This is a genomic window from Bacillus sp. 1A, assembly GCF_052682215.1.
This window is the reverse complement of sequence record NZ_JBQYLZ010000001.1, coordinates 2,889,401-3,004,743: the sequence shown is the minus strand read 5'-3', so window position 1 is coordinate 3,004,743 and position 115,343 is coordinate 2,889,401. Positions and strand designations below refer to the sequence as shown.

Genomic DNA, 115,343 nt, shown 5'->3' with positions numbered 1-115,343 from the left:
TGATTACTCCATATATCAAACATGAAAAATGTTTTTCTAATTGCTGAGAAATCTCCTACTAAAATTTTGAATGCTTCCGCCACTTGATATGCTGCGACAACTTGAACAGTCGGGCTAATAATTCCAGCTGTATCACATGTCACACCTGTAACAGGAACGTTCTTCAGCACACAATGTAAACACGGTGTCTCTTGCGGAATAACCGTATAACTCATACCGTACGATCCAACGCAAGAACCATATACCCACGGGATATTATGTTTTTGTGATAAGTCATTTATTATAAATCGAATATCAAAATTATCTGTTGCATCAATTATTACATCTACATTTTTTAATAGGTCCTCCATATTTTCTGCAACTGCATCCATTACGAAAGCATGTATTTGTACTTCTGAATTAATTTGTTCTAGCCGATTTTTAGCAGCAATTGCTTTCGGTATTTTCTCTCTCGCATCTTGTTCAGAGTACAATTGTTGCCTTTGTAAATTACTCCATTCAACGTAGTCACGATCAATAATCGTCAACTTGCCAATCCCTGCACGTACGAAACTTTCGGCACTTGCACTTCCTAATGCGCCTACTCCTACAATTAACACATGTTTATTTCGAATTTTTTCTTGCCCTCTACTCCCAATCGGTTTGAACAACTGTTGTCGTGAATACCGCTCAGCCATTACATACCCTTCCTCTCAAGAACTCTATTTCATATTAGAATGTTGTTTTTGATAACAAGCAAAGTAAGCAAATCCAACAAATCCAGCTCCTCCAATTACATTTCCGATAAAGACAGGAACAAAATTTCTAGCAAGATCCATCCACGTCAGATGACCTGCAAAAATAACTGCCGAGATGACAAACATATTTGCTACCACTTGCTGAAATCCAATTACTACAAATGCCATAATCGGGATCCAAATTCCGATTATCTTTCCGACCAAATCACTCGTCCCATAAGCGAGCCAAAGCGCAAGACAAACGAGCCAATTACATCCAATCGCTAAAATTAAAGTTCTCCCAAATGATTCATGTAATTTCCCTTCCGCTATCGCTACCGTTTTATTTAAATAATCTCCCTCTGTTAATCCGCCAAGATGACCGAAACAATACGCAACAAAAATAGCTCCCACGAAATTCATGAAAGTAATCCAAACCCAATTATTTAGTACACTTACCAATGTAATTTTCTTTGCATATAGCGCCATAGAAAGTGACATCATATTTCCAGTAATTAATTCTCCTCCCGCTAATACGACGAGCATTAGTCCAACAGGAAAAACTGCTCCTCCTAATACATTGACTAAACTACCCCAACGCTCTGGTAAATTACCTAAAACGCGAATGTTAAGCAAAAAACCGAGCGAAATAAACGCTCCTCCTAAAAAACCGAGAATAAGCATTGCTGGCAACGTCTGACTTACTTTTTGAACACCGGCCTCAATTACGAGTTCAGCAATTTGTTCCGGTTTATGAAATGCCATTACTAATTCCTCCATTTTCTCCAAATAAAAAAGCAGCTTCAAAAAACCTCCTCAAAATAAAGGTTTTTGAATGCTGCTTAATATCTCTGCACATCTTTTACAAAGATATCAATCATCACTTTTACTATAAAATAGAAAATCTACAAACGTTGCATACTTTCCATTTTGTATATACTTCCTCATAGCGTCACTTTTATATATCAACCACCAATATGTGACATTTCAATTTTAGGTGTTCTTTTTTTACTTTTATTATTTAAGCGTTCATCTGAATAACGATCTTCTCGATTGTTCCATATATCGCGTACGATATATGTTATTTCCTCATCAGTGTATCCAGATCGAAGTAGTTCTCTCAAGTCATTTCCTTTAGAAGCGAACAAACAAGTATATAATTTTCCTTCTGCAGAAATACGTGCTCTCGTACATGATGAACAGAAGGAATCTGTTACTGATGAAATAATACCTATCTCTTCATCACTTCCAATATAACGATAGCGAGTCGCAACTTCACCTGCATAATTTGCTTCTATCCGTTCTAATGGCATAACTTGATGAATGGCATCTACTATCTCTTGTTTCGAGACGACCTCTTTTAATTCCCAACCATTATAATTCCCAACGTCCATATACTCAATAAAACGAAGAATATGTTTATTTTCCTTAAAGTATTGCGCCATCTGCAAAATATCTTGTTCATTTTTTCCTTTTTGAACGACCATGTTTATTTTAATTTTCATACCAACTTCAGCTGCAGCCTGTATTCCTTCCAGAACCCTTTGCACTTTGCTTCTATTACCATTCAAATAGAAAAATCGCTCTTCTTCTAAGGAATCTAAACTAACTGTCACACGTGATAAACCCGCCTTATATAAATCAGGAGCAAACTTTTTCAGTAGTGATCCATTGGTTGTTAAACCGATATCCTCCACACCATCTATTTTATTAAGGCGCTCAATAAGCTGCGGAAGACCTCTTCGAAGTAACGGTTCTCCGCCCGTAATTCGTAACTTTCTTACACCTAAAGAAACAAAAATACGTGTTATCCTTTCAATCTCATCAAAAGATAAAATTTTATCATTAGACAAAAACGAATAATCCGGACCAAATATTTCTTCTGGCATACAATAGCGACAGCGAAAATTACAGCGATCAGTAACAGAAATACGTAAATCCTTTAAAGGGCGTTGTAGTTTGTCTAATGTGACAGATTTCATATTTATTGCCTCGCTTTTACTTATTTTATATTTATAACACGCTCTGGATGCGTATATACATTTAAGGATTGATTCCGAATAAACCCTATCGTAGTAATACCTAATTCTTCTGCTAGCTGCAAAGCCAACTCGGTTGGAGCTGATTTTGACAATATAATTTCACAACCGATCTTTGCAACTTTCAATAATATTTCCGAAGAAATACGACCACTAAAAACAATAATTTTACCTTTTATAGAAATATTATTTTTTAAACAATAACCGTAAATTTTATCTAATGCATTATGCCTACCGATATCCATTCGGCTTAAAATAATGCCATTCACATCGCACAAAGATGCATTATGAACGCCGCCTGTATGTTGAAACGTCTCCGCAGATTGCTGCATTTCTTTCATTAATCGAAAGCAGTCTTCTGCAGCAACCTGTACATGGACACCATTCATTTTTTTAGCGCTTAGTGCATCATTTGCAAAAACAAACCCTTGTCTACTCATACCACAACAGGAAGTAATATATCGTTTATTTTGCATTTGTTCATAATACGGATTTACTTTTGTCGTTGTTACATGTACAAATCCTTCTTTTTCCTGTACCCATATGTCATCAATATCTTCATACTTCCGAATAATCCCTTCAGATGCCAAGAACCCGATTACCATGTCTTCTATATATTCTGGAGTACTAACCATTGTAACAAACTCCTGTCCGTTCATTTTGATCGTGACTGGAAACTCTGTTACAATGCTGTCCTCTATATGTTTAAACGCCCCTTGTTCATAACGGAAGATTTCTCTTTCTACCTGTATCGGTTTCACGATCAGTATCCTTCTCTCACGTTATATTTTTATCAAAAACAAATACCGAAACTGCAATATCCTCTTCTACTTTCATATCTGAAAATAAATTCACTAATTTCGCTCCAACAAGTTCCTCCAAGTGTTCACGGGAATTCGCAGCATACACTTCTTGAATCATTTTCGTTCTAGCCATATGAACCATTTCCGCACCGTCCATCGTACTTGAAATGAATTTTTCAGTAGGTGTTAAGTTTCCATAAAGGGTTGCAATCGCCATATTTTCAGCAAATACAGTATGAATTCTTTCTGGCCCTTTTCCGAAAAGTTCTTTTCGAAGTTTTCGTATCATATCATTAAATTCATGTACTTTTTTTGACATACAATTATACCTCCCAAAAGCCTCATTTTACTTTATTATATATTTTACCAAAATGATCCTTCCGCCCAAACTATTTCGTACAAACATTTGGGCGAAAAGGTTCACTTCATGAAGTTTATTCGTCTTTTAACCCTTTCCCCATACCTTTTAAGAAATGAAGTCCAAACCCGATAGCACGGTTAATGTCTGGGTCTTTCAATACTTTCATAAGATCGAATACCCCTACTTTTTTGTTACTCTCTAGATGTTCATTACCTTCTTCTAGTCCTACTAATAAGCTACCTATAAGCTTTTTCGTAAGCCCCGGATCAAGTTCTGTTAAAGCACCCGCAGCACCCATCATATTATTAATTAAATTCGTAACAGGCTCACGAGTCACTTGGCCAAGAACAATCTTTGCGATCGGTTCTTTCGCCTTTAGCATAGAATTTGCAGCTTCTAGCATTCCGATGTCATTTAATTCCCCAACAATATTAAACATTTGATTTAAAGCTTCTTCATTATTAGCTAGAAGCTCTTTTAAATCATCTAATTTTTGCTGTTTTATTTCTTCCTCCGTTAATTCTTGTTTTTGAATCACTTTTATAGGTGCAGCCATATTTTTCTCCTCCTACTTATCCGTTAAATGCACATACCCTGGACGTGCCCACTTACGATTTACCTCAATACCAGCTTGAGGATGACGTTTTTTGTTACGCGGGTTCGCTTTTGGCATCGGATTTGCGCCATCAACTTCTAGCACTTCCATACGCACTTTCGTCTGTTTATAAGCAGGTGTGTTCGTACGTACGTCCACAGCAGGACCTGTTAAGAAATTAATTGCTGTTTCATTATCTGTAGAGTTCATCGGTAAATATAACTCATTCGCTTTTACACGGTCTGTTACAAGTGCACGTAATTTTAATGCTCCAAAAGGAGAAACAAGACGAACTAATGAACCTGTTTTCACTCCACGTTCTTTTGCAAGTGCTGGAGAAACTTCTACAAACACACCAGGTACTTTCGTTTGAATACCTGTTGATTTATTTGTCATATTCCCTTCATGGAAATGCTCAAGCATACGACCGTTATTAATGTGAAGATCGAACTCCGCTGGGAATTCAGCTGGACGTACCCAGTCAGCAATCGCAAAACGAGCTCTTTTATCTGGGAAGTTAAATCCATCTTGGAACAGAAGTGGTGTATTCGTTCCATCAAAGCTTCCCCAATGGAAACTATTCCACCCTTCAAGTACTTCATAGTTTGCTTGTGAGAATAGTGGTGATAAACTTGCCATTTCAGCAAAAATTTCACTTGGATGGCTATAATTCCAGTTTGCACCTAATTTATTCGCAATCTCCTGCACAATCCACCAATCTGGCTTCGCATCTCCAAGCGTAGGAAGAACTTGATACAATCTTTGTACACGACGCTCTGTATTTGTGAAAGTACCTTCTTTCTCAAGAGACGGTGCTGCCGGTAATACAACATCTGCATATTGAGCAGTTTTAGATAAGAAAACGTCTTGTACAACGAAGAAATCAAGGCTTGATAACACTTCATGTACGTGGTTCGCATTAGAGTCTACAAGAGCCATATCCTCTCCGACAAGATACATGGCTTTCATTTTCCCTTCATCAATTGCGTGCAGCATTTCAATATTATTAAGACCTGGTTTACTATTAATTTTCACTCCGTAAGCCATTTCAAATTTCGCACGTTCCATATCGTTAGTAACGTGCTGATATCCAGGAAGCCATCCTGGTAATGTACCCATATCACAAGCACCTTGTACGTTATTATGACCTCGAAGTGGATATGCACCAGCACCTGGACGACGATAATTACCTGTTGCAAGCAGTAAGTTTGAAATCGCAGCGGAAGTATCCGATCCACCTGTATTTTGCGTTACTCCCATACCCCAAAGGATACATGTACCATCTGCATCACGAATCATTTCAGCCATTTGAATAAGTGTTTCTTTTGAAATACCAGTCATTTCTTCTGCATATTCAAGTGTATATTCTTTCAGACTCTCTTTGAAATCTTCAAAGAAGTTTACATTCTCATCAATAAATCGTTGATCGTGCCAGCCTTGGTCAATCATATATTTCGTAACAGCCATTAACCATACTTGATCTGTTCCTTGTTTTGGACTAATAAAGACGTCTGAACGCTCTGCCATTTCTGTTTTACGAAGATCAGCCACAATTAATTTTTGTCCGTGTAATTTATGCGCACGTTTAATACGTGTAGCTAAAACAGGATGACCTTCTGTCGGATTACAACCTACAATAATAACAAGACCGGATTTTGCGATATCTTTAATCGTTCCAGCATCTCCGCCCATACCAATTGTACGGAATAATCCGTCTGTCGCTGGCGATTGACAATAACGTGAGCAGTTATCAATATTATTCGTTTCAAATACTTGTCGAGCTAATTTCTGAATTACATAATTGTCTTCATTCGTAATTTTAGATGAAGAAATAAAGCCGACAGCATCTTTACCGTATTCTTCTTTAATAGATCCTAATTTACTTGCAACTACATTTAGTGCTTCTTCCCATGTAGATTCAACAAACGTTCCATTTTTACGAATTAAAGGTTTTGTAATTCTTTCTTTAGAATTTACGAAATCCCAACCGAATTTTCCTTTTACACAAGTAGAAATTGCGTTAACTGGCGCATTAGAAGAAGGTTGTACTTTAAGAATTTTACGCCCTTTCGTCCACACTTCAAATGAACAACCTACACCACAAAATGTACAAACTGTTTTCGTTTTCTTCGTACGAGTATCACGCATGGCCGCTTCCACTTCTGATACCGCAAAAATGCCGCTATATCCAGGCTCAACTTCTTTAATTAAATCTACCATCGGTTCAAGAATATCTGGTTTTAATCCCGTCATAAATCCAGCTTCACCGAGCATCGTTTTCTCCATTAAAGCATTACAAGGACAAATGGTTACACATTGACCACAGCTCACGCATGAAGAATCATTAATATTTACTCCTTCATCCCAAATAACTCGTGGACGTTCCGCTTCCCAGTCTATTGATAACGTTTCATTTACTTGTAAGTTTTGACACACCTCAACACATTGACCGCATGCAATACATTGATTAGGATCATAACGATAAAACGGATGCGTCATATCAACTTCACTTACATCTACTTTCGGTTCATAAGGATATTTTTGATGTTCAATCTCCATTAATTCTGCTGTATTATGCAGTTTACAGTTCCCATTGTTGTTGTCACATACTGTACAGTATAATAAATGATTTTCTAGTAACCGATCCATTGCCTCTGTTTGTGCTTCTTTGGCATGAGCAGAATTACGTTCAATGTTCATACCTTCTGTCACTACTGCCGAACAAGAGCGCACTAACTTTCCGTCAACCTCTACAATACAAGTGTCACATGTTTGAATAGGATCTACTTCTGGCACGTAACAAATTTGCGGATGTTCAATCCCGTTCTCATTAATAACACCCAATATCGTTGAACCAGGCTCCGCTGTATACTTTTTTCCGTCAATTGTAATATGAACCATGTTGTTATTCATGGTCTTTCCCCCTTTTTGAGAATAAAAAAACTCCACCACGAAAATATACGCACCACATTTCGGCACGTTATTATCATGGTGGAGTAGTTTATTAGCACATCTTGCTAAAATACCAATCCATTTATTCATAAATAAAACGATAGATTCATAACAGGTCATATCACGATTCCATCTTTAACACTATAATTATAGCGTTAAAGATGGAAATATACAATATAAAATTTAAACTACGCATATGTCAGCACGGAACTATCCATAATAACCCATATAAAACATAACAAGGAGTAAGCGAACAAATGGGGTCTTTTAATAAATGGATACGTGGTGAAAAATCTTTCTCTGCACAAGAACAAGCTGATCACCTTTTAAATAAATCTATCTCTTCCTCTCTTTCCCTTAATCTAAAGCACTTGTCCAAACTCTTTAGCGGTATTCCAGAATTAATTACACGTACTTTTCCGTTAAAAAACGGAAAAGAAGCTGCAATTATATATATGGAAGGACTTGTAGACAAAACTGTTATTAACATTGATATTCTTCGCCCTCTCCTATTTAAAGAGTGGAATGAAGTTGATTGCCCGAGTGCCTTTTCAAAAGCTAACATGAAAGTAGCACCTACTATTAAAATTTTAGAAAATGGGATTATTAAATAGCAAAAACACGCTACTTGCTCTTATACGTGTAAGGAGTAAGTAGCGTGTTATCATTTTTATTTTGAAGCTTCCTATACAGTTACGCTTCTGTTTCTGGTTCTTCGTTTTCCGCCTGTTCCAATCTTTGCTGCTCCGCAAGTTCGGCTGAAATCATTCCATAATAAATTTCTGGATACAATCCAAATATTTGATATACACTTCCTAAAAACGGCATCGGAATCCCTCTTTTCTAAAGTTGTATTGCCACTTTTAAGGATTCCCTTTTCATTCATTATACATTCGTTTTTGGCGTTTCTTCTTCATCATGAACGCTTAATAAATTTTGCCACTTTTTATAAGGAGCACTATTTGGATCAACATAACCTTTCGCGTACGAACGATCCCACAATTGTTTAATAAACATTTCTTTCTCTTTCTTTGCAACCATATCGGCACCTGTACCGTAATAGTTTTGGAAATATAACTCAATTTCATCAAGAAATAATCTTAATAATTCATCAGAAGTTTCTTCTAACGTTGGATCATATTTCGCTTCACGGTCATACATTAAAATCATATCTAAAATATTATGGACATGCTCTTTACGAAGCCATCTAATATCTTGAGCACCTAATACGAACGGATGTGTATATAAATGTCCGCCCTGTATCATAGCTTTTTCTTGTTCTTCTTCAAATCTGGACAAGATGTTTTCATAAATAAACGGATTATGAAGCAATGCTCTGTGTAATTTGTAACTTTCACTTGAAATATTTTTTCCCATCGACTGAATTAAGAAGCTACGTCCAACGCCATTATATTGATACACGAACTGACCATCAACAGCAACTAAACTAATCCAACGATACATATACGCGTATAGAAGAGCTCGATTACATTTATCGTAATCCAACTTCGTTTGCGTTGCATTTAAGTCTGGCATGAAAGCTGGCAAGTGCCAATATTTATCTAAATGCGGCGTTAAACTAGATTTTTTACTATTCAACTTATTCACACGGCGATAGTATGACTGAAAATAATCACCTTTATCATTCATAAATCCATTTGCAATATGCCCTGAGGAAAGCTTAGGAAAGTCTTGCAATGATAAACCATAATGCGCACGATAACAAATGACTTCAAATGGCGAAAAAGCTTCATGTACTGTATCTTTTTCTTTAAACATTTCTTGAATTAATTCCTCTTGCAATTCTTTCTTTAAAGATGGATGTATACCCCAATATTGTAATTCCCTATGGTGGGAAACTTTCGGAACGAATGGACTTGCTAAATGGAACAAGTCTTCAATTTTTTCACGGACGTATTCATCACGATCACGCTTCTTATAATCCGCCTCTTTTCGTAACGCCTCAACGATATTCAGCTCTAATTTATCACGATAGCGTATTTGTAATTCATCGTAGCAATAACTTAGTATGTGCTCACGATAAAAATCTTCTACTTTTTTCGATTGAATCTCTTCTGTTTTTGCATCCCGGCAATATTCCCCGTATAAACTCATATAAATTTCCGCACATATATCTTTCGGTAATACTCCCAAATTTAAATGTTGCTGCATATCTTGCCATATCTTTTCTTGCAACTTCTCTTCAGCTAATACGTATACATTCGTTGGGTTTGTTTTCCCTTCAAATTCCTTGCTTCGTTTTTGAATTTCAAACAATAAATTTTCACGCGTTTCGTATAAATTATCAAAAAACCTTTCCCAATATTGAATCATTTTATTAACTGCTTGATAAAGCGATTGATAAACGAGTTCTAATAACATTTCTTTGCGATACTCGTTTAATTTGTGTACATACTGCGTTACAATATCTTCAAATTCTTTTTTAAACAAACGCTGCTGATTATTAATCATTTTTCCAAACCAGCCTTGTTGCTGCGCGATTTCTACTCGGCGAACAGCTGTTACCGTTCCATCAATATTACTCACATTAAATTTCTTATCGTAGTTTTGAATTAAATTACGCTTTTGTTCATTATTTTCATGTAGTCGATTCATTTTCTCGACTAACTGCTTTCGAATTTCATACAACATAAATCGAGCTGATACTGGATGAACAGGATCCGTTTTCTTTAAAAACCATGTATTTAATTGATAGGACTGCCCTTCAGAACCACTTGGTGCAAAACGGTCTGATTCAATCATGTCATACAATAGTGTCGTTACATGCTCATGTACGCGGCTTGGAATCGCATACGCATATAAACGAACCGCATGATCCACCCTTGCTACTTCACCTTTCATTTGCTCCATCATTTTCAGTTTAGCAGCCGAAATTTTACACTCGTGCTGCAGTCGGTTTAATTCCTCATCTTTTTGCACCGTACGCTGTACATAACTTTCTACAGCCTCTAAAAACAGTTTAGATTTCGCAACACCGACCTTACCGCCTTCTGCTCCTTCACGCGTTTCATTGTACATTTGTCTATAAAAAACATGAGCCTGTTCTGGACGGGTAGCAAGATGTTCTAAGTCTTCTAAATAACTTTTCCCACGCTCTGGCTTTTCACGTTGCATCCCGCGTTTGACGTCTTGGTCATATCTTTGCTTCTTCTCTTGAAACAGTTGATCTAAATGCAGCCAAGACTCATCTAAACCTTGCACAGCCCATTTTAAAGCACAATATTTTAACACGTGCTCATACGGATAAATAATCTTTGCCGTTCCTGCCCCGCAATATCGTCCTTTCCCACTTGATTCTGCTAATTGCTGAATTTGATTATCTTCCTGTGCAAAATGATTTGCAGACATCGGACTAAATAACTGTAAATAAATCGTATTTGCCATTTGCTCCATATAATCTGATAAATTGTGCAGATGGTGTCCATGTAGATTTTCGTAATCGTATAGGAAACAATAATTGTATGGTAAATGATGTTGTTTAATCGTATGATTCGTTCTTCCGTCTTCATCTACTTGATCAGGTCGATATTCTAATTCAATCGTCACACCGCCACGTTTTGATAATTCTCCAGTGGAACCGAGTGTAATGGCATGTAATTCTTTTAACGAGGCATAGCCGTTTGCTTGCACCGTTTCAAACTCTTTCGCACTAACCGTTCTCGTCTTAACTAAAACATCCGGCATTAAAAACGCACCACGTATTAAAATGTTGTGATGCTGCAGTTTTTTCCGAAGCATTTCACGTAAATATAATGCAATTTGTAGAAACATCCCTGAACCTGTTCCGCCCGCTAGTGATGTTACGATAATGACACGCACTCCATATTCCGTTTGATCGCTTGTAACCGGAAAAATCTTCTCGATTTCTTGCCAAAAGGATGTCAATTTATCTTCTTTCATCGCAGCAAGTAACGCTAAACGGGAAATGACGCGTAACTGTCCTGCCCCTTCTGTCAGTGGTTTATCAAGTATAGTCGGGTCCATCGGAAACCACTCTGGAATCGTTGGATCTCCTGCAATATACTCTCTTGGCGTTTTACTAGAACTCGTTTGCGTCTTAAACTTTCGAATATGATCAAATTTACTCAATGTATTCACATCTGTATCAAATACGTGCATTGCTACCTTTTTTCGGCGCTCCTCAGGTAGCCTTTCATATATTTGATGTGTCACAGTACTACCGATTCCACCTAAACCAATTAATATCGTTGGAACTTGTAACGTCATGTGAACCACCTTCCTATTCTTGCTTGTTTGAAAAGAGGGGAGAAAGATAAGACTCCCTCCTTTTCCCTATCTACTATTCACACTCATATTTGTAAATTTCTTTACCATACCCTCTATCAATTACTAAAAGTTCATTTGGATATAACGTCTTATGTTCCATTCCAACCTCATCTTCTGTTATAAACATCCCATCAATAATCATTCCTACTACTTGTGACTCTTTCGCTACAAATATTGATTTCGATCCTTTCTTTGCTATAAACGTAACGGATTGCACAGTCTTTCTTTCTGCTCGGAATGGAATGCCAAAATAGTGTTTCCACCATTTATTTTTAAGTAATTCTGGCTCAGATTGATATAACCAATCTTTCGCTACCTCTTGATCCCATTCGTAATACAATAGTGCTTTTCGGTGAAATCTTGGACGAACAATCCATCCTAAAACAATTATTCCTACTACTAACAATAATAAAGTGATAGGAATAACAAACTTAAAAATAAGCGCATATTTTTCATAGAACGGTGCATTTTGAATATGAAGTGATATATTTTTCTTTACTTCTTGTAATTTTGAATCTTGCACTACGATGGTAGCTTCTACGGTGCCGGTATCTGTAAAATTGAATGTGTCGGAGTAATGAGGGCGAGGATAAATATAAATTTGATTATCCTGTTGTTTTATTTCATAGTTGATTGATTGTTTAGATGTGACACCAGTAGATTTTAATAGTTTCTTTACAGCTTCTTCTGTCATCGGCTTACCATCTAACTGTGGTTGTATAATAAACGGTTTACTATTCTCTAAATTCGTTACTTTTTCCTCATAATCTTTCGTAATAGTTTGCAATGATAATTTTGGGTTTTCAGTTACTTCAATTTTAAATTCCTTCGTCTGTCTGTAAAACCCCTTTATGTTCATATGAACTTTCCCGCGCACTAACCCTTTATCAATCTTCGTTTCGTAGTAAAATACATGTTTTTTATCGTCCCACTTCATCGGGTACTGTTTTCCGTCTATTTCTACTTCTGACTGAAAATATGAAGACTGAATTGGTAACTCCGTAGGCTTCGCTTCAATAACAGCAGTAACACCTTCGTACATTTTCTCCACATTTTTTTGACTACTATCGTCTTTGTCATAAGTAGAAACAGTATAGTTAAGCGCCGGTTCAACTAGTACTTGTAATCCTTCTTTCTCAATATCTCGATCCACTTCTATCGTATACGTTCCTGGTTTAATAACTTCGTGATTTTCCGTACTTATATGAACTATATTTCCGAATAATTTCGCTTCTCCTGGTGCATGTATGGAATAAGAAGATTGTAATTGTAATGGTTTAGAAATTTGTGTGACCTGATAATTAGACAAAGAAGGCGATTGCCGTACAAGCGTCATACGCTTTAACGGGAATGGTGTTGTAATCTCTACTTTCTTTCCTACTACTTTCGTTTTTACAATCGATTCAACCGAGGAGAACGGATCACGATTTGCAACTAATGCTGCCACTTGATTGACGCTTTTTACAATACCATCCTCTCCACTAGATGGCATCGTAACGCCATTTATCTCTTTCTTCCATATTTCTTTAAACGTATTTAGTTGTGCCTTTTCTTGCTGCCCTAAATCCTCTTCCATCGTAATTAAAATTGGATGTAACGATATCTTTTTTGCATCCATTTCTTTCTTAAACTGTGCTAGCTTCTGTGTAATTTGTTCTTTTCCGCCAACCTTATCTTTCTCTAAATCATTAAATGCCCCGTCAGTTAAGACAATAAGCCAAAATTCACGTTTTCCATCTATATCTGCTTCCTTTTTTATAGATTGCATCGCCGTCTCTACTGCACTAAACGGAGTATTTAAATACGTTTTCCATGCTCCAATTCCCTCAATTTCTGTTTGTCTCTTATCCTTCGTTAACGAAATGTTTAATGGATCATTCGGCTTGCTCATTGGAACATAAGAGAATTTATCTTTTTCATCTAATAGCGCAACTAAACTTTGCAAAGCATAATTGGCATATTTCCAGCGATCGTTATTTCTCATGCTGCCCGAATCATCATATACAAGTGAAACGACCCTTTCCTTTGCCTCCTCTCCTTTTGCAAAAGTCCAAAAAGGATGTAACCATATAAATAGAAACAACATGAATGTGGCACAAATTCGAATTTTCATGATGAGGCTTCGCCACCTTTGTAGACAAATTCCTATGTTTAAATTTATGAGAGGATACAAGATATATGACTTGTATTTTAGGACAACTAGCGCAGCATAACTTTATTATGTAAACAGATATATATACTGAATATGATTCCTTCTAGCGTTTTCTATCCGATACTATAAGTAAAAAAGCCTGTTTAAGCTCTAAACTTAAAACAGACTTTTCCTACTTTTTATATTGAAAACATATATCAAAAAGTTTGATTTATTGCTTTACATACACTTCAACAACCGGGTTATCTTTATGATCCGCATGTAAGCGTATATTCTCTTCACTTGTACTATAAATGTTAGCTAGTAACATAATCGTTAACACATTAGGAGTTTTTGCATCACTCCCATATTTCCTTTCCAGCGCTTCCTTATATTCAAAATCCAAATCCCCCTGCACATATGTATACACTTCAAAACCATCTTCTAAATTGCAAACTACTGTATCAATAATATCTGCCCCAACTTGCTTCTTCATTTCCTCTCGCAAAGCTTCAATAAACTCTTCCCACGGTACTTCGTATATCTGAAACTGATCTGTAGATTTCATTGCCTTTTCCTCCTTATATATCCTTCTCCTATATTTCCCCTTTCCTTTAACAATTATGATAGATAGGACATTCGTACAAGCCGCACTTGTCCCCATTACATATCGTATTACTGTAATGGAGAAGGAGGAAAGAACATGCATAGACAAAAATGTTACGATACGTGCCAACGTTATTTCGGTAAAGTCGTTCGAATTGAAGATCGTGATGGTCGTATTCATTTAGGCAAAATAATTGATGTGACAAACAGCTCTGTATGGATTGAACCAGTGCAACAGCGCTCATCTTTTGATACAGGATTTGGATACTATGACGCATATGCAAACGGTGGCTGTGACCTTTGTGGGGGCCTTAGCAGATGTGATAGTTGCGGATTTGGTTGTGGTGGTGGATTCAGCGGCTGTGGATGTGGCGGTCGTGGTTGCGGTAGTTGTGGTGGCTGGGGGGGCGGCGGCTGGGGCGTTGAACTCGGATTTGGTTTCATCTTCGGAATTACATTAGCTGCATTATTTTTCATTTAACATAGTAAAGAGTTGACTAGCTTTAGTCAACTCTCTTTCTTTATTTTTCACATATAAAAATACGATGTCCTAAAATATGTTGGTACATAAGTCGTACATTTTCATGCTGTACCCATGCCTCATATAATTCATTTGGAATATGCGAGGATACATTCCATTCTGGCTCTTCTATATAGCCCGAGATTGTTTCTGCAATTGTACCACCGCCAGCAATTGTAATTCTTTTAAAATTTGCTTTCTGAAATAATTGTACCCATTCACTCTCAGTTAATAGTTCTTTCATCCCGTATAGTCGGGCAATTTTTCCTTCCTCACTCTTCTCAATGTGCCTATCAATAATCATTTCAATGACAACAAGTTTACCGTCTTTCTGTAGTACACGATAGCACTCCGGGATAACCCTTTCTTTCTCTGTAAAAGCGAGTATCGATTCTCCGAGTACGAACTCAAATGAGTCATGCAAACAAGGTAATTGCTCTACATTTCCTTCAATTAATTGAATGTCTATTCCTTCAAACGACCATCTATCTTTCGCCTTTTGAATCATAATCTCATTCTTTTCAACCGCCGTTACTTTATAACCATATTCTTTTGTCATATATGCCGCTGTTTTCCCCGTACCGCAGCCTATCTCAAGGACATTTGCTCCATATCTAAAAGGCAATTGTGCTAACAATTGTTTCGTTAACGTAAAACCACCAGGATGAGCACTTCCTATTCCGTAATAAGCTAGGAAATCGATGTAAGTATTTCGTTTCATAGAATTCTCCTTTAAATTTTCTATAATACATATATTCACCTATCAATAAATCGTGCACATAAAAAAAGCATTTCCAAGTGCTATACCGCAACTTGAAAATGCTCTTCTCTTTTTTATTTCTCTTCTACATACGCCCATTTGAAACTATATTCCGGACTAATATTATGTTTCACAATTCCCTTTACATTCGGTTTCATAACATATGATTTAGCACTTTGATATAAAGGTACAAGTGCTACATCTTCCTCAAGTAACAATTTCTCTGCCTTCCCTAGCTCTGTCCAACGTTTTTTTGCATCAGCCATCCATTCTGTCTTACCTTTAGTAATAATATCATCATATTTTGAATTTGAGTAGCTCATCTGGTTTTGAGAATTTTTCGTTTCAAACATATCAAGGTACGTCATTGGATCCGCATAATCTGGATTCCAGCCACCATATGAAAAATCATAATCTTGGTCTGATTCTAATTTTAGTTTTTGCTTAAATGGTTGCAGTTTAATATTTACTGTCACGCCTTTTAAATTCTTTTCAACTTGATCTTTTACATACTCCCCAACTTTTTTTGCATTACCAGTATCATAATTTAACAATTCAATTGTTACTTGATCTTTTCCAAGCTCTTTTTTCGCTTCTTCCCAGGCTGCCGCTGCCTTTTTGGAGTCTTGTTTTAAACCATTCTTGAACGTTTCTGCGAAATCTTTACCGTCTGGTCCACTCGCTAAACCTTTTGGTACTAAGTAATCCACTGGTTTTGAACCATCATTTAAAATAACATTCGTTAAAGCTTTCTTATCAATGGATAATGCGATTGCTTCACGTAGCTTTTTGCTCTTTAACGGTGTATCTTGCCCACCACGCTTTTGATTTAGACGCAAGTAAAACGTACTTGTTTCTGAATATGCTCCAAACTCCTCTTTATTATTTCTATACTTATCAACAAATTCTCCTGATAAAATTGCGAAATCAATTGCACCTGTATCATATAAATTCACTCTAGTAGCTGGTTCTTTTACTACACTATAGTTAATTTCATCTAGTTTTACAGTCTTTTTATCCCAATACTGCTCATTCTTCTTCAATTTCCAACCTTGCTCATGCTTCCAATCAGTAAGAACAAAAGGTCCGTTATATACTGTTGTATCAGACTCTAAACCGAATTTATTTCCTTTTTCTTTTACGAATTTTTCATTTAATGGATAGTATGACGCAAATGCCATTAAATTCAAGAAATATGGTACTGGTCTTTCTAGTTCAACTTCAAGCGTATGATCATCTACCGCTTTTACACCTAATGTAGCTACTTCTGCTTTTCCTTGATTAATTGTTTCTGCATTTTTAATATAGTAAGCAATAAATGCATACTCAGCAGCTGTTTTTGGATCTACTAGACGTTGCCATGCAAATACGAAATCTTTCGCTGTTACAGGATCACCGTTCGACCATTTTGCATCTTTCCGTAATTTAAATGTATATTTTTTACCATCCTCGCTTTTTGTGCTAGATTCTGCCACAGCAGGGATTGGCTTATTATCTTTATCAAGGCGATATAAACCTTCCATTGTATTCCCTAAAATTTGTGCCCCAAGTGTATCCGTACTTTTTGAAGTGTCCATCGTAGGGATTTCATTCGTTTCTGTACGATTTAACACTTGCTTCGCCGCATATTTAATATCAGATTTCTTCTCTTCTCCACCATTATTAGATGTCGTTGTCGTTTTCTTCTCCCCACCAGAAGATCCAGAACACGCTGTTAACGCCATACTCATCGCTAAAACTGGCACTACAACCGCCGTAAACTTTTTCATCTTTTTCTTCATTCTTGTACCCTCCCCAATTTATATGTACGAAACTAACTTTGAGAGATTTCAAATTTAAATTATCAGAAAATTATTACTAATTATCATTCTACTAATTTTTCGCGATTTGTAAAGTATTTTTAAAGAACATTCATAATAATTAATTTATTTAAATCAATAACAATCTATTACTACTATACGAATTCTCCCCCATCTACTATATGTAAGTACCACTTTTCTTATTCTTCTCTATTTATTTAAATTTAATTGAATAGTAAAAGAGCGTTAAAAAAATAAATAATATATTTTTTTAACGCTCTTTTTTCCTATTTCCCTTCCGTTACATAAGCCCACTTAAAGCTATATTCTGGACTAATGTTATGTTTCACAATTCCTTTTACATTCGGTTTCATTACATACGCTCTTCCTGTTTGATATAAAGGAACTAACCCTGCATCTTCTTCAAGGAATAATTTTTCTGCTTTCCCTAACGTTTCCCAACGCTTCTTCGCATCACTCATTAATTCATTCCCTGATTTTTGTACCATTTCGTCGTATTTTGCATTTGAATAACTCATTTGGTTATATGGGCTCTTCGATTCAAACATATCAATAAATGTCATTGGATCCGCATAGTCTGGACTCCAACCTGCATAAGAAATTTCATAATCTTGTGCAGTCTCTAATTTTAGTTTTTGTTTGAACGGCTGAATTTTTGTATTAATCGTTACACCTTTTAAATTTTTCTCAATTTGATCTTTTACATAATCAGCAATCTTTTTCGCAGTTCCATCATCATAACTTAGTAATTCAATTGTAACTTGATCTTTTCCAAGTTCTTTTTTCGCTGCTTCCCATGCTGCTGCACCTTTTTTCGGATCATATTTCAGACCATTTTTAAATGTATCTTGGAAATCTTTACCGTCTGGTCCTGTCGCCAGCCCTTTTGGAACCAATTGATCCGTTGCTTTTGAACCATTATTTAAAATAACGTTTGCCAGCCCTTTTTTATCAACCGATAATGCGATTGCTTCACGAAGCTTTTTGCTCTTTAACGGTGTATCTTGTCCGTTACGCTTTTGATTTAAACGTAAGAAGAATGTACTTGCTTCTGAATACTCACCGTACTCATCTTTGTTCGATTTATATTTATCTACAAATTCTCCTGATAGTAATGTAAAATCAATTGATCCTGTATCATATAAGTTTACTTTCGTCGCAACTTCTTTTACTACACTATAGTTAATTTCTTCTAATTTCACAGTCTTCTTATCCCAATACTTATCATTTTTCTTTAGCTGCCATCCTTGTTCATGTTTCCATGAAGACATCACGAACGGCCCGTTATACACAGTTGTATCTGCTTCTAAACCGTACTTATCGCCTTTTTCTTTTACGAATTTTTCATTTAACGGATAGTATGACGGGAATGCTAGTAAATTCAAGAAATATGGTACTGGCTTTTCTAATTCTACTTCTAGTGTATAATCATCTACCGCTTTTGCTCCTAAATCTGTTAGCGGTTTTTCACCCTTATTAATTGCTTCTGCGTTTTTAATATAGTAAGCAATAAATGCGTATTCTGACGCTGTATTTTTATCGAGTAAGCGCTGCCATGCAAATACGAAATCTTTCGCTGTTACAGGATCACCATTCGACCATTTTGCATCTTTCCGTAATTTAAATGTATATTTTTTGCCATCCTCGCTTTTCGTACTAGATTCTGCAGCAGCTGGGATTGGCTTATTATCTTTATCAAGACGATATAATCCTTCCATCGTGTTCCCTAAAATTTGTGACCCTAACGTATCAGTAGATTTAGAAGTATCCATCGTCGGAATTTCTTGATTCTCTGTACGATTTAATACTTGTTTTGCTGCGTATTTAATTTCGGATTTGTTCTCTTCCCCACCACCATTAGACGTCGTAGTTGTTTTCTTCTCCCCACCTGATCCAGAACACGCTGTCAACGCCATACTCATCGCTAAAACTGGCGCTACAACCGCCGTGAACTTTTTCATCTTTTTCTTCATTTTTGTACCCTCCCCAATTATATGTACGAAACTAGATTTGAGTAATTTCCTAATAATTAGTTATCAGAAAATTCTTATTAATTAATATTCTACTATTTTTTCTGGTTTTGTAAAGTTATTTTTAAAATATTCTAAAAATTATTCCTTTCACAATAGAAACCTTATATCCATTATTTTTTACATTTAATCTCATAATAAAAAGCATTCCAAAAGTAAAGAATCTACCTTTGGAATGCTCTATCATTTTATCTTTCTATTGTGGACATTGAGATTCTCACTACAAAATAAGCTAAGAAACTTGTATACATCCACTTAAAGATAGTATTACTGTTTAAAATTATTTTCCATCCTTTTCAGTCATATATGCCCACTTGAAGCTATACTCTGGGCTAATGTTATGGTGAACAATACCTTTTGCATTTGGTTTTTGAACGTATGCATCACCACGTTGGTATAAAGGTACAATTGCTACATCTTTCTCAAGAAGCAATTTCTCAGCTTGTCCTAGCTCTTCCCAACGTTTCTTCGCATCGCCCATTAATTCTCCGCCAGCTTTTTTAATCATTTCATCATACTTCTGATCAGAGAAGCTCATTTGGTTATGAGAATGCTTAGACTCAAACATATCTAAGAATGTCATTGGATCCGCATAATCTGGATTCCAACCGCCATATGAAATATCATAATCTTGCTCTGTTTCTAATTTTAGTTTTTGCTTGAACGGCTGAAGTTTAATATTAACTGTTACACCTTTTAAATTCTTCTCGATTTGATCTTTAACATATTCTCCAACTTTTTTCGCATTACCAGTATCATAGTTTAATAGCTCAATTGTAACTTGATCTTTTCCAAGTTCTTTTTTCGCTGCTTCCCATGCAGCAGCTGCTTTTTTCGCATCTGGTTTAATACCGTTTTTAAATGTTTCTTGGAAATCTTTACCGTCTGGTCCAGTTGCTAATCCTTTCGGCACTAAGAAGTCCGCAGGTTTAGATCCATCATTTAAAATAACATTTGCTAAATTTTTCTTATCAATAGAGTAGGCAATTGCTTCACGTAATTTTTGACTCTTTAATGGTGTATCTTGTCCACCACGTTTTTGGTTCATACGAATAAAGTAAGTACTTACTTGTGAATAAGTCCCAAACTCTTCTTTATTGTTTCTATACTTATCAACGAATTCACCTGATAGAAGTGCAAAATCAATTGCATTTGTATCATATAAATTTACTTTTGTAGCTACTTCTTTTACTACACTATAGTTGATTTCATCTAGTTTTACAGTCTTTTTATCCCAATATTGATCATTTTTCTTTAGTTTCCATCCTTGCTCATGCTTCCAATCAGTAAGAACGAACGGTCCATTATAGACTGTTGTATCAGACTCTAAACCGTATTTATCTCCTTTTTCCTTCACGAACTTCTCATTTAATGGATAGTACGATGGAAATGCTACTAAGTTTAAGAAGTATGGTACTGCTTGTTCTAATTCAACTTCTAAAGTAAGGTCATCTACTGCTTTTACTCCTAGTTCCGTTACAGGTTTTTCACCTTTATTAACCGCTTCTGCATTTTTGACTGGGAATGCAATAAATGCATACTCAGCAGCTGTTTTTGGATCTAATAAACGTTGCCATGCAAATACGAAATCTTTTGCTGTTACTGGATCACCATTTGACCATTTTGCATCTTTACGTAATTTGAATGTATATTTTTTACCATCCTCACTCTTCGTGCTTGATTCTGCCGCAGCTGAGATTGGTTTGTTATCTTTATCTAAACGGTATAAACCTTCCATTGTGTTCCCTAAAATTTGAGAACCTAATGTATCTGTATTTTTAGAAGTATCCATCGTTGGAATTTCATTTGTTTCAGTACGATTTAATACTTGTTTCGCTGCTAATTTTTCTTCTGATTTGCTATCTCCGCCAGAGCTAGAATTTGTGCTTGTTTTCTTATCTCCGCCTGATGTAGAACATGCTGTTAATGCCATACTCATTGCTACAACTGGTGCTACAACTGCTGTTAGTTTTTTCATTTTTTTCTTTTTCACTTTCTGTACCCTCCCTAATTCTTAACGCGCTCATTTAAGAATTTTCCGATAATTCTGTTTTTCTTTATATATTTATCAGAAGATTCTTATTAACTATTATTCTACTAATTTTTTGAGTTTTGTAAAGTGTTATTATTGAAAATTTTTAAAAAATTATTTTTTTACAGTAATATTTATAAAAATTCCACAATCTTTCGAAACACTATACACCATTGAATTCTATGTATTGATTTGACAGTCTTTATATCCCTTCACTATAAAACACTTGTAAATTATTGTTAATAAATAATGTATATCCTAACAAACCTCTTTTCTACAAAAATAAAAAAGTCAGCTTTGCTGACTTTTTTATCCGGCCATTTTCTTTTTTTTCATTTCCTCTATTACTCTCGTATACTTCTCTTCATCAAATTCATTTTCACTTTTTGCAACAACTACAGTCGCAATACCGTTACCAATTAAATTGACGATAGCACGTGCCTCTGACATGAAACGATCTACACCAAGTAATAGTGCTAACCCTTCTAATGGAATAACATTCATTGCTGACAAAGTAGAGGCTAATACAATAAATCCCCCGCCTGTTACTGCCGCTGCTCCTTTAGATGTAACTAATAAAATAGCTATTATAGTTAATTGTTGACCTAGTGAAAGATCGACGTGAAAGACTTGAGCTAAAAATATAGTAGCCATAGATAAGTAAATTGTCGTTCCATCTAAATTAAAAGAGTACCCAGTCGGAATGACTAAACCTACTACCGGCTTCGAACATCCAAAGTCTTCCATCTTTGTCATCATTCGCGGCAATACTGATTCTGATGATGATGTCCCGAGAACAATGAGTAATTCTTCTTTAATGTGAGCTAAATATTTCCACAAACTAAATTTGTACAGTTTACAAATAAAATTTAAAACAATAAAAACAAATAATGCCATTGTTGCATATACACAAATCATTAATTTACCAAGTGGTATGAGCGTGCTTAAACCATATTTACCAATTGTAAACGCCATCCCGCCGAATGCTCCAACCGGCGCTAACTTCATAACAATAGATAAAATATTAAAAAATACTTTTGATAATCTTTCAAAAAAGTCAATAACCGGTTGTCCATTTTTCCCGAGCATTGTTAACCCTGCACCGAATAAAATGGAGAAAAACAGAACTTGTAAAATATCACCTTTTGCAAATGCTTCAAACATGTTAGACGGTACAATATGTAAAAAGAAATCCATCCACTTCATTTCTTGCCCGCTTTGTACATATTGTGAAACATCTCCGCCCTTTAGTTTCGAAGGATCTAATCCATCTCCGGGACGTACAACATTCGCTATGATGATACCAATAATTAAAGCCGCTGTTGTAACAATTTCAAAATATAATAGTGCCTTACCACCAACACGACCTACCTTTTTCATACTTCCCATACTTGCAATACCAAGCACAATCGTTAAAAAGATTATCGGTGCAATAACCATTTTAATCATATTGATGAATGTTTCACCAATTGGCTTCATCTCTTGTCCAACACTAGGCCAAATTGCCCCTACTGCAATACCACAAATAATTGCCACAATAACTTGGAATGTTAAATTCTTTACAATTCTCATTTTTAATACTCCCCTGTTTCGTTCATTTCTCCCATACGATTTCAATAATTGCTAATGATGTATTTTATGTAATAGCCCCCCTGCTATTTAACTTAAACCACATAATTATGTTACACTATTATCAATAATTTGAAAATAGTATATAATATTTGAATTTAAATGCCATACTATTAAACGTAATAAAAAAGCAGACATTATGCCTGCTTTAATTCTCCTCAATCTGCTTTTCACTTAATCCTAGATGTGTTCTAAGCGTATTACTCAAACTCTGTAGATCTTTTTTATTAGGGTTATAATAATATACACGTTGCCCATTTGGACCGTTAGGTAAATATAAATCATCTCCGCCTAATTGAATCTTTTCAACTGAACCATTTAAACCGTATTTATAAAAAGATAAAATATCATCCATTACTAAATTTGTTTTAAAATCGCCGTCAATCGCCTCAACTATTTTTTCTAGCTTCGTAATCGAGCCTACACTTTTTAATTTACTTAACATCGCTTCAATAACAAGTTGTTGGCGCTGACCTCTCATTGCATCACTATCAATATGACGCGTTCTTGCCAGTGCAAGTGCTTCTTCCCCTGTTAATTTTTGTAGTCCTTTTTTCAAATGGATTGCGTCAGGTTCATCTTTACTATTTTGCTCCGTAAATTCAACTGGGACATTTACTTCAATTCCATCTAATCCATCAACAATTTTAGTAAATGAATTAAAATTAAACTTCACAAAATAATCAACAGGCACTTGTAACAACTTTTCTACTGCTTCCACTGAAGCTTGCGGTCCTCCATCTTTACCATTTTTAACGAAACCACTTCCATACGCATGCGTTATTTTATCTTTTTTCTTTTCAACTGGAACATATGTATATGTATCACGTGGTATGCTCGTTAATTTCACTGTCTTATCATCTTTATTAAAAGTAGCTAACAGTAGTGCATCTGTATGAAAAGCACCATTATACTCCTTTTGTCGTTCTTGATTTTCATCAATTCCCATAATTAAAAGTGAAACATTATTTGCAATTGGTTTTACGGTGTTCTCACGTAAATGTGATTTTTCACCACGCGCTAAATTTAAACTAGACTTTTGTACGAGATTAGAAGTTTTCATATACACATAAGCACCGTATCCCACTCCGCCAAATAATAATACTACTAACAATACACTTATTATCATTGTCTTTTTATATTGTCTTTTATTTTTCTTTTCTCTTGAAGAAGAGGTATTCTCCATATCGTTCCCTCCGTTTTCTATTCATCTAATATATTTTTCAATTTTTCATAATTAGTACTATCCTTTTGAAATACATTCTCTTTCAACCCTTTGTTTATTTGTATCCATTCAGTTGTAATCGAATATTGAATCATACCTTCGTGGAAACTAAGGAACTTTAGCATAATCCCCGTATTTTTCTCTACAACCATTTCAAATTTCCCTCTTAAATCTTCAGATGTACTTACAGGCATTTCTATGTTTATTGTCCCTTCTATTTTGTAGCAATCAAGTCCAAGATACTTCGTTTCTTTATAATTCCAATCTTTATATCGGATTAATAGCTCAGCAAATTCTGATTGCATACTATACTTCGCAAATCCCACATATTCGTCATCATATCGTTTCTTTTCACCTGATTTTCTCAATAATCTTTCCGTAGGATTTAATTTTAATAGTTCATAGTTTCTTTCCTTCGGGCTCCATTTTGTCTCTCTATATGTATACTTCTCATCATCAAATTCTTTTTTCTTGCCCTCGTTATATATAATTGTTCGTTTTTTCGTTAGCTTATCTTCTTTCGAAGAGATACCTCTTTGTTGCTCCGTATCAATCGCATATTTGTATGTTGTAGCGATTCTTGACGAACTAGAATATTCCTCAAATTGTCCTGAAATATTTTTAAAATGATCAATGGAATCCAGCATCTTTTCATGAATCTTTTCTTTATCTGGATAGTTTACGTTCGATTTTATTTCTTCTTCATTTTCATAATCAGAAAACGCCTTTTTCTTTACATATTCAAATACCCCACCATTTTGAGCAAAAATTTGATCAGAAAACTCCGACATAGACACAATGGACAGTGTTAGAACCGCAGCACTTATAGCCATCATATAAACTCTGTAACCTTTCTTTTTTACCGGAAGATTATGTAGTGTACGATTAATCTTTTCATTTAACTCTGGTGGTACTATAACATTCTCTTCTTTTATTCTCTTTTTTATTTTCTCATCAAATAATTTTTCGTTATCCACCCTATACACCTCCTATTCCATCTTTAATCGCTTTTGCAATTGTTCCCTCGCGCGTGACAATCTCGATTTCACTGTTCCTTTTGGCACTTCTAAAAGCTTCGCTATACTTTCTTGATTCATATCTTCATAATAAAAAAGCACCGTAACCGCTCTTAACTCTTCATGTAATGATTGAATCGCATTACACAAATCTATATCTTCATACTGATCACAAGCACTCATATTGTAATCATTTTCTTCTATTACCATTATCTTTTTGTATGATCTAATAATGTTGTTACACTCATTTATCAAAATTCGAATTAACCAAGTTTGAAAAAACTCTTCTTTCTTTAATTTTTTTTATATTTTCATAGGCTTTTAAAATTGTTGCCTGTATCGCATCCTCTATATTTGTCTCATCACGTAACAGAGCCTTTGCAATACGATACATCTTCATTTTTTCTGTATGTATAAGCGCCATAAACGCTTCATGATCACCTTTTTTCGCTAAGGAAACATCGGTTTCTTCTTTTACAATCATTTTATATAAAGGGATTACTTTCACAATTGCTCCTCCTGTTTCATCCTCACTTCAAATTTAACTTTACATGTATTAGACGGATGAGCCTAGAAAAAGGTTCATTTTTTTGAATATTTCCATAAAAAAAGGTAAACATTCTTCATGTTTACCTTTTTTATACGTAACTCTGAGGACATATCCATTTGGATCGACAACTTTAAAACAATTATTTTCTCATAAAACAATAATGACTTTTCTACATCATATATATAGCTGCACCCCATTCGTTTCCTCCTCATCAAAAAAAGCCCACTCTATCCGTGGACTTTCTACTTTACAACGGTAAATCCCTCTTTCTAAACACTACAATTGCTACTATGAAAATACAAAGTGCTCCAGTAGTTAAACCTATACTCACTGGCCATATATTATATGTTCCCCCAGCAATTTCTTTCGGACGAAATAGCGTAAATAATGATATATTTCTCATCCACTCTAACTTATCGCTTAATTTACCTACCATGTCCGTTACGAAAAATAAAATTGTTAAACTTGCTGAGTAGCTAAGTGCCTTTCTTTCGTCATTACATATACAAGAAAAGAAAAATGAATACGCACTAACGACTAAAAATATTAGCCCTCCGACTACGTTTATCTTCAGGAATAATTCTTTATTTAAGTTATTATCTTCTAAAAACCATTCTGCACCTACTATACCCGCTACATACGTAACAGCTACAATGATCAGTAGTCCCAATATAAGAATAGCCGCTTGCGTGATTGCAATTTGCACTCTAGATACAGGTGTTGCTAGCAAGTATGCCATCGCTCCTTTATCGACATGACGAGCAATTAAATGCGTTGCAACTGTTACACAAAAAATTGTTAATATGATAATAAACAATAAACTATAATATTCGCCAGCTAAAAAATCCATTACGTTTTGAATCGGACTTTCCATGCCAACAATTTTTTTCACACTATCAGGCATAGCACCTATTAATTCATTTAACCCTTTCGCCGATACCATTGAAGGGAATATCCAAATTATCAACCATAAATATAAAGCTGCACCAGTTGCATAACTCAAAATACTTTTTTGTGTTTCTTTCAAACTAGCTAAAAACAATTGCTTATTCATGCTTTACCCCTTCTTTCTTATCGTAATAATGCATAAATAAATGTTCTAAATCCATTGCTCTCGTTTGAAGCGCCGTTACATTATAGTTTGAAAGTGTTTGTAAAACAGTTTGATAGTTTCCTTGCACAATAATCGATGCTTCTCTACCTTTCACCGCTTCAAATTGCAAATTACATTGTGTAAGAGATTCAATCTCTTCTTGCGATGATACGGTTACATCTATTACCTGTCGTCTCTTGCTTTGTAAATCATGAATATTTTCAACTGTTACAAGGCGACCATCTTTAATTATAGCCACTCTGTCGCAAGTTCTCTCAATCTCAGTAAAAATGTGCGATGACATAAGGATTGTTTTCCCTCTTTGCTTTTCCTCTACTATTAAATCTATAAATACTTGCTGCATAAGTGGATCAAGTCCTGATGTTGGTTCATCTAAAATTAACACTTCCGGATCATGCATAAAAGCAGCAACAATTCCTACTTTTTGCTTCATTCCTTTAGACATTTTTCGAATCGGTGTTTTCACATCAAATTGTAGACGTTCTATTAATTCATCTCGTCTTTTCGTATCCTTTAACCCACGCATTCCTTGCATTAACTTTAAAAAATCTAATCCGTTCATTCCTTCAATAAAAGAAATTTCTCCTGGTAAATAACCAACTTCTCTTTGAATTTTCGCTGCTTCATCCCAGCAATCTAATCCAAAAATTGTCGCTTTACCAGCTGTCGGTTTTATAAATCCCATTAAATTACGAATTGTTGTGGATTTCCCAGCACCATTTGGTCCTAAGTAACCGAATACTTCCCCTTCTTTTACATCAAATGTAATATGAAACAAACCTTTTCCATTTGAAAACTGTTTTGTGACATTTTGAACTGAAATCATAATTCCACCTCATTTTTTGAAATATTTAATATGTGATATTTCAAAATTATTGTACTCCTCATCTTTCATATTCGCAACAACTTTTTGAAATATTTATATGTCCATATTTCAAAAATATTGTTTTCCATTATTTTTTCTTGTATATTTTAATTGAGGTGATTGCATTGAACGGCTTTGAAAGAGTGAAAGAAAAGAAAAAACGCGCTATTAAAGAGGCGGCCTTCTTATTATTTTCAGAACGTGGATTTAATGAAGTGAAAATAGAACATATTGCAAAAGAAGCAAATGTTTCTCAAGTTACCATTTATAATCATTTCGGAAGTAAAGATGCGTTATTTAGAGAGCTTATACAAGACTTTATCATATCTGAATTTCAATATTATAAAGATCTTGCAGAGGAAAAATTACCTTTTCATGAAATGATGCAAAAAATGATTGTAAGAAAAATGAATACTGGTGGGTTATTTCAGCCGGATATGTTACTACAAATGATGCAAAGAGATGAAGAGCTCCGAAAGTTTATTTATAGTTATCAAAACGAAAAAATCCTGCCTTGGTATTTAGAAATACTAGAACAAGCACAGCAAAAAAATGAAATTAACCCTCACCTTACTAAAGAAATGATGTTACTATACATTCAAATGTTCACTAAACTAGGTGATGATTTCGGGGCACAGCTTCTTGAAGGAGATCGTGAAAAACATATACAAGATATCGTTACGATGTTCTTTTATGGACTCTCCGTCCCAGAAAAATAATTTTTTTCTAAAGAACAAATAAAATCACCAAAAGGCCCTTTGGATATTTAGATCTCAAGGGCTTTTTGGTGTTAAAAAAATTATTAATACTAACTTTATCTTAACGAAGTTAAATGCTGCTTTATAGATAATACCTTATTATAAATTAACTCTTTTAGCATAACAGGCTGAATTGAGATAATCGTTTCGCCGAAATTCAGAAAATAACTTGAAATAAAATCAAATTCTTTCTTGTTAAAATAGCCTGTTATAATGTAATTTTCATTTTCTTTTTGTATCCTCATGGAAGGATAATTCTCTTTATCAAAAATGTCTTTTCCTTTTTGATTAACAATGACACGAAAATCAATTGCATCCGGCTTTCTGTGAAAAGTAGTAAGATAGCTTAATAATTCTTCAAGATTTTTTGGATTCGTATTGCTTGTTTCCACAATAGAAAGAATTTTATCACATCTAATTATTTGAACATTATTTGTCTCAAAATTAAAGATTTTAGCATACCACTGGCCAAATTTAGATTCTATTCGAATAAATTGGGCGACCAATACTTTTTCCTCATCTTTTTTTAAATATGTTAAATGATAAACTCGCTCAGCAAAAATCCCCTGTAAAATTTCTTTTAAGAACGGACTAAAATTACTATGATTTGTTACTTCAAAAGAAAGCGTTCGTTCCATGATTGAAATATTTTTACTCACATTATCAGGTAATACATGTTTAAATTTATTTTCAAGCGCAATACTTTCTACATTAAATGGTTTTGTCTTGTATCCATTTAGTGTAAGAATCGAAAAGTATAACGCATACATTTCATCCACACTAAAATAAATTGGCGATAACACACTATTTTCTATAATTTTATAACTTCCATTTCTACCTAGTTCAGAATATATTGGTACACCTATTTCTTCCAATGATTGAATATCTCGCAACGCGGTACTTTTAGAAATATCATATCTAGCCATTAAATCTTTTAAATTAAAATATCTTTTATTATTTAAGAAAATAAGCATATCATTTATTCGTTCCGTTTTTTTCATATTTCCCTCCCAAAAGGTGTCATGTATTGAAACCTTTTTAGTCTATATTATAATTATTAACTAATAAAGGAGTTATATATTTATGACATTAGAAATAGCTATTTTTCTTTCAATGAATGGGCAAGCAAAGGAGGCAATTAATTTTTACACACGTAATTTAGAAGCCAAGAATTTAATGATTGTGACGTATGAAGAACTGGCCAAAAGAGATAGTTCTTTTAAAATTACAAGTGAAAATAAAGATCATATTGCTCACTCTGTTTTACAAATTGGGAATACAAAGCTAATGATAGCAGAAGATACAAGGAAGCCTAATGAGCGTTATAACGTTGGAAATAACATGTCACTTTGCATTCAAAGCGCTAATTTAGAAGAAATACAAAGGTTTTATAATAATTTAATTTCCGATAAGCATGTGAAGATAATCTCTCCGTTAGAAAAAAATATATTTAGTGAAGCATATGGTATTATTGAAGATCCTTACGGCATACAAATCCAGTTAATGTATGACAAACGATTAAACTAAATAATTATCCATATTCACATATTCCTAGTAAAAAAGACACGAAATTCGTGTCTTTTTTACTTTACAGTGATGACTCTACCGGTTTCACTACTTTCAATCGCTAATTGAATAAGTCGAATAACTTCTAAGCCTTCTTGTGCTGTTACAGGTGGTTTCTCACCATTTACAATACTGTCTCTTACACCTTTATAATACATGTCATAACAGCCAACTTCTGTTGGAATACGCTCTAGATTTTCTTCCGTATGTAAAGTAGCAAAATTCTCTTCAGCATCTACTCCATAACCGTTATCGCCTGGCTTCATTCCATTTTTTAATTGTTCTTCCTGTGAATCCATACCGTATTTCACGATAGAACCTTTATCTCCATGCAGTGTAAAGTGTGGACCTGCTTGCTTTACGTAACTGCTACTATGTAAAATGACACGCTTTACTCCATAATGAAGTATAACATGGAAGTAATCATCAATTTCTGCACCTGGTCTTTGTTTGATTACATCTGCACTTATCGCATCTGGTTTCCCAAATAATGATAATGCTTGGTCAATTACATGCGATCCTAAATCATATAGTATACCTGATCCTGGTAAATTCTTTTCTCTCCAGCGATCACGTACATTCGGGCGAAAACGATCGAAATGCGCTTCATATGCGTATAGATTCCCTATTCTGTTTTCTTCTAACAATTTCTTTATCGTTAAGAAATCATTATCAAAACGGCGATTATGATATACGCTTAACACCACATTATGCTGTTTTGCTAATGAAATTAGTTCTTCGCCTTCTTCAATTGAAACAACGAATGGCTTTTCCACAACTACATGCTTACCATGTAAAATCGCTTCTTTTACATATGGAAAATGAGTTGTATTCGGTGAAGTAATGACCACTAAGTCAATATCAGCACGATTTACTAATTCCTCAATTGTGCCAACAACTTCAGCATTTGGTAATGCTTGTTTCACGAGTTCTTCTTTTGATGATAAAATAGCACGAATATCATATTCTTCTATCGTTTGTAATAATGGAATGTGAAATGTTGTACTAGAAAATCCAAATCCTACAATCCCTACACCTATTTTTTTCATGTTGCCCCTCCATTTATCCCGCTTTAACGGACAGTAAGACCCCTACCTCAAAATTCAGCGAAAGTAAAGAAGTTAGTTGCGGAATCAACTGCTCGTAAAAGTCCGATTGATTAAAGTTTCACTTTATGAGAACGATTTCATTCAGTTATTATAACAAGATTATTATTATTTACATAATAATTTGCCTAGAAAAAAGCATCTTGCCATTATTCATAGCAAGATGCTTTTTTATTCCGGTCGTTTTTTTGTCCACGTTTCAATAACTTCACCTGTATCGTTAACATCTAGCACTAAACTACCGTTACTATACCGGTCTTTATTTCGATACGCTTTCGGATCAATTTCTTCTACAATGTGTTTCTCAGTCTTCATATATACTAGTTCATCATCTCGAACAATTTCAATACCGACAATACGGTATGGATTACGTTTTAACTCTTTAAAAATAACAAGGCCTCGCTTTGCTCTCGTTGATTTCTCAATTTCTGATGCTTTTAGACGTTTTACAGCACCTCGCTGCGTTACGAGAATAAGTTGATCTTTGTCACCATTTAACGGTTTACCAGAAGCGACATAATCATCTTCTTTTAAATTAATGGCTTTCACACCAGCGGCCCTTACACCAACTGGACTTACTTCATCTTCATGGAAAATAAGTGCATATGCACCATAGGTTGCAAGAACAATATCACTCGTTCCATCTGTTGCAAATATATCTACAACATAATCATCTTTTTTCAAATTCACAGCGACGAACGCTCTTGAATAACGCTGAACTTTATATTGGTTTAATTCTGTTTTCTTAATCATACCATTTCGTGTAACAAATACGATAAATCGTTTTTCTTCTTCAAAATTCGGTACGACGGTCGCCCAAATAATCATTTCATCCCGCTCGAGTGAAACGAGATTCGCAACGTGTTGACCTAAATCTTTCCAACGAATTTCTGGCATTTCATATACTGGCAGATATATATAGTTTCCTTTATTCGTAAATAAGAGGACTGTCTCTGTCGTATTCGTATCGAATCGCTCCAGTAAGATGTCACCCTCTTTCATACCGAAGTCTTTTCCGTTCGATGCATTATGCGAACGCCAACCTGTTCGTTTCACATATCCTTCTTTCGTTACAGTAACGATGACATCTTCCTGCGGAATCATAACTTCCACATCGATTTTAATTTCCTCAATTTGTTCTTCAATAATAGCACGGCGATCATCACTATATGTTTTCTTTACTCTCTTCAAATCTGTTTTAATAACTTGAAGAAGTCTTTTTTCACTTTGTAAAATTGACTGTAACTCTATAATCTTCTTATTAAGCTCGTCTGCTTCTTGTTCTAGCGCCGTAATATCTGTATTCGTTAAACGATATAGTTGCAGCGAAACAATTGCTTCTGATTGCGCTTCTGTAAATCCAAATTTCGTACTTAAATTATCTTTTGCATTACGTTTATCTTTAGAAGCACGGATTGTTTCAATCACTTCATCTAAAATCGATAATGCTTTCTTTAAACCTTCTACAATATGTTGACGGTTTTCTGCTTTTCTTAATTCATATTGTGAGCGTCTCGTAACAACTTCTTTTTGATGCCCAATATATGCATCCAAAATCTTAGGTAATGTCATAAGTGTCGGACGACGATTATTTATCGCTACCATATTAAAGTTATATGGAATTTGTAAATCTGTATTCTTATATAAATAATTTAAAATACCTTCAGCATTTACTTCTTTTTTTAACTCTACAACGATGCGAAGACCTGTACGATCTGTCTCATCACGTACTTCAGCAATTCCATCTAGTTTTTTATCTAGACGTAATTCATCCATTTTTTTAACAAGGTTCGCTTTATTTACTTCATACGGAATTTCTGTAATAACGATTTGTTGCTTCCCACCACGGATCGTTTCAACTTCAGCTTTTCCGCGAATAATAATTTTACCTTTTCCTGTTTCATACGCTTTTTTGATACCATCAATCCCTTGAATAATACCACCTGTCGGGAAATCTGGTCCTTTCATAACTGTTAATAAATCATCAACAGTACTATTTGGCTTATCAATACGCATCATCGTCGCATCAATTACTTCCCCAAGGTGATGCGGAGGAATTTCTGTTGCATAACCAGCTGAAATTCCTGTCGATCCGTTCACTAGTAAGTTCGGGAACATCGCTGGAAGTACAACAGGTTCTTCACTCGTATCATCGAAGTTTGACACGAATTCTACTGTTTCTTTATCAAGATCACGCAACAACTCAGATGCGATTGGTGATAATCGTGCTTCCGTATAACGCATTGCCGCTGCTGGATCGCCATCCACACTACCATTATTACCATGCATTTCAACTAAAACATTACGTACTTTCCAAGTTTGACTTAAACGTACCATCGCCTCATATACAGAGGAATCACCGTGTGGATGGTAGTTACCGATAACATTACCAACTGTTTTAGCTGATTTACGAAATGCTTTATCATGTACATTTCCTTCTACATACATAGAATATAAAATACGTCTTTGTACCGGTTTTAAACCGTCACGCGCATCTGGAAGCGCGCGATCTTGAATAATATATTTACTATAACGTGCAAAGCGGTCACCTAACACGTCTTCAAGCGGGAGGTCATGAAACTTCTCTGCCTGCATGTTATTCCACCTCCGTCTCCATAATCATTTCATTTTCTAAAATGTTTCCTTCTTCTTGCATACCGAATTGTACATTTCGTTCGATCCATTTACGGCGAGGTTCTACCTTATCACCCATCAATGTCGTAACTCGGCGCTCCGCTCTTGATGCATCGTCAATTTTTACACGAATCAACGTACGTGTTTCAGGATTCATCGTCGTTTCCCATAATTGATCGGCATTCATTTCGCCAAGTCCTTTATAGCGCTGTAGCATGTAGCCTTTACCGACTTTTTTTGTTACACCATCTAATTCTTCATCAGACCATGCATATTCAATCACTTCACTCTTACCTTTTCCTTTACTTACTTTGTATAAAGGAGGAAGTGCAATAAATACTTTGCCAGCTTCGATAAGTGGTTTCATATATCTGTAGAAGAACGTTAGTAACAATACTTGAATGTGCGCACCATCTGTATCAGCATCGGTCATAATTACAATTTTATCGTAGTTAATATCTTCAACAGCGAATTCATTCCCTACACCACCGCCAATAGCGTAAATGATTGTATTAATTTCTTCATTTTTAAAGATATCAGCAAGTTTTGCTTTTTCTGTATTGATTACTTTACCACGTAACGGTAATACCGCTTGGAAACGTCGGTCTCGACCTTGTTTCGCGGAACCACCCGCAGAGTCACCCTCTACTAGGTACAGTTCATTTTTTTGCGGGTTACGTGATTGTGCTGGTGTTAACTTACCACTTAATGTACCTTCTGATTTCTTTTTCTTTTTACCAGTACGCGCTTCTTCTCTCGCTTTACGAGCAGCCTCACGTGCCTGCGCTGCTTTAACTGCCTTTCTCACAAGAAGTGTAGCAACATCCGGGTTTTCTTCTAAAAAGTAAGCTAAATGCTCTGATACAATTGCATCAATTGAAGAACGAGCTTCACTTGTACCAAGTTTCCCTTTCGTTTGCCCTTCAAACTGAAGTACTTCTTCTGGTACACGTACAGACACGATAGCCGCTACACCTTCACGAATATCTGTACCTTCTAAGTTTTTATCTTTTTCTTTTAATAACGATACTTTACGAGCATACTCATTGAACACACGTGTCATTGCTGTCTTAAACCCAGCTTCGTGTGTTCCACCATCTTTTGTACGTACATTATTTACAAACGAAAGAATATTTTCTGAGTAGCCATCGTTAAATTGAAATGCTAGCTCTGCCTCAATTCCATTTTGTTCACCAGTAAAATATACAACCGGATGGATTGAATCTTTTTCTTCATTTAAGTATGAAACGAAAGCTTCGATTCCTGTTTCATAATGAAAGACATCCTCTAAATCATTACGTTCATCTTTTATCGAGATTTTCATTCCTTTTAATAAGAATGCCGATTCACGTAATCTCTCACATAATGTTTCATAATTGTAATTTGTTGTACTGAAAATCGTTGTATCTGGTTTAAAATGTATTGTCGTACCAGACTCTTTCGTCTTCCCGATTTTCTCCAGTGTCGTTGCAGGAATACCACCATTTTCAAAGCGTTGTTCATAAATATTTCCGTCACGTTTAATCGTTACTACTAACCATTCTGACAAGGCATTTACAACTGATGCCCCAACACCGTGTAAACCACCACTTGTTTTATAGCCACCTTGACCAAACTTACCACCGGCATGAAGTACAGTTAAAATCACTTCAGGTGTAGGTTTCCCAAGTTTATGCATTCCCGTAGGCATTCCTCGCCCTTTATCAATAACACTAATACTATTATCTTTATGTATTACGACAGAAATTTCGTCGCCAAATCCCGCTAACGCTTCATCAACGGAGTTATCTACTATTTCATATACTAAATGATGCAATCCACGGCTATCCGTACTCCCGATATACATACCCGGGCGTTTTCGAACGGCTTCAAGTCCTTCTAGCACTTGAATTGCATCTTCATTGTATTGGAACTGATGCTTCGCCAAACTCCTTGCCCCTTTCCTAATCAAATCAGAACATATGTTTCTATTATAGAATAACGCCTCGACTATAGTTTTGGCAAGTTATCTTATCTCTTTTATATACCATTTTCAATAGAAAAATCCTTGTTTTTTCACAAGGATTCCTCTAGGCTACTATTTCAGAAAAATAATCGTTTGTCAACGAGAAATGGATATGTATGCCAAGATTATACATTCCAAACCTTTATCATGATCCAAATGATCAATATCCAAAATGGGATAACGAGTAACAATCCCCAAAAACAGCCTTTAAAAAATCTCATGATGAACACCTCGTTCATCGGCCCTACTTATTTATAAAGAGGGCTGAATCAATCTTTCTCTCTTTAAAACCTATACTATTTTGTCATCGCATGTTCTACTTTAATGCAACGATCCATTATTACAGTATAGCCTTTTTCTTTTAACAGTTTATATGTATCTTCATCTTTTACTCCTAATTGTGCCCAAAAAACATCTGCATCAATCTCTACAAACTCTTTCGCAACATCCATTAAAAATTCTGAACGGCGGAATACATTTACAATGTCAACATGTTCCTTAATATCCTTTAGTGAAGCAACTGCTTTTTCTCCAAGCACCTCATCTACTGTTGGGTTCACTGGAATAATACGATACCCAGCATCTTGCATTGCTTTTGAAACCATATACGATGTACGTTCTGGCTTATCCGATAATCCAACAACTGCAATCGTTTTGCTTTTCTTTAATACTTCACCAATTTCCGTACGAGTTGGGTTTTCAATTGTCATAATCTATCCCTCCTATTCCTTTAGTATAGCCGATAAAGAAAGTCTCTTTCAATATGAAAGAGACTTTCTTTTATTTCAATTATTGATTCTTTGTAGCTGAATTATCTGCTAAAGTAGCTGTTTTCGTCATTTTTTGACCGTTACGGTAGAATGTAACTTCCACTTTCTCGCCTACTTTTTTCTTTTCATATAAATATTTACGGAATTGAAGTGAATTTTCTACTTTTTGATCATCTAATGATACTACAATATCATATTGCTCTAAACCAGCTTTTTCTGCAGGTGATATTGGATAAATTTTACCTAATACAACGCCGTTTGTTACTTCTTTCGGTACCTTCAATTGATTTACTGCATAAGCTTGCACATCTTCTAATGAAACGACACCTACTCCAAGAGCGGGACGTTTCACTACTCCGTCTTTTTCAAGTGATTCAATAACTGGCTTTGCAATATTAATTGGAATAGCAAATCCAATTCCTTCAACTTCTTGTTGTGCAATTTTACTTGAATTAATCCCAATTATTTCACCGTTTTGGTTAAATAACGCACCACCACTATTACCTGGGTTAATCGCTGCATCTGTTTGAATAACTTGAGCATTCCAATCTGCACGCTTATCGCCATCAATATCTACTGGAATTTCACGTTCTTTACTACTAATAATACCTTCTGTTACACTTCCATCAAACCCTAGTGGGTTACCGATTGCAATCGCTTTTTCACCCGCACGAAGTTTACTTGAATCACCTAAAGTGGCAATTTTATTTACATTAGATCCATCAATTTCTACAACCGCTAAATCTAACCAAGGGTCTTTCCCTACAAGCTTTGCATCTACCTTTTTACCATCACTTAGTTTTACAGCAAGTTTATTTGCTCCATCTACTACGTGATTATTTGTTACAATATATGCTTTATTTCCTGCTTTTTTATAAATAACACCTGATCCTGAACCAGCTTGTTGTTCTTGGCCTGTCGGTTGCATTGCAAATGGATCAATGCTTTGTTGCATATTAATCACACCTACAACAACATCTTTCGCGCCTTCAATCATACCAGGTAAATCAGTTTCATTTTTTGCTTTATTAACAACAGGAACTACAGTACCTTCAACTTTTGAATCCGAACTGAATGATGATACAGCCGCTCCATTATTTTGAGCCCATGGCATATATGGTGCCGCAAAACTAATTGAAACAGCTCCAACTACTGCTCCGACTAAACCTGTGAAAAAATAACCTTTTTTGCCGCCTGATTTTCTCACTTCTCTCGTTTCACTATGCTCTTCATTTAAATTCGGTCCGTCGTAATATCCCATGTTTTATTTCCCCTCTCTGGTGAATTCGTACTTTCAGTATAGTCACAGTTTGTGTCCTTCTTGTGAACTCATCGTGAAATCCAATTAAAAAAATACTCTTATCTATCATTGTAGACAAGAAAAGTATTTTTTGTACATTCCACCTACAAAAGAGAGTATAAATTTGCTATATCCCAAAGCCAAAGTGCATAATAAATTAAAGTTTATTCTTCAAATTTATAACCCACTCGAATAACAGTACCGATATGCTTCGCTTTATCTCCTAGCTTATTTCGTAGTTTTTTAATATGAGTATCAACCGTTCGGTCATCACCGTAGTAATCATATCCCCATAACTGATCTAATAAATGTTGACGTGACAACACAATTCCTTTGTTCTCCATTAAATAAACAAGAAGTTCAAATTCCTTATGTGTCAATATAATTTCTTCTCCATCTACTAAAACGGTTCTAGATAGACGATTCACTTCTATTCCAGCTAAAGACATAGCATTTTCTTCCGCTACTCCTACCACACCATCCGCACGTTTCAATAACGTCTTCGCACGAGCTACTAACACTTTCGGGCTGAAAGGTTTCGTTACATACTCATCTGCACCTAATTCGAACCCTAGTAATGTATCATCCTCATCCGAACGTGCTGTCAACATAATGATTGGTACTGCTGACTCTTTTCTAATTCGTCTACAAACAGACCATCCATCTATTTCTGGTAACATTATATCTAACATAATTAAATCAATTTCATGCTCTGCAAATAATTCTAACGCTATTTTTCCGTCTTCTGCTTCGATTACTTCAAAGCCTTCATTACGAAAATAATCACTAACAATTTCACGTAATCTTCTTTCATCTTCAACAAGTAATACTGTTTTATTCATATCATCTATCCCGCCTTTTTACTCTTTCAATCGAATAATACGTTGATTGGAGCTTCCGCGAAATGGAAGTGTTAAATCTTTTTTCTCGATTTCAAATCTTCCATCGACTAAAACATCCCCATAATGTAACAACTCTATCATATCATTATTTTGAGAACTCTGTATCTCTTCTAACGTATAACCTGTATACATCCAAAGATTTTTTTTCAAGCCTTTCACAGCTTTTGCTACTTTTTTCACTTCAGCAGCTTGAAAAAATGGATCTCCACCTGAAAATGTTACATCAGTTAATGTATTACTTGCAATCTCTTTCATAATTTCTTCTACTGTCATTTCAGTTCCATTACAAATATTCCACGATTTCGGATTATGGCAACCGAAACAACGATGCGGACAGCCCGCAAAAAACACGACTGTCCGCAATCCTTCCCCATCTACTACACTATCATGAATGATGTTCATCACTTTCATTTATGCTTCACCCGATCCATCTCTTCACTACGTTTCGCACTATTCCACTTCGACATATCTCCTACAAGATAACCTGTTATACGTCGAATTCTTTCTATATTGGCCTCATCTTCATTTCCGCAGCTTGGACATTCATTACCAATAACTCCGTGATAACTGCAGCACTTACAACGATCAACAGGATGATTAATTGAACCGTACCCAACGCCATGTTCTGCCATCGCTCGTACAATTTGTTTTAACGCCTGTTTGTTATGCATAGCTGCTCCGTCTAGTTCAATGTACGTAATATGTCCCCCGTTACATAGGGCATGGAAAGGTCCTTCTAAACGAATTTTATTTATCGCTTGAATGTTATAATAAACTGGAATATGGAATGAATTCGTATAATAATTATGGTTCGTTATACCGCTAATTACACCAAATTCTTCCCTATCTTTTTTCACAAACTTCCCTGATAACCCTTCTGCAGGAGTTGCAATTACTGAGAAATTCAGTTCATGTTCTTCCGTCGCTTTATCCATTTTATCTCTCATAAAGGAAATGATTTCATACCCGAGTTTCCATGATTCTTCATCTTCTCCATGATGCTTTCCTGTTAAAGCTACTAAGCACTCCGCAAGACCGATAAAACCAAGACTTAACGTCCCTTGCTTTAAAATGGATGCTACAGAATCTTCAGGCTGTAACTTTTCTCCACCGCGCCATACACCTTGTGAATATAAAAATCGAAAATCTCTTGCTCGCTTCGTACATTGATACTCAAATCGTTCTAATAATTGCTTAATTCCTAAATCTAAGTAATAGTTTAACGCTTCAAAAAACGCTTCTTTTGAACCACTAATTAACGCTAATTTCACTAAGTTAATAGACGTAAATGATAAATTCCCTCTTCCAATCGCCGTTTCTTCTCCATGTATGTTAGACATAACACGGGTACGACATCCCATGTAACATACTTCACTTTCCGGTCTTCCGTCATAATGCACTGCATTAAATGACGCATCTAAAAATGAAAAGTTAGGGAATAATCGTTCAGCCGTTGTCTCTAACGCTAATTCAAATAAATCATAGTTCGGATCACATTCTTCAAAGTTCACACCTTTTTTCATTTTAAAAATTTGAATCGGAAAAATTGGTGTTTCTCCTTTACCAAGACCAGCTTGTGTCGCTTTTAAAAGTTGTCTAACTAATAACCGTCCCTCTTTTGATGTGTCTGTTCCATAATTAATAGAAATAAACGGTACTTGTCCCCCGCCCCTACTGTGCATACTATTTGAATTATGAACGAAAGCTTCACACGCCTGATACGTATCATTTTCTGTTTCTTTCCATGCAAATTCTTCTATTTGTTCTTTCGTAAGCGGATATGACTCTAATCGTTTCTTATGTCTCGCTACTGTTTTTCTCACATATGGAGCTAAATCAATATCAAAGAGTGCAAATGATTGACCACCGTGCTGCATATTTTGATTCGCCTGAAAAATAATAGACGAAAGAGCCAATGCACTTTTAATGTCCTGCGGTTGTCTCATATGCCCATGCCCGGTATGAAAACCGTTCGCAAGCATTTGCGCTAACGGAATTTGCGAACAAGTCGTCGTTCCTGTCGCATAAAAATCTAAGTCATGTGGATATAATATATTTTGATTTATCGCTTTTTTCACTTGATCTGACAATAAATTTTCAACTGCATAATATTTCGCACTCTCTGATGCGAACGTTCCCATTACTCCCATCGGAGAGCGGCCATCTACATTTGCATTTTCTTGCATTAAATCTTGCTCACTACCGTGGACAATCGTCTCAAACACTCTCATTAATTCTTCTCCACGTACATTTCGTTGTAACATTTATAACCCTCCACCAATATGTTGTTGTCTTTTGATTAAAATGTTACTACATATAGTCTTGGTGTTTCTGTGAGAAATGTAACATTCCTGTGAAATTTTTTTCACGAAATAATGAATTTTTCATTTACAAAAAAGAAATGTGCTCTTTACAAATGTATGGTACAATATACGGGAAAAACTCTTTTTACCCTTTATCAACACATTTGAATAAAGGAGACTGAACTTATGGTTACTACATATCTTTTATTTATCGTTGCCTACTTACTTGGCTCGATTCCATTCGCACTAGTCGTTGGAAAAATCGGCTACGGAATCGATATTCGTGAGCACGGAAGCGGTAATCTAGGCGGAACAAATACATTCCGCACACTAGGGAAAAAAGCAGGTTTTATCGTTACAATTGCTGACATTTTAAAAGGTACATTAGCAACAAGTCTACCGATTATTTTCGGATTAGATGTTCACCCGCTCTGGTTCGGATTAGCAGCTGTTCTTGGACATGTGTATCCGATTTTCGCGAAATTCCGTGGTGGTAAAGCTGTTGCAACTTCTGCTGGCGTGCTATTATGCTACTCTCCAGTTGTTTTTGCAATATTAGCTGTTGTCTTTTTCAGCCTTTTATTTACAACAAGATACGTATCACTTTCTTCTATGGTAACAGCCGTCGTTGCTGTTATTGCATCCATTGTTAGCGGGGATAAAATCTTCATTATTGCGATGTGTTTATTAGCAGGTATGGTTATTTATAAACACCGTGCAAATATCGGACGAATTATAAATAAAACTGAACCGAAAGCAAACTTTTCAAAAAAGCAAAAATAAGATCGTAACCCACATAACGCAAAAAGAAAACGTGAAGCATATTAATAGCGTCTTTTTGCGTTATTTTTTATACTAAAGAAAAAGCAACATAATTTGGAGGAACTATACATGAATCTTTCCGTAACAAAAGAAGCAGCACAATGGTATAAAAACGAATTAAACTTACAATCGGGTGAAACACTACGCCTTTTCGTACAATACGGCGGGTGCAGTACTGTGCAAAAAGGACTTTCTTTAGGTATTCGTAAAGATGATCCTGCACATCCTGCTGTTCAAATTCAAGAAGAAGATATTAACTTCTTTATTGAAAGCGATGATGAGTGGTTCTTCGATGGACATAATTTAGTCGTTACATTTAACGATGGGGACGATTTCCCGCAATTTAATTATGAAAAATAAAAAAACGTGGCTTCCGCCACGCTTTTTTTATTTTTTCTTAATTTCCTCATATTTCGCATACCACTCAGGATAGAACTTTTTAAATGATACAGGGCGAAATCCTTCTTTTTTCGCACAAATATTCGTTGTACTTGCAGTAATACAAAGTTCACCTTCACCGTTATATATTTCATAACCATATACAACGCGAAGCGGACTCACAGTATCAATCCACGTTTTCACAATTGCTTTTTCTCCGTAACGCATCGCTTTACGATATGAAATTTGCAAATCTAACACAGGAGAAATAATTCCCTCTTTCTCCATTTCAACATATGAAAATCCTAAATCTTGTATAAGTTTCGTACGGCCTAGCTCAAGCCATACCAAATAGTTTGAATGGTAAACAACACCCATTTGATCTGTTTCCGCATAACGGATTTCAACTTCATGTTCTGCTACAAACATATGTATTCGCCGTTGCCATAAACTTATAAAAATCTATAAATTTTGTTTATTTCCCTGTTCTACGTGTCCGATTTCACAGAAGCTACTTTCGTTTGATGTAACACTCCGAGGGCGTAAATTCGGATACAACGAATCCTACATATTAGCCGTAACTTTTTTTAGATGTTAACTGGCTAATTCATACCGTGACAAATTGATAGCCGCATTTAAATCCCTATCCATTTCGTGACCACAAGTGCATTTGTATACACGGTCAGAAAGTTTTAGTTCTTTGTTGATGCTTCCACAACTGGAACACATTTTTGAAGAAGGATACCATGTATCAGCTTCTACAAATTCAATACCATATTTTTCACACTTGTATTGAATTTGTCTTTTGAACTCATATAAACACTGCTTCGCAATCGCTTTAGCTAGGTGTCTATTCTTCATCAGACCTTTCATATGCAACGTCTCCATCACAATGCGAAATGGCTTGGTTTTCACAATTTCGCTCGTGGATTGATGAAGATGATTCTTTCTGATATTTGATAACCTTCTATGTAGCTGTCGTATCTCTTTCTCGATTTTTATAATGTTGCTTGTTTTGACAAAACGGTTTCCCTCCTTATTCATTTCATATTTACGAGAAACTTGACGTTGCAACCTACGAAGGCGTTTCTCTGCCTGTCTTACCATTTTTGTTTTGTTGATATTGTTCTTCCTCTGCCCATCAGAACAATATGCTAATTCTTTGATTCCAATATCTATTCCTAACGAAACAGCCGTTAACTTCTCTTTTGTAAACTCCTGTTCAATACCGACAGACAAATACCAATACTTACCATCAAAGCTAACGCGTGGATTAGAGTACTTAACCCCTACCGGTAACTTTTCGGATGTTTTTACCCAACCAACTTTCTCAATCAAAACTTGTTTTTCTTTTACTTTTAACTTGACATTATCATTGTAAAAAGAGAGTTTTGCTTTCCTTCTGCTTTTGAATCGTGGTTTATCAGCCAGTCCCTTGAAAAATCGCTTATATGCTTCACAAGCATCTTTAATCGCTTGTTTGGCTATATTATTTGAAACATTGTACAACCAAGCATATTCTTCAGTCTGCTTTAATACAGTTAATTCTTTCCGTAAAAAAACGTCTGATATGAACTCTCCGCCATTCTTGTAATTCTCTTCTTGCTTCGCCAGTGTCCAATTATAAGCCCATCTTGCCGTACCAACAGATTTCCAAAGTTGCAATTCTTGTTCTTTATTCGGCTTGATTCTCACTTTCTTCGCAAGCATCATTTTCCAGCAACCCCTTAACCATCTTCTTAGCTTATTTTCGCTTGAAGATGGCAACTAGTTTGTTCTATCCTACCTGCCTTTTTGCAAAATCACCAATTGAATATACTTTCATATTTTTCATCCCATGAAACTACTTTACCCCGGCGACAATTTTTCATCTACAAATATTTTATCACTAATTATATATTTTTGTAGATATACACTAACTGTTTCTTCCCTTCTTTCACTTCTGCTACCTTGCATACATTTAATCATAATACAGTGACATCAAAAATAAAATAAAAACAGTGAATCTTTTACTGAAAGGAGCAAGCATATGATTCAAATTGTAACTGTTCGTAGCGGTGATAGCGTATATAGCTTGGCATCAAAGTACGGATCAACACCTGACGAAATAGTAAAGGACAATGGACTAAATCCAGCTGAAACACTCGTTGTAGGTCAGGCACTGATCGTTAATACGAAAGGGAATAATTATTATGTACAGCCTGGCGATAGCCTATATCGAATCTCTCAAACATATAACGTACCTCTCGCTAGTTTAGCTAAGGTTAATAACTTATCTTTAAAGTCCATTCTTCATGTTGGACAGCAATTATATATACCAAAAGGGACAAAACGCGCAGTAGAATCCATCGCTTATTTACAACCTTCAACAATACCAATAAAAGAAAGTTTGGTTAACGCTACGCGTGCCATTAATCCATTTTTAACATATTTGGCTTACTTCAGTTTCGAGGCAAAAAGAGATGGTACGTTAAAAGAACCAACTGAAACAGCTAAAATCGCTAATATTGCAACGCAAGGCAAAACCATCCCGATGCTCGTTATTGCAAATATTGAAAATGGAAATTTCAGTGCCGATCTGACATCGGTTATTTTACGCGATGCATCGATTCAAAACAAATTTATTACTAACATTTTACAAACAGCTGAGAAGTACGGTATGCGAGACATTCATTTTGATTTCGAGAGTGTAGCACCTGAAGATCGCGAAGCGTATAATCGTTTTTTACGAAATGTAAAAACACGCTTACCTAACGGATACACATTGAGTACAACGCTTGTACCGAAAACAAGTTCAAATCAAAAGGGAAAATTTTTCGAAGCTCACGATTATAAAGCACAAGGACAAATTGTTGATTTCGTCGTCATTATGACATATGACTGGGGTTGGCAAGGCGGGCCACCGATGGCTATTTCTCCTATCGGTCCTGTAAAAGAAGTACTTCAATACGCAAAATCTCAAATGCCTCCCCAAAAAATTATGATGGGGCAAAACTTATACGGATTCGATTGGAAACTTCCGTTCAAACAAGGCAATCCGCCTGCAAAAGCAATTAGCTCTGTCGCAGCTGTCGCACTAGCTCGTAAATACAATGTCCCCATCCGCTATGATTTCACAGCTCAAGCTCCTCATTTTAATTATTTTGATGAAAATGGTGTTCAACACGAAGTTTGGTTTGAAGATTCACGGTCTGTTCAAAGCAAATTCAATTTAATGAAAGAACAAGGTATAGGCGGTATTAGTTACTGGAAGATTGGCTTACCATTCCCGCAAAATTGGCGTTTACTCGTTGAAAATTTTACGATTACGAAAAAGGGCTGACATAAGTCAGCCCTTTTTGACTATTAAAAATCCGTCACAAAAAGAAGAATGACAACATTCTCCCTTTTTAACCGTTATCAACAATCGGTTGTTTGCCTGTTTGGTCTTGCATTTGCTTTCCTTTATTGCCACCAGCTTTTTTTGATTGTGTTCCAATATGATTCGGTGCAAAGTCTTTTGAATTCTTTTTCGGATTACCCATTACTATCGCCTCCTTAACACTAGTATCGTACTAGTGTTAAGAATTATTCAGCTTGCTTAAAAAGTTGCATTTCATAACGTTTTTCAATACGCTCTTCAATGCGATCGATTGCATCACGATCACTTAATAATTGTTGTTTATTTTCTTTCACAAGTTCGTCAAATGATTTACGGCGACTTCTTCTCATGCTGTTCACCCTCTCTCCTTCGCATTCTTACTATACATAGTATGAGCAAATGAAAAACTCTTTAATCAGATTTGCAAGAAAATTTTATGTTTTAGTACTCCTAAAAAAAACTCCGTGTACAACTTCTTGTACACGGAGTTTTTTATACCATTATATTTAAATATTCTTTTAGCTTTTCATCTGCATTCATTTCACTTTGTTTATACTCACTTAGCGCTTGCAGTACGAAATCATACTGTCCTAAAATATAACTTTCTAATTTCAGGACATCCTCTAAGCTATTAAGCATAATTCTCGTATTACCAACTTCACTTTTTAACGCGGGTTCACAATTTAAACTCGTACATATTCCTTTCACATCATCTTCTAATATCTCTGTTAATACGTATTTCTTTCGCCCTTTTACTTTTATTCTCATAACTGGATAAAAAGCTTTTATATCTAAATAACTTCCTACATTCATGCAACGAACCCATTCGATATCACGTTTATTGCGTACAAGTATCTTTTTTACCGCCTCATATACTGCTGTTTCATCAAGTACTTCCGTATTCGATTTTCTTTTTTCCCCTGCTTCAATAGATGCACATTTTTGATAAACAGCTGCACAAGTAATACAATCATCAAATGCATTATGAGAACTTAAACGAATTCCAAGCATTCGCTTTAACGTTTCAAGTTTATGATTAGGCGCGTGCTTCATATATTTCTTTGCTAAAAACACAGTATCAATTACTTTATTTTGAGGTTCCGGTAAACCAAGCATACTTACATTACTTTTCAAAAAACGCATATCAAAAGATGCATTATGAGCGACAATTACATTTGTATGTAAAAATGCTAAAAATAAAGGTAATACTTCTTCAATCGTCGGTGCATCTGAAACACGATAATTTGTAATACCTGTTAAACTCGTTATTCGGTCCGGAATTGAACGCTCTGGATTCACATAGGAAACAAATTGATCTACTAGTTCATGATTATGATATTTCACTGCTGCGACTTGAATAATTTTATCATTATAAGGGTTAAATCCTGTTGTTTCAAAATCAATTACAACATAATCTAACGGTAAGGATATATTCCCCACTCCAAACACTCCTTTACCTCTAAACGTTTATATTTCTTTTATCATAACATGCTGCTATCACTACGTGAAAAAGAAAAGGCAGAAATGGTAACTTTCCACCTCTACCTTTTCACCGTTATTTTAATTTAGCAATCCGTTTCTCCATCTCTTTTTGCGTCATCGGTCCAATAAACTTATCTTGAATGACACCTTTCGTATCTATAAAATACGAAGTTGGAATCGTAATTACTTTATACGCTGTTGTCACATCAATGTTCTTGTCCAATAAAATAGGAAAAGTAATTCCTTTTTCTTTCACAAAGTTGCTTACCTTTTCTACTCCCCCGCCCTTTTCTGAAGGCGTATAATTTATTGCTAAAATTTCTACGTTTTCTTTATGTTCTTTATAGAAAGCTTCCATATCAGGCATTTCTTGCTGGCAAGGTCCACACCACGTTGCCCAAAAGTTTAAAATTACTTTCTTTCCTTTTAAATCCGATAACTTTACATTCGTTCCATCTAACTTCGTTAATGCAAAGTCTGGTGCACTCTTCCCTATTTCAATACCATTACTTGCAATCATCTCTTTCATAGCAGCTTCACTTTTTTCTTGCTCCCCTTGTACCGCCTGATTGTTTTTACCAAACTGTTCATAAGCTGCATATCCCGCTAAACAAAGTAACACTCCAATAATCGTAAGCTTCCGCCACATTTTATATCACCCTAACGTGTTTATCTTGTTATAACTTAATCACCAAAATACTATATACCTTATTTTAGCTTATACGGACAAGCTTGGAAATATTCACAGTCGAAATAATTAGAATATTCTTATTTAAAGTGTAATTTTTTCCTTTTTATCATATAATTAGAAAAACAGATGACGTGTTGCTTATCTTCTTATGGACCCATTCACCTTTTTACTTTCTTATATAACCTTCAACAAAAGGGGGATTGTGTATGAATTCATTCGAAAAAACAACATTATATATTCTTAGTTTTCTTTTATACCCAGTCGGTATTATTACCTGGATCATTTCACTCTTTAGTAAAGATCTTGAAAAAAAGAAAATAGGGCGTATTTGTCTCTACGTCTCTCTAGTCTCATTCTTCCTTTTCTTAATTCTCGGAATTACAACTCTCCTTATGACTGCTACTTTTAACGTTGATCTGAATCACTCCGAATCTATCGAGTATCAAATAAATGATGCTGAATAAAGATAAGAGCAGTGCTCTTATCTTTATTCATATCTCTGTAAAAACGAATGACTATTTATTAATTTTTCAGGACTTCCACATGCAACAATACTTCCTTCTCTCATTATAACAACACGATCTGCTAGTATCGCTTTCTCTACATCATGTGTTGCCACAATTCTCGTGACCCCTCTTCCTAATCCTTCTATCATATTCCAAACAGTTTCTTGATTGCCCGGATCTAATCCCGCAGTCGGTTCATCTAAAATAATAAGATTCGGATTTGAACCAATAGCGCGTAATAATGCAAGACGTTTTCTTTCCCCTCCAGAAAACTCTTCCCCGCTTTTATGTAGTACAGTTTCAATCCCCCTAGGTAAATCACTAATAATCGGTTTCACATTTACAAGTTCCATATTTTTTTCTAACTGATTTTCTAGATACTTTCCCCCGAAATACATATTCTCTTTTACTGTCGTCCGAAAGAAACGAGGTTCTTGCCACACTGTCGTCATACGAGCCTCATTACCATAATAAACAATGTTACCGTTAGATGGTTTATACAACCCTATCATTAATTTTAAAAGTGTCGTCTTTCCTGCACCACTTTCTCCCACAATCATAACGAGTTCACCAGGATTAATTTGCAAATCAATGTTTTTTATCCTACATTTCTCTTCATCACTCTCCTGAAATGAAACATTTGTTACCGTCATCCCCATCGCCCTTTCTAGATTACTATCTGCTACTCGTTTATCTAAAAAGGAAAAAACTCTATTTGCCGAAGCGACTGCAACTTGTGTCATCATTAATAAATCACCCACATAGCGGACTGGAAAAAAGAGCATTTCAATTGTGGCTAACACTGCAACAATTGAACCGACTTCCATTTCCCCCCTCATTATTTTTTGCGTGCCTATAATGAGAACAACGATATATGCTCCTGTTTCAATCACTGTTCCAACTACTCCAATGCAGTGTTGCATCATCGTCTTCTTTACTTCTGTTTTATAAGATTGTGTCGTTACTTCTTTAAATAAATGAATGGCCCATTTTTCTTTTTGTAGACTTCGTAAATCTTGTGCTCCTTTTACAAACTGTGACACCATCTCTACAACACTTGATTGATTGTTTTGAGCAATGCTTGCGATATTTCTTACCTTTTTCCCCATCACCATCGGAACCGTTGCACTTAAAAATAAAAACGGAGCTACCCACAATATGAACTGTATATCTATATGTTGTAGTGCTATGATTGCGCCAATAAATTGGGCAATAGCGTGTATATATTCTATTAATATAGATCCATATAATCTGACCCAGTTCGGAATATCAGACACAACTAACGTCTCTAACTCTCCTCCCTTAATCTTCTCACTCTCTTCAAACGGTAATGAGAAGAAATGACGCAATACATCTATACGTTTCTCTCGTAATATTCGCTGACTAGCTTTTGAACTTACATAATCAAATGAAAGATTGTTCACCCACATCAACAAGCGGCTAACTGCAAACAAAGTAATGTAAAGATACGCCTCCTTTAACTCTCGTTGAATAAGGTTATCTACAATTAATCCCATGAATAGTGGACGAGATAAATTTAAAATAGCAGCAAAGCATCCACTACATACAGCTGCTATTACTAATAATTTTTCTTTCTGTAACGGTAACAATATTCTTTTATATTCTTTCATGACGTTTCCCCCAGTTTTTATAGTAAAAAGAAAGGGATGAAACCAAATGGTTTCATCCCTTTCCATAAAATAAGGAAGCTAACAGTTGTTAGCTTCCTTATCGTTCATTTCAATTATTTAGTTCGACACTTTTGACTCTTCAATTTTCTCACGAAGAACCATTTGTAGGATACCACCGTGACGGTAGTAGTCAATTTCAACTTCACTATCGAAACGAGCTACTACTTCAAATTGTTTTTCTTTGCCATCTGCATCAGTTGCAACTACTTTTACAAGATCGCGTGGTCTAACTGTTTTGTCAATTTGAATTTCAAATGACTCGTTACCAACAAGACCTAACGTTTCAGCGCTTTCGCCATCTTTAAATTGAAGTGGTAATACACCCATTAATACTAGGTTACTACGGTGAATACGTTCGAAGCTTTCTGCGATTACTGCTTTAATACCTAATAAGTTTGTACCTTTCGCAGCCCAGTCACGAGAACTTCCCATACCGTAATCTTTACCAGCAACAACTAGAAGACCTGTGCCATCTTCTTTATATTTCATAGCAGCATCATAGATTGATGTTACTTCACCAGTTGGCCAATATGTTGTGTATCCGCCCTCTGTTCCTGGTGCGATTTGGTTTTTAATACGGATGTTCGCAAATGTACCACGCATCATAACTTCGTGGTTACCACGACGAGAACCGTAAGAGTTAAAGTCAACAGGTTGTACGCCGTTTTCTAATAAGTAGCGTCCTGCTGGTGTATGCTTACCAATTGAACCTGCTGGTGAAATATGGTCTGTCGTTACAGAGTCTCCAAATTTACCAACTATGCGTAAATCTGATAACATTTCAACTTCACCTGGCTCTTTAGATAATCCTTCAAAGAACGGTGGGTTTTGAATATAAGTTGAATCATTATCCCAAGTATATAAAGCTTCATTTGAAGTTTGGATTTCATTCCAGCGCTCATTGCTGTTAAATACTTGTGCATATTCTTTCTTGAACAGTTCAGATGTAACAACGTTTTGAACTACATCTTCAATTTCTTTAGCTGATGGCCAAATGTCCTTGAAGTAAACAGCATTGCCATTTGCATCTTTACCGATTGCATCATTTTTCAGGTCAATATCAACAGTACCTGCAAGTGCATATGCCACAACAAGTGGTGGTGATGCTAAGTAGTTTGCTTTTACAAGTGGATGAATACGACCTTCAAAGTTACGGTTACCAGATAAAACAGATGTTACTAATAAATCGTTTGCTGCGATTGCTTCTTCTAATTCCTCTGCTAATGGACCAGAGTTACCGATACAAGTCGTACAACCGTAACCAACTGTTTGGAAACCTAATTGATCTAAATATGTTGTTAAACCTGATTTATCTAAGTACTCAGTAACAACTTTAGATCCTGGTGCTAATGATGTTTTTACGTACTCAGGTACTACAAGCCCTTTTTCAATTGCTTTCTTCGCAACTAGACCTGCCCCAATTAATACGTATGGGTTTGATGTATTTGTACAGCTTGTAATTGCAGCGATTGCAATTGCACCTGTTTTCATCGTTACTTCTTTATCTTCTAATGTAACCTTCACTTCTTTATCGAACTCTTGCTCATTAAATCCAAGTCCTTGTGTTCCAACTGGTGCTACAACAGCTTTATGGAACGCATCTTTCATATCTGAAAGTGGAATTAAATCTTGTGGGCGTTTCGGTCCAGAAAGGTTAGATTCGATTGTATTTAAATCAATTTCAACAAGATCAGTGTAAATTGGATCTTTGCTGTCTGCTGTATAGAATAAACCATTTGCTTTACAGTATTCTTCAACAATGCGAATTTGCTCTTCATCTCTACCTGTTAAACGTAAGTATTCTAATGAAATATCGTCAATTGGGAAGAATCCACAAGTTGCACCGTATTCTGGTGCCATGTTTGAAATTGTTGCACGGTCAGCTAAAGGCATGCTCTTTAGTCCATTACCGAAGAACTCAACGAATTTACCAACTACACCTTTTTGACGTAATACTTGTGTTACTTTTAATGCAACGTCAGTTGCTGTAGTACCACTTGGAAGTGTACCAGTTAATTTCACACCGATTACTTCAGGTACTGGGAAGTATGAAGGCTGTCCAAGCATTCCTGCTTCCGCTTCAATACCACCAACGCCCCATCCAAGAACGCCGATACCGTTAATCATTGTTGTATGTGAGTCTGTTCCAACTAATGAATCTGGGTATGCAACTAAGTCACCTTCAGCATTTTTCACAGCATGAACAACTGGTGCTAAATATTCAAGGTTTACTTGGTGTACAATACCTGTAGCTGGTGGCACTGCGCGATAGTTATCAAATGATTTTTGTGCCCAGCTTAAAAATTTATAACGTTCTTCATTACGTTTAAACTCTAAGTCCATGTTGAATGCAAGCGCGTCTGCCGTACCCGCTCTATCAACCTGTACAGAGTGGTCAATTACAAGGTCTACAGTAATTTCTGGATTAATTTTATCAGGATCCCCGCCCATATCTGCCATTGCTTTACGAAGCGAAGCCAAATCTACAACAGCTGGAACACCAGTGAAATCTTGTAAAATTACACGAGATGGTTTAAATGGAACATCGATATCTTGCACATCTTTCGTTCCCCATTTCGCTAAATTTGTAACATGTTCTTCTGTAATTACACGTCCGTCTACTTGACGAAGTACTGATTCAAGTAAAACTTTCACGGAATATGGTAATTGAGATACGTTGCCAACCCCTGTATTTTCAAGCGCTTTCAAATCATAATAATGATACGTTTTTCCATCTACTTCAAAAGTTGCACGTGATTGAAATGGATTATGTTTGACCATTATGTTTCCCCCCTGTTAAACGTGACTAAGTTGTCTGAATATAAAATGTAGACAAACTTTTCAATACCTTACGATAATATCTTATTACAACTTTCTAAATAAGTAAATAATAAGAAACTTATAGATTATCATAAGTTTTCTTTATGTTTCTAAATTTGAATAGTGTTCACGCTCCTTATGAATACTATTACCATAAAGTAAAGTGCTCTATTAGTGCTTTACTTACAGTTCATACATACTATGAACTGCTCATCATTCAACATACAAAAAATATTATAGAGGTGAAATAAAATGGGTAAAAGAAAAGCAAATCATACTATTTCAGGAATGAATGCGGCATCTGCACAAGGACAAGCAACTGGTTACAATGAAGAATTTGCAAACGAACCTTTAACTCCAGCAGAGCGACAAAATAATAAAAAACGTAAAAAGAACCAGTAACAAAAAATCCCAAAAGGCATATTTTCCTTTTGGGATTTTTTCTAATGTTTATAACGTAGTAATTCCGAAACCGTTACAAATCGATATCCTTGTTTTTTCAGCTCAGGTAAAATTTTTGCTAGCGCTGCTACTGTTTGACTACGATCATTTCCTCCATCATGTAATAATACAATATCTCCACTTTTAGCATTTTTTACTACATGATTTACAATGGATTCAACCCCTGGATTTGCCCAATCACGCGGGTCTTGATGCCACGACCATAGAACAGTTTGATAACCTGCTTCTTTCGCTGTTTTAAATACAGCATCGTTAATATATCCGCCAGGTGGACGGAATAGTAAAGGTTCTTTCACCCATTTTTCGAAAAATTTCTTTCCATCTAAAATATCATTTTCTAATTTTTCATCCGATGAATTACTCGCGTATAAATGATTCATCGTATGATTTCCAATTTCATGTCCCTCTTTTAACACTTGTTTCACTAAATATGGATTACGCTGAACTCGAAATCCAATCATAAAAAATGTTGCTTCTGCTTTATATTGACGTAATAAATGTAAAACTTGCGGTGTATAAGTTGGATCTGGGCCATCATCAAATGTAATGGCAATAATCTTTTCATTATTAGGTACTTCCCACGTTACATAGCCAGTTGGTTCTAGCTCTTTTCTGAGCAACATTTTCGCTTCCACTTTTTCAACTTGAAATATATGTAATGCGCATAATAAACAAAAAACGAATAGAAAAATCTTCTGTTTTAGCATAACGTTCGTCAAAGTAATAAGGTTGTCGAATACACAACAACCTCATTTACTTTTCTAATTGATCTACATTTCGCATAATGTTTTGGAGATTATTTTCGTATTGCTCAAGTTGTGGACGTTGTGTTTCTGAAGCTACTTCTAACGCATTTTGAATCTGTTCATACGCTTCCTGAACCTCTTGGCGTAATTCTTTTAGATCATGACCGTAGTTTGGATCATTTTTCACAATGTTGTTAAATGCATGTTCTGCTTGTGTAACTCCTTGCTGCGCTGCTTGAAAAGCTTGTTGTTTATCTTTATGATATGGCATTATATAATCCCCTTTCCATAATAGTTAGTCCCATTTATCTTTACCTTTTTTTCTAAAAACATTCTCGTATAAATTTGCAAACTTCTCTCATTCTAAAGAGAAAGAGGAGGTGTCACATACAATGGGAAAAAACAATCGTGAAGCGAAAGAAAAAAAGGGACAACCTGAACCATTAAGCGGATCTCATAAAGTAAAAAACCGTAACCATTCACGCCAAAAAAATCATGCACATCATGATATGTAAAACAAAAGGTTCACACTAGCTACCTTTGTCACATACAATGTTTATATTTTTCCATTTATTCTTCACCCCTACTTCATTCATGCATAACATAGTATGAATTGAGATTTTACGGAGGGTGTCTTACATGGGCAAGAAAAAGAAGGATTGTCTTTTTCATGTTGATGGTTTCGAAGAATGGATGGATCAATTTTGTTCTGATTCTTGTAGTAACTTTAGTTTCCCAAATCAAATTCATATTGACCTTTGCGAAACTGAACAAGAGTACATTTTGGAAACAGATGTACCAAATGTATCCGAACAAAATGTAGTTATTAAAAAGATGGAGACAGGCCTAAATATTTGCATACTTCATAATAATAGTTCTTTGCAACGGATCATTCCTTTACCCGCTACTATTATTTATAAGAAGATGCTAGCCTGCTTAGAGAATGGATATTTAGCCATTCATATTTCCAAAAATGAAGTTGCTAATAAACATGAAAAAAAAGTTCTTTTTCAAATTGAGAATTAAAATAAAGTAAAGCTGTAATCAATGGGAGTTTTACTGCCCGCAAATAGTGGGATAAATACAAAAATAAGCCCCAGTCATCTGCTGGGGCTTATTTTATTTCGCATCTAATTCTAAATTACAATTTCTATCATATCTTTTTTTCAATAAACCTTTTGTAACTACAAGTACAGGAAATGCTACAGTTGAAAATATAGCTAGTGCTGAAAATACTACAAACCCATTTTGATACCCGTAGTAATCGAGAAGCACTCCCCCAAACCATGGACCAATTACTGCTCCAATCCCTGAAAATCCCATTGCTCCAAAATATGTTCCTTTTAAATGTGAAACAGCTATATCATCAATAAATACATCTGTCATGGAAAACATTAAAACTTCTCCAATTGTAAAAATAATTGTGCAGACAGCAGCACCTAGCGTAGATTCTACTATTCCAAATCCAAACAATCCTCCGCTCACAAATAAAGTTCCAACCATAATTGATGTTAACGGTGTATACTTTTTACATATTTGAATAACAGGGTATTGAATTACGACTACAACAATCGCATTTAAAGCTAACATATACGAAAACAATGTCACTCCATCCTGAAATATATGTGCATTTGCAAAATATTGAGATACTGTTGTCGTTAAGTGTGAAAAGCCACAATTACTCAAAATAATACCGACTAAAGCAACTAAAAATACGACATCCTTTCGCAATATACGAACTGCATTTAACATTGTGACAGGCTTTTCTGTATTCACTTTCTTTTTTTCGATTGGATACTTCTTAAATTGGAACGCTAATATAGCTGTATATAGAATGTATACTCCAGCTGCTACTAAAAAAGGAATTGTAGATTTTGCACTTCCAATCTGTAACCCGACAAGTGGGCCAATCGCTACTCCAACATTTATTGCACCGTAACGCAAATTATATACGAGTAAACGATACTCTGGTTTCGTTAAATCTGATAATAATGCTCTTGACGTCGGCTCAAAAAAAGATCGACATAATCCATTTAAAGCATTTAATAAAAAGAAACTTAAAACATGATTTGCAAATGAAAAACCTATAAATACAAACACCCAAGCAATCATAGACCATATTATAATCATGTTTCGGCCGAATCGATCCGATAAATTCCCTCCGATAAAACTAGCAAACACTCCAACAAGTGCACTCGTTCCGATAATAGCACCCGTCATTCCAGCTGATACGCCTTTAACAGTCGTTAAATAAATTGCTAAAAATGGAATACTCATTGACGTGGCGAACCTCGCGAATAAAGTCCCTATTATAATTGTCATTCCTAACGGATGAATATTTTGTAACTTCCCTTTCATTGTTAAACCTACTCTCCCTATTTTCACATAAAAAAAGAAAGCAAAGGATCTGCTTTCTTTTCCCTTTTTATACTTGAGCTGTTGATACCCGAGCTGTTCTCGTTATTTCCATATCTATGCCATATGTAAACTGTAATTCTTTACAAACATCTTTAATTAAAATTACGACATTATACTTCTCATTAAATTGTAAAACGATATTTTCTACTTCTTCATATGTATACTTATATTCCCCTGTAATGACACTTTTTAAATCAAAGCATTCATTTATACAAAGTTGCACAAGTAGCTGGTCATATTTCTCTATTACATCTTCTTTCTTCCACAGTAACTCTTTTACATATAACCGATCAAACTTTACACTTTCTCGATTACAATCCGTTAAAATCCGGGTCATTTCATTTAATTCTCGATATAATTCAGAAATATTTTTGCTTAAACTAAGAAGTTTATCTACGCCGTTTTCATATAACATATTCATTCCACCCCCGCATTTCTTTTTCTTATTATAGCAAGAAAATTCCAAAAATAGTTTCTTTCTTCTGAAATATTAGGAAACTAATTTCAATTGCTTTACAATGAAACTAGTGAACACGAAAGGGGAAAGAAAATTGGAGCAAAAATTATATTACACTGACGCTTATAAGCAAGACTTTACTACAAAAGTTATAAAGCAGGATTATGATAAAGACGGTAACTTATACGTCGTTTTAAACGAGACCGCATTTTATCCGACAGGTGGCGGACAACCGCATGATACTGGCACATTAAATGATATCGATGTAATCAATGTAGAAGAGATACATGGAGAAATTCGTCACTTCATTGTAGAAAAATTACATACAGAAGAAGTAGAAGGTAAAATCAATTGGGAGCGCCGTTTTGATCATATGCAGCAACATGCGGCTCAGCACATTTTATCTGCTGCTTTTTGGGACCATTTTAACATACCTACGATCGGATTCCATCTCGGAAAAGAAACGGTAACAATTGATTTAGAAACAGAAAATCTTCATACAGAAACGGTTGAAAAAGCAGTACACATTGCCAACAAAATTGTTTTCGAAAACCATCAAATCCGTACCCTGTGGATGAATTTAGAAGAAGCGAAAACGTTACCTCTTCGTAAAGAACCGACTATAACAGAAAATATACGTGTTGTTATAATTGAGAACTTCGACTACAACGGCTGTGGCGGAACGCATCCGAAACGTACAGGTGAAGTAGGTCCTATTCAAGTACTAGGGTGGGAGCGCAATAAAGGTGGCATACGATTAACGTTTATCGCTGGTTGGCGCACACTAAATTTAATGGGCCAACAACTACAAATTATGAAAGATGTTTCTAAACAATTAAACAGTAGCGAGAGTGATATCCCCGCAAAAGTAGCACAACTTCTTACTTCTCAAAAAGAAAATGAAAAAGCAATACAAACAATGAATGAAAAATTATTATTTGTAGAGGCAAATGAACTACTTCAACAGCCTACGGAAATACATGCCGGCATACTTATTTCTAAAGTATTTACAAATCGTTCTATGCAAGAAATCGCAAAGCTTTCTGCCATTATTACAGAACAACAAGAGCATGCCATTACATATTTCGTTATTGAAAATGAGGACAAACTACAATGCATCCTCGCTTGTGGAAAAACAGTCACGCTCGATATGAATGCTCTTTTAAAAGAGGCACTTCCTACAATTGAGGGAAAAGGTGGTGGAAATAAAAAGAGTGCGCGCGGCGGCGGGAAAGCGCTTATGACTGGGGACAAGTTTTTAAATCAGCTTGTTTCTTCTTTACAGTCGGCAGTATAAAACATGTTTATGAAGGATAGCTAACTGCTATCCTTCAACTATATTTACAAGCCTATATTTTGTTTCAAGCCTTGATAACTCCCTGCACTTGCAAAACCTTCACTTATAAGAGTTATAAAAATTTCCGAAAAACCATATTGACTTAAATCTTTAATCGGTACCATTTGCACATCTTGAATTGGATTATGATCAAACTCATTAGAAGGTAGCGTAATTTCACCTTCAATCCTTTCAAGCAGAAACGTAATATGTAATAAAGATGGACTAGCATCTGGTTTATCACAAACATAGAGTAGCTTCTTAATTTTAACTTCTAATCCTGTTTCTTCTCTCATTTCTCGAATCATCGCTTCTTCTAACGTTTCACCATTCTCTACCCTTCCCCCAGGTAAAGACCAATTCCGATTAGCAACTTTTTGCTTTACTAGCAATACTTTTTCATCTTCAATTAAAATTCCCGTAACACGAACTTGCATTACATTTTCCATATGTAATCCCCTCTTCCCATTATATTTACAAATTAATCCTCCCACAAAAAGAACATATGTTTTATAATTAAAGAAAATTATGGAAGAAAGAAGTTGTTACATCTATGCGTCCACCCTTAACAAAATCTATATCACTTGAAGATTTCCAAAACTATTATTGGTTAAAAGCAGAACTCCAAACATTTTGTCGTGAGCATGGTTTGCCAGCTAGTGGCTCTAAGATTGAAATAACCGAGCGTATCTCACATTATTTACATACTGGTAAAATATTAAAAAACAGCTCTCGTCAAAAGGCGAGTAAAGCTTCCCTCTCTTATAAAGACCTTTCTCTTCAAACGATTATTACTAACAATCACCGCTGCAGCGAAGATGTTCGTGCTTTTTTCAAAGAAAAAATCGGAGCAAACTTTCGCTTTACAGTAGCACTTCAAAAGTTTTTTAAAGAAAATGTCGGAAAAACATATGAAGACGCGATAACGTTTTGGTATGAAGAAAACGAACAAAAAAAGACCCTACTTATAAAACAACTATTAGCGCGCAGTTTGAATACAATCGTTTTACTCGCGATTTTTTCGAAGATCCAAATAATAAAGGAAAATCAAAAGCTGATGCTATCGCTGCTTGGAATGAAATCAAAGCAAAGCCTGGTAGTAATGCTTATGTTCCTCAAAAAGTAGAAAACTAGTTCCTTGCTAGTCTTCTACTTTCTCAAATATTAGCGCAAGCCCTATTCCACCACCAATTCCTAACGTTGCAATTCCATATTTCATATGCTCTCTTTGTGCTTGATAAAACAAACGTGTCACAAGCATAGCTCCAGATGCACCGTACGGATGACCGAGCGCAATTGCACCACCATTTACATTTAATTTTTCGAAAGGAATTTGTAACTCCTTTGCACAAGCAACAACCTTTGAAGCAAATGCTTCATTTATTTCAAAATAATCGATGTCCTCTACTTTCATATTCATTTCGTTTAATAATTTATTCACCGCAAATATCGGACCCGTCCCGGGAAGATTTGGATCCACTCCAACTACAGCACTACGAACGAAACGAAGAACAGGCTTGTATCCTAATTTTCGGGCTTGCCCCTCTTCCATTACAAGAACAGCACATGCTCCGTCATTTACACCGCACGAATTACCTGCCGTTACTGTACCATTTTGTAAAAATGCGGGCTTAGTTCTTTTAATCATTCTTTCATATTTCATTTCTCGTTTTATAGCCTCATCTAAAGATCCATTAAAAGAAAGTATTTCATCTTGTAAATATCCATTTTCTAATGCTTGCAGTGTCCGTTTATAACTAAGGCAAGCATACTCGTCTTGCATTTCTCGCGTTATATTATAACGCTCTGCAACATATTCAGCCGCCACTCCCATATTAGGATCACCAATTGTTTCTGGTGAAAATCGCGCTCTATTTTGAAAAGGTGATGTACTTGTACTCTCTACTCCTCCTGCAATATAACAATTACCTGCGTCGCCTTGAATGAAATGACATGCAGTACGAATCGCTTCCAATCCGGCACCACATTGCCGATCAATCGTTACACCAGGAATATGATAGCCGAGTCCTGCCGCTAAAGCAGATAATCTTGCAACATTCCCTCCCGGCCCAACAACATTCCCTAATATAACATCGTCTATTTCTCTCTCAATTCCTTTACTTAAAAACGTAAGAAGCGGCGTTACTAATCGCTGAACTTCATAATCTTTCAACATCCCATTCTTTTTACCAATAGGTGTCCTTTTCGCTTCTACAATAACCGCTCTATTCATATATCTTCTCCTGGTTTTCAATCATATTTTTTGCTGCAATACGAGCGATTTTCCCGCTATCTGTATACGGTATTTCATCTACAAAATGCCATTCTTTCGGTATTTTAAACGAGGATAATCGTTGTAAGCAAAAACTTTTTAATTGTTGCTTCGTAGCACTTCCTTTTACGATGGCGACAGGCTTTTCACCCCAATAACTATCTTTCACACCAACTACAACTATTTCATCTACAGCCGAGTGTTCATGTAATACACTTTCTATTTCTTCTGGGAAAATATTAATTCCTCCAAATAAAATCATATTCTTCTCTCTACCGACAATATAAATAAAGCCTTCTTCATCTTCATAACCTACATCTTGTACTGTCATCCAGCCATCTGCAGTCAACTCTGGAGCGAAAACCTTATCCAATATGTATCCCATAAAAAACTGATCACTTTTCACATAAACAGTTCCTATCTCACCTTTCTGCACTTCTTCTCCTGCTTCATTACATATTCGAACTTGCACATTGTGACAAGGTTTCCCTACTGAATTCGGCCTTCTATCGCTCTCTTCATCAACTAGTGCTGTTACAAAACTTAGTTCCGATGCACCGTAAAATTCATATTTTTGCGCATAAGGAAATACGCTCTTTATTTTTTCTTTCGCTTCAGCTTCCCATTTCGCTCCTGACGAAATAATTTTCATTTTATTTTCTATCACTCTATTTTCTTTATATAAAGATTCTAGCATTGTCGGAACTGTATACATGACCGAGATATGTTCCGTTTCTAACTTATCCAGTACTTGATTTGGAATAAACTTTTTCATTATATGCACCGTTTGCCCTACATATAATGCACTTATTGCACCGTATAAAAAAAGAGAATGAACGAGCGTCCCAGCTATTAAAATAGAATCTTCTTTTTTCATATGAAAGTCATGTATATTACAATCAAAACTATGAACCCACGATTGTTGTGCACGTAAAAATGCTTTTGCCTTCCCAGTCGATCCTGATGTAAATCCCATATAAAAAGGAGCATGTTGTACAGCTTTTACAAGGGCATATGCAGGAAGATAGTTCTCTATCATTCTTTTCCACCCATCAATTTCAATTACTCTTCCTTCTTCATCCAGTAGATCATTTACCTTATATCGCTCTGTCACAATCATAGCCGGGTTACTGATCGCAATTCTTTCTTTGAGCTCATCCTGTTTCCACTTTATATCTAACAGCACACAAACCCATCCGGCCATAGCAGCACCAGCAAATAGTTGTAAAAACTCCATACTATTTTCTAATACAATTGCTATCGTTTTATTCTGCGATTCTTTTTCATTCAACCAATTTGCTACTTTACAAACTGACTCAAACCATTCTTTAAATGTTAAAACTCGATTATTTTCCTTTATCGCTATTTTATTTGGTTGTAAATAGGCATATTTTTTATATTCTTTTGTAATTCCCATATTAGTTGTCCTTTCTTTACAAAATAATAAAAAGAAACACGCAATGAACGTGTTTCTTCTCTTTCTTATCCCGCATTTGTATATTTCCCACTCTTTAGAGCAGGCGTAATAATATGTTTCAATGAACGATGTAATTTCGTTACAAGAATTGCTGCTATAATCGCTTTTATGCAATCACCTGGTAAAAATACGGCACTTACTTTCATCGTCTGCCATATAGAAACATCCATAAAGAAAGCTTGTACAATAATACCAAATACATAAACTACGAAAATACCACCAATTATATTAATACATAATACCTTTATTATAGAAACTTCACGTAAACGCTCAATTAAATAACCAATGACAAACGCTCCAACGATATAACCAAGTAAATATCCTGCACTTGGCCCAACAAATACGCCTGGACCACCGCGTCCACCAGCAAGTAATGGTGCTCCAACTCCAACTATAAGTAAGAAAATAAGCTGACTTAACGCACCAAGACGTGATCCTAACAATCCACCAGCAAGCATAACACCGAGTGATTGTAATGTAATTGGAACTGGTGTAATAGCAAGAGCAATTGGAGGTATTAACCCTAACACTCCCATAATAGAACTAAATAAAGCGACGAAAACTAAGTTTTTTGTATTCATATTTGCTTCTCCTATTTGTAAACTTAAAATGATTTTTAGATAACATATTATAGGAGTTATATTATCTTTCTATTTAGTCTTTGTCAACTTATTTTAAATATAGGTTTACAAATTTTTTTTCAATTATTTCTCTTTATGCAAATGCTCAAGTTCTTTCCGAAGCGCCTGTTTTAAAAACTTCCCAACAGATGTTTTCGGTATTTCTTCCATAAATACAATATCGTCTGGTAACCACCATTTCGCAAACTGTGGTTTTAAAAACTCATATATTTCTTCTTTTGTTACTGTACTATTTTTCTTTTGAACGACGCAGGCAATTGGTCGCTCTTGCCACTGCGGATGAGGAACGGCAACGACAGCTGCTTCAAATATAGCATCATGTGCCATTAAAGCATTTTCAAGATCCACTGAAGAAATCCATTCTCCCCCGCTTTTAATAACATCTTTCGTACGATCAACAATTTTCACGCAGCCTTCCTCATCAACTGTAACAACATCACCAGTATATAACCAACCGTCTCGGAATCCTTCGACAGTACGATCATCGTTATAATAGCTTTCAGCGATCCAAGGTGCTCGTAAACATAACTCTCCCATCTCAGTACCATCCCACTTCACTTCACCGTTTGTACCGACTACTTTCATCTCTACACCAGGGACAAGATATCCTTGTTTTGAGCGGATTTCTAATTGCTCTTCATATGATAATTCTGTTTCATAACTTTTTAAACGTGCAAGTGTTACGAGTGGACTCGTTTCAGTCATACCATATGCATGTACGAAAGGAACATTATATTTTTGCTCAAATGCTTTAATAACGCTTTTCGGTGCAGCAGCACCACCGCATAATATTCTCGTTATACTAGATAAATCGTAACTATTATTTTCTAATTCTTGTAATACACCGAGCCAAATTGTCGGCACACCTGCTGCTATCGTTACTTTTTCAGCTTGAATCATCTCTAATAAAATTTTTGGAGTAAACATTGGTCCTGGCAGAACTTGTTTAGTTCCAAACCAAGTAGCTGCAAAAGGAAGCCCCCAAGCGTTCACATGGAACATCGGTACAATTGCCATCGCCGCATCACTTTCCGATAAAGAAGCTGTATCCGCTAAACCGAGTGCCATACAATGCAATACAGTACTACGATGCGTATATACAACACCTTTTGGGTTTCCTGTAGTCGCTGACGTATAACACATACCAGCAGGTGTATTTTCATCAATATCTTTTACAAATTGGAAATTTGGATCGCCTTCTTCTAATAGCTTTTCATAATGATATACAGGTTCTAGCGTAGTATTGGGAAGTTCATCTTTATCAGTCATAATAATGTAGGCTTGTACAGTTGATAATTGCGATTGAATATTTTCAACGAGTGGTACGAGATCTTCATCTATAAGTAGAATGCGATCTTCTGCGTGCTGAATAATGTATGAAATATGTTGAGGAGATAAACGAATATTAATTGTGTGCAAAACAGAAGCAATACCAGGAATAGCAAAATATGCTTCCACATGTCGATGATGATTCCACGCTAACGTTCCTATACGCTCGCCTTCTTTAATTCCTAATTTTTTTAACGCACTAGAAAGCCTTCTCGTCCTTTCACCTAACTGCTTATACGTTAACGTCGTAACTGTATCATGTGTCCGTGAAACAATTTCTTTCTTTGAAAACAGTTTCTCTGCTCTTTCCATCATAGAACTAATTGTTAGCGGTACATTCATCATCATATTGGTTACATCCCCCTTTAAAGCGTTTTCATTTTCTGTTTATTATAACAGACTTCTACAAATAATCACGACATTTTTCTGTATTTTCTGAATTATTTCTTTGGAAATAATTCAGAAAATACTAAGAGAAAATATATTAAAATTCCTTCTTACGATATATAAATACCGAAATGAAATAAGAAAAGATATATATGATAACGCCAAATATTGTATATAGAATTGAAACGTATACAGGTGAATTTAAATTTGATATTGGAAATTGTTCTATTAGATATCCAATCACACTTTGTAATCCAAAATAAGTAGCAAGTCCCCCACATGCGCCTCCAATTGTAATAGCATCAGATTTTTCTGCTCCAAAAACATAGAGAAGCGGATAAGCTATTGCTCCGGCATTAAGAATGATGAACGTCCCTAAAGAAACACTCTTAAATATACCATCATCAATTGGTGTATCTGAAACTAAACCATGTACATAAAATATGCCATACGATAATAAAGTACCAATAATTACAACTAAAAAATAGAAAAGATAGTGACTTTGTACAATATTATTTCTAGTAACCGGTAAAGTAAGTACATATTTTTCATACCCCGACTTACTCTCATATTTAATAACTTCAAGTGCAGGAATCGCAGCAAATAAGATAATGAACGTAGCAATTAAACGGTACATTGAAGCATTACCAAAATAAAAAACAAATCCCGCTCCTAATATCGCTATTCCCATGAACGTAAAGAAAGTTCGATACACTAGATAATAGTTTGTCAATAATAAACCTTTCATTTATTTTTCACTCCTCGTTAATAAAACACTTATTTCTTCTATTGAAATGGTTCTATGAGCAATCCCATTTGGTAGTTTATGCACATCTGATACAAGTACATTGAAATAAGGACCATTATTCCTTTTCACCACAACTATATCTTTGTTGATTAAAATTAGTTGTTCCTCATTAACATCTACAACGGCATATTTGTCCAAAACCTTATCCTTTTCTTCATTCAATAATATTTCTCCATCTTTTATAACAATAAGGTGGCTAGCGATTTTTTCTACATCACTCATAATATGAGAAGAAAGTAATATACCACCATTACTTTTACTCACAAAACTTTTTAATTCCTCTAACACCTCCTCCCTAGATGAAGGATCAAGACCTCCTGTCGCTTCATCTAGAATTAATAATTTTGCATTATGCGACAATGCAACAGCTATAGATAGTTTCATCGACATTCCACGGGAAAATCTACCTACTTTTTCATTAGTAGGTAAAGAGAAAGAATGAACTAATCGGTAAAAATTTTCTCTATCCCAAGATTCAAACATCTTTTCAAAAACCTTATTTAGTTGTTTTATTGTAAGATGAGCCGGTAGATTCATAGCATCAAATACGACTCCAATCTTCCCCTTATTCTTGGCATCTTTATTTATATTTTCTTCACCAAATATTTTTACTGTACCGCTATCTTTAGAAATTAATTCTAGTACTGTTTTAAATGTTGTTGATTTACCTGCCCCATTATCACCAATGAATCCAACAATTGCCCCTGATGGCACATTGAATGTAACATCTTTTAAAACAACTTTACTTCCAAATGATTTACTTAAATTTTTAATTTCTAGAATGTTTGACATCATTTCACTCCCATCTTAATTTTTAATAAAATTGATTTTCTCCTATTAAAAATTATCCACTTTTTCTCTCACTTTCTTTTTCAGTTTAAAAATAAGACGATTACTATATTCTTTATTTTCTACTAAAATTCGATACACCTCTAATACTCCTAACACACGAACAAAAAGATAAACTCCGATAGCAATAAGTACAACACAATAAGGGTAGTACTGCACGAGTTCTCCTGAAGTGATTCGTTTTTTCTCAAATAAAAATGGTATCGCTCCTGCTGCAATAAAACAAAATCCAACGATCACTACTGCCGCATACTTTTTCTTAATAATCGCATATCTTTTTGTCAATTCTTTTAGGAAGTTTTGATCAAATAGTAGTTCTTCCTTTTTCAATACATTGTATCGACTCTCTTCTATCGTTACAGGTACCATCATCGCTCCAATTCCAAGCACAGCAACAATAATGACAAGGAATGTCGACATTGTTGCATTTTCTTTAAATAATAAATACGGTATTGTAGATAAAATGAGCAAACTAAATCCTAGCGCTATATATTTAGAAATTTTTTGCCCATACACTATATACCCTTCTGCCATTTCCTGACTTACGTAATAGCCATCTACATTTTCATTACTTTGCTCTGCAGTTTCTTTTAATAAATAGTCGAGTGATACTTCAAAAACACTTCCAATCATTATTAACTTTTCAGTTTCAGGAAAACCTTGACCGTTTTCCCATTTACTAACTGCTTGCCTTGTTGTGTTTAATTTTTCAGCTAATGCTTCTTGAGAAAGGCCCTTTTCCTTTCTTAATTTAAAAAGCTTTTCACCAAATCCCATATGTGTGTCCCCCTTTGTTTTCTTACCTAAATTGTATGTAAACATTGCCCTTATCTCTATCTTCCTGTGGTTGCACTTTGTCAACTTACGGTTGCGATTGTGTTATATAGCGGTTTTGTATACGATTTAGCTAGTTTTCTTCTGTGATTATCGCGTTAATAAAACACTCTCCCTCAACAACCAATTATAACAATTAAAGGTAATTATTGTTATAAAAAATAAAAAAACTCCCTTATTCATTTAAAGGAGCTTTCGATATGAAATATTCCAATAGGGACTAATTTTTCTTCCTCATATTGATTCACAATTTCTTCTATACATTTTTGTATGTCGTGCAACGATTAATAAGCATCCCACACAGTATATGTTGTTATATCTTTATATAAGGACATACTCATATATATATATATGTAAAATATTACTCCTATTAACTTCCCTAACAAAAACACTTTTCAATAATCATAACGGCTTCTGCTTAAACTTTTCATAATGTCGTACTTTTAATAAAAGGACATTCCCGCAATCTGTACAAATATAAGCATCTACTGGTGAAGATGTGAACATCGTCTCCTTTTTCCGTATTTGTGCATATCCGACAAACTCACCTTCTCCTATGTTTTGAGAACCACAATTAGAGCATGTCTGCACGTCTTTCTGTTTCATGAGAGCACCACCTTTAATCTGTTTCTACTCCCTTCGACAATCCACTTCCATTTCCCTTCCAAAAAACCTCTTATTCTCTTGCATTTCAACAGGAATCTCAGAACAAACATCGTATATGTACTATGAAATATATTTAATGACGGGGGAATCTCATGAGTACAATTATGACAATCAATACCGCACAAGAAATTGAAAACGCAGAAATATATATGCTTTCTTCTAGATTAGCACTACTACAAGCAATGGACGGAAATCCAATGCAGGTACAAGTGAAAAAGTTCGGTAGTGCCACTACCTTTTCATCAAAAGTAATTGCTGGTCCTGCTTTTAACACAGTAAAAGGCGTTACATTTATAAATACAGATGAGATAGATGCGATTATCTCTTATTATCACTCACTACAAATTCCTTGCCGTTTTGAAATTACACCAGCACAAGGTACAGCTGAATTATTTCAATACTTATCTGAAAAAGGATTTTACCAATCTAGCTTCCATACCGCTTTATATAGTAAACCAAAAGAAGATCCATCTCTTCTTCCTTCTAACATTTCAGTACGCAAACTAAAAGAAAATGAGTTTGATATTTTTGCTGACATATATGTACGTGGTTTTAACATGCCATCCTTTACAAAAGATGGCGTGCGCCAAAATAACGAAATTCTTTACAATAAACCAGGATGGCATTTTTTCATAGCTGAAATTCAAAACACTCCTGCTAGTATAGGAGTTCTCTATATAAATAAAGGTGTCGCTTCATTAGCTGCTTCTGCTACTTTGCCAGAATTTCAGCGTAAAGGCTGTCATACTGCCTTAATTCAAAAGCGAATTGAGACAGCTATTGAATCCAATTGTCATTTAATAGTCGGACAAGCAAGATTCGGTAGCGGCAGTCAAAATAATATGGAACGTGCCCAAATGAAAATTGCTTATACAAAATCAATATGGACTGCAAAAGAAATATAATTAACATTCTTTCATCTTCCATTACAGCCCTTTCCGAACGGGAAAGCCCATCGCCTTTAGGCATGGGATGAAAGTGAGGTTGGATACGGAGTACCACTAAAAATCGCTAAGTTTGTGGTACTTTAAGTATCCAAAATATTGGTATCTTTTGTGGTGTAGTTTAAAAGTAAAACTGATACAATGTGAATATGATAAATGATTATAGAAGAACCAAAACAACTGTGTCATTAATTAACTACCATTTTGTGTTTTGCCCGCGATACAGAAGAAAGATTTTTCTTAACACAAAAGTAGAAGAACGTTTCAAAGAGTTGGTTCAAGAAATATGCGGAGAAATGGATGTTGCTATTGTCGCAATGGAATGCGACAAAGACCACGTTCACTTGTTCTTAAATACACTACCAACACTTAGTCCTGCTGACACAATGGCGAAAATTAAAGGAGTGACATCGAAGCGTTTGAGAGGAGAGTTTCCTCATCTTCAACACTTGCCAAGTCTATGGACACGTTCCTATTTTGTTTCTACTGCTGGAAATGTATCGACTGAGACAATTAAACAGTATGTTGAAAATCAAAAGACGAGGGGGTGAAAATTGTGTCACAAACAATCACAGTCAAAGTTAAATTGCTTCCAACAAAAGAACAAATTCAGTTATTGGAACAAAGTAGCTATGAGTATATCAAAGTCATTAATACACTTGTATCTGAAATGGCTGAAGCGAAGAAGAGCACTAAGAAAAGTACAAAAGATGTTGAAGCTAATCTTCCAAGCGCAGTGAAGAACCAAGCAATTAAAGACGCTAAAAGTGTGTTTTCTACAAAGGTGAAAAAAAGTAAATACAAAGTTATTCCGATTCTAAAGAGACCTGTTTGTGTATGGAACAATCAAAACTATTCGTTTGACTTCACGCACATTTCAGTTCCACTCATGGTAAATGGAAAAGCAACTCGCTTAAAGGTTCGTGCTTTATTAACTGATAAATATAATCGCAATTTTAATTTGTTAACACACAAGTTAGGTACACTTCGTATCACGAAGAAATCTAATAAGTGGATTGCTCAAATATCTGTCACGATTCCTACAAATGAAAAAACAGGAACGAAGATTTTAGGGGTAGATTTAGGTCTTAAAGTCCCTGCGGTAGCCATCACAGACGATGATAAAGTTCGTTTCTTCGGCAATGGTAGACAAAACAAATATATGAAACGTAAGTTTCGTAGTGTTCGTAAGAAGTTAGGTGAAAATAAGAAATTAAATGCCATTCGACAACTTGATGATAAAGAACAAAGATGGATGCAAGACCAAGACCACAAAGTAAGTCGTGAAATCATTGACTTTGCAACCGATAATAACATTTCTGTTATTCGTTTAGAACAACTAACGAATATTAGACAGACGGCGAGAACAAGCCGTAAAAACGAGAAAAATCTACACACTTGGTCATTCTATCGTTTAGCACAATTCATTGAATACAAAGCGAATTTAGTTGGTATTAAGGTAGAATATGTGAACCCTGCTTATACAAGTCAAACATGTCCGAAATGTTCTGAAAAGAACAAAGCACCAGACAGAAAATACAAGTGCCGATGTGGATTTGAGAAACATCGTGATATTGTTGGGGCGATGAATATTCGCTACGCAACTGTGATTGATGGTAACAGTCAATCAGCCTAAGATGCTATACGCACTGTCTTAGGAGGGGCAATGAGATGCCCTCATCTTGAAGTCTGTTCAAAACAGAAATGGACTGCGAACGTTTAGTCATTCAAGAATCCCACCCGTCAATCCGTAAGGATTAGGGCTTGCGACTTTAGTCGTGGGAGTCTCAATAGATACATCATTCAACTTGCAATATGAAAAGGGAATTCTAATCAAACTACAAGGAGGAGAAATGTATGACTAAACATGATCATGGTTTAAAAGAAAAAGTAGAAGGTGCTATTGATAAAGTAAAAGGTGAAGTAAAAGAAGTTGTCGGGAAAGTAACTGACAATAAGAAATTACAAGCTGAAGGAAAATGGGATAAGGTAAAAGGCACTGCTAAAGATACTGTCGGTAATGTAAAAGAGAAAGTACATGAATATAAAGAGCATAAAGAGAATAAATAAAAAAACAAAGATGTATGGTGGTGCAAGTAGGGATTTACTAGATCCTAGAAAAAAGAATTTGTATTTTATATTTGCCCATAAAATCATTTTAAAACGACAAATAGATGCCTCAAGGCATCTATTTGTCTTTAAGTAACTATTTTACTTCTACTGTATAATTACCTAATCGCTCAGGCTTTCTCTTACTAACATAATGCCTTTGCTACAGTAAAGGCTTACTTTGTGAAATTTGGTTTTAGGTCACCTGTATACGGTTCATGTTCAACAAAGATTTTTATATCTTTTCCATTCGCATCTTTCCCCATTCTTGTATACGTAAATTTCTCTTTATTTAATTCTGTAAGTTCAAGAACTGCACCGTATTTATTATTTCCTAACGAAACGTGGGCTCTTATTTTATTACCATGTACAACATCAAAGAAACCATAGTCTCCACGACTTTCTCCTGTATTCACATTGAAAAACTCATATTTATTTGTATTTTTATCATATTTTGCTAGACTGATTAAGTTTGAATTGTATTTTGTTACATTATTACCTTGTTCGTCTAATACCACCGTTCCATTCCATAGTGTACTAGATAATATTTTATCTCCATTTCTATTAAAGATAAAATTTCCTTTATATAGGTTGTTGAATCTTCACTTACGTCACCGTATGGATTTTGATAATTTTTGTTTTCTTCCATATTAAAATAACGATACATTAAAGCTGCAACTTGTTCGCGTGTTACGTTATCTCAAAAACCAATTCTTCCATCATCATAGCCAAAAATGATTTTCTCACCTGTTAATTGCTGAATCGCCTCATATGCCCAGTGACCCTTTGGAACATCTTTGAATACACCAGTATGATTCGTTTTTGGTGTAACCTCTTCTGCTTTCACCTCTCCATTCGTTTCACTTAATAGACTTCCACCTAAAACTGCTGATATGATACATGTTTTTAAAATTGTTTTATTCATAGCTTCCCAATCCCTTCCTTCATTTAACAAAGAATTACACCACTTATCTTCCAAAAGAAGATTCTATGTGAGCAATTCATGTTTTAAATTTTGATTACAGCTAATTGGATACAAATTTTCAATTCCCCAACTTTGATATACAGTGTTACACCCCCAAAGTTCTTTTTCGTAGTATCCATAGCTGCTATATATATGAACTATAAATTGCCCATAAATAAATTATTAAAAAAAGATAAAATTAAGATAATATATTTTTAATCTCAATCTTTTTATAAAAAAACGTTATTCTTTCTCATCTAGCTTGTTAAGAAAGAATAACGTTTTTTAATTCTAGCGTTCCTTTTGGCAAAAAGATGGTTTGAAATTAAATGTTCATTCCATTTTTTTGTTTATGTTATTATGATAAAAGAAAGAATATTTCGAAATAAAAAATCGGAATTTGGGCAGAAATGAGGAAAAGAAATTGAATATTGAGCAACAATTATATGATGTGGTGAAACATTTAATTGAACAAAGATATCCAAATGATTGGGGTGGAGCCGCAGCGATTCGTGTAGAAGATGGAACAATTTATACAAGTGTTGCTCCGGGCGTAATAAATGCTTCAACAGAACTTTGTATGGAAACAGGTGCAATTTTAGAAGCACATAAATTTCAAAAGAAAGTTACACACTCTATTTGTCTTGCTAGAGAAAATGAGCATTCTGAATTAAAGGTACTCTCGCCTTGCGGTGTATGCCAAGAACGTTTATTTTATTGGGGACCAGAAGTACAGTGTGCGATTACAAATGCTAAACAAGATATTATTTTTAAACCTTTAAAAGAGTTGCAACCATATCATTGGACAGAAGCATATCATGATGAAATGGCAAAAGAATGGAGTACGAGATAGGGGGCTAAGTTTAATTATTTGCCTGCTGAAAACGAAACAACTTCACGGCCTTTTCCAAACAGAACATCGGAAAAAGCCGTGACATAATACTTATTTTATAATTGACGGAATACGGCCAAAATGGCTCTTTTTACTTCCCTTCACTCTTCTCTAACACATACAAATCTTCTTCAATATTAGATAGTTTCTCTGTTACAAGCTTTCTAGCATCTCCAATTGCTTGATTGTATGCAAATGGTCCTACTAATTTAATCATTTCTTCTATTAATCGCTCTGCTTGGAAACGTCCAATTTCATCTAAATCTTCTTCAACGAAAAATTGCTGAATTTGTGCCACAAGCTCTTCTTTTTTATCATTTGGTATTTTTATATTCATCATCATTTCTTACTCCTCTATATTTAAGTTAGTCCGTTTCTTAACTCTACCATAGAAAAACGCTTTCCAGGACAACTTTTTGTAACGTCTTCTAGCTCCCTATGACCAAGTATATTTTCTTTCTTTATAGCAAACTGCTTCATAAACATTTTACATAAAGAATACAATGCATTCATTTGTGCAGAAGTTGGATCATATTTATCAAAATTACCCGTCATACATATTCCAATTGTATCTCTATTATTATCTTTCGCATGTGCTCCAATATGTAAACCTCGCCCTTCGACTACAGTTCCATCTTCTTCAATAAAATAATTGTAACCGATCCCGCTCCACCCTCTTACTTTTTGATGAAATTCATGTGTTTTATACACATCCCATCCATCTTCGGATGTATGGTGGATAATCAGTTTATTAACTTTCTCTAAAGGAACTAATTCATCTTGAAATGTTAAATTAATACATTTAATTTCCATTCGAACATCCTCCCCTTACAAATCAATGATCATAATTGTTTTATCATCTGATCTTATTCTCTTTTCCCCTTCTAGCTCTTCAATAATTGCTACATATTCACTTATACTATTCTTTCTTATATATGCAACAGTTTGTTCAAGTGGCCAATCTGGGTGGAATACTCCGTCTGAACAAATAAAAACCCCGCTCACTTCATCTATATGTAGTTCACCATGTTGTAAATAATGTATCGCTTCTTTCATTCCATTTGCAACGGAATATCCGCCCTGCATATTTGCAAGATAACGATTGTATTTTAACTGTTCTTGCACATCTTGAAAAACATGTTCTTCTGGTACAGATAACCCTTTTTTACGATCTTCTTCTCTCTTCTTTTTTGCTCGTTTACTAATTCCTTCAACCGTGTCTTGCGTTAATACTTGCATCGTTCCATTTTGAAGTATTGCAACAATCATACAGTCTCCTAACTGTGCGTATTCAATTTTCTCACCATTTATTTGAACTGCCGCAATACATGTACACCACAAATGCTCTTTCTTTCTCGTGTCTACTTCATATTCTAACATTTTGCTTTGCAATGCTTCATTTGCTTTTGCAACGGCAACTTGTAAACTATGAGTTTCTCGTAATGAAGTAAAATAACTTGCAAATAAATGCGAAGCGATGTATGCTCCATTATGTCCCTTTTCATCACGAAACGGGACGAGCGGTGTTGCACCATCACATACACCATACATCTTTTTTTCTTCATTACAAAAATAAGAATCCTCACATTCTTGCTTCAACGGGCTTTTCTGTTGATACGTTTTTATCCTCATATCTGTATCCCCTTTCAAATGATAAAATACTCGAATTCTTTTGATTAATCTAATTTTCCGAAATAAACTGTTTTTACCCAAAACTTTCAATATCATATATAATCTTGAAATAATATGAATTTTTTAGTGAAGGACGGGAAAGAAATGGTCAGATTTCTTGGTGTTATTATCGGTTCTATTATTATTGCGATTGCATTTAATCTTTTCCTTATCCCCCACAAAATTTTAAGTAGTGGAATTGGCGGAATTGCTATTATTTTAGGGATTGTAACTCCTGTAAACACAGGTATTATTAACTTTGTACTAAACTTGCCTATTCTTATTTTAGGATACATAGGTCTTGGAAAAAAAGTAATTTTTAACACTGTTATCTCTGTTATTGTATTATCTGTTGCATTATACTACGTTCCAGTAAAAGTCGTAGCAACAGACCCACTTTTATCATCTATCTTTGGTGGTGTCATTGCCGGAGCTGGTATCGGCCTTGTTTTTAACTGTAATGGATCAACTGGTGGATTTGATATTATCGGTATGCTATTGTCTCGAAAAAGAGACATTAAACTTGGTGGATTCCTTATTATTTTAAATGCAGTCGTTGTAATAATTGCAGGATTCTTCTTCACTTGGGATGTTGCTCTTACAAGCTTACTTTCAATTTATGTAACTGGTAAAGTGATCGATGCTATTCATACGAAACATCGAAAGGTTACACTTATGATTGTAACAAATGAAGCAGAAAAAATGAAAAAACAACTCCTTTCAACTGTTGTACGTGGAATTACATTACTTGATGGCGAAGGTGCTTATTCCAGCGAAAAAAAACGTGTACTTATGACCGTCGTTTCTCGTGAAGAATTAGCAAGTATGAAATTAACAATTTCCGAAATTGACCCTCATGCATTCGTTAACATTACCGAAACTGTTGAAGTATTAGGTTTGTTTAGAAAAGGTTAAAAAACTAGGTGGATTTCCACCTAGTTTTTATTTTCCATAAATTCAATTCGATTTCCGAACGGATCTGACACATAAAATCTAATTACATCTGGCCGTGCATGATCATCTATTACTTCAATACCTTGTTTTATTAATTCTTGTTTAAATTCATCAATTTTTAAAACATAAAAAGCTGGATGCGCCTTTTTAGCTGGGTTGAAGTTTTGCTCAACTCCGATATGAATCTCTTGATTTCCACACTTAAACCAGCACCCACCACGCTTCTTTAATTCCTCTGGCTTCGGTATTTCCTCCATACCAATTTTATTACCGTAAAACTCTCGTGCTTCTTCTTCACACCCTACAGGCGCAGCTACTTGTATATGATCGATCCCTTGAATATAATTTTTCATTTTCTCTCCCCCTCCTCTATCCTAATGTTATAAGAAAAACCTACTCCTGTAACTTACAAAAGATTTATAAAGTAATATAAGATCCCCTTATTAACACCTTACACTCACTTTTCCAAAATAAAGAAAACAAAATTTATTATATAACTTCCATTTTTTATAGAAATACACATTACATCTATATTATAGTTATGGATAGATAAATCTTTTTAGATGCTATTTGTACGGAGGAACTATTATGAGTCGTAAAAAATATTCATCAACTCAAAGAAAACGTCATCCGAACATTTCTAGACGTTTGCGAAACCATATACAAGATCGTTCATTAACAGAAATGTACGCATCTCTGTTCAAACACAATCCTGATAGTATTATTTCATTAAATTTAGAGGGAGTTATTCTACATATAAATCCTTCTGCCGAAAAAATATTAGGTTACAATTCTTTAGAATTAGAACAGAAAAATATTACCTCTATTTTAGAAGCTCATATTTCTGAGCAAGTATTACAAAATATAAAGAATACTGGAGCGGATAATCAACAAGAGTATATCTTATCAATTTATCATAAAAATGGATTCTTATTAGACGTCGTGACAAAACTAGTTCCTATTTTTGTCAAAAATCGTCTAACTGGCGTATATGCCATTATGAAGCCTCTTGAAAAATCAGAAAGAATTGAGAATATGCTAAAAGAAAGTGAGAAGAGGTTACGTACATTAGTGAACTCCATGCCTGCGTTTGTTATATTTAAGGATCATGAGGGGCGCTGGCTTGAGGCAAATGACTACGCACTTTCTTGTTTCAATTTCCATCATGTACCTTACCACGGGAAAAAAGATAGTGAACTCATTCAATATAACGAAGCGTACCGAGAGGCTTTTTTACATTGTGAAGAAGTCGATGAACTAGCATGGCAACAAAGACAAATTCTTCATGGCGAGGAATTTATTATTCATAGAGATGATTTCGATCTAATCTTAAGTATATCGAAAGTTCCACTTTATCATTCTGACGGCTCCCGTAAAGGTCTTATCGTAATGGGAAGAGATGTTACCGAGCTAAAAGAAACGGAAAAGTTATTACGAAAATCAGAAAAGCTCGCAGTAGTCGGACAACTGACAGCTGGAATTGCCCATGAAATTCGAAATCCACTCACTTCTCTAAAAGGTTTTCTAACATTGCTACTCCCTGAAATAAATGAGAAGCAGAAATGGTATATCGATGTTATGTTAAGTGAGATTTCACAGATGGAATCTATCACAAGTCAATTTATGGCGATGTCTAAACCACAAGTGTTATCTATCCAAACTTGTAACATACAAGCTTTAATTGAAGAGGTAGTAACATTTATTTTACCAACTGCTATTATGCATAGTGTTCACATCATTATGGATCATTTTGATTACGTATATGACATTCAATGTGACGGCAACCAATTAAAACAAGTTTTTATAAATATATTAAAAAATGCAATCGAAGCGATGCCAAATGGCGGAAATATTTTCATTCAAACAAAGCCATTAGAGAATACCTTCATCTTAATACGTATTATCGATGAAGGTTGCGGTATCCCAGAAGATCGTATCTCTCGTTTAGGCGAGCCATTTTATAGTTTAAAAGAAAAAGGAACAGGACTAGGATTAATGATGTGTTACAAAATAATTGAAGAACATCATGGTAAATTACACATTTCAAGCGAATTAAATAAAGGTACGATCGTTGATATTCAGCTACCACTTTCTTCGTCTCATCTTGCAATTCAGTCGTAAAAAAAGAAGCATCTGCTAATTGTTAGCAGATGCTTCTTTTTTTACTTTTATAATACTGTATTGACATACCATTCTTTTGCTTTTTCTACTTCACCCATCGTTAATTGATGTCCTCTATTTTCCCAATGCATTGTAACAGTAGCATTTGCATTCTCTAATAGTACCTTCAATTCCTCTGACTCCGCTGATGAACAAATCGGGTCATTTGTCCCAGCAGCGATAAATACTAATTTCCCTGCTAAATTAGGCAATTGTGTTTCTCTTCTAGGTACCATTGGGTGATGAAGGACAGCACCTTTTAATGCATTTTCATAATGGAATAATAAGCTTGCAGCAATGTTTGCTCCATTTGAATAACCGATAGCTACAATATTATTTCTTTCAAATTCATATGTTTTTGCAGATTCATCTAAAAATTCATTTAATTCCTTCGTACGGAAAATTAAATCCTCTTCATCAAAAATGCCTTCTGCCAATCTACGGAAGAAACGTGGCATGCCATTTTCTAATACATTTCCCCTAACACTTAATACAGATGCTTCCGGATCAATTATTTCTGCAAGTGGTAATAAATCTAATTCATTACCACCTGTACCATGAAGTAATAACAACACTGGTTTTGACGTATCTTTTCCTTTTTGAAAAATATGTTTCATCATAATCCTTTTCCCCTTTCAATCACTTTTCATCTAAATTTCTCACTTCAAATGGTAAAAGTCTTTGTTCAATTTGTTTTCTATGTGGTTCATATTGCTCCGGTAACTTTAATTCCTCACCCATCGTCTCTAACGATTCGTCATGAGCGAAACCAGGAGGGTCTGTTGCAATTTCAAATAAAATTTCCCCGTGTTCTCTAAAATAAATTGCGTTAAAATAATTTCGATCTTGTACAGGAGTTACGTGATATCCAAAACGAGACACATGCTCTTTCCAGTCTAGTTGATCATCATCGTTAGTCGCTCTCCAAGCAATATGGTGGACTGTACCAACACCCATTTGGCCACGCCCGATTGTCGATAGCCTCAAGTCGATAATATTCCCAATATCAGCAGAAGAACGGAATCGAACGAATTCACCTTCTTCTCCAATTTTCTCAAGACCCATAACATGCTCTAACAATTCAGCTGTTTTTTGAGGTTGTGCAGATAATAGAACAGCACCGCCAAATCCTTTAATTGCTACTTTTGGCGTAACTTCTCCAAAAGTCCAATTGTTTAATTCGCCTTCTTCTCTTTCTACTAATTCTATATGCAAACCATGCGGATCATCAAATTCTAAATACTGCTCTCCAAATCGAGTCATTTTTGTATACGAAATATCGAATTTTTCTAATCTATTTTCCCAAAATTCCATTGCACCCTTTGGTACGACATAAGACGTAATGCCTACTTGACCGTCACCAATAATTCCTTGACGAGCACCTGCCCATGGGAAAAACGTAATAATTGTTCCAGGCTTTCCTCCTTCATTACCAAAATAAAGGTGGTACGTGCCTGGATCATCAAAATTCACTGTTTGTTTCACTAAACGTAAACCTAACACACCAGCATAAAAATCTACATTTTCTTGTGGGTGTCCTACGATTGCTGTAATATGATGAATTCCCATCGTTTTCTTTTTCATTTTCTCCGCCCCTTTTTATTTCATTTTAAAAACTTTTATACATTAAAATTCATTATTCATTTTGTCCATACTGCAAAGTAAAATCCATCGTTATGATTTTATCTTTACTTCGAGATATAATCCGTGAAATTACGCATTATCTTCTATATCACTGAATTAATCTCGAATTCGAGATAATTTTCAAAAAAATATTTACTCCATCTGAAATCTTTATTTGGCACATAAATTATCTTGAACTCAACATTTATTATAAGTTACTTACTTTTAGTTGTCAACAAGTACTTATTTTCAATTTAAATCAAAAGAGAGTAAATGCTAGTTAGCATTTACTCTCTTCGCTAATTATTTCATTTCCTCTTCCAGCACTGCTTCCATCTCATTAAATTCACGATGAATTGCTTTAACTGGTTCTTTCGTTAATAAACTTACAACAATGACAGCTAATAAGCTACAGAAGAATCCAGGTACCATTTCATACATTGTCGCTTTTAGACTTGGAATTTGTACCCAAGTAATTACTACTACTGCACCTACAATCATCCCAGCAAGAACGCCCCATTTGTTCGTTCTCTTCCAATATAAACTTAATAAAATAGCGGGTCCGAATGCTGAACCAAATCCTGCCCAAGCGTAACCGACAAGTGTTAAAATTGTATCACTTGGATGATATGCTAAAACAACTGCAATCATAGCTACTACTAATACTGACAGTCTACCGATAAATACAAGTTCTTTATCACTTGCGTCCCGACGGAAAAATGTTTTGTAGAAATCTTCCGTTACTGCACTTGAAATAACAAGTAATTGCGAGGAAATACTACTCATAATCGAAGCCAAAATAGCTGATAATAAAAACCCAGTAATGTATGGGTGGAATAAAATATTTGAGAATGTTACAAAGACCATTTCCGGGTCTTGCAATGTCGCATTATTTTTAGCGTAATAAGCAATACCAATTAGACCAGTAAGCATTGCACCTATAATTGAAATCGTCATCCAACCGATACCGATTCTACGAGAAGTTTTTAAATCTTTGATAGAGGTAATTGCCATAAAGCGGACAATAATATGTGGTTGACCAAAATACCCAAGACCCCATGCTAAAAATGAAATAATCCCAAGAATTGTAGTCCCTTTAAACATATCTAAATGCGATGCATCAACTTGCTTAATCGTATTAAATGTTTCTGTTACACCGCCCACATCTGTAAAAGCAATAATTGGCACTAATACAAGGGCAATAAACATAATACAACCTTGCACAAAGTCGGTCCAACTTACTGCTAAAAAGCCACCGAATAGTGTATAAGCAACAACGACACCGACAGTTACAAACAAACCAATTTTATAATCAAGGTTGAAAGAATTTTCAAACAAACGTCCACCTGAAACTAAACCAGCTGACGCATAAAATGTGAAAAATACTAAAATGACGATAGCGGAGACAAAACGAAGTATTTTCGTACGATCTTTAAACCGATTTTCTAAAAAATCTGGAATCGTAATTGAATCATTTGCCACTTCTGTATACGTTCGCAAACGCGGAGCAAGAATTAAATAGTTTGCATAAGCACCTATTAATAACCCTATCGCAATCCATACACTAGATAATCCTGTTGCATACATCGCACCAGGTAATCCCATTAGCATCCAACCACTCATGTCAGAAGCACCAGCTGATAAAGCTGTAACTGCTGGACCGAGTCCCCTTCCGCCTAACATATAATCTGATAAATCGGATGTCTTCTTATAAGACCAATAACCGATATACAACATGCCTGCCATATAAATAGCAAGCGAAACCATAATCTCAATCTTCACCAAATCTCTCCCTTAGTTACATAAGCCATTCAAAATTTCGAAAAATGACTTTTTCTATTTTCTTGTTTTCGCTTATGGTTCCCTACCTTAACAAATATTTTTTGTTCTTTCAAGTGAATAAGCCCTTTTCACTACATGTGAAAACCTTTATAAACGCCTTTATCCCAGTGGATTACCCCGGTTTTAAAATAAATTAAAGTAAAAATATTCAAAAAATAAAATACCATTTTTTCACACCTTATTTTCATTCACTTATCAGACAAATTTCAAAAGAAAAAAGCCATACGAATGTATGACTTTGAAGTGACCCCTAAAAGTTAGACACGGTTATTTCATTAGGCAGCTTGATAAAAGTGAGTCCGGTATTGCACCGGGCTCATTTTTAATTTTGCCTTTATCCGTTTGGTATTATAATAATCTATATATTTTTCTAATTCTATTTTGAAGTGCTCTACACTTTCAAACTCTTTTATGTAGAGAAATTCAGACTTCATGATTCCAAAGAAATTCTCCATTACTGCGTTGTCATAACAGTTGCCTTTACGAGACATACTTTGCACGATACCTCTTTCTTGTAATGTGTGACGGTACTGTTTCATTTGATAATGCCAACCTTGATCTGAATGCATCAATAGTTGGTGATTTTCAGGTAAACATTCTAATGCTGTCTCTAACATTTCTGAAACAAGTGAATACGTCGGTCTAGAGCCAATTGTATAGGTAATGATTTCACCATTATACAAGTCTAATACAGGTGACAAATAAAGTTTCTCACCAAATAATTTAAATTCCGTAATATCGGTTACCCATTTTTCATTTGGCGCATCTGCCGTAAAATTACGCTCTAAAATATGAGGTGCAATTTTACCAACTGTTCCTTTATAAGATTTATATTTTTTCATACGTACAAGACATTTTAAACCTAACTCTTTCATAATTCGTTGCACTTTTTTGTGATTCACTATTTGATTGCGATTGGCTAATTCATCACGAATACGACGATATCCATAACGACCTTCGTGTTCATCATAAATCGCTTTAATTTCTACTTTTAAATCGGCATCTGGATCGATTCTATCCATTTGTTTTACATAAAAGTAATAGGTGCTTCGAGGGATACCCGCTAACTGTACTAATTCTTTCACTTGAAACTCACGCCTTAATTCATAGACTACTTGTGCCTTGTCTTGTTTGGTGATTTTTCCTTGTTTTGAACTAAGGCATTCAACTTTTTTAAATACGCATTTTCCATACGTAAGCGTTCTAATTCAGCTTGTAACGCTTCAACTGAACCTTCTGCCGGAATCTTTTTCGTATCCTGTTTTGTGTTTTTATTTTTCATGGATGGACGCCCCTTTTTCTTTGGTTCAAGGGCATCTAAGCCACCTAATTCAAATTGCTTCTTCCATTGATAAACCGTTGTAAAAGAAGGAATCATGAATATAGCCGCTGTATCCATTAACGATATACCCGATTGAGCCATAAAATTTAGTACGTCTAGTTTAAACTCTACGGTGTAATTTGTATAGACCTCGTATAAACCTTCTTCCCCATGGAGTTCGTACAAGCGCAACCAGTATTGAAATTGTGCCTTTGTAATATGCAGCTGTTTTGCATATTCTGTTTGAGAAATTGTTTTTGGATTAAATCTTTGGATGAACTTTAACTTTGAATCCTTCGTAAATTTTGTCATACAAAAAACTGCACCTCCAATTGTTAGACTGTGTCTAACAATTGGGGTGCAGTTCACTTTTAATCTATTAAACAGAGCTTATTTTCTATTTACTAGTAGGAAACAATTCCGAAAGAGGCACCACCCGTCCCACCTCATCTTTAAACACAATATGCTCTCTCGTGAAATGACGCGGACTCTTTACTCCCGCTGCGGCCGCAAGTGAGAACAGACTATATCTCATACTAACAACATAATTCATTACTCGCCATTTCTTCTCATACGGATCTAGCGCTTTTTGATAGTGCGGATTCGTCGTGGCAACTCCAGATGGACGTTGCCCCGAATTACATTGAAGCGCCATAATACAACCACTCGCCATCATAAATCCGCGCGCTGAATTTACAGCATCCGCCCCAATCGCTAAAGCAATTGCCACTTTATCTGGTGTGATTAATTTACCCGATGCAAATACTTTAAACTTGTTACGGACACCATAATGATTTGCTGTATCGATAAATGTAAGTAATGCTGGAATAAGCGGCATTCCCATACTATCTGCCATCGATTTATACGTTGCTCCTGATCCACCTTCTGAACCATCAATTGTAATAAAATCTGGATAGATATTTAACTCTTTCATCGTTTTAAATAAATTTTCCAACGGCTCCTGCTGTCCAATTACAATTTTCATACCGACTGGTTTACCGCCGTTTTCTTGCAAACGTTGAATAAAATAAAGTGTATCTGCTGCATTCCTTAAAAATGGAAATCGATTCGGTGAATTAATTGTCTCCCCTTCTCGCACATTCCGAACAGAAGCAATTTTCTCATTTACTTTTTGTCCTTCTAGATGGCCACCACGTATTTTCGCACCTTGCCCAAATTTCAATTCGAATGCTTTAATATTGCTTTCTTTTGCTTTCTCCATAAATTTCTCCATTGAAAAATTACCATCCTCATCACGATATCCAAATAATCCTGGACCAATTTGCGCAACGATATTCGCACCTGTATGTAAATGTTCTGGAATAACGCCACCTTCGCCAGTATTAATCCACGATCCGCCAGCCATCTTCGCACCAAACCCGCTCGCTAAAATATAATTTTCGCCAATCGCACCGTAAGAAGTCGCAGATGCCCCAAACATGCCATGTAGCTTCCACGGATATTTGCGGTTTTCACCGACGATAATTGCATCGTCTTCTTCATATAACCAAAGATTCGTTGTATCCGCTGTCAATTTTTCTCTTCGTGAAAATAACCCTTCTTTATGAATCACATACTTTTTCCCTTCACGTTCTTGCGTTACATTCACACTTAATTCATCTGTTAATTTCGGAAATAATGTATTAGCGATATAATATCCAGATGCATCAAAATCTCGTTTCGATCCAAAACCGAGTATTTCTGAACGGTATTTCGCTAGAAACATTACACTTTGAAAATCATAACGTGAAAAGGGCTTTCCATCCGTATCATGATCAAACCAATATTGCCTAAATTCCGGTCCTATCTTTTCAAGTAAATAACGCATCCTTCCTAAGTATGGATGTAACTTTAATATAGAATGATGCGTCCGTTTTTTAATAAAAAATGTAATAATAAAAAAAATGATTAATAGTAACATCAATAAGAGCAATATACTAATAATAACGAGTAGCGTTTCACTCATCCCGCTTCCTCCTATGAAAATCCATAATAAAAGGAGAACACATCAGGTGTTCTCCTTTTATCTTTATTCAAATTAATGTAGCAAGATGCTCTTTCGCATCATATTCAACTAAACTTTCAGCATTTTGAATTCGATGAACAAAATCTGGATTAGCAATTAAAGGTCTTCCAAATGCCGCTACATCAATCGTTCCTTCTTGCAACGCTTCTTCCGCCTCTTTCGGATTTAAATTCCCTACTCCTACAATCGTACCCTCCCAATATTTTCTTACTAATTGATGAAAATTCTTTCCATCAGCAATAACTGCCGTATAATTCATCGTTGAAGGGTGAATCATCGTTAATCCAACTTCGTTGAACATATTTACAAACATTTCAATTGCAAGCTCAGGGTTTTCCCACATATAAGTTGGATTATCACCTTTGAAAGCAGAAAAGCGAAGAAGTGTTTTATCAGCCCCAACAGCTTCTATTACAGCCTCCGTTACTTCTTTCATAAACGTTAGCCTTTGCTTTAAATCTCCGCCGTATTTATCAGTACGCTTATTTGCGAACTCATAAGTAAATTGATCGATTAAATATCCGTGTGCACCGTGTATTTCTACTCCATCAAATCCAGCTTCGATCGCGTTTTTCGCAGCTTGTGCGTATTGACCAATCACCTCTTGTATTTCTGCTAACGTCATTGCTTCTGGCGTGTCGAACGGTTTACGAAAACGCGGAACATTTCCCTCTGCAGCGATAGCAGACGGTGCTTGCGGCATTTGCCCACCAATTATTTCGTGATGACTCATACGTCCAACATGCCATATTTGAGCAATAATCGTTCCGCCTTCTTTATGTACCGCCTCTGTAACAGGCTTCCACGAATCAATTTGTTCTTGTGTATAAATCCCTGGTACTCCTGGATTTCCTTTTGCTCTTGGGCTAATGACGATTCCCTCTGTAATAATTAAGCCAACTCCATCAGCTGCACGTTTTCTATAGTACTCGACTACATCAATACCAACGACTCCTGTTTCATGATTCGCGAAACATCTCGTCATCGGTGCCATTGCTATGCGATTACGAAGAGACCAAGATCCAATTTGAATCGAGTCAAATAACTTCGTTCCTTCAATATTTTCAAAAGATCCCCAATCATTTATATTTGTTCCTTCATAAATACTTGCTGCTTTATTATTTGAACTTGTCATTTTTCTTCCCCCTAAAAATTCTTACTATAATCGCATCATACTTACTTTTAGATAGTAACGTCAATTTATACGCTCTTATGTAGGAATATTCGCATAATAAAACGAACCGTTTTATTACTAGAAGGGTTCTAGAATTCAAATCTCTACTGTCTATTCTTATATTCAGTAAGTGGATGAGGAAAATACTTGTTAAGCGGATGTTTTCTTTTCTTCTAATTTTATTAATGTAGAATATATTGGTAATTATTTTTCAAACTGTTTACTAACAAAATAAACGATTTCCACTGTACTATATTCAAACTTACAGTAACAAGGTTTAAATCATTCATTTGTTTTTTATTATACAAACAAAATTTTAGGAACGAATAAAAAACTCCTACATAGTTGAACGTATTTTTTCTATTCATCCGTTCCTAATCCCCATGAAAAAAGGAGCTGTCACATAGTCGAATTATCGACTATATGACACTCCTTTTTAGTTGACCGTATATGGCTAAAAATTCATTTATCTCTTTAATATAAAGAATATAAACAATTATTATCTCTTCACATATAAAAAATTCCTTAGCAGTAGAAGTGAGAGTGGTTCAGTATTCTTCTAAAAATAATAACTTATAAACCTAAAACAATGAAAGCCCTACCTCTCTTTCATCCTTACGGCTCCTCGTCCGTGCCAGTGTGAATCAGGATTGCAAAAATCAAGTAACTATTCTATCGAAGTGTTTAATTAAACTTCGAATATTCGTAAAGAATTTAAAAAATAAAAATGGATTTGATTGTAGTAATAACAAAAGAGGTTAATGCTCTAAAAGTGGTTTGAAAGAATTGAATGTCTTTGAAATGATTAATTCTCTATAATTATGTTCCCAAAAAATTCAAAACCTTTTTTGGGATCTAATACATTATTTGTAATGAATCTTAACAAAAGCTTTTTATTTGACTTTCTGTGATACCTTCAATTAATCCCAGTTCACTAATCAAAAATTCGTGTGCGTTATCTAACATTTTCTTTTCGCTTGCATTAAGTGCTTTTTCTTTCTGCATACGTAATAAATCACGTACAACTTCAGCACCTTCTTGTATTTTACCCGTCTTTATTTTATCAGTGTTCAATTTATACCTTTGTTTCCACGTAAGTAATCTATCAGATTCTCCATGTTGAAAAATATCCAATATGTGTGCTATTGCCGTTATATCCGTGACTGGTCGTATATTTGAGCTCAATATTCTCCCTGCCGGAATCATTACTTCCATATTACTACCCGACATTTTTATAACATAATATTGTTGTTTTTCTCCTGTGATTTCCTTCTCTTCTATGGCTTTAATTATACCTGCTCCCTGCATTGGATAAACAATGTTATCGCCAATTTGAAACAAATAATCCACCTCCATATATGGTAACCTTCTCAATCTTAACACACAATCAATTTTTTAGCAAAATTTTTATTTTATCATAAAATTATTTTTAATGTCAATCCTTTCGAACTAAGAAAATAATTCCGTAAAATATCATTAAAAACCCGCAATCTTATTAACTTTTCCGCACATATATACATTCTAATTTCACCTTCTCTTTTTACATAAAAACACATTACTACATATAAATAGTAATGTGTTTTTTATACGGAATCGTTAAACATTCCCTATTAATTTCACGCCTATACACTTACCTGCTTACGTACTGTCTCTCTCGCTAAAAGAAAACTCATAATCACTTGCGCAGCTACTCGACTCGTCATATCTCTGAAATCAAGGGTTGGATCAATTTCTACTATATCCATCCCTTGAACGAGCGGTTCTTTACCAAGAAATTCAATCGCATCAAGTAAAGTCGTACTATCCATACCGCCAGGACCAATTGCTGGACAACCTGGTGCAAATGCTTGATCTAGTACATCCATATCAAGAGAAATGTAAATAGAAGTCACGCCTTGCTTTCTTAATACTTCAATACTTTCTGTGATAATATCTTTGATTTTTCGCTCTCGTACATCTTTCATTGTATACACTGTCACGCCATGTTCTTTTGCATATTCATGGTACGCTCGTGCATTTGAAAAATTACGAATTCCGATTTGAACGAGTTGTTTTCCTGTAATGACATCATTTTCTAGTAGACTACGGAACGGTGTACCATTTGATGGGCCACCATCATCTAAATTACGTAAATCATGATGGGCATCAAATTGAATAATACCGACCTTCCCTTTACTATTTGCAAATCCTGTTATACTCGGAAAGCTAATCGAGTGATCCCCGCCAAGAACGATTGGTATCATGTTTGGATTTACTTTCGTTACATGACCAACTGTTTTCGCAATTCGCTTATGACTTTCTTTTATATCCGTCACATGCATCGTAATATCGCCGCAATCATATAAGACACTTTCTTTCATATCATGTTCTTCCGTAATTGCGTACGTACTATATGCATCTAACATTGCACGAATTGTTTTTGGCGCAAAACTTGCTCCTGAATGACTAATAGATGGTTTAGAAAGGGGTGCTCCAATTAAGGCCGCACCGAATATTTCCAAACCTTCCTCCCAATCTTTAATCATCTCACTCCATTTCGTCACTTCACGATCGATAAACTTTGCATTTTTCTTTAAATAGTGGCCGTGCTCCACGATTGTTCACCTCTTGTATATGCGATATTACCATTCTTCCATACTGTATTTACATGACTTACGCCGTAATGATACGGTACGTAAGCATAATTGTAAGCATCCCATAGAACTAAATCTGCCTTGCGACCAACTCTAATTTTCCCAGCTACATCACCACGATTAATTGCGTAAGAAGAGTTAACTGTTACTGCATTCCAAACTTCTTCTGGTGTCATTTTCAGCTTGAGCATTGCAATGCTCATAATAAGCTGAATGTTCTCAGTTGGACAGCTACCTGGGTTAAAGTCTGTAGCTAACGCTACTGCAACACCTTCATCAATCATTTTACGTCCACGAGCAAAGCTTTCTTTATTTAAATAGAAAGTTGTTCCTGGTAATAAAGTCGCTACTGTATTAGAGTTTGCAAGCATTTCAATTCCTTTATCAGAAGCGCCAACTAAATGGTCCGCTGATGCTGCACCAATTTCAGCCGCTGCTTCCGCGCCACCAAGAGGGTCAATTTCATCTGCATGAATTTTCACATCAAACCCAAGCTCTTTCGCTTTTAATAAAAACTCTTTTGACTCTTCAACAGAGAACACACCTGTTTCACAGAAAATATCAACGAATTCAGCTAATTGCTTCTCTTTCATTTCTGGTAGTAGGTCTAACATCCATTGTAAAAATTCTTTCGATCTACCTTTATACTCTTTCGGAACTGCATGAGCACCTAAAAATGTGGAAACTAAATCAATCGAGTGCTCTTTTTGTAATTGTGCAGCTGCCTCTAATTGTTTCCATTCCGTCTCATCATCTAATCCGTAACCACTCTTCGCTTCTACAGTTGTAACTCCGAAAGATAGCATACGGTCTAAATGGAATTTCGCTTTTTGAACAAGTTCTTCTTTCGACGCCTGTTTCGTTGCATTTACAGTTGAAAGAATTCCTCCTCCTTGTTCTAAAATTTCTAAGTACGGAACTCCTTGTAATTTTAGTGCGATTTCATTTTCACGAGATCCACCAAATACAAGGTGAGTATGCGGATCGACAAGACCAGGAGAAACCATTTTCCCGCCGCAATCAATAACTTCTTTCGCTTGTAATCCTTTAGCTTCTTCCACTGTTCCAACGAAAGTAATTACGCCCTTTTCAATTCCAACCACACCATTTTCGATAACAGGAAGCGTGTTCATCGCTTCCCGTCTTAACAAGCCATCTTCTTGATCCATTGTTAGTAATTGACCGATATTTATTAGTAAAGTGTCCAGCATGTTTTCTCCTCCTTATTTCATCATCGGAATGTTAACGCCTTTTTCTTTCGCAGTTTCCACAGCTAAGTCATATCCTGCATCAACGTGACGAACAACACCCATACCAGGATCAGAAGTTAATACGCGCTCAATACGTTTTGCTGCTGCTTCTGTTCCATCTGCAACGATAACCATTCCAGCGTGAAGTGAATAACCCATACCAACGCCACCACCGTGGTGAACAGATACCCAGCTCGCACCGTTTACACTATTAATTAATGCATTTAAAATTGGCCAGTCTGCTACTGCATCACTACCGTCTTTCATCGCTTCTGTTTCACGGTTTGGAGATGCTACTGATCCGCAATCTAAATGGTCACGACCAATAACGATTGGTGCTGATAATTCACCATTTGCCACCATTTCATTAATAATGCGACCAAATTTCGCGCGCTCACCGTAACCTAACCAACAAATACGAGATGGAAGACCTTGGAACTCAACTTGCTGACGAGCCATACGAATCCAGTTACATAAATGCTCATTATCCGCAAACTCACGTAATATTACTTCATCTGTTTTATAAATATCTTCTGGATCACCAGAAAGTGCTACCCAGCGGAATGGTCCTTTTCCTTCGCAGAATAATGGACGGATAAATGCTGGAACGAATCCTGGGAAATCGAATGCATTTTTCAAACCTTCATCGAAAGCAACTTGGCGAATGTTATTTCCATAATCAAATGTAATTGCGCCTTTTTCTTGCATAGCAAGCATTGCTTCTACATGTTTTGTCATGCTTTCTTTTGATAATTGTACGTAACGTTCTGGATCTTCTTCACGAAGTTTCGCTGCTTCTTCTAATGTGTAACCTACTGGAATGTAGCCGTTTAGTGGATCATGAGCAGATGTTTGATCTGTAACTAAATCTGGCGTAATATTACGCTTCACTAGCTCCGGTAAAATCTCCGCTGCATTTCCTAGCAATCCGATTGAAATCGGTTCTTTCTTCTCTTTATACTCGTTCGCAATCGTTAGCGCTTCTTCTAACGATTCTGTATATAAGTCACAATATCTCTTTTCAATACGACGATCGATACTACGCTTATCTACATCAATAGCGATTACAACACCGCCGTTCATCGTTACAGCAAGAGGTTGTGCACCACCCATACCACCTAAGCCAGCAGTAAGTGTTACTGTACCTTTTAATGAACCATCGAAATGTTGACGTGCCGCTTCGCCAAACGTTTCATATGTTCCTTGTAAAATACCTTGTGTTCCGATGTAAATCCAGCTACCTGCTGTCATTTGTCCGTACATCATAAGACCTTTTTTCTCTAGTTCACGGAAGTGATCCCAGTTCGCCCACTTCGGTACTAAGTTTGAGTTCGCTAAAAGAACGCGGGGTGCATCTTCATGCGATTTAAAGATTGCAACTGGTTTTCCTGATTGAACAAGTAATGTTTCATCGCTTTCTAACGTTTTTAATGAATCTACAATCGCATGGTAGCTTTCCCAGTTACGAGCTGCACGGCCAATTCCGCCATATACAACTAATTCTTCTGGTTTTTCAGCAACTTCAGGATCTAAATTGTTCATTAACATACGAAGTGCAGCTTCTTGAACCCACCCTTTCGTTTGTAATTCAGTACCTCTTGGCGCGCGAATTGTTTGTTTAACTTTTTCCATTTCAATCTCTCCCTTTTCTCATTTTATAGTGCTGCGTTTACATCTAATCTTTCTTTTATCGAATAATTCGTTTTTAACCAGTGCGTAATATTTTCAATATCCGTTGAGAATATGCGATCATTTGTAATAGAAGGTACTTGTTGACGACCTTGATGGTAAAAGCTCTTCGTCACTGTACTCATGTTTTCAATACCGCGATATTCTGCTGCTTGCATCGCACAAATCATCTCAATTGAAAGAACACGTCTTACATTTTGAATAATTTGATGTGCATGGCGTGAAGCGATTGTTCCCATACTTACGTGATCTTCTTGGTTAGCTGATGACGGGATTGAATCAACACTCGCTGGATGTGCTAACGTTTTATTTTCAGAAACAAGTGACGCTGCAGCGTATTGCATAATCATTGCACCAGACTGAAGTCCTGGTTCTGGACTTAAAAATGGAGGTAAATCATTTAATTGCGGATTTACTAAACGCTCGATACGACGCTCTGAAATATTTGCAAGTTCCGCCATTCCTACTTTTAAGAAGTCCATCGCAAACGCAATCGGTTGACCATGGAAATTCCCACCCGAAATTACTTTTTCTCCGCCATCAAAGATTAACGGATTATCTGTTGCTGCATTCATTTCAATTTCTAATTTTTCTTTCACATAATTTAAAACTTGCCAAGAAGCACCATGTACTTGCGGGATACAACGAAGTGAATATGCATCCTGTACTCGTAGTTCTCCTTGTTTTGTTGTTAATTTACTATCATGAAGAATGTCACGAATTCTACTCGCTACTTCCACTTGCTCTTTATAACCACGTGCTTTATGAACATTTTCATCAAATGCATCAATAATGCCTTGTAATCCTTCAATTGTCATCGAAGCAATGAATTCAGCTTGATACGCCATCGCTTCTGCTTCTATATAAGAAAGAACTCCTTGCGCTGTCATCGCCTGCGTACCATTAATTAATGCAAGCCCTTCTTTCGCTTCAAGTTCAATCGGCTCAAGACCTTCTTCTGTAAGAGCAACCATCGCATGAACGCGTTTCCCCTTATAGAACACTTCACCTTCACCTAATAATACAAGCGCAAGATGAGATAAAGGTGCTAAATCGCCACTCGCACCAAGTGAACCTTGTTGCGGAACGACTGGGTGAATTTTACGATTTACAAACTCAAGAAGCATATTTACAACAAGCGGTCTAACACCAGATACTCCTTTAAGCATCGTGTTCGCTCGTAAAATTAACATACCGCGTGATACTTCTTCAGGGAATGGATCACCTATACCACATGCATGTGACTGAATTAAATTGTGTTGAAGTGCCTTTACATCATCTTTTTGAATAAGCACATCACTGAACTTTCCAAATCCAGTTGTAATACCGTAAACGACTTTTCCGTCCTCTACAATTTTCTCAACAACTTCGCGGCACTCCGCCACCTTTTGCATACTATTTGGACAAGCTGTTACACCTTCCCCTTCAAGTAACAACCTCTTCATTTCTTCAATTGTCAATGTATGTCCTGTTAACGTAATCATTCTTTTTTCCTCCTTAAAAAGGCAAAAGGGGACCTTATCTTTTTAAGACAGACTTCTGTCCTAAAAAAGTAAGGCCCCCTTCTAACTAATAGACTATGGGCAAATCATATGTGATTAATTCCTAAACCAATCGCCTCATGCTCAGATCCTTTTACAGGTGCACCAATCGTTCCATATAGTGCAACAGCAACCCATTCGCCTTCTTTTTTTCCGTCGTATGGTCTACCGCGCACAATCGCAAAGCGAAGTCCTACTGTACGAAGAACGTCTGCTAACTGAATTTGACCTCTCGTCACTCCGTACAAAGCTTCCATAATTGCATGATAAAGTGCATGTGTTTCTCTGTAAACATCTGTTTCAATAACTTGGGTGCTCTTAGCCGCTGTTTCCATTGCTGCTACAACTTTTTGCGAATTCATCGAACCCACTTTCCCCGTACAATACTTCCAACCTTTTGGAATAGATAATACAGGGCTTTCATTCTCATCCGCAAGTGCCAACAACATGGCCATACGACCAATTCGATGTGTTCCTTGAAGAAGCATGTGACTCTCTCATTTCTTTTAATTATTTGAATATTTCTTAATTTAAGAATATATGAAAACGGTTAAATCGTCAATAGTTTAAACTCACATTCAAACAATTTTTTCATCTCCTCCATTTGTGTACACAAATTATTTACACAAATTTTCCAGGCGTGCTATAGTCTCACTAACAGATGCAAAGGGGCGATATTTCAATGACGAAGCGAAAAGATATTCATTTTCGAATTGAAGAAAAATTACTTGAAAGGTTTGAATCTGCACTTGCAAGCCTGTTTCACTAATAATCAACTCTTTTGTTAAGCCCGCAGTAATGATTTCATATTTATTTTTCAGCAATGCCGTTGCTACTGTTATTTCAAACTCCGCAAATGTTGGGTATACAAATAAAAGTATTTTTTCATATCCCTCTCTCCTTTAACCAATCCATAAAATATACCTCTAATTTTTCCGCTGTTAATCTATTCGTGTCCACATAAGTTACAGGAAATTGTTTATACCAATCTTTTTCAGTTTCTACTAATTTAAATTGCTCCTCAAATGTACTTCTGTTTCTTGTTCTATCATTATTTTTTCTATTATATACATTCTTTTTCGTAACATCTAAGTAAAAAATCGCATCCGAACGACATTCTCTTAATTTATATAATTCATCTTTTAATTCAGTTTCTATATCCCACTCTTCTCCTATAATCGTTGGATAAAAGAGTGTAAAAAACTCAATGTCTTCTGGCCCGCGATCAAAAGTTACAACTGAATCTTTCACATTTTGAAACTCCTTTATTTTTGCTTCCATAAACATTTTTTGATTCATAATAAACCCTTCTTTTGAATTCATATCCAAATTTAATTGTTTTCGCTTTTCTACAATTGGATAAGGATTTTCATATATAACTGAAAACCCACATCGCTCTAACCTTTTAGCCAATGTCGTTTTTCCGCTAGCCATCAATCCTTGGAGTGAAATTACATATGCCATTCCTCTCATTCCCTTGCGCTTTAGTAAAACTATAATATACAGAATTTTGAAAACTATCAACGAAATATATATCATCTTGTTTCTTATTCTTATCTAACTTATAATAAAAAATAGAGATTATGACGGACGCAAAAAATAATGTAAGCTTGGAAATCCAAGCTTACATTATTTTTTGCTTTCCCTTTTCTAATAAAAAGAGTACACTAGATTAGAACGTATGTTCTTAATGATTGCATACAGTAAGGAGATAAGACAATGGTATACGACACAAAAGCAATTTCTTGGAATGAATCTTTAAAACAACTTCAACGCCGCTATACAAACAAACAGGTTGACCGAAAAGAATTTGAGGATATTGAACTGATGGAATTCTTCCGCGATAACGACTACATTTCTTTACCTACACATATAAGCGGCCTATCAACAGCACGTTTTACTTCTTACTCTATTTTCACAACTGAAGATAAAGATCGTAAAGTTGGCACATTAATCATTGAATATGTAGAAGATGATAATAATAATTTATGTGTTGAACAACTATACTTCGTTTAAATGATAACGCTTGGTCAAAATGACCAAGCGTTCTTGCTTTCTATGAATCTCACTGTTTATAATATGAATAAAAGAAAACCGCAATCATTAAGGGGGGATACGCTTGCTCGAAGGATGGTTCAGTTGGTTTATTGTGCTATGGACTGTTATTTTATTAGGACTTATGTCTATCGGTGGATACTTTATGTTCAGAAAATTTTTAAAACGATTACCGAAAGAAGATGGTATGTCCATTTTAGATTGGGAAGAGCACTATATTAATAAAACTAGGCATTTATGGGATGACGAACAAAAACAATTGTTAGAAGAGCTCGTAAGTCCTGTTCCAGAACTATTTCGCGATGTTGCTAAATCAAAAATTGCTGGCAAAATCGGAGAACTGGCATTACAAGAAAAAGCCTCTCAAATTACACAAGATTTAATTATTAAAGGATATATTATTGCTACACCAAAACGCGACCATAAATTTTTAGTTAAAAAACTACAAGAAAAAGAGATTGATTATTCTCATTATGAATCTTTACTGACAAAATCCTCCTCATAAAAAAAGATTGCTAGATTATAGCAATCTTTTTTTAACTTACAGTTACTGATTTTACGGCTGTTAATCTAGCTTCTGCCAAGTCTATTTGTAATCCGACCGCACTCGTATAAATCGTATCACCTGTGCCTGTAATGTTGACTTGTGTGGATGTCGTATTTGGTGCAATAGAACCTGTTGCATTTACATTTGTAATATCAAACTCAGCTCTCGCATTTGCATTTGTAGTTGTTCCAGAAAAATTACGATCTGCAAAACTACCAATTGTATTTAAATTTCCATTAATATCATTTACTTGCCCTCTAAAAAAGTTTCCTATTGGATTATTTGGTCCTGTTAATGTCACAGAGTTCAATTGAAAATTATCACCTGTAAAGTTCGGATCACCATTTACCGCCATTACAAAAGCTCTTGCTGTCACTGTCCCTGCAGCTGGTGTGAAAAATCCAGAAAGAGTTTGTGGTGTACCTGATAATAAAAAACCTGGAAATAAGCTCACATTTCTCATCGGATATGAAGAATCACGATATACAACAATCAACGACCATCCAGCACCATAACCGACTGGCTGACGTGTAGGTAATCTTGTTACGCTATACCTTCCTGCTGCTCGATTTGGTAATCCTTGCAGTAAAGATGTTACGTCTGCTGCTCGATTATAAACATTAGCTATGAAAGGTAAATTCATCCCTCCTGATGACCATGCTGAATTTATTGTCACTTGTGTACTCGTTCCATCAGGCGTAACTAAATTTGGTGAATTCGCATCAACAACAGCGGTTGTAACAGCCGTATCCAACCCACCTGACCAAACAAGTAATGCAAAATCTACAACCGCTGTAGTTGGAACAATCGTAGTTGATGGATTTAATTCAGCCCATGAACCATCTAGCATCCAATCATTCGTCGTACCTCCAAATGTATTTGGATCTGTTGATGAAGGAACCCCTCCAAAAGTTAAATCAGTATTTAATGTAATAAGTGCATTGTAAGCAAAGTTTGTATTAGCAGTACCACGCATTCCCATCGTATTGCCCGTGTGCATCATAAATAAATTATCATTTTTACCGTAAGCTTGAACGAAGGCCAATAAAGATCACTCCTATTATTTTATAAAAAAGATTTTTCACTAATATTTTCAATTACTTTAACTTACAGTTACTGATTTTGTAGCAGATAGACGCGCCTCTCCTAACTCTATTTGCAAACCTACAGCACCAGCATAAAGATAGTCAAATGTATTTGGGATATTAACTGTCGTAGAAGTTGAACCAGCTGTTAATACACCGTTCGCTGGGACATTCGTCACATCAAATTCAGCACGCCGATTCGTTGCAGCAGTTCCAATCGGCATATTTCTATCTGCAAAACTACCAATTGTATTTAAATTACCTAAATAATTATTGACTTGCGAAGCGAAAAAATTCGGATTAGCATTGTTAGGTCCTGAAAGTGCACTGCCATTTAAAATAAATCTATCGTCAACCGCATCCGTATCACCATTTATTGCCATTGTAAATACACGAGCGTTAACCGGAGCTACAGCTGGAGTGATAAAATTGGAGATTGTTGCTGTCTCACCCAAGGTGGAAATAAGTAACCCACTATATAAACTAACATTCCTTATTGAGTATGAATTATCACGGTATACAACAACTAATGCCCACCCTACCCCTGTTCCTTGCAAAGGTGGATTTGCCGTTGGAACACGTTCTACAAAATAATCACCTACAGCACGATTAGGAAGTCCTTGAAGAATACTCGTCACATTAGCTGCACGTGTATAAATCGTACCTTGAAATGTCCCACTCGACCTTGTTTCTCCCCAGGCAGGCGTACTTGTAATAGTGTGAGTCACATTATCCGGGGTTCTGAATGTTGGAATATTCGCATTTACTACCGCCTCTGTAACAGTCCCCCCCAATGTTCCTTGCCAAACTAACATTGCAAAGTCGACTATAGCCGTTGTTGGTACATCTGTTACAGATGGATTAAGCCTCGCCCATGATCCATTTAAAGTCCAATCATTTGTTGTTCCTGCGAAGGTATCCGCATCTGTGGAAGATGGCACCCCAGCAAAACTCAAATTTGTATTTGTGGAAATTAATGCGTTATATTGATATGCAGTAGCTGTCGTAATACCGCGCATCCCTAACGTATTTCCTGTATGCACCATAAAAAGCGAATCCGTTTTTGTATATGTTTGTACAAAGGCCAACAACCTCACTTCCTTTCTATGAAAATAAATATTTATTCGCTATTTCATTTAATGCGAGTAAAAAGAAAAAGTTCCATTCATATACGTACGAGCTCATTTAGGCAAAAAAAAAGCCTTTGCCTATTCCTATTCATTTATATTTGAATAGGATGCAATGACGAGTTCATTTTTCATATTTTTTACAAATAGAACCAGTTTTAAATTTTGAATTGATGCTATTTGTAAGTGTCTAACTATTGATCGGATTTAAATTCATTTAGAAAGGACGAATCTAATGGCAATAGCAACAATAGGAAGTCGTTTAACCTATACAATCGTTGTCCAAAATACTGGAACACTTCCTGCCCAAAACGTTACATTTACAGACCCTATACCAGCTGGCACCACTTTCGTTCCAAACAGTGTAACTGTTAACGGTACTCCAACAGCCGGTGATCCTTCAACTGGAATTCCTATTAATAATATTCCAGCTGGTGGTTCTGTTACAATTACTTTTCAAGTAGATGTAACAAGTATTCCTACCCCACCTGTCGCCAGTAACGTAGCATCATTTGGATACGAATTTCAACCTGCACCTAACGCACCCACTATCACACGTACAACAACAAGCAATATAGTTGATACAGATATTTTCACAGCTAATGTCGCATTAACAAAAGCAGTAGATAAAACAATTGCTACCATCGGTGATACGATTACGTATACAATTACCGCCACAAATCAAGCCCCCTTAGCTGCTAATAATGTTATCATTACAGACACACCCCCTGCCGGCACATCGTTCGTACCGGGTAGCGTTACAGTAAATGGTACTTCTACTACGGATAATCCTGCTACTGGTATAAATGTAGGAACGATTGCTGCAAACGGGAATGCTACAATTACGTTTCAAGTTCGAGTTAATACCCTTCCTACACCAAACCCTATTCCAAATAGTGCAACTTCAAGCTTTCAATACAATCCACCAAACCAACCACCAATTAACAGAAACTCTACAAGTAATATAGTTGAAACACAAATTAATGCTACTATCATTAATCCGACTAAAAGTGCAAACCAACAAATTGTGAATATTGGTGACATCATTACGTATACGATTACTGTCCCAAATAACGGTAATATTTCAGCAACAAATGTTTCTATCACCGATCCTATCCCTACTGGTACTACTTTTATTCCAAACAGTGTTACAGTTAATGGAGCGACACAATCTGGCGTAACACCAACAAATATTCCGCTAGGTACGATTCCTGCTGGTCAAACTACAACTGTCACATTTCAAGTTCAAGTCACTTCTCTTCCGGCTAATGGAACGATTACTAATGAAGCAAATATAACATTTACATCGCAACCGAACCCTACTGAACCTCCAACGACAACTACGACAACACCACCTCCAACAACTACTTCTGTACGAACTGCAATTGTAAATCCAACAAAATCTGCTAGTCCACAAGTTACTGATATTGGCGATATTATTACGTATACAATTACTGTACCGAACACAGGAAACATTGACGCGACGAACGTTATTGTAACTGATCCAATTCCAAGTGGCACTACATTTATTCCGAATAGCGTCACAATTAACGGCACTTCACAATCAGGTGTAAATCCTGCTGGCGGTATACAAATCGGAACAATTGCTGCTGGTGCAAATGCTATAGTTACATTCCAAGTTCAAGTTACCTCTCTCCCAGAGAATGGCTTAATCCGAAATATCGGAACCACAACATTTACGTATGAACCAGATCCAACAAAACCACCTATTACAACAACAAACCCTACACCACCTACTACTACTCCTGTTAATACCGCTATTACAAATCCTGTTAAAACGGTGGATAAAACTGCTGTTGATATCGGTGATGTTATTACGTATACGATTACATTTACTAATGATGGTACAATCCCTGCTACGAATGTAGTTTTTAATGATACAATTCCTGCTGGAACAACATTCATTCCGAACAGCGTGGTCTTAAATAATGCCCCTGTCCCAAATTCAAATCCAGCACTAGGAATTCCAGTAGGAACAATTAATCCCGGTGAAACGAAAACACTCTCATTCCAAGTTCTTGTTACACAAGTACCTGCTGGCGGTGTTATTACAAACGAAGCTTCAACGACATATACGTATCAGCCAGATCCAACAAGGCCTCCTGTTACAACAACTGAACCGACAGCACCTACTACAGTCGCTGTTAATACCGCTACGGTTAATCCTACAAAATCTGCTAATCGTACTTTCGTTGACATTGGTGATATTATTACGTATACAATTAGTTTACAAAATAACGGCACTGTTCCCTCTACGAATATTGTACTAACAGATCCAATTCCAAACGGTACAACATTCATTCCAAATAGCGTTACGATTGATGGTGTCTCACAACCTAACAGTAATCCTGAAAACGGTATATCAATTGGCACTTTAAATCCAAATCAAGCAAAAACAATTACATTCCAGGTTCAAGTTACAAGTGTGCCACCAAATGGCCTTATAGAAAATCAGGGTATTGTATCATTTAATCATATTGTTAATCCAAATGAACCTCCTGTTACAAAAACGACCCCAACTCCTAAAACAGAAACTCAAGTTGGGACTGTTGTTACTGTGCCTACAAAATCTGCAGACAAACAAGTTGCTGATTTAGGAGATACAATTACCTATACGGTCACATTTACAAATAACGGGACAGTTCCAGCTACAAATGTAGTCGTTACAGACCCTACACCTAACGGTACTATTTTCGTTCCAAATAGTGTTACGATTGATGGTGTTTCGAATCCTGGTTCCGATCCAGCACTTGGAATACAACTTGGTACTATTTCTGTTGGAGAAACAAAGACAATCACGTATCAAGTTGTCGTTACAAACTTACCACCTGATGGGGTAATTAGAAACCAAGCATCCTTCACTTATCAATATCAACCGAATCCAAGTGAGCCTCCCGTTACAACAACTACTACAACTCCAAGTGTGAACATCCCAATTAACAATCCAAATCCGACGACTACAAAATCTGCAGATCGACAAATTGCTGATTTAGGAGATACGATTACTTTTACCGTAACATTCCAAAATAGAGGAACCGTACCCGCTACAAATGTTATTGTGAAAGATACACTTCCATCTGGTGTTTCATTCGCTCCAGGTAGCGTTGTTGTGAATGGAATATCACAAATTGGAGAAAATCCCGAAATTGGTATACCGGTCGGCACTGTGAATCCTGGTCAAAGTATTACTGTTACTTTCCAAGGTGTAGTAAATAGTATCCCTTCCGGGGGAGTTATTAGAAATCAAGCAACTATAACATTCACATATGAACCAAATCCGAATGAACCTCCTGTTACGACAACTATTACAACTCCTGAAACAGAAACGGCAGTTAATACTGCAACACTAAATCCACAAAAAACAGCAGATCGTTCCTTCGTTGCATTAAATGATATCATTACCTATACGCTCTCATTCCAAAACAACGGTACTGTCCCTGCTACGGATGTAACAGTAATAGACTCTATCCCTCCTGGTACTGTATTTGTTCCAGATAGTGTTACGATTAATGGTATTCCTCAACCAGGAACCAATCCATCATCAGGAATTTCACTTGGAACTTTAGCGCCATCCGAACGAGCAACGATTACTTTCCAAGTACGTGTAGTGAACATCCCTGCTAGCGGCGAAATACGCAATCAAGGAAGTGCGACATTTAATTATCAACCGGATCCAAACTTACCTCCAGTCACAAAAACAGAAACGACCCCTGAAACAACGACCCCTATCCAAACTGTAGTCATAAGTCCAACAAAAACTGCAAACCTTACGTTTGCAGAAATTGGCGATATTGTAACTTATACTGTCACATTTACAAACCAAGGAACTATACCTGCTACTGGTGTAACAATTACAGACTCTTTGCCACCTGGTACAACTTTTGTTACTGATAGTGTTACAGTAAATACTATCCCTCAACCTAGTGTAAGCCCACTTACAGGCATTTCTGTCGGTACTGTTAACCCTGGCGAAACCGTCACGGTTACGTTCCAAGTACAAATAAATGCTATTCCACCTAACGGAAAAATAGAAAATACAGCAGTTGTAACCTATATTTCTCAACCTAATCCTAGTGAACCACCTATTACAACGACGGAAACAACTCCTACTGTTACTTTACCGGTTCGTACCGCTAACCCGAATCCGCAAAAAACAGTAGACCGTGAGTTTGCAAGTATTGGTGATACACTCACTTATACAATCACCCTTCAAAATTCTGGTAATATACCTGCAACTGATGTCATTATTACAGATTCTATCCCTACTGGAACTAAATTTATTCCTGGTAGTATCACAATTAATGGTATTTCACAACCTGACTTGACACCAGAAACAGGAATCCCAGTTGGAACATTGAACCCTAGACAAATAGTGACTGTTACTTTAGAAGTACAAGTAACTGCTCTACCACCAAATGGCATTGTCTCAAATGAAGCAAATGTCACTTACACATCTCAACCAAACCCTACTCTTCCGCCTATTACAACAACCATACCTACTCCAATCGCAGAAACAATTGTACAAAATGCAGAGTTAGAGTCAAATAAAACAGTAGATTTATCAGTTGCTAACATTGGAGATGCACTCACGTATACAATCACTCTTGAAAACATCGGAAATATTCCTATGACAAATGTATCTGTCATTGATCAGCCACCAGTAGGCACACAATTCATTGTAGATTCTGTTACAGTAAATGGTGGTTCACAACTAGGTGTTGATCCAAGTATCGGGATACCTATCGGTACAATACAACCAAATCAAATCGTAACCATCACGTTCCAAGTAACGATTACAAATATACCTCCTAACGGGGTTGTTACAAATGTTGGTTCAGTCAACTTTACATCTCAGCCTAATCCAAATGAACCTCCTATTACAGAAATAGAAGAAACACCACCAGTTAATACTGAAATCATTAATAGTATTATTAATCCATCGAAAACAGCTGATCGAAACAACGTTGATATAGGTGATATTATTACGTACACCGTTACCTTCCAAAACTTACAAACTGTACAACTGACAGACATCGTTTTTACAGACCCCATCCCAACAGGAACTACTTTCATTCCAAATAGCGTTACAATTAACGGCACTCCAACTAGTAATATAGATCCAGCCCTTGGCATATCTCTTGGCACATTAAACCCTAGCGAATCGGTCGTTGTAACTTTCCAAGTTCGCGTTGTTTCAATACCACCTAACGGAATTATTGTAAATGAAGCTACTATCACCTACACATTCCAACCTAATCCTGGAGAACCACCAGTAACAGTAACTACTCCAACGCCCCCTACTACTACAAATGTCAACACAGCAACAACGAATCCTACAAAATCTGCTGATAAAGTATTTGCTTTATTAGGTGACACAATCACTTATACAATCTCCTTACAAAACACAGGAACTGTCCCTGCAACAAATGTACTTGTAACCGATCCTATTCCAGCCGGTACCACTTTCATACCGAATAGCGTTACGATAAATGGTGTTACACAACCAGGCATCATTCCTAGTTCCGGAATTCTTATCGGTACATTAGAACCTAACACTTCAGTCGTTGTAACTTTCCAAGTTCAAGTAACATCAATACCACCAACAGGCTTTATTGAAAATCAAGGGACAGTTTCATTCCAATACCAACCAGATCCTACTAGACCACCTATATCTATTACTACGCCTACACCTACTACAAAGACGCAAGTAAGTGAAGTTACTACTAACCCTAACAAACAAGCATCCCCTCAAGTTATTAATCTTGGTGATACTGTCACTTATACAGTTACGTTCCAAAATGTCGGAAATATAAATGCGACAGATGTGATTATTACAGACCCTACTCCAAGTGGTACTACTTTTATTCCCAATAGCGTTACGATAAATGGCGTTTCTTCACCTGGAGCAAATCCAAATAGTGGTGTAAATGTCGGAACTGTAACTCCAGGGCAAATTGTTACGCTAACTTATCAAGTTACTGTAAGTGCACTTCCGCCAGATGGTATAATTAAAAACACTGCAACTGTCACTTTCACATTCCAGCCAAACCCTAGTGAACCTCCTATTACCATTACAGATCCTACTCCAACAGTTGAAGTATCTGTTATTACACCTACCCCTAACCCAAATAAACTAGCAGACAAACAAATTGTAGATATAAATGAAATCATCACTTATACCGTAACGTTCCAAAATCGCGGATCAGTCCCTGCAACTTCCGTTATCATTACTGATCCGTTAGCGAATGGATTAACATTCGTTCCAGGTACCGTTATAATAAATGGCATTCCGAATCTTGGCGCAAATCCTGTAACGGGTATACCTGTAGGAACAGTCAATCCGAACGGTATAATAACTGTTCAATTTCAAGCGAGAGTAACAAGCGTACCACCTGGTGGTATCATTCGAAATCAAGCAACTGTTACTTTCACATATGAACCAATTCCTGGTGAACCTCCTATTACCATTACAGACCCTACTCCAATTAACACAACGAATGTAAATACAGCTATATTAAATCCGCAAAAAACAGCTACGCCGGAAACAGTTACACTAGGTGATATCATTACGTATACGATTTCACTCCAAAATACAGGTACCATTCCTGCTAATAATATAGTTGTAACTGATACAATTCCTGCCGGTACTTCGTTCATTCAAAATAGTGTTACAATTAACAACGTGCCGCAACCAACCGCAAATCCATCCACAGGCATCCCTATTTCAACACTTGCTCCTTCTGAATCTGCAACAATTTCTTTCCATGTCCTAGTTACTTCGATTCCACCAAACGGAGAAATTCAAAACCAAGGTAACGTTTCATTCCAATATCAACCTGATCCTACTAAGCCACCTGTATCCGTTACTACGCCTACGCCTACGACAATAACCCCTGTAAACGTCGGAACTATTAATCCGATAAAAACCGCTGATAAATCCATCGTTTCAGTAGGCGATACAATTACGTTTACTATCACATTCCAAAACGAAGGTACAATTCCTGTCACTGATATTTCTGTTACAGATTCACTTCCTGCCGGTACATCATTCATTCCAAACAGTGTCACAATTAATAACATTCCATTTCCAAACGCAAATCCATCCACAGGAATTCCTGTTGGAAACCTTGATCCGGCAGAATCAGTAACTATTTCATTCCAAGTACGTGTTATTATACTTCCAGCTAATAGAATGATTACAAATATCGCATCTATTACGTATACTTCTCAACCTGATCCTACTAGACCACCTGTCACAACAACGACAACAACACCACCAATTACGATAGAAGTAAACCCTAATGAGCCAAACACATTTATTAAGACTGCAAATGTAAATAGTGTGGAACTTGGTGACTTCATCACATATACACTTACCTTTACTAACAATGGCGCTACCCCTGCAAATAATGTACTCATTACCGATCCACTACCTCCCGAAGTTACTTTCTATCCAAATTCAGTAACAGTAAACGGCGTTTCACGTCCTGGAAGTAATCCAACTATTGGTATTCTTATTGAAACTGTTAATCCAGGTGAATCCGTTGTTGTCCGTTTTATCGTTCAAGTAACAGCAGAGCCACAAAACGGTCTCATTCGAAATACCGCCCGCGTTCGCTATACACTTAGACCTGATCCTACTAAACCACCGATTCCTGTTGATGAGACTACAGAACCAAATATTATTCCGTTTATCGGTCCGTTTGTGTCACCAAATTTAAATTGTTTCTTTAATGGGGAACGCTTTATACGACGAGGTTGGGACAGAAGATGTTAACAATATAAATAAAAAGACAGCGTCAAAAAACGCTGTCTTTTCATTTTATACATATACAGTTTTTAAGTTAATTTCATATCTTTTTCATTATAAAAACCATCTTCTTTTTCCATTTCCTTCTGTAATTTCGTAAAGGAACGGTACATGGCAATTCTCCATGACACAATCATCGCGAACGCCAGTAAGAAGAACATGCCACTAAGTTGTCCTAAATCAAGAGATTGGCTTAAGTATGTTTTAAATACAATCCGCACGACAAGTAATCCAATTAATATAAAAACAAAGGCTTTTGAACGCTTCAAATAAATCTCTTGTCCTCTAATTTCAAATTTAGATGTTTTAATAAGAAAAATAGAGAAAAACAAACCGACGCCAATTGCTTCTAACATTTCTGCTGGAGTTAATCGAAATTCTGGAAAAACAAACATCAATGCTCCCGTACTCATAAAAAATGGGGGAAGTATAATTTTTTTCAATGTTGCCGGTTTCTTAGCTGCTTTTAAACGAATAAACATCGCACCGACAGCCATACAAACAGCAACGATACTTGATAAAACAACTATGTTCATATTTTCTCATCCTTTTTTGTGGCTATATGCAAAATATACTTTCATTATATGCTTTTCCGTTAGTATTTCCAACATTTTCACAGAATAATACTAAAAACCGGTAAAACCACCAAATAAACTTGAGAAATATACGATAATTTTCGTCATCCAATTAAAATATAGGAAGATACCCATGACAATCATAACGTATCCTCCAATTTTCATGAATTTCATACTATTTCTTTTAATCCAAGACATTTTCGTAATAAAGAATGATAGTACGAAAAATGGGATAGCAAATCCAAGTATGTATGCTATCATATAAATCATTGCTGATTCTGGATTTGTTGCTGCTAATCCAATGACAGACACTAAAATAGGTCCAGTACAAGGCGTCCACCCTGCAGCAAAGGCCAACCCAATTAGAACGGATCCCAAATAGCCACTCGGACGATTTTTAAACGTAAATTTACGGTCTTGCATTAAAAACTTTGGCTTAAACACACCGACAATAATAAGACCGAACACGATGATAAATATACCACCTAACTGTCTAATTAAATCTTTATAATTTGTAAAGATGCCTCCAATAAAACTTGTACCAAATCCAATTGCAATAAATATAATTGAAAATCCAAGTAAGAAAAACGCTGTATGTATCATACTTCTTTTGCGAAGCATTGCATTTTCTTCTTTCAACTCAGAAACCGACATACCTGTTATGTACGATAAAAATGCCGGATAAAGCGGTAAGCAACATGGGGAAATAAATGATAAAAATCCTGCGCCAAACGCTAAAAAAATACTAATATCTTGCATGATTCCACTCCTCTCCTTACATATTGTAGCAAAAACACATAAAAATACTATGAACAATTCGTGAACTCACTTTAACAACGTGATAATAAGAAAAACTACCCTCGCAAACAGTTTCTAATAAAACGTTTTCATTTCCTTCTATTATATAGAACAATCTCAATTGGACTACGAAACTTCTCTAATTGTTATTAACATAACAAAGGTAACATAGTTTCTCAAATGATTAGCACACTATATTGGACTACCCTTCTATCTCCCTAAAAAATATTTTTTTCAAATGCTGTCTTTATACAATACAAAGTTGATTTTACAATACTTTTATTATTACTAATTTCAAGATTATGCATAAATATCATACTTTTATTATTATTCTATAAAATGTCACACTTTTCTTTTATTTGACCCTTTATTTTTAATTTTGTATACTTCCCTCTAGTTATATATGTCCGTTAGGAACAATTTCATATAGATGGGAGGAATTTTTCATGCTTCGTTATTCTCTTTTAGTTTTATTAGGAGCGTGTAGTTATGGGATTTTAGCTATTTTCGTTAAACTTGCCTATGCAGAAGGGTTTTCACTTGGAGAGGTAATTGGCAGCCAATATTTGTTCGGTTGGATTATTTTGCTTGCTATTACACTTCTATTTTCTAGACATCGTGTTCCATTAAAACAAGCATTAATTTTATTCGTTGCAGGTACATCTGCAAGTTTTACTGGAATTTTTTATTATGCTTCATTAAAAACTGTACCGGCATCTATTGCAATTATACTTTTATTCCAATTCGTTTGGGTCGGAATTATTATTGAAGCAGTCGCAACAAAAACATTACCTTCAAGAGAAAAGGTTATTTCCGTTATTTTCTTACTTGCAGGTACATTTTTATCAAGTGGTTTACTAGAAAAATCAGCAGGTGATTTCGATATGACTGGAATCATACTAGGTTTATTATCTGCTGTTACATTCGCAACATACATTTTCGTGAGCGGAAAAGTTGCTGTTGAAGTACCTTCATTACCACGCGGTGTTCTCTTAATGACTGGCGCTTTAACTTTAGTAATGATCGTATTCCCGCCAACATTTATTTTTAGCGGTGCAATTTCTGAAGGACTTTGGAAATACGGTTTAGGATTAGGAACATTTAGTATCGTTATTCCTTCTATCGCCTTTACAATCGGTATTCCAAAGATCGGTTCTGGCTTAGCGACTATTCTTGGTGCAGCAGAACTACCAGTTACAACAATTATGTCTGTATTCGTTTTAAAAGAAGCGGTGCTATCTTCACAATGGATTGGTGTATCACTTATTTTAATCGGTATTGCAATCCCGCAAATTGCCTATGCAATGCGTGGACGTTATCGTAAACATCATACACACAAAAAATTGGCAGCATAAAACAAGAGAGGATTTTCATTTGAGAATCCTCTCTTTTCTTATTGTATAATTAATGTAAATACATTAATTAAGAAAGAAGGCATTATACGTGGCAGCAAATCTAGAGCAATTAACTGAGATGCTAATTTCTATTCGTCGAAATTTACATGAGCATCCAGAATTATCATACGAAGAATTTGAAACGACGAAGACTATAAAAAATTGGTTAGAAAAGAAAAACATTACGATTATAAATTCTAGTTTAGAAACAGGCGTTATTGCTGAAATTTCAGGGAATAACAGCGGACCAATTATAGCACTCCGTGCTGATATTGATGCCCTTCCTATTCAAGAAGAAACAAATTTACCGTACGCTTCAAAAATTCCCGGTAAAATGCATGCTTGTGGGCATGATTTTCATACAGCTGCTATTATAGGTGCCGCTTATTTATTAAAAGAAAAAGAATCTTCTCTTAGCGGAACTGTACGCTTTATATTCCAACCAGCTGAAGAAAGTAGCAATGGTGCTCGCAAAGTAATTGAAGCCGGGCATTTACATGGCGTGCAAGCTATTTTCGGTATGCATAATAAACCTGATTTACCAGTAGGTACAATCGGTATTAAAGATGGTCCACTGATGGCCGGGGTCGATCGATTTGAAATTAAAATTCACGGAGTTGGTACACATGCAGCTGTACCTGATGCTGGGGTAGACCCTATTGTCGCGTCCTCTCAAATCGTGATGGCACTCCAAACAATTGTAAGCCGAAATATAAGCTCTTCACATAATGCCGTCGTCAGTGTCACAAACATCCATTCAGGAAATACGTGGAACGTAATTCCTGAAAAAGCAACGCTGGAAGGAACTGTACGTACATTCCAAACTGAAACACGCGAAAAGATTCCTGCACTAATGAAACGTATTATTCAAGGAGTTTCTGATGCATTAGGTGTAAAAACAGAATTTCGTTTTTATGCAGGTCCTCCTGCTGTTCATAACGATACATCTTTAACAAACTTATCCTCTCAAGTTGCTGAAAAAATGAATTTAAATATCATCTCTCCTACCCCGTCAATGGCCGGAGAAGATTTTTCTTTTTATCAACAAGAAATACCTGGTTCATTCGTTTTTATGGGAACGAGTGGTACACATGAATGGCATCATCCAGCTTTTACAGTAGATGAGCAAGCATTACCTATAAGTGCAGAATACTTCGCTTTGTTAGCTGAAAAAGCACTTAAACAATTTGCATAAAAAAGGAGCCGTTAAGAAATACTTAACGGCTCCTTTTTTTAAGTTAAATCGCGTTTTAAAAATACTGTATAGGAAATGCTTAAAAATACAAATAAATATAGTAATAACATACATGAAGCAAACGGGAATGTTACTCCATCAATAAAACTTCCATTCTTTGAAATACTGTATAAATCTGTGTTTGCCGGCAATAAATATTTCGCCCAATCATATCTAGTCGCTGCTAATAATGCAATATTTCCTGATAAAGCAAGAAATAGTGAAATACCAATCGCGCCCCCACTAGATCTTGTTAATACAGAAATCATAAATGCAAACGCTGCGTACACAATGGTCGGCAACCACGATAAAATATAATACTTACTAGCTTCCACAAAAATATTTTGTTTTATAATATTTCCATCTTGGAAAATAAGCTCGCTCCATGCAGGCTGTTGGAATTTATAAATAACAAGTCCACATAAAGTGGAGAAAATCATATTAAATATAAACAATAACGCTGCAAATATCACAATTGCTAAAAATTTAGCTGTCAAAATTTTAAATCGACTCGCTGGTCGTATCGTTAAAAATTTATATGTTCCCCAGCTATATTCATTCGCAAAAATTGTACTTGCATACACGAGGATAAACGGGAGCAATATTGGAAATACGATAAAACCTGTATCTCTCATGAAAGAAAGCGGAGAACTGCTTGCCGGTGCTGTATCTGTATCTAAATGCTTCATCTTAAGCTGATATTCCTTTACAAGCTCGTCCCCAGATCGTTCTGCTAATATAGATTCTTTTTTCATACCTAGCTTTTTCTCTATTTCTACAGTTCGTTCTGTATAATCGGCTTTCCATCCTTTTGTTTCCGGTTCTAAATACTTTACCGTGACCCATCCTAATCCAATTATTAATACTGCAATAACTGCAAAGGGAATAATCGTTCGCTTTCGCTTAAATATTTTATACAGTTCGTTATACACTAAATTAAACAATATCTTTTCCCCCTGTTAATTCTAAAAATTGCTCTTCTAACGTTTTTCTTTCTTCATATACACGATACACTTGAATATTTTTCTCAAGCAATATACGAATAACATTTGGGATTTCTTCATCTTTTACATGAATAAGTAGATCATTACCTTTTATTAAAACATCTTGGTCTAACATTTCTGCTGCTTTATTTGCATCATCTACACGTATACGGATTGTCTCCATCTCTTCGCTTTGATTATGCTGAATATTTTGCGTCGCCACATATTCTCCATGCTGAATAATGATAACTCTATCACACATTAATTCAACTTCTGAAAGTAAGTGACTAGATACAAGTACCGCTTTTCCTTGTTCATGTGCAATTTTCTTTATGTACATTCTCATTTCATGTATTCCACTAGGATCTAATCCATTCGTTGGTTCATCTAATATTAATACATCTGGATCGTGAATAAGCGCTTGAGCAATTCCTAAACGTTGTCTCATGCCGAGTGAATATGCTTTTACTTTTCGGTCAATTACTTGTCCCATCCCTAACAATTTCACTACTTCATCGATACGTTCTTCCGTCACGTTACCATTCATTCGTCCGAAATATGTTAAATTTTCATAGCCGCTCAAAAAAGGATAAAATTCCGGTGTCTCAATTACTGCTCCAATTTTCGCAGCAGTACTTTCAAATTGCTGTTTTACAGATTGACCGTCAATCCAAACTTCACCCTCTGTCATACGAATCATGCCGACCATCATTCTCATTAAAGTCGTTTTTCCAGCACCATTTGGTCCGAGCAAGCCAACTACTTCACCCTTTTTAACTTCGAAACTAATATTTTCTACAAGTGTCTTTGAACCGATTCGCTTCGTTAACCGCTCAACCTTTACAATTGATTGTTCATTTGTCATACTATACAACCTTTCCTTCCCATTCTTTGTCAGGTCTTTACACTGTAACATGATTATTTTTATGTGTAAAATAGGAAAAGGCATGATTTCTCATGCCTTTTCCTTGAATTAAAACGAATTTTCATCTTGTAAACTTTGAACAAATCGAAAACATTGCATCATCGATAATAGGACGATCCCAATCATAATTATACTAACAACTACTATTGCATATATTGTAATCGGTGCACTATTTATCCCTTGTATTCCTGCTATTTTCATAAAGATAATCGTAAATAATTTCAAAAATAACATCCCATTCACTAATCCAAAAACAAACGCTGCTCCATAAATAAATAATTGCTCCTGACATAATAAACATAGTACGTCATTTCTCTTCCTACTCTCTGCTACATAAGATTTAATTTCCTCTTTCCTCACTTGCAGAAGAGAAAACGTTATTTTATATGTAGTAAAAATACAAATAAAAATGAATACAATAAACAGCATGTAAAAGCTCATTTGAAATAAAAGTGTAGTCTCTAATTTCCCAATAGCTCCTTCATTAAATTGGAGCGATATCATAAAAAATAAAATCATAGTACTCATAGCAACCCACATGAATTGCTTCATCCTTTTGGCAGCAAATGTTCTTATATTTTTTCTCACTAACTGACATAAAGACATATGTTCTTCCCCTACCTCACTTCATACCATACTCATTCTATACTACTAGTGTATAAAAATATGACATTTTAAACATCGCACTACAATCTGAATTTTTTCTAAGTCTTTAGTCCTAGAAAATAAAATGGAAAATAATTTACATTAAGAATGTAATTGTAAAAAAAAGAGGGGTTTCATGCGCATAAAATTGCTATTAATCTTTTCTTTATTATTTCTCAAAAGTTGTAGCCCACTTAAAAACAATGCAGATGCCATTGTTGAGCCATATAAATTAACAAAAGAACAATCTTCTATTTTACAAATGACTCCTTTTCAAGAAGGCAATAGCATGTTTTATAACGTTACCCTAAAAAATGAAAAAGATAAAATACATGCTACAATTGATTATTATCAAAATGGTAAAAAACAAACGTAATTGCGAATATAGCTACCTCCCATTTTCAAGAAAAGAAAGTAAAGCTTTCTTTTTTACCACCTCAATCCCAACTCGATAAAGATGTACAAGTGCAAAAACATTGGTATGTTAATATTGAAGGTAGTTCCATGCTCGCTCCTGAAGAAGCACCTCCAATCATAAATAGCTCTACCTCTACTACTCTTCAATCTGCTATAAACTTAACATACAATCAAAAGACGACTTTAGCGGCTATAATAAAAACGAATAAAGAAACCGTAAGAATTCCAATGCTTGAGGAAAAAACTGCTATTGAACAATTATTACAAGAAAACGAACATGTTTATCTCTTTAGTATAGAACTAAAAAAGAACACTAAAGCGGAAATGCAATATAATTGCATTTCCGCTTTAGTGTTTAACGAGGTGTACTTTTTAACAAATTAATTAATCTCATCCTCAACTTCTATTCTTTTCTTCTCTCTTGCAATTTTCAAAAACTCTAAAAGTTCTGGATTAGTATTCATTTTTTTGTACGCTACTGACATTTCTGCAACAAAATTAGAATCACATAATTCTTTATATACGACTTCGGTTTTATACAATTTATTCGCCGATACAGGTATTACCGTAATTCCGATTCCTGCCGCTACAAGTCCCATAACTGTTTGATATTCCGTTGCTTCTTGTACAATGTGTGGACTAAATCCTACGTCGCGGCAAAGTGATAAAATTGTATCGTATAACGCTGGCCATACCGGTCTCGTAATAAATACGAACGGTTCGTCTCTTAAATCTTCAATATGTATTTCATCCTTTTCAGCAAGTGGATGTGCCTTCGGTAAACATAACGTACAAGAAAGCTTTTGAATTGGTTCTAACTCTAGTAATTGCGTTGGAATTGGCGGACGCAAAAAGCCAATATCAATACGGTTATCGTGAAGTGCATGCACCTGATCCGGTGTTGACAGTTCATGTAATGCAACAGACACTCTCGGAAATTTCTTTCTATACTCCCTTACGATAGATGGTAAAATATCATATATCGCCGCACCTACAAAACCAATTGAAAGTAAGCCCACTTCTCCCCTTTGGGCACTTTGTGCAACTTCTACTGCTTTATCAATTTGTTCGAACGCTTTTTTTACTTCTTTTAAAAACATTTCTCCAGCTTCTGTTAATTCAACTTTTCTCTTCGTTCTTGAAAATAACATAACTCCCATTTCTTTTTCTAATTGCTGAATTTGTTGACTAAGCGGTGGTTGTGTCATTTGTAAACGAGCAGCTGCTCGTCCAAAGTGTAACTCCTCTGCCACTACAACAAAATATTGCAAATGCCGTAATTCCATTTTGGACACCCTTTTCACTTTCAATTAATACATCTAATATATTAATAACATATAATTTATATATTAGACAAATTTTTCGAATGAACGTATAGTAGAAATTGTTAATTCTTTTTTACAATTTTTATGTAAAAAAAGAAAGAGGTGGGTACTGTATGAAATGGTGGAAATTAAGCGGACAAATTTTATTATTATTTTGTTTCGCTTGGACAGGTGAATGGATTGCAAAACAGGCACACCTCCCAGTTCCAGGAAGTATACTCGGTATTTTTTTATTGTTAATTTCATTAAAATTTAACCTAGTGAAGAAAGAGTGGGTACAGGACGGAGCAGACTTTTTATTAAAAGAACTTATTTTATTTTTCATTCCTTCTGCAGTCGCTGTCATACGCTACAAAGATACACTATCACAATATGGAATCGATCTCATTTTAATTATTATGATTAGTACACTTTGTGTCACTCTCGCTACAGGACTCCTAACAGAATTGCTACTAAAGCGGAAAGGATCAACACAATGATCGGCTTTCTTTGTTTACTATTAACACTATTCACATATTGGATATCGAAGAAAATGTATCAACGCTGGAATTGGAGCTTACTTTCTCCTCTTCTCGTCTGCCCTATTATTTTAATTGCTTTATTACTCGGACTAGACACACCTTATGAAACATATGAAACAGGTGGTCAATGGTTAACAGAATTATTAAAGCCTGCAACAGTTGCTTTCGCATGGCCAATCTATAAATACTTTGATTTACTCAAGAAACATGGAATAGCTATTTTACTTAATGTCATTGTCGGCTCATTTTTATCAGTTATTACTTCAGCACTACTAGCTAATTATTTTCAAATTGATTCATCGTTAGAACATAGTTTAGCGCCTCATATTGTAACGACACCAATTGCAATGGCCATTTCAGAAATGATCGGTGGTATGTCACAATTAACAGCTGTATTTGTTGTTTTAACTGCGTTAACAGGAGCATTGCTCGGACCTGCTCTCATACGTATATGCCGTATTAAAACAGCGCTCGCAAAAGGCATTATGTTAGGCACTAGCGCAAATGGAACCGGTACATCAAAAGCATTCGAAATCGGCCCTGTAGAAGGAACCATTGCAAGTTTATCTATGCTTTTAACAGCAGGAGCTAGTTTAGTTATCGTTCCGCTTTTCTTGTCGTGGATACATTGAAAAAGCAAGTGTTTAAACACTTGCTTTTTTATTTATATATTTATTTAAAACCTCATAATCCTCCGGGAAAGATAGCGTTAATTCCTTCATTTCATCTATCCTCTTCCAATCAATTTCATGTATTAACTCATCAGGATCTTGGATTTTCATACTACCGCCTATTTTTTTAACGACATAATAATGAACGTATACAGGAACCCCGTATGTAATACCCTCTTTTTCGTATATTTTATTTACAACTTCCACATTGTAACCTGTTTCTTCCCAAACTTCTCGAATACAACATTCTTCTAGTGTCTCTCCCTTTTCAAGCCCTCCACTTGGAACAGACCACCTTTTTTCTTCACCCTTTTACCCTTGCAACACCATTAAAACTTCATTTTTTTCATTTATACATACTGCTGCACAACCTATCCATCTTTCCATATACATCCCTCCCCTACAAAAATTCACCTTCTTTATCATTTTCTCCTTGAAAAAAGAGGAAAAAAGTAAACTAATGACGAAAAATCACATTAACTTCATAGACAATCCCTTCTTAGAAATTAAAAACGGAAGGATGAAAATATGATTTCTAAATATGTTGTGGAATGTGTCTTTTGTGAAG

Annotated in this window: 102 protein-coding genes and 8 pseudogenes (2 of these 110 running past the window's edge); 30 read left to right on the top strand and 80 right to left on the bottom strand. The window is 35.6% G+C overall.

Annotated features, from left to right (window positions below; all coding sequences use genetic code 11):
* The 7 genes from ACUN0F_RS15245 to fdhF all read right to left on the bottom strand — a co-directional run.
* Window positions 1–677, bottom strand: the 5' portion of a protein-coding gene (locus ACUN0F_RS15245; RefSeq protein ID WP_445539628.1) for a molybdopterin-synthase adenylyltransferase MoeB. Its footprint begins 340 nt before the window's first position; the window shows 677 of its 1,017 coding nt (coding positions 1–677); it begins with the start codon at window positions 675–677; its stop codon lies beyond the left edge, outside the window.
* Between the two features lie 24 nt (window positions 678–701).
* Window positions 702–1,481 (bottom strand): formate/nitrite transporter family protein, encoded by a 780-nt coding sequence (locus ACUN0F_RS15240; RefSeq protein WP_033662741.1) that lies wholly within the window; start codon window positions 1,479–1,481, stop codon window positions 702–704.
* Window positions 1,482–1,681: 200 nt separating this feature from the next.
* Complete coding sequence (gene moaA / locus ACUN0F_RS15235) at window positions 1,682–2,698, bottom strand: GTP 3',8-cyclase MoaA (RefSeq protein WP_445539627.1); 1,017 nt, start codon at window positions 2,696–2,698, stop codon at window positions 1,682–1,684.
* A gap of 20 nt (window positions 2,699–2,718) precedes the next feature.
* On the bottom strand, window positions 2,719–3,516 hold the full coding sequence (gene fdhD, locus ACUN0F_RS15230; protein ID WP_445539626.1) for a formate dehydrogenase accessory sulfurtransferase FdhD: 798 nt from the start codon (window positions 3,514–3,516) through the stop codon (window positions 2,719–2,721).
* Between the two features lie 16 nt (window positions 3,517–3,532).
* Window positions 3,533–3,877 carry a DUF2294 domain-containing protein gene (locus ACUN0F_RS15225; protein ID WP_000039582.1) on the bottom strand — a complete coding sequence of 115 codons (345 nt, stop codon included), beginning with the start codon at window positions 3,875–3,877 and terminating at the stop codon, window positions 3,533–3,535.
* Between the two features lie 115 nt (window positions 3,878–3,992).
* Complete coding sequence (locus ACUN0F_RS15220; RefSeq protein WP_149212425.1) at window positions 3,993–4,475, bottom strand: DUF1641 domain-containing protein; 483 nt, start codon at window positions 4,473–4,475, stop codon at window positions 3,993–3,995.
* 12 nt (window positions 4,476–4,487) lie between these two features.
* Window positions 4,488–7,427: a formate dehydrogenase subunit alpha gene (gene fdhF / locus ACUN0F_RS15215; RefSeq protein ID WP_445539625.1), complete on the bottom strand. Its 2,940-nt coding sequence runs from the start codon at window positions 7,425–7,427 to the stop codon at window positions 4,488–4,490.
* Window positions 7,428–7,723: 296 nt separating this feature from the next.
* Here fdhF and ACUN0F_RS15210 point away from each other — a divergent pair.
* Window positions 7,724–8,035 (top strand): annotated as a pseudogene (locus ACUN0F_RS15210) (spore germination protein); the annotation flags it as partial.
* A 124-nt stretch (window positions 8,036–8,159) separates the two neighbouring features.
* Here ACUN0F_RS15210 and ACUN0F_RS15205 read toward each other — a convergent pair.
* From ACUN0F_RS15205 to ACUN0F_RS15190, 4 genes are all read right to left on the bottom strand, one after another.
* The gene (locus ACUN0F_RS15205; RefSeq protein ID WP_001116178.1) at window positions 8,160–8,294 is read right to left on the bottom strand and encodes a hypothetical protein; all 135 of its coding nucleotides are present in this window, start codon (window positions 8,292–8,294) and stop codon (window positions 8,160–8,162) included.
* A 57-nt stretch (window positions 8,295–8,351) separates the two neighbouring features.
* Window positions 8,352–11,714, bottom strand: a complete 3,363-nt coding sequence (locus tag ACUN0F_RS15200) for a tubulin-like doman-containing protein (protein WP_445539624.1) — start codon at window positions 11,712–11,714, stop codon at window positions 8,352–8,354.
* Between the two features lie 73 nt (window positions 11,715–11,787).
* Window positions 11,788–13,887 carry a vWA domain-containing protein gene (locus tag ACUN0F_RS15195; RefSeq protein ID WP_445539623.1) on the bottom strand — a complete coding sequence of 700 codons (2,100 nt, stop codon included), beginning with the start codon at window positions 13,885–13,887 and terminating at the stop codon, window positions 11,788–11,790.
* Window positions 13,888–14,137: 250 nt separating this feature from the next.
* On the bottom strand, window positions 14,138–14,473 hold the full coding sequence (locus ACUN0F_RS15190; protein ID WP_445539622.1) for a hypothetical protein: 336 nt from the start codon (window positions 14,471–14,473) through the stop codon (window positions 14,138–14,140).
* A 135-nt stretch (window positions 14,474–14,608) separates the two neighbouring features.
* Between ACUN0F_RS15190 and ACUN0F_RS15185 the strand changes: the two genes are divergently transcribed.
* On the top strand, window positions 14,609–14,992 hold the full coding sequence (locus tag ACUN0F_RS15185; protein WP_048544012.1) for a hypothetical protein: 384 nt from the start codon (window positions 14,609–14,611) through the stop codon (window positions 14,990–14,992).
* A 40-nt stretch (window positions 14,993–15,032) separates the two neighbouring features.
* Here the strand turns inward: ACUN0F_RS15185 and ACUN0F_RS15180 are convergent, their stop codons facing one another.
* The 10 genes and pseudogenes from ACUN0F_RS15180 to ACUN0F_RS15135 all read right to left on the bottom strand — a co-directional run bounded on the left by ACUN0F_RS15180 (window position 15,033) and on the right by ACUN0F_RS15135 (window position 28,033).
* Window positions 15,033–15,752, bottom strand: coding sequence for a class I SAM-dependent methyltransferase (locus ACUN0F_RS15180; protein WP_098115791.1), 720 nt, complete (start codon window positions 15,750–15,752; stop codon window positions 15,033–15,035).
* 113 nt (window positions 15,753–15,865) lie between these two features.
* On the bottom strand, window positions 15,866–17,572 hold the full coding sequence (locus ACUN0F_RS15175) for an ABC transporter substrate-binding protein (protein ID WP_445539621.1): 1,707 nt from the start codon (window positions 17,570–17,572) through the stop codon (window positions 15,866–15,868).
* Window positions 17,573–17,877: 305 nt separating this feature from the next.
* Window positions 17,878–19,584 (bottom strand): peptide ABC transporter substrate-binding protein, encoded by a 1,707-nt coding sequence (locus tag ACUN0F_RS15170; RefSeq protein WP_088064175.1) that lies wholly within the window; start codon window positions 19,582–19,584, stop codon window positions 17,878–17,880.
* A gap of 337 nt (window positions 19,585–19,921) precedes the next feature.
* Window positions 19,922–21,634 (bottom strand): peptide ABC transporter substrate-binding protein, encoded by a 1,713-nt coding sequence (locus tag ACUN0F_RS15165; protein WP_445539620.1) that lies wholly within the window; start codon window positions 21,632–21,634, stop codon window positions 19,922–19,924.
* A 348-nt stretch (window positions 21,635–21,982) separates the two neighbouring features.
* On the bottom strand, window positions 21,983–23,245 hold the full coding sequence (locus tag ACUN0F_RS15160) for a dicarboxylate/amino acid:cation symporter (protein WP_088608903.1): 1,263 nt from the start codon (window positions 23,243–23,245) through the stop codon (window positions 21,983–21,985).
* 205 nt (window positions 23,246–23,450) lie between these two features.
* Window positions 23,451–24,488 carry an LCP family protein gene (locus ACUN0F_RS15155; protein WP_445539619.1) on the bottom strand — a complete coding sequence of 346 codons (1,038 nt, stop codon included), beginning with the start codon at window positions 24,486–24,488 and terminating at the stop codon, window positions 23,451–23,453.
* Between the two features lie 17 nt (window positions 24,489–24,505).
* Window positions 24,506–25,504 carry an anti-sigma factor gene (locus ACUN0F_RS15150; RefSeq protein ID WP_088064178.1) on the bottom strand — a complete coding sequence of 333 codons (999 nt, stop codon included), beginning with the start codon at window positions 25,502–25,504 and terminating at the stop codon, window positions 24,506–24,508.
* A gap of 12 nt (window positions 25,505–25,516) precedes the next feature.
* A pseudogene (locus ACUN0F_RS15145) lies at window positions 25,517–26,051 on the bottom strand (sigma-70 family RNA polymerase sigma factor).
* A gap of 289 nt (window positions 26,052–26,340) precedes the next feature.
* Complete coding sequence (locus tag ACUN0F_RS15140) at window positions 26,341–27,147, bottom strand: ABC transporter permease (RefSeq protein ID WP_264461977.1); 807 nt, start codon at window positions 27,145–27,147, stop codon at window positions 26,341–26,343.
* Window positions 27,140–28,033 carry an ABC transporter ATP-binding protein gene (locus ACUN0F_RS15135; RefSeq protein ID WP_097994587.1) on the bottom strand — a complete coding sequence of 298 codons (894 nt, stop codon included), beginning with the start codon at window positions 28,031–28,033 and terminating at the stop codon, window positions 27,140–27,142. Before ACUN0F_RS15135 ends, ACUN0F_RS15140 begins: the two co-directional genes overlap by 8 nt.
* A 155-nt stretch (window positions 28,034–28,188) precedes the next feature.
* Here ACUN0F_RS15135 and ACUN0F_RS15130 point away from each other — a divergent pair, with 155 nt between their 5' ends.
* Window positions 28,189–28,791, top strand: a complete 603-nt coding sequence (locus tag ACUN0F_RS15130; RefSeq protein ID WP_002008301.1) for a TetR/AcrR family transcriptional regulator — start codon at window positions 28,189–28,191, stop codon at window positions 28,789–28,791.
* 95 nt (window positions 28,792–28,886) lie between these two features.
* Here the strand turns inward: ACUN0F_RS15130 and ACUN0F_RS15125 are convergent, their stop codons facing one another.
* Window positions 28,887–29,831 carry a helix-turn-helix transcriptional regulator gene (locus ACUN0F_RS15125; protein WP_264461975.1) on the bottom strand — a complete coding sequence of 315 codons (945 nt, stop codon included), beginning with the start codon at window positions 29,829–29,831 and terminating at the stop codon, window positions 28,887–28,889.
* Window positions 29,832–29,913: 82 nt separating this feature from the next.
* Between ACUN0F_RS15125 and ACUN0F_RS15120 the strand changes: the two genes are divergently transcribed.
* Window positions 29,914–30,357 carry a VOC family protein gene (locus ACUN0F_RS15120; RefSeq protein ID WP_445539618.1) on the top strand — a complete coding sequence of 148 codons (444 nt, stop codon included), beginning with the start codon at window positions 29,914–29,916 and terminating at the stop codon, window positions 30,355–30,357.
* A gap of 56 nt (window positions 30,358–30,413) precedes the next feature.
* Here the strand turns inward: ACUN0F_RS15120 and ACUN0F_RS15115 are convergent, their stop codons facing one another.
* The 8 genes from ACUN0F_RS15115 to ACUN0F_RS15080 form a co-directional block, all read right to left on the bottom strand.
* The gene (locus tag ACUN0F_RS15115) at window positions 30,414–31,445 is read right to left on the bottom strand and encodes an oxidoreductase (protein WP_264461973.1); all 1,032 of its coding nucleotides are present in this window, start codon (window positions 31,443–31,445) and stop codon (window positions 30,414–30,416) included.
* 228 nt (window positions 31,446–31,673) lie between these two features.
* Complete coding sequence (gene parC, locus ACUN0F_RS15110) at window positions 31,674–34,097, bottom strand: DNA topoisomerase IV subunit A (protein ID WP_001147486.1); 2,424 nt, start codon at window positions 34,095–34,097, stop codon at window positions 31,674–31,676.
* Window position 34,098: 1 nt separating this feature from the next.
* Entirely contained in the window at window positions 34,099–36,063 is a 1,965-nt protein-coding gene (gene parE / locus ACUN0F_RS15105; RefSeq protein ID WP_001062189.1) for a DNA topoisomerase IV subunit B, read from the bottom strand.
* 374 nt (window positions 36,064–36,437) lie between these two features.
* Window positions 36,438–36,851: a CoA-binding protein gene (locus ACUN0F_RS15100; RefSeq protein WP_046954573.1), complete on the bottom strand. Its 414-nt coding sequence runs from the start codon at window positions 36,849–36,851 to the stop codon at window positions 36,438–36,440.
* Between the two features lie 79 nt (window positions 36,852–36,930).
* On the bottom strand, window positions 36,931–38,172 hold the full coding sequence (locus ACUN0F_RS15095; RefSeq protein WP_000542631.1) for a S1C family serine protease: 1,242 nt from the start codon (window positions 38,170–38,172) through the stop codon (window positions 36,931–36,933).
* Between the two features lie 203 nt (window positions 38,173–38,375).
* Entirely contained in the window at window positions 38,376–39,053 is a 678-nt protein-coding gene (locus ACUN0F_RS15090) for a response regulator transcription factor (protein WP_001044675.1), read from the bottom strand.
* 18 nt (window positions 39,054–39,071) lie between these two features.
* Complete coding sequence (nrdG, locus tag ACUN0F_RS15085) at window positions 39,072–39,524, bottom strand: anaerobic ribonucleoside-triphosphate reductase activating protein (RefSeq protein WP_000867059.1); 453 nt, start codon at window positions 39,522–39,524, stop codon at window positions 39,072–39,074.
* Complete coding sequence (locus ACUN0F_RS15080) at window positions 39,521–41,377, bottom strand: anaerobic ribonucleoside triphosphate reductase (protein ID WP_264461972.1); 1,857 nt, start codon at window positions 41,375–41,377, stop codon at window positions 39,521–39,523. The genes nrdG and ACUN0F_RS15080 overlap by 4 nt, the downstream gene beginning before the upstream one ends.
* Window positions 41,378–41,602: 225 nt before the next feature.
* Here ACUN0F_RS15080 and plsY point away from each other — a divergent pair, with 225 nt between their 5' ends.
* The gene (gene plsY, locus ACUN0F_RS15075) at window positions 41,603–42,199 is read left to right on the top strand and encodes a glycerol-3-phosphate 1-O-acyltransferase PlsY (RefSeq protein WP_000258967.1); all 597 of its coding nucleotides are present in this window, start codon (window positions 41,603–41,605) and stop codon (window positions 42,197–42,199) included.
* Window positions 42,200–42,307: 108 nt separating this feature from the next.
* Entirely contained in the window at window positions 42,308–42,598 is a 291-nt protein-coding gene (locus ACUN0F_RS15070) for a HesB/YadR/YfhF family protein (protein ID WP_264461971.1), read from the top strand.
* A 27-nt stretch (window positions 42,599–42,625) separates the two neighbouring features.
* Here ACUN0F_RS15070 and ACUN0F_RS15065 read toward each other — a convergent pair whose 3' ends face one another.
* On the bottom strand, window positions 42,626–43,045 hold the full coding sequence (locus ACUN0F_RS15065) for an acyl-CoA thioesterase (RefSeq protein ID WP_445539617.1): 420 nt from the start codon (window positions 43,043–43,045) through the stop codon (window positions 42,626–42,628).
* A 165-nt stretch (window positions 43,046–43,210) separates the two neighbouring features.
* A complete protein-coding gene (locus ACUN0F_RS15060) occupies window positions 43,211–44,329 on the bottom strand; it encodes an RNA-guided endonuclease InsQ/TnpB family protein (RefSeq protein WP_264461969.1) in 1,119 nt (372 codons plus the stop codon).
* A gap of 316 nt (window positions 44,330–44,645) precedes the next feature.
* On the opposite strand from ACUN0F_RS15060, the gene ACUN0F_RS15055 reads away from it, so the two are divergent.
* On the top strand, window positions 44,646–45,938 hold the full coding sequence (locus ACUN0F_RS15055; RefSeq protein ID WP_445539616.1) for a glycosyl hydrolase family 18 protein: 1,293 nt from the start codon (window positions 44,646–44,648) through the stop codon (window positions 45,936–45,938).
* A 67-nt stretch (window positions 45,939–46,005) separates the two neighbouring features.
* On the opposite strand, the gene sspN is transcribed toward ACUN0F_RS15055, so the two are convergent.
* The 4 genes from sspN to ACUN0F_RS15035 form a co-directional block, all read right to left on the bottom strand.
* Window positions 46,006–46,140: an acid-soluble spore protein SspN gene (sspN, locus tag ACUN0F_RS15050; protein WP_000527987.1), complete on the bottom strand. Its 135-nt coding sequence runs from the start codon at window positions 46,138–46,140 to the stop codon at window positions 46,006–46,008.
* 43 nt (window positions 46,141–46,183) lie between these two features.
* Window positions 46,184–46,327 (bottom strand): FbpB family small basic protein, encoded by a 144-nt coding sequence (locus ACUN0F_RS15045; RefSeq protein WP_001254698.1) that lies wholly within the window; start codon window positions 46,325–46,327, stop codon window positions 46,184–46,186.
* 142 nt (window positions 46,328–46,469) lie between these two features.
* Window positions 46,470–47,417 (bottom strand): 3'-5' exonuclease, encoded by a 948-nt coding sequence (locus ACUN0F_RS15040; RefSeq protein ID WP_445539615.1) that lies wholly within the window; start codon window positions 47,415–47,417, stop codon window positions 46,470–46,472.
* A gap of 115 nt (window positions 47,418–47,532) precedes the next feature.
* Window positions 47,533–48,108 (bottom strand): redoxin domain-containing protein, encoded by a 576-nt coding sequence (locus ACUN0F_RS15035; RefSeq protein WP_445539614.1) that lies wholly within the window; start codon window positions 48,106–48,108, stop codon window positions 47,533–47,535.
* Window positions 48,109–48,356: 248 nt separating this feature from the next.
* Between ACUN0F_RS15035 and ACUN0F_RS15030 the strand changes: the two genes are divergently transcribed.
* Window positions 48,357–48,614 carry a hypothetical protein gene (locus ACUN0F_RS15030; protein ID WP_445539613.1) on the top strand — a complete coding sequence of 86 codons (258 nt, stop codon included), beginning with the start codon at window positions 48,357–48,359 and terminating at the stop codon, window positions 48,612–48,614.
* A 23-nt stretch (window positions 48,615–48,637) separates the two neighbouring features.
* Here ACUN0F_RS15030 and ACUN0F_RS15025 read toward each other — a convergent pair whose 3' ends face one another.
* Together ACUN0F_RS15025 and acnA are read right to left on the bottom strand one after the other, a co-directional pair.
* On the bottom strand, window positions 48,638–50,287 hold the full coding sequence (locus ACUN0F_RS15025) for an ABC transporter ATP-binding protein (RefSeq protein WP_445539612.1): 1,650 nt from the start codon (window positions 50,285–50,287) through the stop codon (window positions 48,638–48,640).
* Window positions 50,288–50,404: 117 nt separating this feature from the next.
* Complete coding sequence (acnA, locus tag ACUN0F_RS15020) at window positions 50,405–53,128, bottom strand: aconitate hydratase AcnA (protein WP_445539611.1); 2,724 nt, start codon at window positions 53,126–53,128, stop codon at window positions 50,405–50,407.
* A gap of 291 nt (window positions 53,129–53,419) precedes the next feature.
* Here acnA and sspO point away from each other — a divergent pair, with 291 nt between their 5' ends.
* A complete protein-coding gene (gene sspO, locus ACUN0F_RS15015) occupies window positions 53,420–53,569 on the top strand; it encodes a small acid-soluble spore protein O (protein ID WP_000518050.1) in 150 nt (49 codons plus the stop codon).
* Window positions 53,570–53,610: 41 nt separating this feature from the next.
* Here sspO and pdaB read toward each other — a convergent pair whose 3' ends face one another.
* Window positions 53,611–54,336, bottom strand: a complete 726-nt coding sequence (gene pdaB / locus ACUN0F_RS15010; RefSeq protein WP_002008296.1) for a polysaccharide deacetylase family sporulation protein PdaB — start codon at window positions 54,334–54,336, stop codon at window positions 53,611–53,613.
* Between the two features lie 46 nt (window positions 54,337–54,382).
* Window positions 54,383–54,646 (bottom strand): hypothetical protein, encoded by a 264-nt coding sequence (locus ACUN0F_RS15005; RefSeq protein ID WP_001146292.1) that lies wholly within the window; start codon window positions 54,644–54,646, stop codon window positions 54,383–54,385.
* Between the two features lie 121 nt (window positions 54,647–54,767).
* Between ACUN0F_RS15005 and ACUN0F_RS15000 the strand changes: the two genes are divergently transcribed.
* Entirely contained in the window at window positions 54,768–54,890 is a 123-nt protein-coding gene (locus ACUN0F_RS15000; RefSeq protein ID WP_000517650.1) for a small acid-soluble spore protein P, read from the top strand.
* A 124-nt stretch (window positions 54,891–55,014) separates the two neighbouring features.
* On the top strand, window positions 55,015–55,401 hold the full coding sequence (locus tag ACUN0F_RS14995; RefSeq protein WP_000516738.1) for an Hsp20/alpha crystallin family protein: 387 nt from the start codon (window positions 55,015–55,017) through the stop codon (window positions 55,399–55,401).
* A gap of 93 nt (window positions 55,402–55,494) precedes the next feature.
* Here the strand turns inward: ACUN0F_RS14995 and ACUN0F_RS14990 are convergent, their stop codons facing one another.
* Window positions 55,495–56,733 carry an MDR family MFS transporter gene (locus ACUN0F_RS14990; protein ID WP_046957737.1) on the bottom strand — a complete coding sequence of 413 codons (1,239 nt, stop codon included), beginning with the start codon at window positions 56,731–56,733 and terminating at the stop codon, window positions 55,495–55,497.
* A 67-nt stretch (window positions 56,734–56,800) separates the two neighbouring features.
* Complete coding sequence (locus ACUN0F_RS14985; RefSeq protein ID WP_000965135.1) at window positions 56,801–57,208, bottom strand: hypothetical protein; 408 nt, start codon at window positions 57,206–57,208, stop codon at window positions 56,801–56,803.
* Window positions 57,209–57,344: 136 nt separating this feature from the next.
* Here ACUN0F_RS14985 and ACUN0F_RS14980 point away from each other — a divergent pair, with 136 nt between their 5' ends.
* Window positions 57,345–58,547 carry an alanyl-tRNA editing protein gene (locus ACUN0F_RS14980; protein ID WP_445539610.1) on the top strand — a complete coding sequence of 401 codons (1,203 nt, stop codon included), beginning with the start codon at window positions 57,345–57,347 and terminating at the stop codon, window positions 58,545–58,547.
* A gap of 44 nt (window positions 58,548–58,591) precedes the next feature.
* On the opposite strand, the gene ACUN0F_RS14975 is transcribed toward ACUN0F_RS14980, so the two are convergent.
* Complete coding sequence (locus tag ACUN0F_RS14975; protein ID WP_445539609.1) at window positions 58,592–59,035, bottom strand: NUDIX hydrolase; 444 nt, start codon at window positions 59,033–59,035, stop codon at window positions 58,592–58,594.
* A gap of 104 nt (window positions 59,036–59,139) precedes the next feature.
* On the opposite strand from ACUN0F_RS14975, the pseudogene ACUN0F_RS14970 reads away from it, so the two are divergent.
* A pseudogene (locus ACUN0F_RS14970) lies at window positions 59,140–59,720 on the top strand (DUF6434 domain-containing protein).
* Window positions 59,721–59,727: 7 nt separating this feature from the next.
* Here ACUN0F_RS14970 and ACUN0F_RS14965 read toward each other — a convergent pair.
* The 8 genes from ACUN0F_RS14965 to ACUN0F_RS14930 all read right to left on the bottom strand — a co-directional run bounded on the left by ACUN0F_RS14965 (window position 59,728) and on the right by ACUN0F_RS14930 (window position 67,789).
* Window positions 59,728–60,819, bottom strand: coding sequence for an acetyl-CoA C-acyltransferase (locus ACUN0F_RS14965; RefSeq protein ID WP_445539608.1), 1,092 nt, complete (start codon window positions 60,817–60,819; stop codon window positions 59,728–59,730).
* Entirely contained in the window at window positions 60,812–62,275 is a 1,464-nt protein-coding gene (locus ACUN0F_RS14960) for an acyl-CoA synthetase (protein WP_445539607.1), read from the bottom strand. The genes ACUN0F_RS14965 and ACUN0F_RS14960 overlap by 8 nt, the downstream gene beginning before the upstream one ends.
* A gap of 65 nt (window positions 62,276–62,340) precedes the next feature.
* On the bottom strand, window positions 62,341–62,916 hold the full coding sequence (locus ACUN0F_RS14955) for a biotin transporter BioY (RefSeq protein WP_001093321.1): 576 nt from the start codon (window positions 62,914–62,916) through the stop codon (window positions 62,341–62,343).
* 123 nt (window positions 62,917–63,039) lie between these two features.
* Complete coding sequence (locus tag ACUN0F_RS14950) at window positions 63,040–64,653, bottom strand: long-chain fatty acid--CoA ligase (protein WP_327974705.1); 1,614 nt, start codon at window positions 64,651–64,653, stop codon at window positions 63,040–63,042.
* A gap of 136 nt (window positions 64,654–64,789) precedes the next feature.
* The gene (locus tag ACUN0F_RS14945; protein ID WP_445539606.1) at window positions 64,790–65,440 is read right to left on the bottom strand and encodes an ABC-2 transporter permease; all 651 of its coding nucleotides are present in this window, start codon (window positions 65,438–65,440) and stop codon (window positions 64,790–64,792) included.
* Complete coding sequence (locus ACUN0F_RS14940) at window positions 65,441–66,292, bottom strand: ABC transporter ATP-binding protein (RefSeq protein ID WP_445539605.1); 852 nt, start codon at window positions 66,290–66,292, stop codon at window positions 65,441–65,443.
* A gap of 45 nt (window positions 66,293–66,337) precedes the next feature.
* A complete protein-coding gene (locus tag ACUN0F_RS14935) occupies window positions 66,338–67,126 on the bottom strand; it encodes a helix-turn-helix domain-containing protein (protein WP_445539604.1) in 789 nt (262 codons plus the stop codon).
* A 459-nt stretch (window positions 67,127–67,585) separates the two neighbouring features.
* Window positions 67,586–67,789 carry a hypothetical protein gene (locus ACUN0F_RS14930; RefSeq protein WP_000810212.1) on the bottom strand — a complete coding sequence of 68 codons (204 nt, stop codon included), beginning with the start codon at window positions 67,787–67,789 and terminating at the stop codon, window positions 67,586–67,588.
* Between the two features lie 152 nt (window positions 67,790–67,941).
* Between ACUN0F_RS14930 and ACUN0F_RS14925 the strand changes: the two genes are divergently transcribed.
* The 4 genes from ACUN0F_RS14925 (at window position 67,942) to ACUN0F_RS14910 (ending at window position 70,863) form a co-directional block, all read left to right on the top strand.
* The gene (locus ACUN0F_RS14925; protein ID WP_264461952.1) at window positions 67,942–68,754 is read left to right on the top strand and encodes a GNAT family N-acetyltransferase; all 813 of its coding nucleotides are present in this window, start codon (window positions 67,942–67,944) and stop codon (window positions 68,752–68,754) included.
* A 188-nt stretch (window positions 68,755–68,942) separates the two neighbouring features.
* The gene (gene tnpA / locus ACUN0F_RS14920) at window positions 68,943–69,344 is read left to right on the top strand and encodes an IS200/IS605 family transposase (RefSeq protein WP_000606465.1); all 402 of its coding nucleotides are present in this window, start codon (window positions 68,943–68,945) and stop codon (window positions 69,342–69,344) included.
* A 5-nt stretch (window positions 69,345–69,349) separates the two neighbouring features.
* On the top strand, window positions 69,350–70,429 hold the full coding sequence (locus ACUN0F_RS14915; protein ID WP_445539603.1) for an RNA-guided endonuclease TnpB family protein: 1,080 nt from the start codon (window positions 69,350–69,352) through the stop codon (window positions 70,427–70,429).
* 221 nt (window positions 70,430–70,650) lie between these two features.
* Window positions 70,651–70,863, top strand: a complete 213-nt coding sequence (locus ACUN0F_RS14910) for a CsbD family protein (protein WP_000160409.1) — start codon at window positions 70,651–70,653, stop codon at window positions 70,861–70,863.
* A gap of 215 nt (window positions 70,864–71,078) precedes the next feature.
* On the opposite strand, the pseudogene ACUN0F_RS14905 reads toward ACUN0F_RS14910, so the two are convergent.
* Window positions 71,079–71,827: pseudogene (locus ACUN0F_RS14905) on the bottom strand (DUF4822 domain-containing protein).
* 463 nt (window positions 71,828–72,290) lie between these two features.
* On the opposite strand from ACUN0F_RS14905, the gene ACUN0F_RS14900 reads away from it, so the two are divergent.
* Window positions 72,291–72,719, top strand: coding sequence for a cytidine deaminase (locus ACUN0F_RS14900; protein WP_001019669.1), 429 nt, complete (start codon window positions 72,291–72,293; stop codon window positions 72,717–72,719).
* A gap of 130 nt (window positions 72,720–72,849) precedes the next feature.
* Here the strand turns inward: ACUN0F_RS14900 and ACUN0F_RS14895 are convergent, their stop codons facing one another.
* Genes ACUN0F_RS14895 through ACUN0F_RS14885 form a run of 3 tightly spaced genes read right to left on the bottom strand, consistent with a single transcriptional unit; the run spans window position 72,850 to window position 74,390 of the window.
* Window positions 72,850–73,101, bottom strand: a complete 252-nt coding sequence (locus tag ACUN0F_RS14895) for a DUF2164 domain-containing protein (protein WP_001983516.1) — start codon at window positions 73,099–73,101, stop codon at window positions 72,850–72,852.
* A gap of 17 nt (window positions 73,102–73,118) precedes the next feature.
* On the bottom strand, window positions 73,119–73,571 hold the full coding sequence (locus ACUN0F_RS14890) for a peptidoglycan recognition protein family protein (protein ID WP_060487401.1): 453 nt from the start codon (window positions 73,569–73,571) through the stop codon (window positions 73,119–73,121).
* A gap of 15 nt (window positions 73,572–73,586) precedes the next feature.
* The gene (locus ACUN0F_RS14885) at window positions 73,587–74,390 is read right to left on the bottom strand and encodes a protein phosphatase 2C domain-containing protein (protein WP_445539602.1); all 804 of its coding nucleotides are present in this window, start codon (window positions 74,388–74,390) and stop codon (window positions 73,587–73,589) included.
* A 144-nt stretch (window positions 74,391–74,534) separates the two neighbouring features.
* On the opposite strand from ACUN0F_RS14885, the gene ACUN0F_RS14880 reads away from it, so the two are divergent.
* Window positions 74,535–75,344, top strand: coding sequence for a YitT family protein (locus ACUN0F_RS14880; protein WP_000251342.1), 810 nt, complete (start codon window positions 74,535–74,537; stop codon window positions 75,342–75,344).
* 20 nt (window positions 75,345–75,364) lie between these two features.
* Here ACUN0F_RS14880 and ACUN0F_RS14875 read toward each other — a convergent pair whose 3' ends face one another.
* Window positions 75,365–75,736 (bottom strand): VOC family protein, encoded by a 372-nt coding sequence (locus ACUN0F_RS14875; protein WP_000800762.1) that lies wholly within the window; start codon window positions 75,734–75,736, stop codon window positions 75,365–75,367.
* A gap of 235 nt (window positions 75,737–75,971) precedes the next feature.
* Here ACUN0F_RS14875 and ACUN0F_RS14870 point away from each other — a divergent pair, with 235 nt between their 5' ends.
* Window positions 75,972–77,504 (top strand): BA3702 family sensor histidine kinase, encoded by a 1,533-nt coding sequence (locus ACUN0F_RS14870; RefSeq protein WP_264462784.1) that lies wholly within the window; start codon window positions 75,972–75,974, stop codon window positions 77,502–77,504.
* Window positions 77,505–77,551: 47 nt separating this feature from the next.
* Here the strand turns inward: ACUN0F_RS14870 and ACUN0F_RS14865 are convergent, their stop codons facing one another.
* From ACUN0F_RS14865 to hutP, 12 genes are all read right to left on the bottom strand, one after another.
* A complete protein-coding gene (locus ACUN0F_RS14865) occupies window positions 77,552–78,163 on the bottom strand; it encodes an alpha/beta hydrolase (RefSeq protein WP_445539601.1) in 612 nt (203 codons plus the stop codon).
* 19 nt (window positions 78,164–78,182) lie between these two features.
* Window positions 78,183–79,127: a ring-cleaving dioxygenase gene (locus ACUN0F_RS14860; protein WP_353837648.1), complete on the bottom strand. Its 945-nt coding sequence runs from the start codon at window positions 79,125–79,127 to the stop codon at window positions 78,183–78,185.
* A gap of 342 nt (window positions 79,128–79,469) precedes the next feature.
* Complete coding sequence (putP, locus tag ACUN0F_RS14855) at window positions 79,470–80,948, bottom strand: sodium/proline symporter PutP (protein ID WP_116892269.1); 1,479 nt, start codon at window positions 80,946–80,948, stop codon at window positions 79,470–79,472.
* Between the two features lie 335 nt (window positions 80,949–81,283).
* Window positions 81,284–82,641, bottom strand: a protein-coding gene (locus ACUN0F_RS14850) for an IS3 family transposase (RefSeq protein ID WP_445539600.1) whose coding sequence is annotated in 2 segments (ribosomal slippage) — window positions 81,284–82,185 and window positions 82,185–82,641 — 1,359 coding nt in all. Because the reading frame shifts where the segments join, the coding sequence is not laid out codon by codon here.
* A gap of 85 nt (window positions 82,642–82,726) precedes the next feature.
* Window positions 82,727–84,295 (bottom strand): glutamate synthase-related protein, encoded by a 1,569-nt coding sequence (locus tag ACUN0F_RS14845; RefSeq protein ID WP_445539599.1) that lies wholly within the window; start codon window positions 84,293–84,295, stop codon window positions 82,727–82,729.
* A gap of 67 nt (window positions 84,296–84,362) precedes the next feature.
* A complete protein-coding gene (locus ACUN0F_RS14840) occupies window positions 84,363–85,490 on the bottom strand; it encodes an alkene reductase (RefSeq protein WP_445539598.1) in 1,128 nt (375 codons plus the stop codon).
* A gap of 918 nt (window positions 85,491–86,408) precedes the next feature.
* Window positions 86,409–86,870: a CarD family transcriptional regulator gene (locus ACUN0F_RS14835; RefSeq protein ID WP_170771247.1), complete on the bottom strand. Its 462-nt coding sequence runs from the start codon at window positions 86,868–86,870 to the stop codon at window positions 86,409–86,411.
* 281 nt (window positions 86,871–87,151) lie between these two features.
* Window positions 87,152–88,123 (bottom strand): formimidoylglutamase, encoded by a 972-nt coding sequence (hutG, locus tag ACUN0F_RS14830; RefSeq protein WP_000399818.1) that lies wholly within the window; start codon window positions 88,121–88,123, stop codon window positions 87,152–87,154.
* Window positions 88,102–89,373, bottom strand: a complete 1,272-nt coding sequence (hutI, locus tag ACUN0F_RS14825) for an imidazolonepropionase (protein ID WP_445539597.1) — start codon at window positions 89,371–89,373, stop codon at window positions 88,102–88,104. Before hutI ends, hutG begins: the two co-directional genes overlap by 22 nt.
* Window positions 89,374–89,385: 12 nt before the next feature.
* On the bottom strand, window positions 89,386–91,044 hold the full coding sequence (gene hutU / locus ACUN0F_RS14820) for a urocanate hydratase (protein WP_000416702.1): 1,659 nt from the start codon (window positions 91,042–91,044) through the stop codon (window positions 89,386–89,388).
* Between the two features lie 23 nt (window positions 91,045–91,067).
* The gene (gene hutH, locus ACUN0F_RS14815) at window positions 91,068–92,585 is read right to left on the bottom strand and encodes a histidine ammonia-lyase (RefSeq protein ID WP_000631835.1); all 1,518 of its coding nucleotides are present in this window, start codon (window positions 92,583–92,585) and stop codon (window positions 91,068–91,070) included.
* Window positions 92,586–92,689: 104 nt separating this feature from the next.
* Window positions 92,690–93,130, bottom strand: a complete 441-nt coding sequence (gene hutP / locus ACUN0F_RS14810; protein WP_000926520.1) for a hut operon transcriptional regulator HutP — start codon at window positions 93,128–93,130, stop codon at window positions 92,690–92,692.
* Window positions 93,131–93,303: 173 nt separating this feature from the next.
* On the opposite strand from hutP, the pseudogene ACUN0F_RS14805 reads away from it, so the two are divergent.
* Window positions 93,304–93,393, top strand: a pseudogene (locus ACUN0F_RS14805) (class I SAM-dependent methyltransferase); the annotation flags it as partial.
* Here ACUN0F_RS14805 and ACUN0F_RS14800 read toward each other — a convergent pair.
* Window positions 93,386–93,523: pseudogene (locus tag ACUN0F_RS14800) on the bottom strand (DJ-1/PfpI family protein); the annotation flags it as partial. The pseudogenes ACUN0F_RS14805 and ACUN0F_RS14800 overlap by 8 nt on opposite strands.
* Window positions 93,524–93,527: 4 nt before the next feature.
* Complete coding sequence (locus ACUN0F_RS14795) at window positions 93,528–94,115, bottom strand: AAA family ATPase (RefSeq protein ID WP_445539596.1); 588 nt, start codon at window positions 94,113–94,115, stop codon at window positions 93,528–93,530.
* Window positions 94,116–94,361: 246 nt separating this feature from the next.
* On the opposite strand from ACUN0F_RS14795, the gene ACUN0F_RS14790 reads away from it, so the two are divergent.
* Window positions 94,362–94,658, top strand: a complete 297-nt coding sequence (locus tag ACUN0F_RS14790) for a hypothetical protein (RefSeq protein ID WP_000262403.1) — start codon at window positions 94,362–94,364, stop codon at window positions 94,656–94,658.
* Window positions 94,659–94,761: 103 nt separating this feature from the next.
* Window positions 94,762–95,202, top strand: a complete 441-nt coding sequence (locus ACUN0F_RS14785; RefSeq protein WP_000889381.1) for a DUF2621 domain-containing protein — start codon at window positions 94,762–94,764, stop codon at window positions 95,200–95,202.
* A gap of 31 nt (window positions 95,203–95,233) precedes the next feature.
* Here the strand turns inward: ACUN0F_RS14785 and ACUN0F_RS14780 are convergent, their stop codons facing one another.
* Window positions 95,234–96,289, bottom strand: coding sequence for a hypothetical protein (locus tag ACUN0F_RS14780; protein WP_264462773.1), 1,056 nt, complete (start codon window positions 96,287–96,289; stop codon window positions 95,234–95,236).
* Between the two features lie 57 nt (window positions 96,290–96,346).
* Window positions 96,347–97,417, bottom strand: coding sequence for a hypothetical protein (locus ACUN0F_RS14775; protein ID WP_264462772.1), 1,071 nt, complete (start codon window positions 97,415–97,417; stop codon window positions 96,347–96,349).
* A 274-nt stretch (window positions 97,418–97,691) separates the two neighbouring features.
* On the opposite strand from ACUN0F_RS14775, the gene ACUN0F_RS14770 reads away from it, so the two are divergent.
* Window positions 97,692–105,254 carry a hypothetical protein gene (locus ACUN0F_RS14770; protein ID WP_445539595.1) on the top strand — a complete coding sequence of 2,521 codons (7,563 nt, stop codon included), beginning with the start codon at window positions 97,692–97,694 and terminating at the stop codon, window positions 105,252–105,254.
* A 62-nt stretch (window positions 105,255–105,316) separates the two neighbouring features.
* Here ACUN0F_RS14770 and ACUN0F_RS14765 read toward each other — a convergent pair whose 3' ends face one another.
* The 3 genes from ACUN0F_RS14765 to ACUN0F_RS14755 form a co-directional block, all read right to left on the bottom strand.
* Entirely contained in the window at window positions 105,317–105,823 is a 507-nt protein-coding gene (locus ACUN0F_RS14765) for a CcdC family protein (protein WP_001028637.1), read from the bottom strand.
* A 90-nt stretch (window positions 105,824–105,913) separates the two neighbouring features.
* Complete coding sequence (gene ccdA / locus ACUN0F_RS14760) at window positions 105,914–106,621, bottom strand: cytochrome c-type biogenesis protein CcdA (protein ID WP_001152685.1); 708 nt, start codon at window positions 106,619–106,621, stop codon at window positions 105,914–105,916.
* Window positions 106,622–106,637: 16 nt separating this feature from the next.
* On the bottom strand, window positions 106,638–106,781 hold the full coding sequence (locus ACUN0F_RS14755; RefSeq protein WP_152665105.1) for a peptidase T: 144 nt from the start codon (window positions 106,779–106,781) through the stop codon (window positions 106,638–106,640).
* Window positions 106,782–107,106: 325 nt separating this feature from the next.
* Between ACUN0F_RS14755 and ACUN0F_RS14750 the strand changes: the two genes are divergently transcribed.
* On the top strand, window positions 107,107–108,015 hold the full coding sequence (locus tag ACUN0F_RS14750) for an EamA family transporter (RefSeq protein WP_046954537.1): 909 nt from the start codon (window positions 107,107–107,109) through the stop codon (window positions 108,013–108,015).
* 88 nt (window positions 108,016–108,103) lie between these two features.
* The gene (locus ACUN0F_RS14745; RefSeq protein ID WP_445539594.1) at window positions 108,104–109,249 is read left to right on the top strand and encodes a M20 peptidase aminoacylase family protein; all 1,146 of its coding nucleotides are present in this window, start codon (window positions 108,104–108,106) and stop codon (window positions 109,247–109,249) included.
* 38 nt (window positions 109,250–109,287) lie between these two features.
* On the opposite strand, the gene ACUN0F_RS14740 is transcribed toward ACUN0F_RS14745, so the two are convergent.
* The 3 genes from ACUN0F_RS14740 to ACUN0F_RS14730 form a co-directional block, all read right to left on the bottom strand.
* The gene (locus tag ACUN0F_RS14740) at window positions 109,288–110,232 is read right to left on the bottom strand and encodes an ABC transporter permease (protein WP_131934750.1); all 945 of its coding nucleotides are present in this window, start codon (window positions 110,230–110,232) and stop codon (window positions 109,288–109,290) included.
* A complete protein-coding gene (locus ACUN0F_RS14735; RefSeq protein ID WP_046954535.1) occupies window positions 110,225–111,136 on the bottom strand; it encodes an ABC transporter ATP-binding protein in 912 nt (303 codons plus the stop codon). Before ACUN0F_RS14735 ends, ACUN0F_RS14740 begins: the two co-directional genes overlap by 8 nt.
* A 108-nt stretch (window positions 111,137–111,244) precedes the next feature.
* Window positions 111,245–111,802 (bottom strand): hypothetical protein, encoded by a 558-nt coding sequence (locus ACUN0F_RS14730; protein WP_046954534.1) that lies wholly within the window; start codon window positions 111,800–111,802, stop codon window positions 111,245–111,247.
* A 175-nt stretch (window positions 111,803–111,977) separates the two neighbouring features.
* On the opposite strand from ACUN0F_RS14730, the pseudogene ACUN0F_RS14725 reads away from it, so the two are divergent.
* Window positions 111,978–112,642: pseudogene (locus tag ACUN0F_RS14725) on the top strand (histidine kinase).
* Here the strand turns inward: ACUN0F_RS14725 and alsR are convergent.
* Window positions 112,639–113,544 (bottom strand): acetoin biosynthesis transcriptional regulator AlsR, encoded by a 906-nt coding sequence (gene alsR / locus ACUN0F_RS14720; RefSeq protein WP_098146475.1) that lies wholly within the window; start codon window positions 113,542–113,544, stop codon window positions 112,639–112,641. The pseudogene ACUN0F_RS14725 and the gene alsR overlap by 4 nt on opposite strands.
* Before the next feature lie 152 nt (window positions 113,545–113,696).
* Here alsR and ACUN0F_RS14715 point away from each other — a divergent pair, with 152 nt between their 5' ends.
* Window positions 113,697–114,062: a CidA/LrgA family holin-like protein gene (locus tag ACUN0F_RS14715; RefSeq protein WP_088608932.1), complete on the top strand. Its 366-nt coding sequence runs from the start codon at window positions 113,697–113,699 to the stop codon at window positions 114,060–114,062.
* Window positions 114,059–114,736, top strand: a complete 678-nt coding sequence (locus ACUN0F_RS14710) for an LrgB family protein (RefSeq protein ID WP_000578955.1) — start codon at window positions 114,059–114,061, stop codon at window positions 114,734–114,736. The genes ACUN0F_RS14715 and ACUN0F_RS14710 overlap by 4 nt, the downstream gene beginning before the upstream one ends.
* A gap of 12 nt (window positions 114,737–114,748) precedes the next feature.
* Here the strand turns inward: ACUN0F_RS14710 and ACUN0F_RS14705 are convergent.
* Window positions 114,749–115,162, bottom strand: a pseudogene (locus tag ACUN0F_RS14705) (NUDIX hydrolase).
* Between the two features lie 141 nt (window positions 115,163–115,303).
* Here ACUN0F_RS14705 and ACUN0F_RS14700 point away from each other — a divergent pair.
* On the top strand, window positions 115,304–115,343 hold the beginning of the coding sequence (locus ACUN0F_RS14700) for a DUF3903 domain-containing protein (RefSeq protein WP_000624203.1). The gene runs 167 nt beyond the window's last position; the window shows 40 of its 207 coding nt (coding positions 1–40); it begins with the start codon at window positions 115,304–115,306; the stop codon falls past the right edge of the window.

Bases quoted from the DNA above. Each gene is read 5' to 3' on its own strand.
- ACUN0F_RS15225 (WP_000039582.1), bottom strand. From the start codon at position 3,877: ATGTCAAAAAAAGTACATGAATTTAATGATATGATACGAAAACTTCGA.
- ACUN0F_RS14990 (WP_046957737.1), bottom strand. From the start codon at position 56,733: ATGAAAGGGAAGTTACAAAATATTCATCCGTTAGGAATGACAATTATA.
- hutU (WP_000416702.1), bottom strand. From the start codon at position 91,044: ATGGAAAAAGTTAAACAAACAATTCGCGCGCCAAGAGGTACTGAATTA.
- ACUN0F_RS14995 (WP_000516738.1), top strand. From the start codon at position 55,015: ATGGGCAAGAAAAAGAAGGATTGTCTTTTTCATGTTGATGGTTTCGAA.
- ACUN0F_RS14935 (WP_445539604.1), bottom strand. From the start codon at position 67,126: ATGGGATTTGGTGAAAAGCTTTTTAAATTAAGAAAGGAAAAGGGCCTT.
- ACUN0F_RS14925 (WP_264461952.1), top strand. From the start codon at position 67,942: ATGAGTACAATTATGACAATCAATACCGCACAAGAAATTGAAAACGCA.
- fdhF (WP_445539625.1), bottom strand. From the start codon at position 7,427: ATGAATAACAACATGGTTCATATTACAATTGACGGAAAAAAGTATACA.
- ACUN0F_RS15135 (WP_097994587.1), bottom strand. From the start codon at position 28,033: ATGATTTCAGTTCAAAATGTCACAAAACAGTTTTCAAATGGAAAAGGT.
- moaA (WP_445539627.1), bottom strand. From the start codon at position 2,698: ATGAAATCTGTCACATTAGACAAACTACAACGCCCTTTAAAGGATTTA.
- sspN (WP_000527987.1), bottom strand. From the start codon at position 46,140: ATGGGTAATCCGAAAAAGAATTCAAAAGACTTTGCACCGAATCATATT.
- ACUN0F_RS14955 (WP_001093321.1), bottom strand. From the start codon at position 62,916: ATGAATACAAAAAACTTAGTTTTCGTCGCTTTATTTAGTTCTATTATG.
- ACUN0F_RS14945 (WP_445539606.1), bottom strand. From the start codon at position 65,440: ATGAAAGGTTTATTATTGACAAACTATTATCTAGTGTATCGAACTTTC.
- ACUN0F_RS14845 (WP_445539599.1), bottom strand. From the start codon at position 84,295: ATGAGTGAAACGCTACTCGTTATTATTAGTATATTGCTCTTATTGATG.
- ACUN0F_RS15045 (WP_001254698.1), bottom strand. From the start codon at position 46,327: ATGAGAAGAAGTCGCCGTAAATCATTTGACGAACTTGTGAAAGAAAAT.
- ACUN0F_RS14880 (WP_000251342.1), top strand. From the start codon at position 74,535: ATGGTCAGATTTCTTGGTGTTATTATCGGTTCTATTATTATTGCGATT.
- ACUN0F_RS15055 (WP_445539616.1), top strand. From the start codon at position 44,646: ATGATTCAAATTGTAACTGTTCGTAGCGGTGATAGCGTATATAGCTTG.
- ACUN0F_RS14735 (WP_046954535.1), bottom strand. From the start codon at position 111,136: ATGACAAATGAACAATCAATTGTAAAGGTTGAGCGGTTAACGAAGCGA.
- ACUN0F_RS14790 (WP_000262403.1), top strand. From the start codon at position 94,362: ATGGTATACGACACAAAAGCAATTTCTTGGAATGAATCTTTAAAACAA.
- hutI (WP_445539597.1), bottom strand. From the start codon at position 89,373: ATGCTGGACACTTTACTAATAAATATCGGTCAATTACTAACAATGGAT.
- hutP (WP_000926520.1), bottom strand. From the start codon at position 93,130: ATGCTTCTTCAAGGAACACATCGAATTGGTCGTATGGCCATGTTGTTG.
- ACUN0F_RS14795 (WP_445539596.1), bottom strand. From the start codon at position 94,115: ATGAGAGGAATGGCATATGTAATTTCACTCCAAGGATTGATGGCTAGC.
- ACUN0F_RS15005 (WP_001146292.1), bottom strand. From the start codon at position 54,646: ATGCCATATCATAAAGATAAACAACAAGCTTTTCAAGCAGCGCAGCAA.
- ACUN0F_RS15065 (WP_445539617.1), bottom strand. From the start codon at position 43,045: ATGTTTGTAGCAGAACATGAAGTTGAAATCCGTTATGCGGAAACAGAT.
- ACUN0F_RS15155 (WP_445539619.1), bottom strand. From the start codon at position 24,488: ATGGAGAATACCTCTTCTTCAAGAGAAAAGAAAAATAAAAGACAATAT.
- ACUN0F_RS15190 (WP_445539622.1), bottom strand. From the start codon at position 14,473: ATGAAATCTACAGATCAGTTTCAGATATACGAAGTACCGTGGGAAGAG.
- ACUN0F_RS14985 (WP_000965135.1), bottom strand. From the start codon at position 57,208: ATGTTATATGAAAACGGCGTAGATAAACTTCTTAGTTTAAGCAAAAAT.
- ACUN0F_RS14730 (WP_046954534.1), bottom strand. From the start codon at position 111,802: ATGTCTTTATGTCAGTTAGTGAGAAAAAATATAAGAACATTTGCTGCC.
- ACUN0F_RS15170 (WP_088064175.1), bottom strand. From the start codon at position 19,584: ATGAAGAAAAAGATGAAAAAGTTCACGGCGGTTGTAGCGCCAGTTTTA.
- acnA (WP_445539611.1), bottom strand. From the start codon at position 53,128: ATGGTCAAACATAATCCATTTCAATCACGTGCAACTTTTGAAGTAGAT.
- alsR (WP_098146475.1), bottom strand. From the start codon at position 113,544: ATGGAATTACGGCATTTGCAATATTTTGTTGTAGTGGCAGAGGAGTTA.
- ACUN0F_RS14715 (WP_088608932.1), top strand. From the start codon at position 113,697: ATGAAATGGTGGAAATTAAGCGGACAAATTTTATTATTATTTTGTTTC.
- ACUN0F_RS15240 (WP_033662741.1), bottom strand. From the start codon at position 1,481: ATGGCATTTCATAAACCGGAACAAATTGCTGAACTCGTAATTGAGGCC.
- parC (WP_001147486.1), bottom strand. From the start codon at position 34,097: ATGCAGGCAGAGAAGTTTCATGACCTCCCGCTTGAAGACGTGTTAGGT.
- ACUN0F_RS14865 (WP_445539601.1), bottom strand. From the start codon at position 78,163: ATGATGAAACATATTTTTCAAAAAGGAAAAGATACGTCAAAACCAGTG.
- ACUN0F_RS14960 (WP_445539607.1), bottom strand. From the start codon at position 62,275: ATGGGAATTACAAAAGAATATAAAAAATATGCCTATTTACAACCAAAT.
- ACUN0F_RS15140 (WP_264461977.1), bottom strand. From the start codon at position 27,147: ATGAATAAGCAATTGTTTTTAGCTAGTTTGAAAGAAACACAAAAAAGT.
- ACUN0F_RS14750 (WP_046954537.1), top strand. From the start codon at position 107,107: ATGCTTCGTTATTCTCTTTTAGTTTTATTAGGAGCGTGTAGTTATGGG.
- hutH (WP_000631835.1), bottom strand. From the start codon at position 92,585: ATGATTACGTTAACAGGACATACATTGACAATTGAAGAAATGAAGAGG.
- ACUN0F_RS15030 (WP_445539613.1), top strand. From the start codon at position 48,357: ATGAATTCATTCGAAAAAACAACATTATATATTCTTAGTTTTCTTTTA.
- ACUN0F_RS14870 (WP_264462784.1), top strand. From the start codon at position 75,972: ATGAGTCGTAAAAAATATTCATCAACTCAAAGAAAACGTCATCCGAAC.
- ACUN0F_RS14910 (WP_000160409.1), top strand. From the start codon at position 70,651: ATGACTAAACATGATCATGGTTTAAAAGAAAAAGTAGAAGGTGCTATT.
- ACUN0F_RS14890 (WP_060487401.1), bottom strand. From the start codon at position 73,571: ATGGAAATTAAATGTATTAATTTAACATTTCAAGATGAATTAGTTCCT.
- ACUN0F_RS14840 (WP_445539598.1), bottom strand. From the start codon at position 85,490: ATGACAAGTTCAAATAATAAAGCAGCAAGTATTTATGAAGGAACAAAT.
- ACUN0F_RS15175 (WP_445539621.1), bottom strand. From the start codon at position 17,572: ATGAAGAAAAAGATGAAAAAGTTTACGGCGGTTGTAGTGCCAGTTTTA.
- ACUN0F_RS15125 (WP_264461975.1), bottom strand. From the start codon at position 29,831: ATGAAAAAAACGGAACGAATAAATGATATGCTTATTTTCTTAAATAAT.
- ACUN0F_RS15200 (WP_445539624.1), bottom strand. From the start codon at position 11,714: ATGACGTTACAAGTTCCAACGATATTAATTGGTTTAGGTGGAATCGGT.
- ACUN0F_RS14765 (WP_001028637.1), bottom strand. From the start codon at position 105,823: ATGAACATAGTTGTTTTATCAAGTATCGTTGCTGTTTGTATGGCTGTC.
- ACUN0F_RS15115 (WP_264461973.1), bottom strand. From the start codon at position 31,445: ATGAAAAAAATAGGTGTAGGGATTGTAGGATTTGGATTTTCTAGTACA.
- ACUN0F_RS15090 (WP_001044675.1), bottom strand. From the start codon at position 39,053: ATGAATAAAACAGTATTACTTGTTGAAGATGAAAGAAGATTACGTGAA.
- ACUN0F_RS15180 (WP_098115791.1), bottom strand. From the start codon at position 15,752: ATGAAACGAAATACTTACATCGATTTCCTAGCTTATTACGGAATAGGA.
- ACUN0F_RS15070 (WP_264461971.1), top strand. From the start codon at position 42,308: ATGAATCTTTCCGTAACAAAAGAAGCAGCACAATGGTATAAAAACGAA.
- ACUN0F_RS15160 (WP_088608903.1), bottom strand. From the start codon at position 23,245: ATGAGAATTGTAAAGAATTTAACATTCCAAGTTATTGTGGCAATTATT.
- ACUN0F_RS15195 (WP_445539623.1), bottom strand. From the start codon at position 13,887: ATGAAAATTCGAATTTGTGCCACATTCATGTTGTTTCTATTTATATGG.
- ccdA (WP_001152685.1), bottom strand. From the start codon at position 106,621: ATGCAAGATATTAGTATTTTTTTAGCGTTTGGCGCAGGATTTTTATCA.
- ACUN0F_RS14950 (WP_327974705.1), bottom strand. From the start codon at position 64,653: ATGATGATGAATGTACCGCTAACAATTAGTTCTATGATGGAAAGAGCA.
- pdaB (WP_002008296.1), bottom strand. From the start codon at position 54,336: ATGCTAAAACAGAAGATTTTTCTATTCGTTTTTTGTTTATTATGCGCA.
- ACUN0F_RS15000 (WP_000517650.1), top strand. From the start codon at position 54,768: ATGGGAAAAAACAATCGTGAAGCGAAAGAAAAAAAGGGACAACCTGAA.
- ACUN0F_RS14895 (WP_001983516.1), bottom strand. From the start codon at position 73,101: ATGATGATGAATATAAAAATACCAAATGATAAAAAAGAAGAGCTTGTG.
- ACUN0F_RS14930 (WP_000810212.1), bottom strand. From the start codon at position 67,789: ATGAAACAGAAAGACGTGCAGACATGCTCTAATTGTGGTTCTCAAAAC.
- ACUN0F_RS15025 (WP_445539612.1), bottom strand. From the start codon at position 50,287: ATGAAAGAATATAAAAGAATATTGTTACCGTTACAGAAAGAAAAATTA.
- nrdG (WP_000867059.1), bottom strand. From the start codon at position 39,524: ATGAAAGTGATGAACATCATTCATGATAGTGTAGTAGATGGGGAAGGA.
- ACUN0F_RS14770 (WP_445539595.1), top strand. From the start codon at position 97,692: ATGGCAATAGCAACAATAGGAAGTCGTTTAACCTATACAATCGTTGTC.
- ACUN0F_RS14975 (WP_445539609.1), bottom strand. From the start codon at position 59,035: ATGGAAAATGTAATGCAAGTTCGTGTTACGGGAATTTTAATTGAAGAT.
- ACUN0F_RS14860 (WP_353837648.1), bottom strand. From the start codon at position 79,127: ATGAAAAAGAAAACGATGGGAATTCATCATATTACAGCAATCGTAGGA.
- ACUN0F_RS14965 (WP_445539608.1), bottom strand. From the start codon at position 60,819: ATGAATAGAGCGGTTATTGTAGAAGCGAAAAGGACACCTATTGGTAAA.
- ACUN0F_RS15060 (WP_264461969.1), bottom strand. From the start codon at position 44,329: ATGATGCTTGCGAAGAAAGTGAGAATCAAGCCGAATAAAGAACAAGAA.
- ACUN0F_RS15035 (WP_445539614.1), bottom strand. From the start codon at position 48,108: ATGTGGCGGAAGCTTACGATTATTGGAGTGTTACTTTGTTTAGCGGGA.
- ACUN0F_RS14885 (WP_445539602.1), bottom strand. From the start codon at position 74,390: ATGAGGATAAAAACGTATCAACAGAAAAGCCCGTTGAAGCAAGAATGT.
- ACUN0F_RS14710 (WP_000578955.1), top strand. From the start codon at position 114,059: ATGATCGGCTTTCTTTGTTTACTATTAACACTATTCACATATTGGATA.
- ACUN0F_RS15080 (WP_264461972.1), bottom strand. From the start codon at position 41,377: ATGTTACAACGAAATGTACGTGGAGAAGAATTAATGAGAGTGTTTGAG.
- ACUN0F_RS15220 (WP_149212425.1), bottom strand. From the start codon at position 4,475: ATGGCTGCACCTATAAAAGTGATTCAAAAACAAGAATTAACGGAGGAA.
- ACUN0F_RS15095 (WP_000542631.1), bottom strand. From the start codon at position 38,172: ATGGGATATTACGACGGACCGAATTTAAATGAAGAGCATAGTGAAACG.
- sspO (WP_000518050.1), top strand. From the start codon at position 53,420: ATGGGTAAAAGAAAAGCAAATCATACTATTTCAGGAATGAATGCGGCA.
- ACUN0F_RS14875 (WP_000800762.1), bottom strand. From the start codon at position 75,736: ATGAAAAATTATATTCAAGGGATCGATCATATACAAGTAGCTGCGCCT.
- tnpA (WP_000606465.1), top strand. From the start codon at position 68,943: ATGATAAATGATTATAGAAGAACCAAAACAACTGTGTCATTAATTAAC.
- ACUN0F_RS15120 (WP_445539618.1), top strand. From the start codon at position 29,914: ATGACATTAGAAATAGCTATTTTTCTTTCAATGAATGGGCAAGCAAAG.
- ACUN0F_RS15205 (WP_001116178.1), bottom strand. From the start codon at position 8,294: ATGCCGTTTTTAGGAAGTGTATATCAAATATTTGGATTGTATCCAGAA.
- plsY (WP_000258967.1), top strand. From the start codon at position 41,603: ATGGTTACTACATATCTTTTATTTATCGTTGCCTACTTACTTGGCTCG.
- ACUN0F_RS15185 (WP_048544012.1), top strand. From the start codon at position 14,609: ATGCATAGACAAAAATGTTACGATACGTGCCAACGTTATTTCGGTAAA.
- ACUN0F_RS14940 (WP_445539605.1), bottom strand. From the start codon at position 66,292: ATGTCAAACATTCTAGAAATTAAAAATTTAAGTAAATCATTTGGAAGT.
- ACUN0F_RS15100 (WP_046954573.1), bottom strand. From the start codon at position 36,851: ATGACAATTGAAAACCCAACTCGTACGGAAATTGGTGAAGTATTAAAG.